Here is a 90792-nt window from a genome sequence, read left to right on the forward strand (position 1 = left end):
TTCCAGCGCCTTGATGATCTGCTCCTGCCCCGCACGGAACTGGTCGAGCGTCATCTGCTTTCCGCCGGTATAATACCGGTAGCTCACCTTCGAGCCCGCGCCGCAGGACGACTGCGCGCAGCGGAACATGTGCACATCTGAGCCGCGGCGCTCGTAGCTCCATCCGCTGACCGTGAACGGCGGCGCCTGCGTCGTGGCGGAGGGTGGTGGCGGCGCCGATTGCGCCGAGACACCGCAGCTTCCAGCAACTGTCAGCAGGGCGGCCAACAACGATCGGACGACGATACGGTCACCGCCAGCAGCGAGGGTGGCTGTTGTCATCTGGCTCGCCCGGCTAGCTCAGGACCTCGACCCGGTAGTTCTCGATCACGGTGTTCGCCAGCAGCTTGTCGGCGGCGGCCTTCAGCGCCGCCTCCGCCTTGGCCTTGTCGGTCGCGGCGAGCTCGATGTCGAACACCTTGCCCTGCCGAACGCTGGCGATGCCATCGACGCCGAGCGACTTCAGCGCGCCCTCGATCGCCTTGCCCTGCGGATCGAGGATGCCCGACTTCAATGTGACAGTCACACGTGCCTTCACGATTGCCCCTTAAACTTAGCTCTTCACCAGCACCGGGCCGCTGCCGGCCGGTCGCTCGTTTTCGATCAGAATGCCGAGCCGCTTCGCGACCTCGGTGTACGCCTCGAGCAGGCCGCCCAGATCCCGGCGGAAACGGTCCTTGTCGAGCTTCTCGTTCGACTTGATGTCCCACAGCCGGCAGGAGTCCGGCGAGATCTCGTCGGCGACGATGATCCGCATCATCTCGTTCTCGAACAGCCGTCCGCACTCCATCTTGAAGTCGACGAGGCGGATGCCGATGCCGAGGAAGAGCCCGGTCAGGAAGTCGTTGACACGGATGGCCAGCGCCATGATGTCGTCGATCTCCTGGGGTGTTGCCCAGCCGAACGCGGTGATGTGCTCTTCCGACACCATGGGGTCGTTGAGCTGGTCGTTCTTGTAATAGAACTCGATGATCGAGCGCGGCAGCTGGGTGCCCTCCTCGATCCCGAGCCGCTGCGACAGCGAGCCGGCGGCGACGTTCCGCACCACCACCTCGAGCGGCACGATCTCGACCTCGCGAATCAGCTGCTCGCGCATGTTGAGGCGGCGGATGAAGTGGGTCGGCACCCCGATGTCGTTGAGGTGCTGAAACAGGTACTCCGAAATCCGGTTGTTGAGGACGCCCTTGCCCTCGATCACCTGGTGTTTCTTGGCATTGAACGCGGTCGCGTCGTCCTTGAAGTGCTGGATCAGGGTTCCCGGCTCGGGGCCTTCGTAAAGCACCTTGGCCTTGCCTTCATAAATGCGGCGTCGACGGCTCATTGGGATGTACCGTGTTTTGTTGAAATCCATGAATTTGGGTGCTCCGGATGACTTGGGGTTACGACCCACGACGGAGCTGCCGCGGAGGCCTGGAACCTGAGCTATCCAACTGGAAACAGAACAAGAACCACACCTGTTGGCAACCTATCTGATTGGCCCATCCAGCACAATCGATAGTGCCCCCTTGCGGGCACTTATACCGCCCTATCGAAAAGGGCCGATTCCGCCTGTTTTGCCTGCGGCTTAACGGCTCGTTGTCTTGCCGATTCCTCCCACTTATCTAGGCAGGCATCGGGGCTGCCGCAACGAGCTGCGGCCCGCATTCAGCAGGGGATTGGAACTTCGGCCATGAGCGAATTCGACAAGCGCGAGGAAGGTTTCGAGAAGAAGTTCGCCCTCGACGAGGAGCTGAAGTTCAAGGCGGAAGCGCGCCGGAACAAACTGCTGGGCTTGTGGGCCGCCGAGAAGCTCGGCATCACTGGCGACGCCGCCAACGCCTATGCCAAGGAAGTGGTGGCAGCCGACTTCGAGGAAGCCGGCGACAATGACGTCCTGCACAAGGTGTTGAAGGACCTCACCGCCAAGGGCCAGCCCGCCACCGAGCGCGACATCCGCGCCAAGATGGATGAGTTGCTGGCCGTTGCCGTGACCCAGGTGAAGGCAGGAACCTGAAAGCAGGAATAAGGAGGCGCGAACCTCGGCTCACGCCCGTGACGCTCCCGTTTCGACCTTCTACGCGCGCCGGACATTGCTCCGGCGCGACGTGTTTGTACCCCTCGCCCTGGTGAACTCAGCGCGGATGATGTCGAGCAGACGGCGCGACGCGGCGCTGAGGAAGCCGCCATGCCGCGTCACCGCGACGACCTCGTGGCTTGCGATGAGATTGCCGACGCGAATCGTCGCGATCGTCGAGGCGCGCAGCTCCTCCGCCGCATTGCTTTGTGACAGCAGCGCGATCCCGAGCCCCGCCTCGACCAGCCGCTTCTGCGCCGTCAGGCTGTCGACCGGTGTCCACGCGACCTCGCCGAGCCCGTGGGTCAGGAACAAGGCGAACACATGCGAGGCGGCGATCTCGCGCCGTCCCGGCACTTCGGGAAACGCGATCCAGCGCTCGTCCCTGAGATCGGCGAGACGGCCGACCCGGCGTCCTGCCAACGGGTGGTCCGGCGCGCAGACCACGCCGAGCGGCTCGGCGCACAGCACCTCGCAATCGAGCTCGCCCGAGCGGTCGCGATCGTAGCGCAGCCCGATCGTCGCCTCGCCGCGCCGGATCAAATCGCTGACCTCCGCGCTGGTCGCGGTGCGCAGCGTCAGCGTGACATCGGGATGCTGGCGGGCGAAGCGCTTCAGCACCTTCGAGAGCCGCTCGCCCGCAAGCGTGCCCGTCACCGCCAGCGCCACCGGACCGGAATTGTCGCGCAGCAGCGCGCGCACCGCGCTCTCGGCATCCTGCGCTGCCGCCACAGCCCGTTCGGCATAGGGCACCATCACCCGTCCGGCATCGCTGAGCCGCGTCTTGCCTCCGATGCGCTCGAACAGGGGCACGCCGAGCTCCTGCTCGAGCAGCGCGATGCGTCTTGAGATCGCCGGCTGCGAGCGATGCAGCGCCTTGGCGGCATTGGAGATCCCGCCGCGGCGATGCACCACCAGGAACGTGTTGAGCGCGTCGCTGTCCATTCCCGCCTCATGCAAAAAGCTGATGATATCGAGAGAAATAACAAATTTGTCTGATGACCGAAACCGCCCTATCGCTGCTGCCAGTCGCTTTCCAACCGTCAGGAGTTCACATGCGCACCCAGGCAGACAAGGCAGCACGGTTTCGCGAGCTGCATCAGCGGCCCGGCGCCTTCATCATTCCAAATCCGTGGGACGCCGGCACGGCGAAGCTGCTCGCGGCGATGGGCTTCGAGGCGCTCGCGACCACCAGCCTCGGGGTCGCCAACACGCTCGGCCAAGCCACAATCTCCCTCGATGCCATCATCGAGAACTGCCGGGTGATATCGGAAGCCACCGACCTGCCCGTCAACGCCGACCTCGAGAATTGCGGCGCCGATGATCCGAAGACCGCGGCAAAGGCGATCGCGCGCGCGGCCGAAGCCGGCGTCGTCGGCGGCTCGATCGAGGATTCGACCGGCGACCGTGAACACCCGATCTACGACTTCTCGCTCGCAGTCGAGCGGGTGCAGGCCGCGGTCGAAGCCGCCCGCGCCCTGCCCTTCCCGTTCACGCTGACGGCGCGGGCGGAGAACTTCCTCTGGGGACGCAAGGACCTCGACGATACCATCAAGCGGCTGCAGGCGTTCGAGGCCGCCGGCGCCGACGTGCTGTATTCACCGGGTCTGTACGACATCGGCACCATCAAGACCGTGGTCTCGGCCGTGAGGCGGCCGTTCAATCTCGTGATGGGTTTTGCCGATCCGACCTTGACGGTCGAGCAGCTGTCGGCCGCCGGCGTCAAGCGCATCAGCGTCGGTGGCGCAATGGAACGCCACGCGCTGGCCGCATTCCTGCGGTGCGCCCGCGAGATGAAGGACAAGGGCGCGTTCACCTTCGTCCGCGATATGGCGCCGGTGAAGGACCTTCGCGAGGCGTTCGCGGCCGCCAAGAGCAAATAGAGGGTAGCGAGTAGCGAATGGAGAACCCGGTTCGCTCCTCGCCATTCGCCCTCACCCTTCCTTGAAGCCGTATTCCGGCACGTTGCCGCTGGCGCCGTAATATTTGTAGGGCAGGAACTTGCCGCTCATGGTGATCTTGACGCGGTCGCCCTTCGGATTGGCGACGCGCTCCAGCGCCATGTCGAAATCGATCGCCGACATGATGCCGTCGCCGAACTCCTCCTCGATCAGCGCCTTCCACGCCGGGCCGTTGACCATCACCATCTCGTAGAAGCGGTAGATCAAGGGGTCGGTCGGCGGCATCGGCGTGCCGGTGCCGCGCATAGGCACCTCGTTGAGCATCGCGATCTCGGCCTTCGTCAGCCCGAACAATTCGCCGGCATTGGCCGCCTGCGGCTTTGTCAGCTTCATCTGACCGAGGATCGCACCCACGATCAGGACCTCGGAATAGCCGCCGATTGTCTCGCAGATATGTTTCCAGCTCCAGCCTTTCTCGCGCTTGATGTCGAGCAGCTTTTCGGTGAGGTCTTCGCGTTTCATGAGGCTTCCTCCTTAGGCGTTGGCACGCAGGACCGACGCCGGCATTGATCGGCGTCCGGCTGCATTTTATGCCGCCGGACGCCGACAAACATGCAGTTTCTATGCCGCTTTGCCCGTTACGATGGCAGCAGTCGGCAAGCCTTCGTCGATCGGCAGTGCCGGATCGCGCGACCACTCGTTCCAGGAGCCGAAATACATCCGCACGTCCTTCACGCCGGCGTTCTTCAGCGCCAGGAAGGTGTTCGAGGCGCGCGCCCCCTTGAAGCAGTAGAGATAGACCGGCGTGGTCTGCGAGATGCCGACCGTGGCGCATTCCGCCAGAATCTCGTCCTTCGACTTGAAGCGCGGGCCTTCGCCGGTCGGCTTCATCATCCGGTACCATTCGAGCCACACGGCGCCGGGGATGCGGCCCTTGCGCGGGCAGAAATCCTTCCCATAAGGAGACGAGCTCTCGCCGATCCACTCGTCGACGTCGCGCACGTCGAGGATGGCGACGCCCGGCTTGCCGACCGCCGCCAGCATCGCCTTGGCGTCGATCATGATCTCGCCGGCCTCCGGCACGATCGCAAAGGAGGCCTTCGGCGGCACCGCAACGTCGGTGGTGACCGGCAGGTCCGCCGCCTTCCAGGCATCGAAGCCGCCATGCAACACCTTGATCTTGGGATAGCCCAGCATCGCCAGCAGGTAATAGCCGCGGCAGGACTGACCGAAGCCGGAATTCATCGACTGCTCGTAGATCACGGCGGTCTCCTTGCCGGAGAGGCCGGCGGCGCCGAAGGCGTCGGCGAACTTGGTCTTCAGCGCGTGCATGCCCTCCGGCGTCGAGGTCGCGAGATAAGTGAAGATGTCATGCACATTGACCGCGCCGGGCAGATGTCCCGCGGCATAGGCGTCCGGATTGCGCGTGTCGATGACGACACACGGCTCTTTCTTTACGAGCTCGGCAAGTTCGCCGGCGGTGATCAGAACGTCCGTCATGGCTCTCTCCTGTTGCGTGGTTGCTAGTCTTGGTGGTCCCGAAAGCTTCAGCCGTCCGCCAGCATCTTGCGCAGCTGCTTGGTGGCGGGCGTAACGATGGCGACGAAATAGGCCTCGCGCAGCCTGCGTTGGGCACGGTGGCTCATCAGGTAGCCGCGCGCGCCGCAATGGAGCATCGCCGCATGCGCGACCGCGACGCTGGCATCGCCGATGCGCAAGCGGAGCGTCACGACGCGGCGCCAGTAGCTGTCGTCGGCGTTGTAGGGATCGCTCGCCAGCACCATCGCCTCGTTCTCGAACTCGGCATAGAGCTCGCGGAATTGCAGCGGCTGCTGCGGCAGATAGCGATTGACGTGACCGAGCGGCGCATGGACCTCGTCCATGATGTTGATGCAGTCCCGCATCAAGCCGAGGCCGATGCCGGCCTGCAGCAGGATGAATCCGGCGCGGATCTTCTTGACGAAGGGGGCGGCCGGCTCGGCGAGGATTAATTCATCCGGCACGAACACGTCGCGGAACTGGACGCCGTAGGTGCCGGTGCCGTCCATTGCCAGGAACGGCTTGCACGGCGTCAGCGTGATCGCGGGATCGGAGCAATCAGCCAAGAACATGACCGTACCGCCCTCCTCGTCCTCGCGCTCGAAGATCGTGCCGAAGTAATGGCCGGGCCCGAGGTTCGACACCCAGGGCAGCGCGCCGCGAACGATGTAGCCGCCGTCGACCTTGCGACCCCTGAGCTTCAGCCGCTCGATGCCGAAGAAGCTCTTCATCGGGTTCGAGAGCCCGGTGCCGCCCAGCACGCGCCCGCGAGAGAAGCTGTCGCCGAAGCGCGCGGCGAGCTTCAAATTGGTGGAATTGGCGACGTACCAGACCAGCGTGTTCTGGCACCAGGCCATGAAGGCGGTGGCGCCGCAGACCTCGCCGATCGCGGCCATCGACTGGATGGCCCAGCGCAGGTCGGCGGGGCCCTCCTGCGGCACGTGGCTGCTCCACGCGCCGACGTCGCCGAGCCGGCGCAGGAATTCGCCGGGATAGACCGAACCGGCGTCGATCGCTGATGCGAGCGGCGCCAGTTCCTGACGGGCGAGGCGTGCGACCTCTCCCGCGATGGTCGGTGCGGGATCTCGCGCTGCGACCCGCGATAAAGCCAGTGACGTCATGGATGATCTCCGCACCTTGAATTGCCGGGCGACGCTTAAGCGCTGACCTCGAGATTGACGGGACGGGTGAAGGTGTTGGCGACCGGCGACCACTTCTTCACATGCGCCACCAGCGCGTCGATCTCGCCCTGCGCGACGCCCTCGCATTCCATGTCGACCTTGACGCGGACATCGGTGAAGCCGACCGGCTTCTCGCTGACGTCGCCGGTGCCCCACACCGCCGTGATGTTGAGATCACCCTCGAGCTCCAGCTCGAGCTTGTTGACGATCCAGCCGCGATGCACGGCGTTGGCGTGCAGGCCGACCGCAAGGCAGGAGCCGAGCGCGGCGAGTGAGGCTTCAGAGGGATTGGGCGCCGTGTCGTCGCCGAGCAGGCCCGGCGGCTCGTCGACGATATAGGGCGCGAGGTTGCGGATGTAGTTGGCGTGACGGAACTTGCCCTCGGCCACCGTCTTGCACTTCAAGGTCTTGATGACCTTCGGGTTGGCCTTGCCGTTGGCAATGAGCTGCTCGAGCCCGCCTCTGTCGATCGGCGCGAGGCAGCCGGTCAGTGCGGTTTTCTGGGCGACAGCGGTCATCAGTTTTCTCCCTGGGAGCGATGGAAATGGTCAGGATACCGAACGGTCTGTTTCCTGCACGAAGCGTGCCAGTCCCGCCGCAAATCAAAAGGCGAAATTCCGCAGACGCTTACGCGCGCCTGCCTGCGGATTGATCAGCGCCGTCTTGCTCAATCGCCAAGCAGATGCCGCGGCCTTGCGATTATTTTCAGCGCAGGAGAGCGCGCATGAAGATGCGGCTTGATGATTTCGCCGCGCTCCGATTTACTGCCGCACATGGCCAAATCGCTTGCGAAGAAAAAACCTGCCGCGGCGTTCACCGCCGGCGACGATGAATCGGCGCGCGGGCGCCTGCTCAATGCGGCGACGCATCTGTTCTGCAAGAACGGCATCAACGCCACCGGCATCGATGCGATCATCGACGAGGCCGGCACCGCGAAGACCACGCTCTACAAATTGTTCGGCTCGAAGACCAACCTGGTGCATGCGGTGCTGGAGAGCGAAGGCCGGCAGTGGCGCGAATGGTTCATCGGCGCGATCGAGGCCGGCGGCGGCGATCCGCAGACCAAACTGTCGCGGATCTTCCCTGCCCTGAAGAGCTGGTTCGCCGAGGAACGCTTCTACGGCTGCCCCTTCATCAACGCGGTCGCCGAGCACGACAAGGACGCCAAGCAGTTCCGCAATATCGCGCTGAAGCACAAGAAGGTGGTGCTGGCGCATATCGAGAAGCTCGCCGCCGAGATGGGCGCGACCGAGCCTGCCGTGTTGGCGCACCAGCTCGCACTGTTGATCGACGGCGCCATTGTCGCCGCCATGGTGTCGGGTGATCCAGCTGTCGCAGACACCGCGGGTCTCGCCGCCGGCAACCTGTTCGCCCCGGCCAAGGCGAAGAAAGCCAAGCGCGCGGGCAGCGCGGCGGAGCAGTTGCTCGCGGTCTAGGCCGCCGACCGCTTCTCCACGGTCGCAATGCCGCGCAGCAGCCGCCCGAGCAGGTCCGAGCCGGTGATGATGCGCTTCTGCCCGCTCCACACCAGGATCAAATCGTGCTCGATCACGTCGTCGCCCGGCGTCTCAGGCACCACCTTCATCAGCCCGATGACGTCGCCGAGCCGCGCCTTGGCGTCGCGCACGATGATCGGCCGGTGCCAGTAGGCGGTCGGATCGCTCTCGAGCTGGTTGAACAGCGCATCGCGCAGGAAGTGATGGGCGTCGAGCACGAACACCGGCTCGCCGGCGAGGTCGGTCACGATCACCCATTTCATCCCCGATGAATCGATCCGGCGCAGGAACGGATCGTCGGGCACGCGGTCGAATTTCGGCAGCACGCAGCGCTGATTGGCGAGCGGCAGGCTCAGGATGCTGGCGGGATCGATCACCTCGCCCTCGTCGCAGACCGAGACGTCGTCGAGGTCGAGGAAGTTCTGCGCGCCGGTCGCCTCCAGGCGGCTGATGTCGCCGCCGTCGACGACATGGCGGGCGATCATCTGCCTGATGTCCTGCTCGCGCAGATAGGTGATGCCCTCCGCCCCGAGCCACCAATCGAGCACGACAGCGGTCGGCTTCGCCAGCGGGAACAGCACGATGCGATAGAAATTCAGGAACGGCAGAAACCGCGCGGTCATCGCCAGCGCGTTGCGCGAGAAATAGGCCTGCGGGAAGATCTCGCCGAGCAGCGTGATGGCGAACGCCGAAAACACGAACGCGCCGACGCCGGCCAGCACCGAATCCGACAACAGCGTCAGCAGCACGTTGGTGGTGACATTGCCCCAGATGATGGTGGCCAGGATCTGGTTGGCGCTCTTGCGCAGCTCAAGTACCCGCACCGCATTGCGGTTGCCGCCGTCCGCCTCGATCTGCAGCCGCAACAGGCTGAGGCTGAACACCGCGAGATTGAGGCCGGCGAACAGCGCCGACTGCAAAATGCAGGCGGCGATCCCGATCCAGGTCGCGATGATCCCAAGATAGGCCATGGATGCCCCGCCTCGCTGTTGCGATTTTCGGCGCCATCACAGTCGAACGAGGTGACACCCGAATGACCGGACATTGATGCGGCGGCGACCGCTGCGGCCGGACGGCGCGGCGGCGCGAAGCGGATTTACGACCCGTCAATCACGTTGCGTGATCGGGGTCGGCCTTAGAGACCTGTTAGGGCCGGTCGGGTTTCTTGCCAGCTGAAAGTACGGGGCAAGAACAATGCAGTCCGAAAAAGGACGATATAGCCAGCCGCGCTGGGGCGTGACGCGCTGGCTCGCCGACGCCGGACCCGGCGTGCCTGACGACATCCGCGCGGCGCTGATCGGCGATCTCTACGGCTCGCTGCCGGTATTCGCGGCCGGCGCCGTCAACACGGTCGCAGTCGCGGCCGTGATTGCGATCCGCGAGCCGACCGCATGGTTCATCACCTGGGTCGTCCTCGAACTCGTCATCTGCCTGTCGCGACTGGCGGTGCTGGTGGCTGCGCATCGCGCGGCGCGCGAGCGGCGGCCGACGCCGACCGACCTGCACCTCGTGCTTGCGGTCGCCTGGAGCGCCAGCGTCGGCTTCGGCATCCTGATCAGCCTTGCCAGCGGCGACTGGGTGGTCGCGATGCTGGCCTCGCTGTCGGCTGCGGCGATGGTCGGCGGCATCTGCTTCCGCAACTTCAGCGCTCCCCGCCTCGCCGGAACCATGATCCTGCTCAGCCTCGGCCCGATCGTGCCGGGTGCGGCACTTGCCGGCGAGCCGCTGCTGTTCATCGTCTTCCTGCAGGTGCCGCTGTATCTCACGGCGATGACGGTTGCAGCCTTCCGCCTCAACAAGATGCTGATCGCGACCATGCGCGCCGAGCGCGAGAACGGCCACCTCGCCCATCACGACACCCTGACCGGCCTGCGCAATCGCGCCGGTTTCGTCGCCGCGCTGAACGAAAAGCTCGAGGCCTCGGCCGGACATGGCAGGCCGTTCGCGCTGCTGTTCTTCGACCTCGACAATTTCAAGCCGGTCAACGACACCTATGGCCACGCGGCCGGCGACCAGGTGCTGATGCTGGCCGCCGAGCGGCTGCGGCGCGCGCTGCCGGAGACCGACGTGATCGCGCGGCTTGGCGGCGACGAATTCGTGGTGCTGGCGAACGGCGTCACCGCCGAGCAGGCGCTCGCCGTCGGCCATCGCATCATCCAGGCCGTCACCATGCCCTACCGGCTCGCCGACGGGATCTTTGCGAAGGTCGGCGTCAGTGTCGGTGTCGCGGCATCGCCCGAGCACGGCACCGAGGCAGAGGAGCTGCTGGCGGTTGCCGACGCCGCACTCTATGAAGCCAAATCCGCCGGCAAGGCCCAGTGCCGCATGGCCTCCGTCGCCACCAACGTCGCGGCGCTGCGCCGGCTGACGAAGAAGGACCCCGCGCCGACGCTCGATCGCGGCGCCGCCTGAGACGAGGTCCGGCGGGCCGCCGCGCTACAGATCAAAATTCGTCGGCAGCATCACGACGTCGCGGATGGTCATGCCGCGCGGGCGGGTCAGCATGAAGATCACGACCTCGGCGACCTCGCTTGCCTCCAGCAGGCTGCCCGATTCCCTGGCCTCCGCGAGCTTCTCGGCCGGCCAGTCGGCGAGCAGCGAGGTGATGACCGGCCCGGGCGAGATCGAGCCGACGCGGATGCCGTGCTTGAACACCTGGCGCCGCACGGTCTGGACGAAGCAGTTGATCGCCCATTTCGACGACGCATAGACCGGCTCCCACGGCGTCGGGAAATGCGCTGCGAGCGAGCTCGTGACGATGATGTCGCCGGTCGCCCGCGCGATCATGTGCGGCAGCACGTCGTGCACGTTCTTCATCACGACGTTGACGTTGAGGTTCAGCATCCGGTCGATGGCGGCGCTGTCGGCATCGACGAGGTCGCCGCCGACATAGATGCCCGCATTGGCGTGCAGGATGTCGAGCTGGCCGGCTTTCTCGAGCACCTGTGGCAGCAGCGTCGCGCAAGCCCCGGGATCGAGCAGGTCGATGACCAGCGGGATCACCGCATCGCCGTGCCTGCCGGCGAGCGCCGCGAGCGCGGCGGCGTCGCGGTCGACCATCACCACGCGCGCGCCGGCCGCCAGCATCGCCTCGCTGCTCGCAAGTCCGATGCCCGATGCCGCGCCGGTTACGGCCGCGACCTTGCCTTCCAATTGCTTCGCCATCGTCTTCACCCTGTCAGGTCAGTGCGACAGGCATGGCAACACATCGCGCTCGCGATGTCAGCTCCCATGCGACGGTGCGCGTGTCCGGCGCTCACAGGCGGAGCATCGGCGGCCGCGTGGCGAAACGGCGGCGCAGCCATTTTGCCGCCGGTCCCGCCGGCCGCTGCTTGTGCCAGACCACTTCGAGCGCGACGGGATGCGCGCCCTCGTCGAATTCCAGTTCGGGAATGGCGAGGTCTTCGGCGACCTGCGAGCTCGCCATGATGTGCGCCGGGATCAGCGCCCAGCCGACGCCGTGCTTGAGGATTTGCAGGATCACCCAATGGCTCTCGACCCACCACACCTCCGCCGCGACCCGCAGCCGGTGCCGCTCGGTTCCCTCGTTGCGCACCGTGACCATGATCTGGCGGTGCCGCTTCAGGTCCTCCCAGTCCACCCGCCCATGCGCCAGCGGGTGGGTCTTGCCACACACGAGCTGCAGCGGCACCCAGCCGATGGTCTTGAAGCCGAGCTCGGGCGGCAGCTGCTCCTGCCGCCACATCACGCCAACATCGGCCTTGCCGTCGAGCACGAGGCGGCTGACGTCCTCCATGATCGGAAACAGCAGCTCGAGCTCGACATGCGGAAAGCGCATGGCGAATTCCGCAAACAGCTCGCCGACCGCGCTCTCCGGATAGAGCTCGTCGATCGCCACCACCAGCCGCTTCTCGACATGCGTCTCGAAGCTGCTGGCAACGCCGATCAGATGCTCACGGCGATCGAGGATCAATTTTGCTTCCGGCAATAGTCGCGCGCCCGCTTCGGTCAGCGCTGGGTTGCGGCCGGTCCGATCGAACAGCGCAAGTCCAAGGTCGGTTTCCAGATTGGCGACGTGCGTGCTGACGGCTGACTGCGCCTTCTTCAGAAGCCGCGCGGCGCCAGAGAACGAGCCTTGCTCGGCCGCCGCCACGAAGGATTCGAGCTGGTCCATGGAAACGGCCATCTATCTCTTTTCCAGATATTATCTAACTTTTTAATCCCACAATATCAGATAGAAATCCGATCACAACGACAAGAAAGGTCTCAAAATGTCCATGCGTTCCTTCTCCGACCGGATCAGGCACGCAGTCCTGTTCGAACTGATCGGTATCGCCATCTTCACGCCGGCGGCCGCCTGGCTGTTCAATCAGCCGGTCGCCCATATGGGCGTCATCGGCGTCGTCTCGGCGACGATGGCGACGATCTGGAACTTGCTGTTCAATCTCGGCTTCGACCATGCGCTGGTCTGCGTCACCGGCCGCGTCGTCAAGACGATGCCGATCCGCGTTGCGCACGCGATGCTGTTCGAGGCCGGTCTGATCGTGCTGCTGATTCCGTTCGTCGCCTGGTATCTCGGCATCTCGCTGTGGGCCGCGCTGATGATGGATATCTCGATCGTCGCGTTCTACCTGGTCTACGCGTTCGTGTTCAACATCGCCTACGATCGCGTGTTTCCGGTGCGCGAGCTCAGCGCGCACGGTCGCGCGAGCAGGGCCCTGCCGGCCTGATCGGCCTCTGCACTCGGCGCGGTGGATCATTCGATCCGCCGCGCCGCTCCGCATCCTGACACCGCGCCAATATTCCTGGTGGTAGCGACTGCACACAAGTTCTGCCGTGCAGCGGTCCTAGACTGATCCGGATCAAGCACCATGGAATGCTTGAAGCCGAGATGCCCGTCAGAGGCTGCCAAACGGCCAACAAGAAGAAGCGGAGAAATAAGAATGACAAGGAACCGTTCCCCCCGGCTCAGCCGCCGTCATCTCATCACGGGCGCCGCCGCCACCTCAGCCACGCTGCTGCTCGGCAAGCCCGCGATTGCCAAGGGCAAGACCGAGATCGTCATCGGCAACATTGACGCCTACTCCGGACCGGCTGCGGTCTATTCGTCGATCGGCCGCACGCCCGGCGGCTATTTCAAGATGATCAACGAGCAAGGCGGCATCAACGGCCGCATGATCAAGTACATCACCTATGACGACGCCTACAGCCCGGCCAAGACGGTGGAGCAGGCGCGCAAGCTCGTCGAAGGCGACGAGATCGATGTTCTGTTTGCGCCGCTCGGTGCGCCCACCAATGCGGCGATCATGAAGTACATGAACCTGAAGAAGGTCCCGCACCTCTTCATCGCCTCGGGCGCGACCAAGTTCGGCGACTACAAGAACTTCCCCTACACCATGGGTTTCCAGCCCTGCTACCAGATCGAAGGGCGCGCCTTCGCGCAGCACGTTCTCGCGACACAGCCGGATGCCAAGATCGGCATTGTCTACCAGAACGACGATTTCGGACGCGACGTGCTGAAAGGCTTCAAGGACGGACTCGGCGCGAAGGCGTCCGCAATCGTGGCCGAGCTTTCGTACGAGACCGCGGACCCGACGATCGACAGCCAGGTCGTGCGCTGCAAATCCGCCGGCGCCAACGTGTTCATGAGCATGACCACGCCGAAATTCGCCGCGCAAGGCATCAAGAAGATCGCGGAACTCGGCTGGCAGCCGGCGCATTATATCGGCAACAACGCCTCCTCCGCAGGCTCGACGCTGAAGGCCGCGGGCTTCGACGTGTCCAAGGGGATCATCTCGAGCGCCTATCTGAAGGATCCCGTCGACGTGGCCTGGGACAGCGATCCCGCCATCCAGAAATGGCGCGCTTTCCTCGACAAATACGATCCGGCGGCCGCCAAGAACGACATCTACGCGGTCACCGGCTATCTCACCAGCCAGATCCTGGTTCAGGTGCTCAAGCAGTGCGGCGACGACGTCTCGTCCGAAAACATCATCAAGCAGGCGGCAAACCTGAAAGACGTCGAGTCCGACATGTTGCTGCCGGGCATCAGGATCAACACCTCGCCGACCGACTACTATCCGCTCGAGCAACTGCAGCTGACGCGCTTCAGCGGCGAACGCTACGAACCGATGGGACCGGTGATCGACGGCGGCATCTCGAAGGCGTGAAGGCAGCAGGCGATATGCGAGGCGCGGACCCTCACCTGGTCCGCGCGTCTCCATCGTCATTGCCCGCCAGAAGCGGCTTTCAGACTATTCTTTTGCCGGCACCGTACGCAAATAGGCGACGATGGCGTCGAGGTCGGCAGCTGCCAGAGTGGCGTAGTAATGGAAGCCCATGGGCGGATTGAGCTTGCTGCCGTCCTTGCTGACGCCCTGAGTGATGGCGCGCTTGATCTCGTCATCAGTCCAGCCGCCAATGCCCTTCGTCTTGCTGGAGCTAATGTTCCGCGAAACCGAGACGCCCCAAGGTCCCGGAAACTTGCCGCCGCCGGCGCCCATGCTGGTCGCAAATTCTCGCCCTTGCGGCCCCATCGGCGTGTGGCACTCCATACAGTGTGCAATCGTGGCGAGGTAGAATCCTTGCTGCACCTTGTCGCCCAACATCGCTTCGGTGTACGGGCTTTCACCACCTGGGGGAACAGGATGTCCTTGTGGCATCTTGTAGACTGGCTCCGGCACCGCATTCCTGATCGGCTTGATGGTGTGCAGATAAGCGATCACTGCATCGAGATCGCGATCGGTCATGATCTCGTAGAAGCCGCTTGGCATGATCATGGCGACGTGCGTACCGTTGCGCTTGATACCCTTACGCATCAGTTGCTTGAGCTCTGCGTCGGTGTAATTGCCGATGCCGGTTTCCTTGTCTTGCGTGATGTTCGAGGCCGTGACCTTGAACGGCGGCTCATCCCATGACAGGCCGCCGGAAAAAGCCTTATCCCGGATCTCGCCCGATGGTCCCTTCGGGGTATGGCAGTTGCCGCAGGTCAGGATGCCATTGACCAGGTAATCACCGCGCGCGACCAAGTCCGATTGTGCGCTGGCCGGGTTGGTCAATATCGCACCGATAACGAGCGCTAGCGATCCGATACGGATCATAACGACGCCTCCAATCAATTAAATATGCCGATAGAACTCAGAGCGATTTCTGGCTTCAAAAAGGTCCGTCAACGAAATGTTCGCACGGGTGCCAACGTTGCGAAGGCCGCGCGCAAATCGAGATAGCCGACGCGCAAGAAAAAGGAGCGCGCGGATCAATGGTACGTCGCCGCCCCTTCTTTCGGCGCGTGACTGCCGAGGGCTAGCCAGACAAAATCTAGCAGGTTTTACGTGATTGAGAAGCCAACATGACTCCGCCGAAATTCGGGGCGCGACACATCAGGATCAACGCCTCACCGACCAATCGTTATCCGCCCGAGCACGGCGCGGTGGGCTAGCGTTTCCAACCGATCATTCTTGAGGTACCTTCATCCATCCTGAACGTGACGAGCCGCCATGCTCACGCTCTATTCCTATCCGCCGTTGTTCGGCGTCGCCGACAACAATGGCTACGGCCTGAAGGTATTTGCTTTTCTGAAGCTCGCGGGCGTGTCGTTCCGGCATGAGCACATTTTTGATGCGTCGAAGGCGCCGCGCCAGCAATTGCCCTATATCGTCGACGGCGATGACACCGTCGGCGACAGCGAGACCATCCTCCGCTATGTCACCGAAAAATACGGCGTGACGCTAGATGCCGCGCTGACGCCGGCGCAACGCACGACCAATCTCCTCGTCACGCGTACGCTCGACGATCTCTACTGGGTGATGTCCTATTCGCGCTGGAAGGACGAGCGCTACTGGCCTAAGTTCCGCGATGCGCTCAAGCGAGAGCATCCGGACCTCACCGACGACGGCTTGATGAAGGCCAAGGAGTTCAATGCGCAACGCTATCATTACCAGGGCATCGGCCGCTTCGAGCCCGACGCCGCGATGGCCCGCGGGCTCGCCGATCTCGCCGCACTGGGGAGCCTGATCCCAAAGAAAGGCTATGTGCACGGCGACAAACCGACGGCCATCGACGCCGGCATCTATGGCTTCGTCGCCAACATCTACTTCTACGACGTCGACACGCCGTTGAGGCGGTTCGTGGTCTCGCACGACGCTCTGGCGCGACACTGCCGTGCCATCCACGCGGCAGTCAGCACGTGAGCGCGAACTCATCAACCGTCAATTCGCGCCCTCGTTCCGTTCTACCGGCAGGCGCCTAGAGGCTGCGAATCTATCCGTCCCGTCATTGCGAGCGAAGCGAAGCAATCCATCGCGCGGCAAGTACAGCAATGGATTGCTTCGTCGCTATCGCTCCTCGCAATGACGAGGTTGATAGGTTCACACCCCTCAGTAGTCCCAGAACGCCGGGACCCAGCGGAAGGCCTCGCCGGCGACGGCGACATGGCCGATCGATGGGAACGGCATATGCGTCGCCACCAACAGTTCGCCGCTCTCGGCCAGCTCCCGCAACAGGCGGATCCGAACGCGCGCCGCCTCCTCGGGGTCGTGCTCGAAGCCGTTGTACCATTCGGGTTGGTCGAACCCGACCGCGAACACCGCATCGCCGGCGAATGTGAGCGCCTCGCCGCCGGATGCCATGCGAACCACGCTGTGCCCGGGGGTGTGGCCGCCGGTGCGACGGACGACCACGCCCGGTGCCACTTCGTGCTGCTCATCGAAGGTCCGCAGATTGTCACGGTACTCGTTCGCGAACCGCTTGGCGGTCGTCCGCAGCGCGTCCGGGAATCCCTGCGGCATGTCGGTCTGGGAGAAATCCGGCGCCTCCCAGAACCTGACCTCGGCGGCAGCCACGTGGATCCGCAGGTCCCGACGCAGCTTCTGCTTCACGCCGTCGACGAGCAGCCCGCCGACATGGTCCATGTGCATATGGGTCAGCACCACGTCGGTGACGGACGCAAGGTCGATGCCGGCGGCCTCTAGTCGCTTGACGGTCTGCCCGGCCCTCGGCAGGTGCAAGTCAGGATCCGACCCGAGCCCAGCGTCGATCAGGATGGTTTTCCCGCCGCTGCGGACCATCACCACGTTCAGCGCCCAGTCGAACGCATCCGGCGGCAGGAACATGTCGTCAAGCCACGCCGCGCGGACCGCCGGATCGGCATTGTGAGCCAGCATTTTGGTTGGGAGCGGCAGCACGCCATCGCTGACCACCAGCACGTCAATCTCGCCGATCCGCAGCGCGTAGCGCGACGGAACCAGCTCTTCGGGCTTCGATCTGACGGCGTCTGAGGGGTTGTGTAGGTTCATGTCTGTCTCCTGCTGACCGACCACGCCGAAGTGAGGCGTGGTTGCGGGTGAATGGACAGACGTTTAGCGAGCCAGCCCTGCCGCCGCCCCAGAGCGATTGTCGTTGTTGCAGAGAGATTGCGGATGATGACGGCAGCAGCTAGCTCGGAATCGCAGCGGATGCATGACTCACCGGCCGCGCAGCATACCCGGTGTCGTCCCTGCCAAAGCAGGGACCCATAACCACCGATGGTCATCGTTGAGCGATGCTGGAACGATGAGTCCCGTTCACAACGGGGGCGCGGAATATGGGTCCCTGCTTTCGTAGGGACGACGCGCGGAAAGAGTATTGTAGTCATTCCGGTGTCATCGCCCGGCCCGACCGGGAGAGATCCAGTACGCCGCGGCTTCTCGGCTCAAGCGCTGCTGTCTCTGGAATACTCACTCGCATGCGCGGGCGATGACACCGAATATGACGGTTCACTTCCCCTGCTGAAGCCCCGCCTCCAGCCGCACCAGCTCACCGTCGAGATCGCGTTCGACATCATCCACCTTGATGTCGACCACCCGGTAGTCGCGCGCCTCGAGCCAGGCGCGGCGCTTGGCGCGGTCGGCGGCGATGGCCTCGCTCTCGTTGGCGTTGACCAGCTCGATCGCGGTCCGATGCACGAAGGAGACGAAGTCGGGGATGTGGCGGCCGACCGGGGTCTGGCGCTTGAACTGGCCGGCGAAGCGGCGGTCCCGGGTCAGCGCCTGCCACAGGATCCGCTCGGCGTCGGTCGGGTTGCGGCGGAGCAGCCGGGCGAGCCCGCGCACGGTACTGCTGCTGTCGGCGACAGCACCGCCCTGCCCCTGCTCGGCGAGCAGCGCGCGCAGCCGGGTGGCCTGGGCGCCGTCGAGCACGCCACCCTTGGCCGGGCCCTTGCGACCTTCGGCGATCGCCATCACCACGCCGTGCAGCGTGTGCATGTCCTGCTTGGTCGGGTCCATCCGGGTGAAGATGTTGCGCAGGTTGACCAGCATCGTGTCGCGCTTCTCGGCCGGACGCAGGAACTCGACTTTGTCGAGCTCGGCGACGAGATTGTCGAAGAACGCCTGCATCTGGTGCTGGGAGGCCGGCTCGGACCGTTCGGGCATCGCGAACGGCAGCGCACCCGCGGTCGAGAGCTTGAACCACTCATAGCCCATCAACAGCACCGCCTGCGCCAAATTGAGCGAGGCGAAGCCCGGGTTGACCGGGAAGGTGATGATCCGGTTGGCGAGCGCGACCTCGTCGTTGGTCAGGCCGGAACGCTCCCGCCCGAACAGGATGCCGGCTCCGCCGCCGGATGCGACATGGCCGACGATCTCGCTTGCCGCGCCTTCCGGCCCGACCACCGGCTTGGCCTGGTCGTGGGCGCGGGCGGTGGTCGCGAACACCAGGGTGAGATCGGCAATCGCCTGCTCGACGGTGTCGAACAGCTCGACGGAACCGATGATGTGGTCGGCGCCGGCGGCGGCGCGCTGGGCGGCAATGTTCGGCCAGCCGTCGCGCGGATTGACGATGCGCATCCGGCTCAGCGCGAAGTTGCCCATCGCGCGCGCGGCCATGCCGATGTTCTCGCCAAGCTGCGGCTCGACCAGGATGACGACGGGACCGGCAAGGTCGTGCCTTGCCTTGGTCTTGTCGGTGCCGGACATCTCACTTCACTTTCTGATTCAACGTCTGAAGATTTTGAATCAGCTTCCGAAGCGGATGATTCAAAATCTCATGTGGAGGGCCCAAGACCGGCGTCGACGAACGTCGACCAGCTTTGCACCGGTTTTTGCGCAGGACCATTTTCTCCAAGGAGATAACAGGGTTAGCGGCGTTTGCGAATCCTCAATCGGAATCCGAGGCGCACCAGGCGAAGGCTGCCGCTTGCGCGCGCTTGGCCTTCGGGTAGGCTATCAACCACAACCAAAGCGAAGCTGTAAAGGCACGCTTGAGACGCCGCTTGAACGGCGAGGCACTTGATTCCAAGCACTTTGGGTCAAAGCACATTGGGGGGAACGACGATGCGGGGCAGATGGACGCTGGCGATTGTGGGCCTGATCTTGATCGTGGCGGGGGGCCTGCTGGCCCACTTCACGCAGACTGCTAATGGCATCCGGATCGAGGATGTCAGGTTCAAGGGCGCTAAGGGCAACACCATGAGTGCCCTGCTCTATGTCCCGGCCAATGCCACGCCGCAGCTCCCGGCGCCGGGCATCCTCGCCGTCCACGGCTACATCAATTCGCGCGAGACCCAGGACGGCTTCGCCATCGAGTTCGCCCGCCGTGGCTATGTCGTGCTGGCGCTCGACCAGACCGGGCATGGCTATAGCGATCCGCCCTCCTTCGCCAACGGCTTTGGCGGACCTGACGGCCTCGCCTATCTCCGCAGCCTGCCCTTCGTCGACAAGGAGAATATCGGGCTCGAGGGCCATTCGATGGGCGGCTGGACCGTGCTGGCGGCCGCCGCAGCTATGCCCAACGACTACAAGTCGATGGTGCTGGAAGGCTCGTCCACCGGCAAGCCGTTCGCCGCCGAGGGCACCACGAGCTGGCCGCGCAACACCGCGCTCGTGTTCGCCCAATACGAGGAATTCCCCGACCTGATGTGGGGTGTCCAGCATGCCCGCGACGTCACCACGAGCCCGAAACTCTGGGCGCTGTTCGGCACCCAAGGCGCGGTCGAACCGGGCAAGGTCTATGGCGATCCGGCCAATGGCACCGCGCGGGTGCTGTACACCCCCGCGATAACCCATCCGGCCGAGCACATCTCGCATGAGGCGATCGGCTACAGCCTCGACTGGTTCGCCAAGACGTTGAAGGGCGGCACGCCGCGCCCGGTCGATGACCAGATCTGGTTCCGCAAGGAGATCGGTACGCTGATCGCCCTGATCGGTTTCATTGCCCTCGTGATCGGGACGTTCGACGGACTGCTGGAGGCCAAGATGTTCTCCCGCCTGCGGCTGCCGGCGGTTGCTGACGGCACCATGCCGCCGCATCAGGCGGCGAGCGGCCGGCGCTGGACCACGGCGCTCATCCTGTCCGCCTTCATCCCGGCGCTGACCTATTACCCGGCCTTCGCGCTCGGCGGCACCTTCGTCACCCCGAGCGCGGTCCTGCCGCAGGGCATCACCAACCAGATCCTGGTCTGGGCCATCATCAACGGCCTGATCACTTTAGCCCTGATGCCGTTCGCGCCGAAGCGCACCAGCCGGGCCGGCCTTGTCGGTCAATCCGTCGTGATCGCGGTGATCTCGGTTGCGGTGGGTTACGCCGCGCTCTGGCTCGCCGACCTCGCCTTCAAGATCGACTTCAGATTCTGGATCGTCGCACTCAAATTGATGAGCGCGAAGCAATTCCTCATCTTCCTGATCTATCTGATTCCGTTCACGGCGTTTTTCGTCGTGGCGCTGCACGTGCTGCACCGGAATTTCTCGACCATGGATGCGCCACGCGGAGCGCTCTACCTCACCAACATCCTGGCGCTGACGTTCGGTTTCATCGTGTTGCTGGTGCTGCAATACGGCACGATGTGGCTGACGGGTAAGCTGTTCAACCCGGTCCCGGACCCCGGTTTCGTGCCGCTCTCGACCATCGTCGCGATCCAGTTCGTGCCGCTGCTGGCGATCGTCGCGGTGATCGCGACCTTCACCTGGCGGCGGACCGGATCGAGCCTGCCGGGGGCCCTGATCGCCGGCCTGTTCGTGACTTGGTACGTCGTGGCCGGGACCGCGACGCAGGTGCCATTCTAGCGGACGGCAGGTGAAGAAAACCGGTCCAGAACAGGGACCCGAGAGCCGCCGCCAGAATGGCGGTTCTCGGTGAAAAGATGGGCTGAAAGTGCATAACCGGTGCGCTTCCGCCCGTCCCCGGGCGGTGCTATAGCGCAGGCGTATTTTCCACCCCCGCCGTCAAAAGCGCGCCGTTCCCAAGAGGGCCTCCCCGTCATGGCAAAAATCAAGGTATCCAACCCCGTCGTCGAGCTCGATGGCGACGAGATGACCCGGATCATCTGGCAGTACATCAAGGACAAGCTGATCAACCCGTTCCTGGATGTCGAACTGCTCTATTTCGATCTGGGCATGGAATACCGCGATGAAACCAATGACCAGGTGACCATCGACGCCGCCGAAGCCATCAAGAAGGTCGGCGTCGGCGTCAAATGCGCCACCATCACCCCCGACGAGGCCCGGGTGAAGGAGTTCGGCCTGAAGCAGATGTGGAAGTCGCCGAACGGCACCATCCGCAACATCCTCGGCGGCGTGATCTTCCGCGAGCCGATCATCTGCAAGAACGTGCCGCGCCTGGTTCCCGGCTGGACCAAGCCGATCATCATCGGCCGCCACGCCTATGGCGACCAGTACCGCGCCACCGACATCAAGTTCCCCGGCAAGGGCACGCTGTCGCTGAAGTTCGTCGGCGAGGACGGCACCGTGATCGAGCGGGAAGTGTTCAAGGCGCCCGGCGCCGGCGTCGCGATGGAGATGTACAATCTCGACGACTCCATCATCGATTTCGCCCGCGCGTCGCTCAATTACGGCCTGCTGCGCAACTACCCGGTCTACCTCTCGACCAAGAACACGATCCTCAAGGTCTATGACGGCCGCTTCAAGGACATCTTCCAGGACATCTACGACCGCGAGTTCAAGAAGGAATTCGAGGCCAAGGGCCTGACCTACGAGCACCGCCTGATCGACGACATGGTGGCCTCGGCGCTGAAATGGTCCGGCGGCTATGTCTGGGCCTGTAAGAACTATGACGGCGACGTGCAGTCCGACACCGTGGCCCAGGGCTACGGCTCGCTCGGCCTGATGACCTCCGTCCTGCTCACCCCGGATGGCAAGACGGTGGAAGCCGAAGCCGCCCACGGCACGGTGACCCGGCACTACCGCGAGCACCAGAAGGGCAAGGAGACCTCGACCAACTCGATCGCGTCGATCTTCGCCTGGACCCGTGGCCTCGCCCACCGCGCCAAGCTCGACAACAATCCGGAACTGGCGAAGTTCGCCACCACCCTGGAGAAGGTCTGCGTCTCGACCGTCGAGGAAGGCTACATGACCAAGGACCTCGCGCTCCTGGTTGGCGCCGACCAGCGCTGGCTCTCGACCACCGGATTCCTCGACAAGGTGTCCGACAATCTCGCGAAGGCGATGGCGGCCTGACGGCTGCCGTCTTGGGAAGACAGGTGCGAGCGTGACCATGGCCCTCATCAGAGCCGTCGTGCTCGCATCATTCTTGCTCACCGGGTCGGCGGCATCAGCTGCCGATCCCCTGCCCGACGCCGTCGCGGCGCCCGGCGAGTCCCCGGTGCTGTCGGTCCATGCCGAGGGCGTCCAGGTCTACGAATGCAAGCCGGTCACCGACGGCAAGCTGGCCTGGTCGTTCCGCGAACCGGTCGCCACCCTGATCGCCAATGGCCGCACCGTCGGCCGGCACTATGCCGGTCCCAACTGGGAGCATGTCGACGGCAGCGCCGTGACCGCCCGCACCGCCGGCAGCGTGCCTGGCGCGACGCCCGCAGACATTGCCTGGCTGAAGCTCGAGGTGATCTCCCACCGCGGCAGTGGCGTGCTCTCGAGCGTTGCCACCGTGCAGCGGATCAACACTTCGGGCGGCGAGCTCAGCGGCGCCTGCGACAAGGCCGGCGCCTTGAAGGGCGCGGCGTACTCAGCGGATTACGTGTTCCTGCGCCGCGACTAAACTAATCACGGATACCGCCGTCGGTCTCGCGCGGCGCCTGGGCGATCTCTGCGGCAGCAAGGTCGCCGCCGGCCGCGAGCGGATCGGCGAGCCGCGCTTCCGCCGTCTCCCGGACATGGGCCGCGAGTGCCGGCATGCGCTCGATCAGGGCATGGAAGTCCTGCGCATCGAGCAGCAGCAGCTTGGTCTTCCGCATCGCCGTCACCGTGCCCGACCGGTTGGTTCGCCTGAGTAGCGCGATCTCGCCGAAGAACGTGCCGTCGGCGAGCCGCACGCGCTGGCTCGGCAGGTCGATCTCGACCTCGCCGGCGGTGATGAAATACATCGACGACGCCGCATCGCCGCGCCGCACCAGCACCTCGCCGGCCTCGATGGTCTGCGACCGCAACAGCCGCATGATGTCGGCGATGTCGGCGGCGTTGAGATGCGAGAACAGCGGCACCCGCGCCAGCATGCCCCAGGTCACGACGAAGTCGCGGCGCCGCACCTCGTCGGCGAACGCGGTCGAGATGATCGCAACCGGAAGCGCGATCATCGCAAACCCGACCACGATCGCAACCACGGTGACGATCCGCCCGAGCGGCGTCACCGGCACGACGTCGCCGTAGCCGACGGTGCCGAGCGTCACGATCGCCCACCACATCGCCTGCGGCATGGTGCCGAACTTGTCGGGCTGCACCTTGTGCTCGATGGCATAGAGCAGCGCGGCAAACAGCAGCACCGCGCCGGTCAGGATCACGACGCAGCCGAACAGCGTACGCCGCTCGGCATGCAGCGCCGCGAGCAGCGAGCGCATCGCGGTCGAATATCGCACCAGCTTCAGGAACGGCAGCATGCCGAACAGCACCAGCGCGGTCTTGTCACCGATCGCGAGCGCGATGGCCGACGGCAGGAACGCCAGCAGGTCGATGAGACCGAGGGTCGAAAGCGCGTATTCGAGCCGTGCCCGCAATGGCGTCATGTCGCGCAGGGAATGGCCGACCACGCTCCAGAGCCGCGCGGCATATTCCAGCGCGAATGCGGCCACCGCCGCGATCTCGACGGTCGTCAGCAGCCATCCGAACTGCGCGTCGATCTCGGGTACCGAGGCGAAGATCGCCGCCAGCACGTCGACGGTGATGATCGCGACGATGATCCCGGCAAACCGCGAGCCGCCCGAATGCGGCAGATCATCGCGCTCGAGCAGCTCGTAAAGACGATTGCGCAGTCCGGGATCGCTGATCGTGGGCTTGAACGGAGCCGTCGCCACGATCAGCTTCTCCGTCAGGCGCCGGCCATCGCTTGCTCGATCGCCGACAGCGCGGCGTCCGCCTTGGCGCCGTCGGGGCCGCCGGCCTGCGCCATGTCGGGCCGGCCGCCGCCGCCCTTGCCGCCGAGCACCTCGGAGCCCTTGCGGACCAGCTCGACCGCGTTGAAGCGCGAGGTCAGGTCGGCGGTGACGCCGACCACGATGCCGGCCTTGCCGTCCTCGGTAACGCCGACGATCGCGACCACGCCCGAGCCGATCTGCTTCTTGCCGTCGTCGACCAGGCTCTTCAGGTCCTTGGTCTCGACGCCTTCAACCGCGCGCGCGAGCAGCTTGACGTTGCCGACCTCGCGAACGGCTGAGGCAGCACCGTTCGATGCTCCGCCGCCGCCCATCGCGAGCTTCTTCCGGGCATCCGACAGGTCGCGCTCGAGCTTCTTGCGCTCTTCCATCAGGGCTGTGATGCGCGAAGGCACGTCCTCGATCGTGGTGCGCAGCTCGGCCGCCGCGGTCTTGGCCAGCGCCATGGTGTCGTTGGCATGCTTGCGCGCGTGACGCCCGGTCAGCGCCTCGATGCGACGGACGCCGGAGGCGACAGCGCTCTCGCTGGTCACCGAGATCAGGCCGATGTCGCCGGTGCGGCGAACGTGGGTGCCGCCGCAGAGCTCGACCGACCAGCCGAGCGCGTTCTGGCCGTGGTCGCGGGCGCTCTTGCCCATCGAGACGACGCGGACCTCGTCACCGTATTTCTCGCCGAACAGCGCACGCGCGCCGGCCTCGCGAGCGTCGTCGACGGCCATCACGCGGGTCGTGACTTCGTCGTTCTCGAGCACGACATCGTTGGCGATGTCCTCGACCCGGGCGAGCTCTTCTGGCGTGATCGGCTTCGGGTGCACGAAATCGAAACGCAGGCGATCGGGCGCGACCAGCGAGCCACGCTGCGCGATGTGATCGCCGAGCACCTGGCGCAGCGCCTCATGCAACAGATGCGTTGCCGAATGGTTGGCGCGGATCGCCGACCGGCGCGCATGGTCGACCTCGAGCTGCAGCGCGGTGCCGACGTTCAGCGTGCCCTGCTCCACCGTGCCGACATGCACGAACAGATCGCCGGCCTTCTTCTGCATGTCGGTAACGCGGAACTTGACGCCCTCACCCGTGAGCACGCCGATGTCGCCGACCTGGCCGCCCGACTCCGCGTAGAACGGCGTCTGGTTCAGCACGATCGCGCCGCTCTCGCCGGCCTTGAGAGCATCGACCTCGGCACCGTCCTTGAGCAGTGCCGTCACCGCGCCTTCCGCGCTCTCGGTCTCGTAGCCGAGGAATTCGGTTGCGCCGAGCTTCTCGCGCAGCGGAAACCAGATGGTCTCGGTCGCCGCCTCGCCGGAGCCTGCCCAGGAGGCGCGCGCCTTCTCGCGCTGCCGCTCCATCGCGTCGGTGAACGCCGCCTGGTCGACACTGATGCCGCGCGACTTCAACGCGTCCTGAGTCAGGTCCAGCGGGAAACCGTAGGTGTCGTACAGCGTGAACGCGGTGTCGCCGTCGAACATGTCGCCCTTCTTGAGGCCGGCGCTCTTCTCGTCGAGGATCGACAGGCCGCGCACCAGCGTCTTGCGGAAGCGGGTCTCTTCGAGCTGCAGTGTCTCCTCGATCAGCTTCTCCGCGCGCACCAGATCCGGATAGGCCTGGCCCATCTCGCGGACCAGCGCCCAGACCAGGCGATGCATCAGCGGCTCGCTCGCGCCCAAGAGCTGCGCGTGGCGCATCGCACGGCGCATGATCCGGCGCAGCACGTAGCCGCGGCCCTCGTTCGACGGCAACACGCCGTCGGCGATCAGGAACGCCGACGAGCGCAGATGGTCGGCAATCACGCGGTACGACGCGACGTCCTGCTCGTTCGGTCCATGGCCGAGCGCCGACGAAGCCGCCTCGATCAGGTGGCGGAACAGATCGGTCTCGAACACGCTCTCGACGCCCTGCAGGATGCAGGCCATGCGCTCCAGGCCCATGCCAGTGTCGATCGAGGGACGCGGCAGCGCCACGCGCTCCTCCTTCGTCACCTGCTCGTACTGCATGAACACCAGGTTCCAGAATTCGAGGAAGCGATCGCCGTCCTCCTCCGGGCTACCGGGAGGTCCGCCCCAGATGTGCTCGCCCCGGTCGATGAAGATCTCCGAGCACGGACCGCACGGGCCGGTGTCGCCCATCGCCCAGAAATTGTCCGAGGTCGGGATGCGGATGATGCGGTCGTCCGAGAAGCCTGCGATCTTCTTCCAGTAGCCCGCCGCCTCGTCGTCGGTGTGGTAGACGGTGACGAGCAGCTTGTCCTTCTTCAGCCCGAAATCCTTGGTGATCAGATTCCAGGCGAGCTCGATCGCGCGCTCCTTGAAGTAGTCGCCGAACGAGAAGTTGCCGAGCATCTCGAAGAAGGTGAGATGGCGCGCGGTGTAGCCGACATTGTCGAGGTCGTTGTGCTTACCGCCGGCGCGCACGCACTTCTGCGACGTCGTGGCGCGCTGATAGCTGCGCTTCTCGACGCCGGTGAAGACGTTTTTGAACTGCACCATGCCGGCATTGGTGAACATCAGGGTCGGGTCGTTGCGCGGCACCAGCGGCGACGACGCCACGATCTCGTGGCCGTTCTCCTTGAAGAAGTTCAGAAATGTCGACCTGATGTCGTTGACGCTGCTCATGTTCATCCAATCGGAAAAAGGGGCCGGCCAGCCGCAAAAAGGCGTCATTTTCCGGCCGAACGCTTTTAGACATTGCCAGCTGCGGTGTCCAGAAACTGTGCAGGCGGATCATGGGCTTGCCGCGGCAGCACAAAGCCCCATTGGATAGTTGTTGCAGCTGCGTTGACAGTCTTGGTGGCGCCGTGTTTTCTACCTACCTGTTACCCGTCACGTCGGGAGAGACCGGCCTTAGCCGCCGGCGCCGAAGGAGCAACCGCCCCGGAAACTCTCAGGCAAAAGGACCGCGTGACGTCTGACATCTGGAAAGAGGCGCTGGGGTTCTCCCCGATTGCGTCCGCCGACGGGATAATACTCTCAGGCACAGCGACAGATGGGGCTTTCTGCAGGTTTCTCAAGGGGAAATGGGTCCCCGATGGGAACCGCGAGGGCCCTGTGATGCTTGCGCACGAAACCTCCCCGCTGAAACAGACCCCGCTGCACGCGCTGCATCTGGCGCGCGGCGCCAAGATGGTGCCGTTCGCCGGCTACGACATGCCGGTGCAATACACGGCGGGCGTGCTCAGGGAGCATCTGCACACCCGCAAGGACGCCGGCCTGTTCGAGGTGTCCCACATGGGACAGCTCGTGCTGAAGGCCAAATCCGGCAAGGTCGGCGACGCGGCGCTGGCGCTCGAAAAACTGGTGCCACAGGACATCGTCGGCATCGCGCCGGGACGGCAGCGCTACACGCAATTCACCAATGACGACGGTGGCCTGCTCGACGATTTGATGGTGGCGAATTTCGGCGATCACCTGTTCCTGGTGGTCAATGCGGCCTGCAAGGCCGAGGATGAGGCGCATCTGCGCGCGCATCTCTCCGATAGCTGCGAGATCGTGTCGCTGGCCGACCGTGCGCTGATCGCGCTGCAAGGCCCGAAGGCCGAATCGGCACTGGCAAAACTTTGTGCAGATGTCAGTTCGATGAAATTCATGGATGCCGGCCCGCGCCGCGTCGCCGACATCGACTGCTTCGTCTCGCGCTCCGGCTATACCGGTGAGGACGGCTTTGAGATTTCAGTGCCGGCCGACAAGGCCGAAGCCCTGGTCACTGCGCTGCTCGACAATCCCGACGTGCTGCCGATCGGCCTCGGCGCGCGCGACAGCTTGCGGCTCGAAGCCGGGCTCTGCCTCTACGGTCACGATATCGACACCACGACGACGCCGGTCGAAGGCGCGCTGGAATGGTCGGTGCAGAAGGTCCGCCGCAGCGGCGGCGCCCGCGCCGGCGGTTTTCCGGGCGCCGACAAGATTCTTGCGCAATTCGCCGACGGCGCCGCACGCCGCCGCGTCGGGCTCAGGCCGGAGGGCCGCGCGCCGGTGCGCGAAGGCGCCTTGCTGTTCGCCGACCCGACCTCGACCGAGCAGATCGGCAAGGTGACCTCGGGCGGCTTCGGCCCGAGCCTCAATGCGCCGGTCGCGATGGGCTATCTGCCCACCGCCCTTTCCGCGGTCGGCACCACTGTTTTCGCCGAAGTGCGTGGCCAGCGGCTGCCGCTGAAAGTCGCCGCCACGCCCTTCGTCCCCAATACCTACAAACGCTAAACGCCAAAGGATCGATCCCATGACGACGCTGTACACGTCCGACCACGAATGGCTCCGCATCGAGGGCGATGTCGCCACGATCGGGATCACCGATTATGCGCAATCGCAGCTCGGCGACGTCGTGTTCGTCGAACTGCCCAAGGTCGGCCGCAGCCTGAAGAAGGCCGAGGCCGCTGCTGTGGTCGAATCCGTCAAGGCCGCCTCCGACGTTTACGCGCCGATCACCGGCGAGGTGATCGAGGTCAACGAGGCGCTCGCCGCCGAGCCCGCGCTGGTCAACTCGGATGCCGGCGGCAAGGCCTGGTTCTTCAAGCTGAAAATTGCCGACAAGGGCGAACTCGGCGGCCTGATGGATGAGGCCGCCTACGCCGCGCACACCGCCTGAGGATGATGCCATGAACGCGCCCTTCAAGCCGATCAACGAAGCCGCCACCGATTTCGTCCGCCGACACATCGGACCGTCACCGCGCGACATCAACGCGATGCTGGAAACGGTCGGCACCGCGAGCCTGCAGGCGCTGATGGGTGAGACGCTGCCGGCGTCGATCCGCCAGAAGGCGCCGCTCGATCTCGGCCGCGCGCTGAGCGAGACCGAGGCGCTCGCGCATATGAGCGAGCTCGCGGCGCAGAACCAGGTGTTCACGTCGCTGATCGGCCAGGGCTATTCCGGCACCATCCTGCCCGCGGTGATCCAGCGCAACATCCTCGAGAACCCGGCCTGGTACACGGCCTACACGCCGTATCAGCCGGAGATCAGCCAGGGCCGCCTCGAGGCGCTGTTCAACTTCCAGACCATGATCTGCGACCTCACCGGGCTCGACGTCGCCAATGCCTCGCTGCTCGATGAGGCGACCGCGGCGGCGGAAGCGATGGCGCTCGCCGAGCGCCACTCGCAGGTCAAGGCGAAGGTGTTCTTCGTCGACAAGGAGGTGCATCCGCAGACGCTGGCGGTGATGCGCACACGCGCCGCCCCGCTGGGCTGGGCGCTGGTGGTCGGCGATCCCCTCACCGATCTCGACAAGGCCGACGTTCTCGGCGCGCTGCTGCAATATCCGGGCACATCGGGCGCGGTGCGCGACCTCCGGCCGGCGATCACATCGCTGCGCGCCAAGGGTGCGCTTGCGATCGTCGCCGCGGACCTGCTGTCGCTGACGTTGCTGACCTCGCCTGGCGAACTCGGCGCCGACATCGCAATCGGCTCGGCGCAGCGGTTCGGCGTCCCGATGGGTTACGGCGGACCGCACGCCGCCTACATGGCGGTGCGCGACACGCTGAAGCGCTCGCTGCCCGGCCGCATCGTCGGCCTCTCGGTGGATTCGCGCGGGGCACCGGCCTATCGCCTCGCGCTGCAAACCCGCGAGCAGCATATCCGCCGCGAGAAGGCGACCTCGAACATTTGCACTGCACAGGTGCTGCTCGCCGTGATCGCCTCGATGTATGCGGTCTATCACGGCCCCGAAGGCCTGACCCATATCGCTCGCGGCGTGCATCGCCGTGCCACTGTGCTCGCTGCCGGCCTGCGCAAGCTCGGCTTTACGCCGACCAGCGAGGCGTTCTTCGACACCGTGACCGTCGAGGTCGGCGCAAAGCAGATCGAGATCGTCTCGCGCGCGCAGGCGGAACGGATCAATCTGCGCATCGGCGCAACCACGCTCGGCATCGCGCTCGACGAGACCACAACGCCGGAGACCGTCGAGGCGGTCTGGCGCGTGTTCGGCGGCAAGCTCAGCTTTGCCGAGATTGAGGGTAGCGCAAGCGAGATGCTGCCGAAGGAGCTGCGGCGCACGAGCGCGTTCCTCACCCATCCGGTGTTCAACACCCACCGCTCGGAGACCGAGCTGCTGCGCTACATGCGCAAGCTCTCAGATCGCGACCTCGCGCTCGACCGCGCGATGATCCCGCTCGGCTCCTGCACCATGAAGCTCAACGCCACCACCGAGATGATTCCGCTGACCTGGCCGGCGTTCGGCAATCTGCATCCGTTTGCGCCCGCCGATCAGGCCAAGGGCTATCATGCGCTGTTCAAGCGGCTCGAGCAGTGGCTGTGCGACATCACCGGCTATGACGCGGTCTCGCTGCAGCCGAACTCCGGCGCGCAGGGCGAATATGCCGGGTTGCTGGCGATCCGTGGCTACCATCTCGCGCGCGGCGAGCCGCACCGCAAGGTGTGCCTGATCCCCTCCTCCGCGCACGGCACCAATCCGGCGTCGGCCGCGATGGTCGGCATGGACGTCGTGGTTGTGGCGTGCGATGCGCGCGGCGACGTCGACGTCAACGATCTCCGCGCGAAAGCCGAGAAGCATTCCGCCAATCTCGCCGCCGTGATGATCACCTATCCGTCGACCCACGGCGTGTTCGAGGAGCATATCAGCGAGATCTGCGACATCGTCCACGCCCATGGTGGACAGGTCTATCTCGACGGCGCCAACATGAACGCGCAGGTCGGGCTGTCGCGGCCCGGCGATTATGGCGCCGATGTCAGCCATCTCAACCTGCACAAGACCTTCTGCATCCCGCATGGCGGCGGCGGCCCCGGCATGGGCCCGATCGGCGTCAAGGCGCATCTTGCGCCCTATCTGCCGGGCCATCCCGCAACCGATGGGGCAACCGCACACGCCATCGGCCCGGTGTCGGCCGCGCCGTTCGGCTCGGCGTCGATCCTGACCATCTCCTACATCTACATCCTGATGATGGGCGGCGAAGGCCTGACGCGCGCCACGGAGATTGCGATCCTCAATGCGAACTACATCGCGGCGCGGCTGGAGGCGCACTTCCCGGTGCTGTACCGCAACGAGCGCGGCCGTGTCGCGCACGAGTGCATCGTCGACCCGCGGGCGCTGAAGACGACCAGCGGCGTCACCGTCGACGACATCGCCAAGCGGCTGATCGACTACGGCTTCCACGCGCCGACCATGAGCTTCCCGGTGGCGGGTACGCTGATGATCGAGCCGACGGAATCGGAATCGAAGTTCGAGATCGACCGTTTCTGCGACGCCATGATCGCGATCCGGGGCGAGATCGCAGACGTCGAGAAGGGCCGCTGGAAGGTCGAGGCCTCGCCGCTGCGCCGGGCGCCGCACACCGTGCACGACATCGCCGACGATGTGTGGGACCGGGCCTACACCCGCGCCGAGGGCTGCTTCCCCGCAGGCGTGTCGCGCTCCGACAAATACTGGAGCCCGGTCGGCCGCGTCGACAATGTCTACGGCGACCGCAACCTGGTGTGCTCGTGCCCGCCGATCGAGGATTACGCGCAGGCCGCGGAGTAACGGGCCTCCGTTGTGTGATGTTGTAGCAACCCTCAAGCGGGGATGGTTGCTACGAGGTCCAGTTCAAAACGTCGAAAACAACCCCATGCACAGTAGGGATTGGGGCGACTGGTCATCCGCCGGCACTAGATCCAGTCGGTAGGGCGGGTAGAACCAACGGGTCCGCGATTCGGCTATCGCGCGGAATGCGCGGGAGCGACCGACGCCGCGGCAGGAGGAGACATGCGCGAGGAATTCTGGTTTCACTTCCCGTTTCGCGTCCGCTATTCCGAGGTCGATGCGCAGGCCGTGGTGTTCAACGCCCACTACCTGACCTATTTCGACACCGCGATCACGGAGTATTTCCGCGCGCTCGGCTACGACTATCTCGGCGAGGTGGCGCGGACCGGGATCGACTTCCACACCGTGAAGTCGGTCGTCGAGTACAAGGCGCCGATCCGGTTCGACGAGGACATCGAGGTCTGCGTCCGGGTCGCCCGGATCGGCCGCTCCTCGATCAACCTGGCGCTCGCCATCTTCGCCAAGGGCTCCGACGATCTTCGCGCCACCGGCGAGATCATCTGGGTCGCGACCGACCAGACAGCCCATCAATCGGTCGCGGTGACGGACGATCTGCGGACGCTGATCGCGAGCCGTGAAAAGGCGCTGGTGTAGGGACGAGCGACGCCTGCTGGCGTCCCGCAACCAAGCCTTACGGGTCGATCAGGGCGCGGCTCTCCGTGTCCCAACGCCACAGCCGGTCATTGGTCAACTCCGTGCCGCCCCACCAGCGATGGATCGGATTGTACTGGCTGAAGTCGGCAGCGCCCTCGACGATCGATTTGCCGAGGCCGGTCAGCACGAGCCGGCTGAGCTTGTAGCGCTGATGACGGTCAGGGTCTTCATGCATGTCGAGATCGAATGGGCCCTCATCGAGGCCTGAGATGGCAGGCACAGGACAACGGGCCAGACCATCCAGCAGAGCCCCTGTCTGCCAATAACCGAACGTCCGCCGAGCGTTGAGTTTCTCGTGCCCGGGAAACAGGTCGTACGGATGGACATGTCCAGTAGATATCAACTCCAGCATCCGCATTTCCGTCGCGCTGAGCCCAGAGCTACGCCATGGAAGTTCCTCCAGCAGCGCGACGACTGAGTTTCGCAATTGCGGCAGCGCGCCCAGATCCTGATTCAGCAGAATGAACCAGGCTTCCGGCGTTGACGCGCCCCAGGCTCTCCACGCGGCGCTGGCGGCTTCGAGATGCTGGGTACCGATGGGGACCACGCGCGGCTGCCAAGCCGTCAACTCGGTCGGCTGCTGCTCGCCGATGGCGCGATCCGCCTGCAGTATCGCAAGCCTGGATCTGACGGTTGGGTGCGGCCGCAGGTAATCCAGCAGCCAGACCAACTGCAACTGCGAGTTCGGATCGGGATCGACCCATAGATCGACGGCATCGAAGCGCTCGCAGAATTCAATCAATCCCAGACCCTGACGATGCGCGTCCTCGAGCGATCGACCGGTGAGATTGTCCAGCCAGTGGGCTCCGGCACCGCTCGAAGCCGCGCGTCGCGAGAACATCGCATCGAGTTCGCTTGACGCCGGCAATCTTCCGCAAGCGAACTGCAATTCGACACCGATCACGGAATCGGCAAACCGTGCCGCCTTCACGGCGCCCGCTCCGCTATCAGTGAAGGTGAGGACGAGTCGAGTCATGACGGGCCACCCTGCGCTCAGGCCAGTTTCAGCTATGGGGCGACCAGGGTGCGGCCCAGCGCGTCCCAGCGCCACAGCCGGTCGTTGGTCAACTCCGTGCCGCCCCACCAGCGATGGATCGGGTTGTACTGGCTGAAGTCGAGTTCACCATCCAGCACCTCCTGGCCAAAATCAGTGACCGACAGCCGACTGAACATTCGTTCTTGATGCGCCTTCGAATTGTCCACCACAACGCGCTCTGCAGGCAATCCAGCAAGGACAGGCGATCGACAATATGCGAGCCCATCCAGCACCAGGTGTGCTTCCTGAAAATCGAACACGCCGCGTTCCCTGTACAGATCACTTGTGATGGGCCCCGGCTTGGTCTCGCCTTCAGCGACGAGCTCCAGCATTCGCAATTCGGTCGCGCCAAGACCGGTTTCCTGATCGGGAAGCTCCTCGAACAGTGCGATGAGCGCCGCGCGGAGCTGCGGTATGACCGACAGGTCTTCCGCCAGGAGGTCGAAGCAGGGCTGCGGTGTGGATGCGTGTCCAGGCGCGGCTGGCCAGTTCCAGACGCTGATCCGTCATTGTGAGTTTCGGCAATCGCCATTGTGCCAGGCCAGCACCTCCGCGTGCGGCGACGATCTCGACATCCGTCTGGACCACCACGAGCTTCGACAGGATACGCCGGTGAGGACGCAGAAAGTCGAGCAGCCAGACCAGGACTAGCTGGTCGTTCGGGCGGGGATCGGCCCAGAGCTCGATGCTGCTGCAGCGATCGCAGAATTCGAGCAAACTGAGAGAATGATCGCCTACCGGAGCGAGGTGTTTCCGGCTTGCGACGTCGAGCCAATGCGTGCCGAAGTCATGATGTTCGGCGGAGCGTCGCTCCAACGAGCTCGCAAGCTCGGCGCGAGACGGCAGCGCTCCCCAAACGAAGCGCGGCCTGAAGCCAATGGCGATATCGGCCTGCCCTGCCCGTCTGAGCATGGTGCCCGCAAGATCGCTCGTCGCCAGGATCAGACGTGTCATGGCAGTCATCGTTGGTTTGCTCAACGAGTGCAGCAAAACAAAACGGGCGCCGGAGACGTCGGCAACTCAACGTCCTCAGCGCCCGCTTCCAGCGAAATCATGTCTGCTTGAGGTCTACTCCTCCGTCGGCTCCTCGCCGTCGGCGTCACGCTCGGGCGCGCCGGCGAGGATCTGCTCGGAGATCAGGCCGGAGTTCTGCCGGATCGCGGCTTCGATCTTGGTGGTGATATCGGGATTGGCGCGCAGGAACGCCTTCGAATTCTCGCGACCCTGGCCGAGCCGCTGGCTGTCATAGGAGAACCAGGCACCCGACTTCTCGACGAGACCGGCCTTGACGCCGAGGTCGAGGATCTCGCCCATCTTGGAAACGCCCTCGCCGTACATGATGTCGAACTCGACCTGCTTGAAGGGCGGCGCCAGCTTGTTCTTCACCACCTTGACGCGGGTGGTGTTGCCGACCACCTCGTCGCGCTCCTTGATCGCGCCGATGCGGCGGATGTCGAGGCGGACCGAGGCATAGAACTTCAACGCATTGCCGCCGGTGGTGGTTTCCGGCGAACCGTACATCACACCGATCTTCATGCGGATCTGGTTGATGAAGATCACCATCGTGTTCGACTTGTTGATCGAGGCGGTGAGCTTGCGCAGCGCCTGGCTCATCAGGCGCGCCTGCAGGCCCGGCAGCGCATCGCCCATCTCGCCCTCGAGCTCGGCCTTCGGCACCAGCGCCGCGACAGAATCGACCACCAGCACATCGACCGCACCGGAGCGCACCAGCGTGTCGCAGATTTCCAGCGCCTGCTCGCCGGTGTCCGGCTGCGAGATCAGGAGCTCGTCGATGTTGACGCCGAGCTTGCGCGCATAGACCGGATCGAGCGCATGTTCGGCGTCGATGAAGGCGCAGATGCCGCCCTTCTTCTGGCCTTCTGCCACCGTGTGCAGCGCCAGCGTGGTCTTGCCCGAGGATTCCGGACCGTAGATCTCGACGATGCGCCCCTTCGGCAGGCCGCCGACGCCGAGCGCGATGTCGAGCCCGAGCGATCCCGACGACACCGTCTCGACATCCATCGAGCGGTCGTTCTTGCCGAGCTTCATCACCGAGCCCTTGCCGAACTGGCGCTCGATCTGGGAGAGCGCGGCTGAGAGGGCCTTGGACTTGTCCATGGAGGATCCTTCGACGATACGCAGTGCGGTGGCGGACATTTGGGATGTGCTCCTTATGGCGAGGATTCGCTAGCGGGACAAACGGCGGGTGAGATCAGACGGAATGCGTTGTTGATAGGAATCCCGTACCACGTTTGTTCCATGTTCGCAATATGTTCTTTTGGAAATTTAGGCGCTGTCCGTATTTAAGCCCAGTGTCCTAGATTGAATTTGAAAGTGCCCTAGTTCGGATTAAGCGAACGGAAACTATGGCTTAGCCGACGTTCTCGGTAGGACTACCGAGCGGAGGTCACCGAATGTTCTGCCCATCCCCGGCTCTTTATGCAGCCATAAGATTCACTATGCAGTTTGTGCCAGCTTCCGTCCCGGGGTTCTCCGTGGGTGAACGGGGTTCCTGTGCTATAAAGCGGAACTTGCGCTCTGGCAGGGAGCGGGACAAATGCCAATCAGCCGTTTGCTGAAGGCCGGCGAATATACGTCAGAAGAGGTCGAGCTGCTAAGCCAGGCCTTTGACCTCGCCTTGCGTGCGATGGACCTCGTTGATCGCAATGATCCGCTTTGTGAGATGGTGGCCCGCAAGGTTATTGAGGCCGGTGCTACAGGCATCAGCGATCCGAAAAAAATCGCGGGAATCGCCGTGGCTCGGATTGGTCTACGGTAAGGCCGCCTCAGTTGGCGGCCTCTTTCGCTTTTAGATTCGTCGCCATGATGGCGGCTTGGGCGCGGGCTTTTCCTGCGCACTTGACGGCGGCGGCAACGCCAAAGAAAACTGAACGACCTGCCGCCCATAATGGCGCGCGACCCGCCCCCCTAAATCCCAAAGAAGCGGCCCCAGCGAGGGGGTGCAAGCCGGGGCCAAGGTTACGTGTCATCCCTGAGGTGGCTTTAGGACACGAGGATATAGGCCGCGCCCACAGCGAGGCCGACCAACCCAAAGCCAATCACGGCGTATTCGCCGACGTCTATCTGATCGAACATGGCGCTAGTATGCGGCCGGATAACCGTTCCCGCATTCACTTAGGCAAGTCAGTGACGGTGTCATAAGAAACGGCCCCAGCACCCTTGGAGGTGATGCTGAGGCCGCCTTACCGCGCCGGCTGAAACGAGAGGGGGCCGCTCGCGTATTGCGGCCCCCAGCCAAGGAAATTCTCGAAAATCTCACGCCCTGAAATGCTCTCACCTCGGCAAGAGCTACTTTACACTTATCCACAGGTTTGAGGATTCCGGGAGAGCACGGTGTTCCGAAGAACGGAACTGATCATTAGTGATGTCCGAGACGGCCCCGGCGCGCTCGCAGGGGCTAGATGGCGGCCGGAGTCGTCCCACTAGCGCTCACTGTGAGCGCAATCACATTGTATCTGAACGGCGGAGCCGGTGATGATCCATCCCGGATTACCTCGCTTTGACGAGTGTCCTAATTCCCGTCTGCGAGTGTCGTAACTAGGACAGCACCGAAGCGCTGTGCACATTCCGGCGCGCGGGTCCCCAATCGGATTTGGGAATCTCGCCGTTCGGATCAAGCAAAGGGAAACCATGACTTAGCCGATGTTCTCGGCAGCGCGACCCGTGCTGCGATCACGGGATGTTCTAACGCCCGCCGGCTTTTATACGGCCATCAATCAATATGCGGTTTGTGCGACACGCCCGCGAGATTATGCACGCTTCTGGGCATATAGATTTCGATGGTGCCCAATTCGTTCGCAGTTCTCCGGCTGCCCGCGAGTTTGAGCCCGCTAAGTGCTTGGCCAGGCTGGTCAAACGCCATGCCCGCAGCCGCCTCGGATTCGCGCGGCTCCTCTCTTGCGGATCGGAGGCGCTAAAAACGGCCCCAGCGAGTGGGCACTAACCGGGGCCGAGTTGCACTTTGGTCGTCCCGATGCTGCCCGGCAGGAACAGCACCCGAACAGGAGATAATCCGGAGTGCGGTGCGCTCGTTCCTATTGCCGGCGTGTCCTGGTTCCCTGCGCGAGCGTCCTGACGGGGACGGCATCGGCTGAATGCCTTCGCATCGGATGGAGCGAACGGAAACCGCGGCCTGGCCGATGTTCTCAGTAGGACTACCGAGGCGGCATAGTAAATGTTCTGGCCCCATCATTTTCCATGGGACGCCATCTGTTCCTGCTGCGCGCTGAGGCCGAGTCGCCCGAGGTTGGCAACCGTGATAGCCAATTCGGGACATGTCCTCTGGCACAGATTGTATAGGCTTCCAGTCATCAGGATTTTGCACACCTTCCTGGGGCTAGGGCCAACGCCGTCCGCACTGATTTCAAGCGGGCGGCGTTGTGCTTTCGGCGTCCGATCGGCTTGAAAAGGTCAGCGCTCCGGAACGCGGCGTGGGCCTGTTCTCGGGCCGTTTGGATAGCGGTCCGGCGCGATCCGTAGTTCTCCGGGCTAGAACAAAGTTCCGCGAGCAGGCGGATCCACCCTCGTCGCAAGTGTCCCGAATAATCAACGAGTTACCGGCGGATTTGGAGGTAGCGGCGCCCGATTGGCACAATCTGCATACTACCTTGGTACCCCTCCTGACCCCCAAAAAAACTACGTAGCCTTCACGGGAAGACTCGGCTTCCGCCAGTGTTCGTAACATGGGCGCGCCGGGGCCAACGCCAGATTTCGTGTCGCAAGACATCGCGTGCCGCCGGCGGATGGGTCCACTTCGGGATTCACACCGACGCCCGGACGGCCGCCGCGGTTCACAACATCGTTTTACGAGTGTTAATTATTACTACAACCTTTAGTTTAATTGTCGACGACCGCCATTCCTTCGCGGAACCGTTTCAGATGATTCACAAGGGCGTCGAATTCAGCGTCACGCAGGTCACGGCCGGCGTCTGGAAATGGCGTTTCCAGATCGGCGACCGGGTCTTCACCGGCAAGACCGAAGCGAAACTCGACCTTCTGGCGATCCGCCGCGTGCAGCTGCGGATCGACCGCGAGCTGAACAATCTCGGGCTGGGACGCCCCCGCGGGCAGAGCAATCACGATTGAGGCGCGGCCGGTTCGATCGGATCCGCCGCGCAAGCCAAACGGACTGTGCGCTTCAGTCCGCGCTGGCCAGCCGCCGCATCGTGAACTCGATCTCGCCGCCGGGCAGTTCACGCCAGCTCTCGACCGCGCTCATATAGGCGGCCTTCGGATAGCGCTTGAGAAAGGCGCGCGCCCGCAGGCGAGCCTGATCGCGCGGCAGGCTGAAGGTCTCGCGCAAATAGCCGTCATCCGGCTTGCGCCGCGCAGCCATCCGGCTGGCGAGATCGCGCGGACGAAACACCATTGCCGCAACTCCGGACCAACTGACGACGCCCCCAATATAGGGGCGACGCCGCGAGAATCCGAGTCCGCAGGAAGTGGAAGCCGCCCCGAACGCGCGTTACTGCGCGGAGCTTCCGGTCTTGGTCTTCGGCTTGGCGGGATGGGCCGCCGCCTTCGGCGCATCGCTGCGCACCGCGCCCCAGGGATCGGACGAACCCTTGGCATCCGGAATCTTGCTCAGCGAGTCCTTGTAGGCCCGGTCGTTGACCGCGTCCCGATCCTTCTCGTCCTGGGTCTTGGTCTTGACCTCAGGCATCAGATTGACGTTCGGCATTTGCGCATAGGCCGGCGCCGACAGCAGCACCGCGACCGCAACTGCGCACAAAACTCTCATCACAACGCTCCCTGCATTTTCGTCCGCGGTATATCACCGCAAGAAAGCGGTCGCCAAGCGCGTCCGTCCCTGCCCTAGAGGTGGTCTGATTTGCAGGATTTCGGCGACTGCATCCAGTCGTCCCAGATCGGACCGCAACGCGTGCACCCACCAAGCGCAAGCCCGATCGCGATCACGCCGCCCAGCAACACCAACCTGCGGAACATGTACGCCCCCAACGCTGACGAAGGGCAATTGGGCGCCAAAACTGGGGCATTTTCAAGCCGGGCACGGCGCTTGCAGCGCAGCGCAAGCGCGTCGGAGCGCAGCGCAAGCGCGCCTCGGAGCGTAGCGCAAGCGCGTCGGAGCGCAGCGCGGGCGCGTCGGAACGCAGCGCAAGCGCGACGGTTTGACCGGGCGGCTCTGCAAATTACAGTGCGCAACAAAGCAGAAAAGGAATCGACGACATGACTTTGGCGATGAGCTGGGACGAATGGACGCGGCATGACGGGACGGCGCTCGCCGAGCGCGTCCGCAACGGCGAGCTGACGCCGCGGGAGCTGGCGGCGCAGGCAGCCAGCGCCGTCGCCAAGGTCGATCCCGCGCTGTCAGGCGTGGTCGAGCTGTTCGACGACGTGATCGCAGATCCCGCGCGCGACGGCGCCGACCTCAACGGCCCGTTCGCCGGCCTGCCCTTCCTGATGAAGGATCTCGGCCCGACCTTGAAGGGACGGTTGCAGGAGATGGGCTCGCTGATGATGCGCGGCAACCGCGCCGCAGCCGACACCTTCCTGACCACCAAGCTGCGCAAGGCCGGCCTCAATTTGATCGGCCGCACCACCACGCCGGAGTTCGGGGTCTGCAGCTCGGCCGAAAACCCCGCGGTCTATGTCACGCGCAATCCCTGGAATACCGACTACACCACCTGCGGCTCGTCGGCCGGCAGCGCGGCAATGGTTGCCGCCGGCGCGGTGCCGATCGCGCATGCGACCGACGGCGGCGGCTCGATCCGGATTCCCGCCGGCGTCAACGGCAATATCGGACTGAAAGTATCACGCGGCGTGTTCTCGCTCGCGCCGCATCTGTCCGATCTCACTGGCCTCGTTTCGATCCAGGGCTGCCAGTCGCGCTCGGTGCGCGACACCGCCGCCTTCGTCGACGCGTGTCGCGGACCTGCGCCCGGCGAGTTCATGCCATTCTGGACACCGCCGGAGCCGTATACAGCAATGATCGCGCGCGATCCCGGCCGTCTCAAGATCGCGCTGTCGCACACCTGGGGCGACTACCGCGCGACGCCGCATATCACCGCCGAGCTCGAGCGGGTCGGACGCTTCCTCGAAGGCCTCGGCCATCAGGTCGATTACGCACTGCCGTCGATCGACTACGCCGAGGCGTTCGCAGCGCAGACCACCTGCTACATCAGCAATTTCGCCGTCGTCATCGGCAACATGCTCGCGGCGCGCGGCCTGACGCGGCCGCCGGCGGACCTGATCGAGCCGATCAATATCCGCATCTGGGAGCATGGCCGCGACTTTAGCTTCGCCGATCGCGCGCGCATGCAGGCCGTGTTCAACACGACCGCGCGCGGCTTCGGCGCCTTCTTCGAGGACTGGGACATCATCCTGACCCCGATCACGGCGCTGCCGACGCCGAAGGTCGGCACCACGGAATATCTCACCATCAGCGACAATCCGTCGGTGCTGGACTGGTTCGGCAATCTCTGGCGCAACTTCGCCTTCACGCCGCTCGCCAATCTCTGCGGCATCCCGGCGATCTCGCTGCCGCTCGCGACCAACGAGCACGGCCTGCCGCTCGGCATCCAGGCGATCGCGAAACAGGCCGATGACGGCCTGCTGCTGCAGCTCGCTGCCCAGATCGAACGGGCGATCGACGGCAAGTGGAATGCCGGCAACACGCCGCGCGTGCATGTCACGCGCAATTAGGCGATAGATAGAGAACAACAAATCAACAGGGGAAACGGGACGTCATGCAGCAGGCCGGTGAATTCGGGATCGACGAGGCGCGACGGGTGCTCGGCGACGTCTTTGCGCCGTGGGTGCAGGACCTCAATCTGTCGATCGAGCAGTTCGAGTTCACGCCGCCGCCCGGCAACGCTGCCGATTGGCAGCCCGGCGCCATCCTGCGCATGCCGTTCTCGGAGCGGCTGTGCCGCAACGGCGGCATCGTCTGCGGCCAGGCCTTGATGGCGTTCGCCGACACCGCGATGGTGCTCGCCAATCTCGCGGCCAACAAGGGCTATCGCCCGATGACGACGGTCGACCAGACCACGCATTTCATGCGCGCGGTGACCGCCTCCGACGTGCTGGCCGATGCCCGTGTGGTTCGGCTCGGCCGCACCATGAGCTTCGGCCGCGTCACGCTATCCTCCGCCACCGACAACAAGCCGGTGGCGATGGTGTCGAGCGCGTTCGCGATGCTGCCGGGATGATTACTTGCCGAGCACGGCTTCGGCGGCGTTGACGATGCTGATGGTCGGATTCTTTCCGCAATAGGTACCGAACTTCTTGGCGTTCTCGGTGAACACCTCGGTGTCGATGATCGCCTCGTCGGAATCGCCCTTGTACCAGCCGTCCATCCAGACCAGCACCATCTTGATGGTGTCGTCGCCGCCTTCGACGAACTGCTTGCAGGTCATGGTCGAGAGATCGAGGACGGTGGCGTTGGCCGGCGCGGACGACAGCGCAAGCGCGGCGGCAAGCATGATCGAGGCAGTGATCTTCATCGCAATCTCCATGGGCAATGATCTGAAATGAACCGGCCGCCGGGCACCCGGCGCGTCCGCTCGCGACCTCGTAAGCGAAGCGTCGCGGCGAACGCAAGCATGACATCGCGCGCGTTCGCCTGCACGTCGTTTCGATGCACGCATTGAGAACCGATGTCGCTGAACCGATGTCGCTGATTTGTCATGCAACGGCGCAACGCGCGCGCTGCCGCACTACGCCGCGCTGATGCGGCGCTTCCTGCGCCAACGCCAGATCAGTCCGATCAGCGCGATCACCACCACGCCGGCCGCGAGTGCCTTCGCAGCAAACCGTCCACCGGGACGATCGATCAGGCGCGCGAGAGGCGAAACAGCTTCGCCCTGACGCGGCAGGCGAAACGCGACGACGCTGTCGCCGATCGATGTGCCGCCTTCGGAATGACCGCCGGCACCGATCGCGATATACTGCTCGCCCTTCCACAGATAGGTCATCGGATTGGCGACGCCTGGCACCGGAAGCCGGCCGAGCCACAATTGTTTTCCCGACTTGACATCGAACGCGCGCAGATAGGCATCCATCGCGCCGGTGAACACCAGTCCGCCCGCGGTGATCGCGACGCCGCTGAGCAGCGGCGTGCCGGTATTGAGCGCGATGCCGAGCGGCGCGAGATCCTCGCTGGTGCCGACCGTCGAATGCCAGAGCACCTTGCCGGCCTTGAGATCGACCGCCACCGTCTCGCCCCATGGCGGCTTGTTGCACGGCGAGCCAACCTCCGTGCTCGCCAGCGCCCGCGACATCGCAAACGGCGCGCCCTGCTGCTGGCCGAAATCATGGCCGGGCGGCGGATTGAAGCCCTTGGCCTGGTCGCGCGGGATCAAGGTAATGACATGCGCCGCATGGCTGACATTGGCGAGGAGGATCTGGTTGACCGGATCGAACGCCGCGCTGCCCCAGTTCACGCCGCCGCCGGTCATCGGATAGACGATCGTGCCTTGCGTCGACGGCGGCGTGTAGAGCCCCTCATTGCGGGATTGCGCGAGCAGCTTCTCGCATGCCGAGCTACCGACGCCCGGCAGCATGCCGCCGACATCATCGGCCGTCATGCGCTGTGTCAGCAATGGCGGCACATGGGTCGGAAACGGCTGCGTCGGCGACAGCTTCTCGCCCTCGGCGCCGTTCTGCGGCACCGCGCGTTCCTCGACCGGCCACACCGGCTTGCCGGTGTCGCGATCGAGCACGAATACAAAGCCCTGCTTGGTCGGCTGGATCACGACGTCACGCATGCCGTTGCCGGTGTCGATCCGCGCCAGCGTCGGCTGCGCCGGCAGGTCATAATCCCAGACGTCGTGATGCACGGTCTGGAAGGCCCAGGCGAGCTCGCCGGTCTCGATCCGCAGCGCGACCACCGAATTGGCGTGCTCGTCATTGCCGGGGCGCTTGCCGCCCCAGAAATCGGGACTGGGCGATGTCGTCGGCAGGAACACCAGGCCGCGCTCCTCGTCCACCGACATCGGCGCCCAGACATTGCTGTGGCCGGCCTCGACGCTGTCGTGCACCAGCGGATCGAAGGTCCAGCGCGGCTGGCCGGTCCGTGCATCGAAGGCGCGCACTGCGCCGACCGGCGCGTCGACCCGCCGGTTGTCGCCGATCGCCGACCCGACCACGACCACGCCGCGGCCGGTCACCGGCGCCGACGTGATCTGGAATTCGCCCGGCCATTCCAGCTTCATGCCGGCATCGATCTTGATCTCGCCGCCATTGCCGAAATCGGCGCAGGGCTTGCCGGTCCTGGCATCGAGCGCGATCAGGCGCGTGTCATTGGTGCCGGTGAAGATCCGTGACTTGCAGGCCGCACCTTCGGCCGCGCGATCATCGGTCCAGTGCGCGACGCCGCGGCAGACGAAGCGGTTGGCCGGCCGCTGCGCCATGCTGATCTTCGGATCGAAGCGCCATTTCTGCGCACCGGTGCCGGGATCGAGCGCGATCACTTCGTTGAACGGCGTGCAGAAGATCAGGCTGTCCTCGACGAACAGCGGCGTCACCTCGAACTTGGTGCGCTTCATGACCTCGGGCAGGCGAGCGTCGAGATCGCCGGTGCGGAATTCCCAGCCACGCACCAGCGTGCCGACATTGTCCGCCGTGATCTGCGTCAGCGGCGAGAAACGTTGTCCCCCGCGATCCCCTCCCCAATACTCCCAGGCGAGTGCCGGTTGTACGCAAAGCACCAGGGCGGCGAGCAGGCGAAACAGGGACCGCATTGCGTCCTCCCGCAAGATGCGATCATCGGACGCCGCATCTCATGCGGGAAAGCCTTTACGCGATTGGCGCCTCAGTATCCACCCCTGTGATAGCCGCCGCCATAATTGCCGCGATAGCCGCCGCGGATGCCAATCCCGATTCCGATCGGCGGTCCGACAGGCTCGTAGACCACGGCAGGAGGCGGCCGGCGCACCACCACGACGTCGTCCTCGACCACGACGCGCGGCGGGCGCTTGCCTGCGCGCCGCGGCGGATCGGGATCGGCGCGCTTCTTCGCGGGCGCGGCAGCCTTCTGCTGCTCCGGCGGCGCGGCGTTGCAGGGACACGTCGGCGCCGCCAGCGCGACATTGGTCGCGGGCACGCTGAGCGCTGTGGCCGGCGTCAGGTCGGGACGGTAACGCAACCGTTCGATCATCTTGCGCGCGGTGGCCGTGAGATCGCTGTCGGGATACAGCACGAGGAAACTGCGATAGGCCGCCGCGGTGTTGGCGAGAACAGCGTCGTTCCACGCCACCATGCGGCGATGCCGGTCGAGCCAGTCGCGCGCCTGCAGGCCGCGCGGCGTGCCGGCAAAGATCGCGGCGAAGGCTTCATAGGCTTCGTCGGTGCCATCAACCACGATCAGTTCGTTTGCAGCCTCGATCGGCTTGCCCTGCAATTCGCGCTTCCACTCGTCGACGGTGCGCTTGGTCGCGGCCGGCGCCGGCGTGGCCGCGGGCGAGGACGAAGGACCTGCCATGAAGCGGAAGTCGTCGGTGAGCGACGAGGAGTCCCACGGTGTCTGGCGGCCATCGGTCGCCTTGTTCACGGCAAGACGAACGCGCTTGAACGTATCCTCGATCGGGATCCCCGGCTCCTTCGCCGAAGCCAGCAACGCGGTCGTATAGGGGCTGTTGGCACCGCTGCCGTCCTCGGCCTCGGCACCCGGTGACGTCGAGAACGACACGAAGGTGCCAGGCGCGCCGACCTTCGCGTCGACGATGGCAAGCCCGTGCCCGGCGGTCTTGCCGAGTTCCGGGAAAGGATTGTTGCGGCAGGCATCGAGCAGCACGATGCGCATCCGGCTCGGCACCGAGGTCAGCGTGTTCAGGATGTCGTTGAGACGAACCGCCTGGATCGGGATGTCGGCCTCGCGCTTCGGATCGACGTCAACCGGCACCAGATAGTTCTCGCCATCGATCTGCAGGCCATGCCCGGCATAGAACACCAGCGCCACCGTGTCGGCGCCCTTCGCCGCCACCTGACCGGCGAAGTCGCTGATCCGGGCGCGCATCTCATCCTGGGACAGATCCGACGCCGTCGTCACCGCAAATCCGGCATCCGTCAGCATCTGCGACATGGCCCTGGCGTCGTTGGCCGGATTGGGCAGCGCGGGCACCGACTTGTAGGCGGACTGCCCGATCACCAGCGCCAGACGGCTTTCCGCCGATGCCGGCACGGCACCGAACAGGATCGCAACCGGAACGATCAGGCTGAGGAGCGAACGGCGAAGCATGGCGGCCTCCGACAAAAGATACCGGAGATGGGTCGAAAGCCGTCAGGTGAAGGTTCATGCCGTGCGGCAATGTGCTGCCGCCGACTTCGATTATTATGTCGAGCCGCCGCAGGAACCCGATGAGCTCCCGATGAGCGGCTATCTCGACTGACTACTTCGGTTTCTTGGCCGGATCGGCGGCCGGCTTGGTGACACCCCAGGGATCGTATTTCTCCTTGGGCTCGGGGATACGATCGAGCGCGGCCTTATAGGCCTTCTCGTCGATCTGGGGCTTCTTCTCCGTCTTCCGGTCGTCGCCCCCGCCGCCTCGCCGGCCCTGGGCCAGGGTCGGTGTCGCGATCAACGCCAGAATGACGGCAGCAACCGTCAAGCTTTTCATGTCAGTCCCTCTCCCCCACAGCCGTAGAAACATCCGGCAACACCTCTACCCCAAGATAACTTGCCGCTCGACATTTGTTGATCGACAAAGCGTCGCGCGATGCGAATTCAGCCCCACCAGGGGGGCGCAATCTTGGCGGCGGCACATTAAATACGCCCGATGGGACAGGGACAGGTACACGTGGCGGCGCTGCTGGCCGGCGCCGCCTTCATGTTGAGCGGCTGCGGGCTGGCGGATAGCCACGCGGTGTGGCCGGAGATGTTGAAGGTCAAGGCCAGCGAGCCGGCGCCGCCCGAGACGCCTCCGGACGTCAAGCGGCTGGTCGCCGGCAAGCTGGATTCGGTGTTCACCGCCGGGTCGCAGCCGTCGCATGTGCGGGTCTCCGCTCCGCTGCACGACCCGCGCGGCACCGGCTGGACCGCCTGCGTGCGCGCCGAACTGACATCAGTGATCGGCAAGCCGCTGGGGACGCAGACCTATCGCGTGTTCATCAGCGAAGGCGCGATCTTCGATCGCCGGCAGGTGGAAGCCGACGACAATTGCGTGACCGAGACTTACGAGCCGGTCGAGAGCACCGTTGCGGCGGAAGCGCCGCGGAGCGCGAAGCCGTAGCGCATTCTCGGCCCCGGCCCGCCAATCCTACATCGGATATTTGATGAGGTTCTAAGACGCGAGCGCCGCCCGCGCCTTGATCAGGCGCCGCTACAGGAAAGGTCCGGTTCGCAGATCAGACGTTGCTGACGCCGCCGTCGACGACCATGTCCGAGCCGGTCATGAACGAGCTCTCGTCCGAGGCGAGGAAGACGGCTGCTGCGGCCAATTCCTCGGGACGCCCGATTCTCAGCATCGGCGTGTAGTTGGAATACATCTTGCGGATCGCGGCGGCCTCCTCGGGCGTCGACGCCTGCGAGTCCAGGATCGGCGTATCGACGGGGCCGGGGCTGAGCAGGTTGGCGCGGATGCCGCTGTCCTTGAACTCGGCCGCCCAGGTCCGGACATATGAGCGCACCGCGGCCTTGGTTGCCGCATAGGTCGAGTGGTTTGCCAGGCCCATATAGTGCATCGCTGACGATACCAGGATGATCGATCCGCCGCCGCCCATCATCGGTAGCATCTTCTGCACCAGGAACAGCGGTCCCTTAGCCATCAGGTTGAACGTTCGGTCGTAGTGCTCCTCCGTGATGTCGCGGAGCGGCACCTGTTCGGTGAAGCCGGCGTTAGAGACCACCGTGTCCACCCTGCCCTTGGCCTTTCGAACGGTCCCGGCGACGCGGTCGAGGTCTTCGAGACTGGACGCGTCCGCCTGGATCGCGGTGACACTGCCGCCGATCAGCTTCGCCGCCTTGTCGAGCGCGTCCTGGCGGCGGCCGAAGATGAACACATGCGCGCCTTCCGTCACGAAGCGCTGCGCGATGGCGAGCCCGATGCCGCTGTTGCCGCCGCTGATCACCGCGACCTTGCCTTCCAATCTCGACATATCAATTCCCTGGGTTTGCACACCCGGATCGTCCGGGGACCTTGCAGGTAGGCGCACCTGCATCGGCCGCTTAGTGCGAACATGCGCACAGCCGTGGTGCAAAAATGATCCGGATTGCGCACGTGTTCCGAGGGTGCGTTTTTCCACCGCCACCCGATTGGGCAGCTCCTCGCGGGACTATCCTATTCGCAATTCCCGGCACCGTGATCCGATCGCCAAGGGGTGAACGACAGGCCCCTCAGAACTTCACCGTCACGCCGGTGTAGACCGTCTGTTCGGTGCAGCTCTTGTTGCTCGTGCCGTTGGCAAAGAAGCAGATGCCGTTGGCGGCGTTGCTGCCGTCAAGGCCGAACTTGTTGTGCCAGTAGCGGTACGCCACGAAGGCCTCGACGAGGTGCGCGTTTTTTTCGCCCCACAGCGCCTTGCTGGCGTCAAAGCTGAGGCGGACCGGCTCGGCGTTGACCTCCGTCCTGGTGTTCCAGCTCGACGGCAGCGTGTTGCCGCCATAGGCGCCGTTGCCCTTCGGCCCGTAGATGCCGACATGTCCGCTCACAGAGAAGTAGCGCAGGCTTTCCGGGAGGAAATCGAGCGCGCTGCCATAGTCGATCTCGAGCGCCCAGGTCGGATCGTAATGCAGATTGCCGTCGACCGTTCCGGTGAAGCCGGCCGGCATCAGGCCCTTGTAAGGCGGCACGCCGTAGAGTCCGACCCCATACGGACTGTTGCCCGCGTTGTTCGGAACCGCGTAGGCCGAATGATTCCATTCCTGATAGTAGAGCGGCGCGATGGTCAGGTAGCTCTTGAACGGCAAGTCGAACGCGAATTGCAGGCCGGCGACGATTGCCTCCTTGGCCGGTGCGGCATAGCCCAGCGTCGTGCGCCCGTCGGCGCCGATCTCGAAGGACACGTTGCGCAGCGCCCCTGCCCTGAACGCCGTGGTGTTGAAGACTTCGTTGAACCCGATCGTGCTGCGCAGCGAAGCGTTGATCTCCATATTGCCCGAGCAAGGCGCGGTGACGCCGAAGGCCGGATGGCTGTAGACCGCCGAACAGGGCGAAGCCGGATCGCGATGATCGGACTTCAGCAGTTCGGCATAGAGACGGTTGGTGCCATAGGCCCAGCTGTCGGTGTGGGTGAAGGCGTAGACCTGTTTGACCGTCTTTGCGGTTTCACCGGGAGCGGTCGCGCTCGGCAGCACGCCATAGGTAAAGCTGTTGTCGACGCTGCTCAAGAATGGCGTGCCGAACGGCGACAGGGCCGGCGTTCCCGGCAGCGGCGCGCCCAGCTTCACGGTCATCCCGTAGTAGATGCCATTGCTCGAACAACTGCCATTGTAGGCGCCCTTGGTGATGCAGGACGTGTCATAGGCTTCGGCATAGCCGCCGATGTTCTTTTCGTATCGCCACGCGGCCCAGACGTCGACCAGATGCGCATAGCTCGCTCCCCAGAACAGCTTGCCCGCGTCGAGCGTCAGGCGGACCGGCTCGAGCGCGTAGGCGGTGGTGCGGTTGTTGAGCGGGCTTCTCGGATATGGACCGTAGCCGCCATTGCCGTCCGCGCCGCGGATCGACGCACGACCGCTGATCGAGAAATATCGCAGGGTCTCCGGCAGGAAGCCGAGATCCATGTAGTAGTTGAAATCGAGCCCCCAGGTCGGTGAGAAGTGCATCACGCCGTCGGGAAGGCCGGGATAAGGCGGCGGCATCGACACCGGGCCGCCGAAACCCGGGGGCATCAGCTGTGCGCCGTGCTGCATCCGCTGGAAGTACATCGGACTGATGTTGAAATAGCCCTTGTACGGCAGGCTGAAGCCGAACTGCAGACCGGCAAGCACATCGTAGTTGCTGGAGGCGATGAAGATATTCGAGACCGCAGCGTCCGCCCCGACCAGGAACGAGATATTGGTCAGCGGGCCGACGGAGAACGCATTGGTGTCGAACAATTCGTTCCATCCGAATGTGCTGCGGATCGATGCCAGCGCCGCGACGCCACCGGCGCATCGGCCGGTCGGAGCGAGCACGGATCCGAGGCACGGCGCGGTGGCCGCCCCGTGATCGTATTTCGACGTCAACAGCGAGAAGCTGTTGCTGCCATAGGCCCAGGTGTCGTAGTGCGTGTAAGCGAGCGTCGAGCTCTGCGAGTTCTTGGCGTAACCGGGAACACCTCCCGAAAACTGCGAGACGGTGACGCGGTTGTCGTTGACCAGGAAGAATGGCTTTTCGGCCGGCGGCGGCGCCTTCAGCGTTACGGCCTTCTTCGGCATCTCGCGCGCCGTATCGGTCGTTTGATCGGCGGCCTGTGCCGCTGCCAGCATGCAGAACAGCCCGGCTACTACGCCGGGGAGAGTCCCCCTCATCATCCCTGCCCCCTTGTCTTTATTGTTATTGATCCGCCCTGTCGAACGCTTCGGATCGTTGAAATGATCTAGCCTGCGGCCTCCCGGACCGGAGGCAAGCGCCAGCGTCCCGACAACATCTCCTGACGCGGGAGGTAGCAGCGCATGATCAGGCTGAATGGCCCACGCTTCGGCGCCGGCAGCCAGTTGGCGGTTCGATCGCCACCCGGATCGCTGCGGCCGATCCAGATGGTGATCGACCCATCGGCATTGCGCCGCAGCCCGTCCGTACGATCGCCGATGGCATAGCGCCGCAGCGGGTTCTCGGTGAGGAACAACTGATTGTCGTCGGCGACTTCGTACATTGTCAGCGACCAGAAACCGTTCAACGGCAGTCTGGCGGGCAAGTGAAGCTGATAGTCGGCGGTGCCGTCGAAGAAGCCGTTCTCGAGATTACCTGCGGCGCGCATGTACATCGCCTCGGCAACCGGCAGCGCTCCGATGCCCCACAAGGCCACGGCTGCACGATAGCGATAGTCCTGATCGAAATTGCCGAGGTTCGCACGCGGATAGCTCCAGCCGTCGATGAACTCCAATCGTCGGCCGCCGGCCATCAGCGCCGACCGCGCCGCGGCGACGCCCTCGGCAATCGCTTCCGCTGCCGTTGGCGCCGCCTGTTCGAGCGCGGCTGCAATCCGACGCAGGATTGCGGCATCCGTCGCCGGGGGTGGATTCGACGCCATCAGGCGCTGAATGCTGGCGAACAGCGCCGGCACGGCCGCGTTGCGCTCCGCATGATCGTCGGGCGGGCTGTCCGACGGGCCGTCCAGCCTGAAGCCATCCTGGATCTGGCGTGCGGCGGCAAGGTCTGCGGTGCCATCGACCAATGTTCGGATCAGCAGCCACGCATGCGGCGTCGCGACACGGACCACGTCCGGGCCCGAGCCGGTCTGGTGCGGTCCGATGATCTTGAATGTGCCGCCGGCGTTGCCGATCGTCCTTGTGCCGAGGACCGCGTTGTTGTTGGTGAACATGTCCATCAGCGCAGCGGAGAAATAGCGGTCTCCCGTCGGCGGGATCGTCAGCCGGACGGCGCCCTGGGTCAGATCGAGCCATGCGACCGAGTACAGGGTGTCGTTGTTCGGCGTCGTGACCCAACGCGCCCTGTGATCGACCAGGTCGCGCTGATGCGACAGCGTGTTCTGCGTCCCGGTGCGGCCAAGCGTGTTGCGGCGAACCGCGGCCATCTCGATCAGGGGCAATGCATAGACGAAGGCCTCGCCCGCGGCAGCAGCCAGAGCGGCCTCTCGCCCGATCGGCTGAGATGCCGATGCACTGGCGGATGTCTGCGGCAAACCCCTGCGCGTCATTTTTCTTCTCCAGATCGGTCTATCGATAGGTGGTCATGTCAGCGCAACGGCGAGGCTTTGCGCGCGCTCGGGCGGTGTTCGATAACGCCCAAGCGACAGGAACAGCATCACGGGGACGATCTGCACGGCTGCCAGCAGCAGCAACGGCAAGACCACGCTGTCGCTCAGCGTCGATAGCCAGACGAACGCGACCGGGCCGATGGCGGCACCGATGCAGAACGCAAACAGAAGCCAGCTGAACACCTTCGAGACCGATCGCGTGCCGAAATAACGCCCGGCCAGATAGGGCATCAGGTCCGCCTCCCCGCTGATCGAGAACCCCATCAGGATCGAGGCGACCACCATCGGTGCAACGGCGTCCGCTGTCGCATTGAGCAGCGCCGACAGCGCCATCAGCAGGACGGTCAGGATGCCGACGATGCGGGCGTGCAGCCGGTCGAGCAGATGTCCGACGACAATTCGCCCGAACAGCGCAGCGACGGCGCCGGCCGCCTGTATCCAGGCAACGTCTGCGCCGGTCACGTCGCCGCGCCGCTTGAGGATGTACATGACGTTCGGCGCGATCGCGTAGAACGACATCCCGATCACGGCGAAGCAGAGCGCCAGCTTCCAGAACGTCGGTGTGCCGATGATCTCCGCAGCGCTGATGCCGACCTCCGGCGTCCGGTCCTCAACCGATAGAAACGGCCCGTCGTTGTTCGACGCGGGATCGCCGGCGGGCGGACTATCCGCCACCAACGACGCCACCAGCGGCAGGCAGACGACAATTTCGAAGGCGGCGAATGCCAGCAGGCAGGCCGACCAGCCATATCGTTCAATGATCCCGTGCGCCGCCAGCGGCACGATGAAGCTCCCGCCGGCCTGCGCGCTTGCGGCAAGACCCAGCGCCAGGCCGCGCCTCTGATCGAACCAGCGGGAGATCGCCTTCGCATAGGACACGACGTTGGTGCCCGCGCCGACAAAGCCGAACAGCGCGGCCGCGAGATAGAACTGCAGCACCGAATATCCAACCTGGCTCAGAATGACGAGCGACACGGCGAACAGGGCAATGCTGATCAGCGCGAACTTTCGCGACCCCAGACGATCGAGCGGCCACGCACAAAACAAATAGGCGACCATCGTCGACGACAGCACGATGGTTGCGCCCCGCGCCACCTCGACCTGGCTCCAGCCGTAGTCTTGCGCCATTGCCCCGGTCAGATGCGCGAAGCCCGCGGTAAAGATCGGCGCGGCGCCGAATGAAATGCCTATTCCCGAGCCGATGACGACCTTCCAGCCGGGATCCATGATCTGTCGCGCCATGCTGTCCTCGTTAGTCGCAAGCGACGCGCGCTGACAGCGGACGGCCGGCACCGTCGATGCGCCTGATAACTACGACCGCCCGACCAATTGGCGATCGCCTGTTGCCGCTGAACGACATCGTGTGCCTCCCGAAATATTATTGCATACTTTTATGCATTTATAATTTTGCGGTTTGAGCGATGTCAAGCCGCCGGTGCTGCTTCACGCGCTATGTTGCCAGGCGGTGCACCGTCACCCAGGAATCGCGCAGGATCTCGCGGCGCCGCGCGAACAGTCCGCCCCAGACGTTGCGGTTCGGCTGCGCCTGATGCGCTGGCTTCGGCTTCCAGTAGCGGCTCTCATCCCATGCCGCGAGACTGGGATAATTCACGATCATCAACACCACCGCCTCGCCATTGGCGTTCGGCTCGCGGCAACGCCAGAAGCCCGCAATGCGCATTCCGGTGTCGGCCTCCGATGATTTCCACGCCTCGACGCTCATCTCCGTCAGCGCCTGGACCTGGTCGGGCGCTACGACGAACCAGCGGTGGGTGTAGATGCCCTCGGCGGCGCATGGCTGCTGTCCGCGCGCCAGCACGTCGAACAGCCGGCTGCGGATGCCGGAGACTTTCGCATGTTGATACACCGGTATCGCAGGCTCGCCGGACCAGTTGGTGGCGATGGTGACGACATTGCTCGACACGCCGATCAGCGGCACGAACACGCCGAGCAGTTGCGCAGAGGACGGCGCGCCGCCGGCCTTCAGCGTCCTGGCGATCTCCTCGCCGTGATTGGGTTGAACGGTGAGTTCGTCAAACCGCAGCACGCGATAGTTGGTATCCGGCAATGGCGCCTCCCCGGGTCGGCTCCTCCCCGGACGCGCTTCGTCCGAGAATATATCTGCATAAACTTATGCAGATATATTCCGACCGTTCGAATGGTGTCAAGCCGACGTCCGCGCCTCGACAATCACGGTCGCGCAAGACGTCGGTGGCGGCGGACTTGCCGGAACGGGAAAAATCCGCTCTCTGGTTAGCCGCGAATATTTTCTCGTGCTCGATTTTGCTAAGAGGCAATCAAGCTTTTGAAGGACCGCGATTGCATGGTTTCCCGCTCGACGTCAGGTCTCTCCTCCGCCAAGTCGGCCGACGGCCGGCGGCAGCGCACGCAGATCACCAGGAGCAATATCGTCACTGCATGCATCGGGCTTCAGAACGAGGGCTTCGCGCGTCCATCGGCGCAGCAGATCGCGGACCGCGCCGGCGTATCGATCCGGACGTTGTTTCTGCATTTTCCGGAGAAGGGGCAGCTCACACAGGCGGTGCTCGACGAGCTGATGCCCCCCGAATCGATCGAGCCGGCGCCGGCGAAATCCGTCCTGCAGGGCGCGGTGGACGTTCGCGTTGCGCAATTCATCGACATGCGGGCCCAGGCACTGGAGCGAATGACGCCGCATCGTCGGGCATCCAACGCGATGATCGAGACCTCGCCGCTGCTGCAGAAGCACCGCCTGCGGGTGCGCAAGGCCTTTCGCGACGTGGTCGGCCAGTGGTTCGCCACTGAACTCGAGCAGGTGTCCGCCGAGGCGCGGCAGAAATGGCTGGTTGCCCTTGCGACCCTGCTCGATTGGGAGATGTGGCAGTCGCTGCGCACCTATCCGAACCGAAGCATCCCCGAGGCCAAGGATTGCCTCACGCTTCTGCTCAAGGCCGCCCTGCGGCAGATGGAAGCGGAACGGTCATAGGCCAGGCTCGATTGCCGCGTGAACGCCGCGCCATGCGGTATGCTGAACGCTCCGTTAACATTACCGCTCGAATTGCCGGATGGCCCCAACGGCATTTTCCATTTCTTTCCGCTAGCGTTGCCCCGATGAACGCAAGGCCGATCAGCCTCGCGGACCGGGGAAACAGGGACGTGGCCGATATTGCTGACCAGGCAATGATCCGCCGTGCATCGCGCAAGGATGCCACGGACGATCGCGCATTGCCGCCGCTGTCTGCGGCGCCGGTCGGCGCATGGCGCGCGCTGGCCGAGCGCGCGATCGAGCCCAACGGCTACTATCAGGCGGACTGGGAATTGGCGGTCGATGCCTCCGCGCGCGGCCGCACCGGCGCATCGCTGCTCAGCGCCACCGGCGATGCCGGGCAATTGATCGGACTGTTGCCGGTCGTGCCATTTCGGCGAATCTATCGGATCCCCTTGCCCGCGCTGGTCGGCGCCGAACCCTACGGCACGCTGTGCACGCCGCTGCTGGATCGCGACGCCGCCGAGCAGGCCGCCGGCCAGATGTTGCAGCAGGCCCGCAACGCGGGCGCACATGCACTGATCCTGCGCACGATGTCGCTCGATGGTCCCGCGATGGCGGCGATCCGCACGGTGCTCGCGCGCGACGGTTTGCTGCCGCGCCTGCTGAGCACCTATCAGCGCGCGCAGCTCGATGCGACGCGTGATGCCGACGAATTGCTGCGCGACGCGCTCGGACCCAAGAAGCTGAAGGAGCTGCGCCGCCAGCGCCATCGCCTGTCCGACCACGGCGCAGTGCGCTTCGATGTCGCGCGCACACCGCGTGCCGTTGCGGCTGCGCTCGAGACGTTCCTTGCGCTCGAAGCCGGCGGTTGGAAGGGCCATCGCGGCACCGCGCTCAGCCAGCATGCCGGCGACGCGGCTTTCATCCGCCGCGCGACGGCCGCGATGGCCGAAGCCGGCCGCTGCGAGATCGTCACGCTGCATGCGGGCGGCACCCAGGTCGCCGGCGGCATCGTGGTGCGCCACCAGGACCGCGCCTTCTTCTTCAAGATCGGCATCGACGAGCGCTTTGCGAAGCATTCGCCCGGCACGCAATTGACGCTTGAGCTGACGCGCCATCTCTGCGCCGATCCTGCGATCAATTCGGCCGATTCCACCGCGGCGCCCGGTCACCCCATGATCGATCCGATCTGGCGCGGCCGCTTCGCGATCGGCGACGTGCTGCTGCCGCTGCGGCGCCGCGATCCGCTGGTCGGCGCCATTCATGCCGCGCTGACCCTGAACAATGTCGCCTACGAGGCCGCGCGCAGCGCCGCCCGCTTCATCCGCAGCCGGCGCGGCAAGCCCGGATAGCACGGCCCCTCTTACGCGAGCCGGCACGGATCGATAGGCTGCGCATGACGGCCGTGAGCCGATGACGTCGTGATCTGGCGGGAACGTGACGATCCAGCAATTCTACGTCCGGCAGGACGCGTTGACCGACCCCGGCGAGTTGGCCGGCACATATGACGATTTGCCCGAGACGATCCCGGAACTGCGCGAGGTCGTCTCGGGGCTGATCGTTCATGTCGCCTTGGCGGAGCTCTACGGCATCCCGCCTGACACGCCGATGATCAGGCAAACCCAGCCGGTCGCAGATCGGTTGAAATCGATCCAGGCGGCGTTCGCCGCATCGCTCACCGCGGCACGGCCGCCGCGCAACCGTACGTTCGGTACCTGCCGCGACTATGCGCTGCTGCTGTGCAGCATGCTCCGAACCCGGTCGATCCCGGCGCGGGTCCGCTGCGGCTTTGCCACCTACATCGGCGACGACATCCATCACGACCATTGGATCTGCGAATATTGGTCACCCGCCGACGAACGCTGGCGGCAGGCCGACGCACAGCTCGATGCGCTTCAGATCGACCGACAGCAGGTCACGTTCGACTGTGCGAACCTGCCGCGCGATGCCTTTCTGACGGCGTCGCAGGCCTGGCGGCTGGCGAGGAGCAACGCGGTTGCGGCCGGTGCCTTCGGGCATGCCGCGACCACCGGCCTGTGGTTTCTTCACGTCAACGTCTACCGCGATTTGCTGTCGCTCACGAACCGGCAAATGTCCAATTGGGATAGCTGGCGCGACGCAGCGCCGGCCGGCAAGGTCTTGAAGGTCGACGCCCTTGCCGAACTCGACCGGCTGGCCGAATTGGTCACGGCGTTCGAGAGCGGCGCAGAGCAATTTGCCCTGCTGGACGAGGCGGCATCACGCAGCTTGATGCCGCCCTGGCTTTCGTAGTGCGCAGGCAGCCGACGGTTTACCCTTTCGTAGCCACGCAGACACATCAAGACACAATCGAGCTCGCCGTCAGGTTCGTGTCAGCTGGCCCTTCTAGCGTTACGGAGCGCCGTTTCTCAGGCGGCGTATGCCCTTGCCTGGAAAGCCCCATCGGACGGAAACGTCGGGTGGGGCTTTCTGCCGGCACGAGCCCGCAACCGCCCCGTCACTGCAACGGCGAGTGCGGAGCCGGCAGCATGATGGTCGAGTGCATCTCCTCGAGCAGCGCCGTGCCCTTGCCCAGGAATTCCTGCCAGGCCGGATCCTTCAGCGCGGCGCCGCGCGCAGCAGCGCGGGCGTTGAGATCGGGATAGGCCCAGATATGGCAGACCTCGTTGGGCTGTCCGGCATCGGTTTGCCAGAGGCCTACGATCTTGGAGTATTTCTCGCGCTCCGGCATCACGCCGGTGATCAGGTCGAGCCACTGCTTGACGCCGCCGAGCGGCTTGGCGCGATAGTTGCGGAATTCGTAGACGTTGCCCTTGGTGGCAGGCGCCACCGGCGGAATGATCGCATTGAGCAGCCGGACCTCCTGGCGCACCAGCAGCGGACGAATCGCCGGAATGTACTCGCCGGTCCAGCGCGGATTTTTCCCGAGCTCGGCGCGCAGCTTTGTCCGTTCGTTGAGATCGGCATAGCTCCACATGTGCATGACCTGATTGAGCGGACCGATCTCGGTGATCCAGTAGCCTTCCAGCTTGCCGAAATTGTCGGCGCGGATGTCGCGCGAGATCGTGCTCGCGGCCTTCACCATCTCGCCGACGGTTCCTGGACGGACCGTGTAGGTGCGCAGCTCATAGATCATGGTTGTCTCCCTGATTGTTTCCGATGGAAGGTGTGGGCAAATGAAAAAGCCCGGCGTGAGCCGGGCTTTCGATGGGGATCGCGGACTACTCCGCGGCCTGTGCGTTGATCTCGGCCGAGACCTGGCGGATGGCGCGGGCGAGTTGCTCGGCCGGCTGGGCGCCGGATACTGCGTATTTCTGCGCGAACACGAAGGTCGGCACGCCGGAGATGCCTTTCTCGGCGGCTTCCTGCGCCTGCGCGGAGACCAGCGCGACGTCCTCGTCGGTGGCAAGACGCTTGCGTACGTCGTCGGCATCGAGCCCGACATCGGCCGCTGCCTGCACCAGTACGTTGCTGTCAGTGAGATCGCCGCCATCGCGGAAATACAATTCCATCAAGCGCTGCTTCATCTCGGCCGCCTTGCCCTTGGCCTCGGCCCAATGGATCAGGCGGTGGCAGTCGATCGTGTTGGGCTGGCGCTTCACGAGCTCGGGATGATAGGTCAGCCCTTCCTCGCTGGCCGCGGCGACGACGCGGCCGGCGATGCCCTTGTAGGCTTCGACCGAGCCGAACTTGGCCGTGAGATATTCGTCGCGGCTGATGCCCTCGCGCGGCACCCAATTGTTGAGGAAGAACGGCCGCCAGTGCACCTCGACCGGCACGTCGGGCACCAGCTTGAGCGCATCCTCGATGCGATGCTTGCCGATATAGCACCAGGGGCAAACGACGTCGGAGACGATATCGAGGCGAAGCGGCTTCAGATCGCTCATGGCAGGGTTCCCGGCAAAATTGGAACCCCAAAGGTAGGCCGAAAGCGCTCCGAGACAAGCCGCTATTTCATACTGGCTGCCATCTGCCGCATCCGCTCGGCGGTCAGCTCATCGGCCGGAAAGAAGGTCTCCAGCGCCAGTTCCTGCAGCGTGATGTCGACCGGGGTGCCGAACACCATTGTGGTCGAGATGAAGCTGAGGATCTCGCCGTTGAGGCGGAGCTTGAAGGGCAGCGCGACATTGTTGTCGGTGGTGATCGGCGCCGAACGCGCCGGGATCGGGTAGGACTTCAGGTCCTGGTAGAGTTTGAGCAGCTCCGGATCCGCGGTCGCCTCGCATTGCCGGTGCAGCCGTTCCAGCAGATGCGCGGCCCATTCCGCCAGGTTGACGGTGCGCGGCGCCAGGCCCTCCGGATGGAACGCCAGCCGCAGGATATTGAAGGGCTGGCCGAGCAGCCGCTGCGGCACGCCCTCGAGCAGCGGTGCCACCATGCGATTGGCCGACACCAGATTCCAGTGCCGGTCATAGGCCAGCGCCGGATTGGGCTCATGCGCCTTCAGCACCAGGTTGATCGCCTCGCGCGCCGATCTCAGCGCGGGATCCTCCAGCGAGCGTTGCGGGAAAGCGGGCGCGAAACCCGCGGCGACCAGCAGCACGTTGCGTTCGCGTAGGGGCACGTCGAGGCGCTCCGCCAGTTTGAGGACCATGTCGCGCGACGGCGCCGAGCGGCCGGTCTCGACGAAGCTCAGATGCCGCGCCGATATCTCGGCATCGACGGCAAGGTCGAGCTGGCTGAGATGGCGGCGCTGCCGCCACTCGCGCAGGTGCTCGCCGATCAGGACGGGTTTTGCGGGCTCGGCCCGCGCCAGGGATGCATGTGCGTTCATGGTGCAAAACCTACCATGCGGAATTCGCCCGTTCCATTACGCCTGAGGTAATCGAATTGGCGCGCGGGGCGGCTCATCTTCCACGGCACAGGAGATGACCATGCTGATGCTGTCCCTTATCCGCGCCCTCGCCGTCCTGCTCCCGTGGCTGGTCCATCCGGCCACCTGGCTGGTCGCGCGCTCGCTCAACATGCCCCAGCCGCTCGTGCACGCGACCGGCCTGTTCGTGTTCGCGCAGGTCTATGCGGCCGAGATCAGGGTCGGCAAGGCGCTGTGCCCGCCTCGGCTGTGGCGTCAGTTGCAGTCCCTGTTCCGCTGACCACCCCCGTCCCAAACCAGAGGAGACACTGCCATGATCCACTCGTCCCAGCTGCTGCGCCGCGCTTTGCTTGCCGATGCCGTGTTCAGCGGCGTATCCGCCATAGCGATGGTGCTCGACACCGGCGCGCTGGCCTCGCTGCTCGGCCTGCCGGAAGCGCTGCTGCGCGAGACCGGGCTGTTCCTGATCGCCTACACCGCGCTGGTCGGCTGGCTCGGCGCGCGAACCTCGCTGCCGAAGGGCCCGGTGATCCTCGTGGTCGCCGGCAACGCGGCCTGGACGCTCGCCAGCATCGCGCTGCTGCTGTCTGGCGCGGTGTCGCCGAACCTCTTTGGGACGATCGTGATCCTCGCCCAGGCGATCGCCACCGGCGTGTTCGCCGAGCTGCAATATGTCGGCCTGCGCCGCAGTGATGAGACGGTCGCAGCTTGAAGCCGAATACAGCACGCGTTAGGGCGGCCGTCGCGGCAAACGCGGCGGCCGTTCTCTTCCGTCAGCTCAACACCACTGCGACAATCATGCCCGCAAAGGTCAGCGCCAGACCGATGATCAGCATCGGCACCAGGCTGCTGCCGGAAAACGGATCGGCTTGATCCTGATGAAACCACGTGCCGTCGATGGCACGCGCGATCGCCTTCGCCCTGTTCCTCATTGCACTGCTCCTGCTTCGCTTCGCCTGTAACGTTCGCCGACCGCCAGCATCACGCCCTGCCCGCTGGCGACCCCCATCTCGAGGCTGGAGGCGATGCGGCGCGCACGCTCGATGAAATGCTCCGCCGCGACCGGCGGGCACAGTTCCTGCGCGGTCGCCTCGAACAGTTCGAGCCAGCGATCGAAATGCGCGGCATCGATCGGCAGCGGCATATGCTTGACCATCGGCGTGCCGTGGTAACGCCCGGTCATCAGAGCGACCGACGACCAGAACGCACACATCTGCGCCAGATGCGGCTCCCAATTGGTGATCCTGGCCTCGAACACCGGTCCGATCATCGGGTCCTTGCGCACCCTTGCGTAGAAGGCGTGCACCAGCTGCGCGATCATGGCCTCGGTGATCCCGGTCCGCGCGACGATCTCGGCGGTGATCTGCTCGCGGCGCTCTGCTCCTGTCATCGCTCATATCCTAAATATGCATTTCAAATACCTATTTAGCCTGCTATAGCTGGTCCGCCAAGTGCTGATTTCGAAGGGCTTCCATGCGCCTGACTTCGTTCACGGATTTTGCGCTCCGCGCCCTGATGCGGCTGGCCGGCGAGCCGGATCGGTCGTTCGCCACCAGCGAAATCGCGGCCGAGTTCGGCATTTCCCGCAATCATCTCGCCAAGGTGGTGCGCGACCTCGCCGAGGCCGGCTTCATCGCGACGCAGCGCGGCGCGGGCGGCGGGTTTTCGCTGGCGCGGCCGGCGGAGACCATCACCCTCGGGCAAGTGGTCCGGGCGCTGGAAGGCGGCAGCGCGCTGGTCGAATGTTTCAGGGATGATGGCGGGGATTGCGTGCTGCTGCCGCGCTGCCGGCTGAAGGCAAGGCTCGCCGCGGCGCGCGAGGCCTTCATGCGCGAGCTCGACGGAACCACGCTCGCCGAATGCGCCTACCTGCCGCGTCCCGCGCGTCATCCGGCGCGCGCATCATGACGACGATCGCATTCACCGACAGCACGTTCGAGGTCGATGCCGATATCGTCGCCGAAGGTCTCGGCATCACTGCGCCGCTGCTGCAGGACCAACTGCGATCCGGCAAGATCACGACGCTGTCGGAACGCGGGGTCGACAACGATGCCGGTCGACATCGGTTGACCTTCTTCTCGGAACACCGCCGTTTCCGCCTTGTCATCGATGAGCGCGGCACGATCGTCCAACGCTCGACGCTCGATTTCGGCGACGCCCCGCTGCCCGCATCAGCGCGCAAGCCCGGCGGCTAGGGCGTGCACTTATTAAGGGCGCTAGATCAGGAATCCTGTGCCCAAGGCGTGTATCCATCATAACGCCGCAGTTAGGACGCGCATGAGGTCCGCTATGCCCCTGATGGCGGCGCAATAGCGGACCTCAACGCTTCACTGCGTCTTCTTGCGGGGATCATCAGCCGGATCGATGTAGTCGATGCCTCCTGGGCCGATGAATTGAATCTGGAGGATCGCCTCCTCGTTTTCCGTCCAAACATAATGCGCGTGCTTCGCCGGCATTATCTCCAAGGCGCCCGCCTTGACTATCTCGCCTTTGGCAGGGTCAAACTTTTCGCCCATGCCCCAGCCGACGCTACCGCTGATCACCGTGACGGTCTCGGTATAGGGATGAGTGTGCGGCGGAACTTTATAGTGGGGAGGAATCTTGACGCGCTGAACCACCACGCTGCCAGCTTTCGTTGGATCGCCTGCCAGGAGCGCGACCTGGCCACCCTTCGGAACGTTCGGATTGTCCTTCCACGTCAGAGCATCTGGTTTGACGATGGTCCCGGCATCTTGCGCCAGCGCCGAACCCGCCAGTGCGATCAAGGCTGCCAAAGTCAGAAGCTTTTTCATGAGGTCCTCCGTACGATGATTGCTCCATTTTTCAGAGTGCTATTGCTTGCACGATGATTACTGCCCAATCCCCAAGCGAGCATCTCGGCACGTCTGGCTTCACGGCAGTCGCGGTAGCCTAGTCGACGACGCCGTGGCGCAAAAGGGAGCAAAAGAGTGATGTCAGGTCAGGGTCACGAGCGGTAATGCTCTGGCCCATAGTAAGATTCCGCTTGGCCGTCAGAAACTGACGTCTGCGCCTTTATGGGTAGATGTCCTGGTCACAGCATCGCTGGCTTTGACCCCTGTCGGAGGTCGATGGGTCCAATTTGGCCGTCGACCGTTGGCAGGTATCGCAGCCAATCGCCGGACCGGATCCCTCACGGGTCAATGCCTCGGTGCGAGGCGAAGTAGCCGATCTCGTCACGCAAGACGTTATGGGTACACGCCCCGATTCCGGAGCGGGGCGTCAGGCTTGGAGCAACCGCGCGGCGCCGCGCTTCGGGGCGGCAACCTTCTTGCCGGCAGCCTTGACGAAAGAATGACCGTTCAGTTGCGTTCCGTTCAGCTTGCCGTTTGCCTTGGCGCCGTTCGTCTTCTTTGCCCTGGCTTTGGTCCGCGTCTCGGCGAGCTTCTCGGCCTCGCGCTTGGCCTTCCGTTCGGCCTTTTCCTTCAGCCGCAGCCGCTCCGCCCTCGCCTCAGCACGCTGCTTCTTGCGCTTCTTCTCGCAGGCGTCGCATTTGCAGCCGATCGGCTTCAGATAGGCTTTGAAATAGTCGGTTCCGTAGTCGTAGTTGATCTCGTCGCCCGGCTCGATGTCCTTGATGGCGCGGATGAACACCTTGCGCTTGCGGGGCTTGACGTCGGATTCCGCGTTCGGCCGGCAGGCGTGGTTGATGTAGCGGGCGACGTTCTCGCGGATCGAGCCGTCGATGGTCCAGCGGTTGGTGAGCTCGAACAGGTATTTGTTCTCGATCGCGTCCTCATCCTTCTTCTTCGAATCGAGCAACGGCCCGAAATAGCGGATGATCTTGGTGCCTTTCTTGATCGGCTTGGTGGCGAAAAGGCCAAGGCCGGTACGGGAACGACCAACGCGATAGGGCTTGTGCGATAATGATGCGGGCATGATGATCGAGGCTACGGCACGCCGGGGCGCACGCGACAAAGTTGCGAAGCCGTCCTTCTAGGACGATTCCGCGCGCCTGTCAGGTGTTTCCGGCATGTCTGTTGAACCTTCCCCAGATTGCATATGTCAGACACAAAGTAACGTCCGGATCGCAGGTTTCCCCCGATGAAATACCTTGCTTTTGCAACAGCCGTTATGGCGCTGGCCTGCGCAAATCCCGGTCAGGCCGCCTCTGAGACGATCAGCAGCAGCTACACCTCCACCGCGCCGAAGGCCTGCCGCATGATCGGCAAGCCCAACGAGGAGGACGGCAGCACCACGCGGGTCTGCCCGGGGAAATCCGGCCTCGTGGTGCTGATCAACGAGGGCGATTTGCGCGAAGTGGTTTCGGTCGGCCGAAACCGCGCAGCTGCGGCGAAGGAACCGGCGGCGCAGGCCTGGTTCGGCCCGTTCAGCTCGACCGGCGATACGGTCGAATGGCGTGCCGCAGGCAGCAAGCCGTTCGCGATCATCCAGCGCTGGCAGATCGCCGACAACAGCGAGCAGGGCGAGCAGGACAAGCGCGGCGGTCCGGTCTCACGGGCGATGCTCGCGGTGACGCGGCTGCCGCCGGGCGATGTCTGTCATGTCGCCTATGTCGACGTCGCGGCCAATCCCAACGCCAACGAGCTGGCGCGGCAGGCCGCCGACGACTTCGCCCGCGATTTCAAATGCGGCGCGGATCAGGTCAAGACGGTCGGCCAGAGCGGCCGCACGACGTCGCTGACAAGACGCTAGATGCGCTGAGATCGTTCAAGCGGCGACGGTGATGTCCGGTTCGTTCTCGACCGGGAAATTCACCGATCTCGCAATGAAGCATTGTTCGTGCGCTTTGTGGTGCAGGTCGCGGGCGACCTGGATGTCCGATGAAGCATCGATCACGATTCTGGGGCGGAGAACGACCGCTGTGAACTGCCCCGCGCCACCCGCTTCCTCGACCATGGTGCCGTGCGCATCGTCCTCATAGGACAAGACGTTCACGCCGGATTGCGCACAAAGCCCGAGGTACCAGAGCTTATGGCAGGCGGACAACGCCGCGACGAGCAGGTCTTCCGGGTTCCACCGCGTACGGTCGCCTCGAAAGCTCGGATCGGAAGACCCGGCGATGGTCGGTTTGCCGGCCGCCATTATCTCATGGTCGCGCTTGTAATCTCGATAAGCCCTGGTGCCGTTGCCCACATTGCCGGTCCACGTCACTTTCACGTCGTAGGTATGTATCTTCCCGCTCATACGATCTCCGCATACACACTTTCCGGACCAAGCCTTGGCTAGCACCCGGGCGGCTTGTTGACCGCCCCCCTCAGCATCGCCTCGAGCAGCATCTCCACGGTATTGCCCGGCGGCATCCGGTTCAACACGTCGGTCAGGCGTCCGTCGAGCAGCAGCATCGTGAAGCCGTGGACCAGCGACCAGGCGCGCACGATCGCCGCGGCCTGGTCGAGCGACAGTGCCCGTTCGTGGATCTGCTCGTGACGGCTTTCGCCGATCGAGCCGGCGAGCCCGGCGAACGAGGTATTCGCCGCTTCGTGCAGCGACGGCCGTTTCATGTCGAGCCGCTCGGTGCGGAACATTAGCCCGTACATGCCGGGATGCGCCTGCGCATAGGCGATATAGGCCTTCGCGCGTGCCAGCCCCTTCTCGTTCGGCGTAGCACCGGACGCGCCGGCGACGATCATCGCCTCGTTGAACTGGCGAAAGCCGATCGCGGCAAGCTCGCTGACGAGCCCGGTGAGATCGCCGAAATGATGCGTGGGAGCGGCGTGCGACACGCCGGCCTCGCGCGCCACTGCGCGCAAGGTCAGCCCCGCCAGCCCGTCACGCTCGAGCACGCGCTCGGCCGCCTTGAGCAGCGCCTCATGCAGATCGCCGTGATGGTACGGCGTGTCATTGGCCCGGCGCCGCGACGCCGGACGCTCCGCAGCCACCCGCGCAACCCGGCGCGCCGGAGCCCGCACCGGGCGAGCCGCTTTGTTTTCCTTGGATAATCTTGCCATGACGCCGTTATATGTCGCAATTTTTACACTGTAAAGATTTTGCTTGACGATCGAAGGCGTCATCCCTACTGATATCTTTACGATGTAAAGATCATAATGCAGGGAGATGCGAATGCTCGACCAGGTCACCTCGAACACGGCGCGGTCCAATCTGGCGCCGATCCCGTTTGAAGCCGATGCGCCGTTCCTGAAGATTTCAGGCGAGTTGCCGCGCGAACTCAACGGCACGCTGTACCGCAACGGCCCCAATCCGCAGTTCGAGGCGCCGGGCGCGCATTGGTTCGTCGGTGACGGCATGCTGCACGCCTTCCATCTCGAGAACGGCCGCGCCAGCTACCGCAACCGCTGGGTCCGCACCCCGAAATGGCAGGCCGAGCACGACGCGGGCCGCGCGCTGTTCGGCGGCTTCGGCCGCAAGATAGCGGATGCGCCGGCCACGACCACGACCGACGGCGGCGTCGCCAACACCAACATCATCTTCCACGGCGGCCGCCTGCTCGCGCTCGAGGAAGGCCATCTGCCGACCGAGATCGAGCCCGGCACGCTCAACCGCCTTGGCTATTGCGATTACAAGGGCGCGATCTCGGGCCCCTTCAGTGCGCATCCCAAGATCGATCCGGTCACCGGCGAGATGGTGTTCTTCGGCTACAACGCCGCGGGTCCGCTGACGCCGGCGCTGTCGTACGGCGCGGTGAGTTCATCCGGCGTGGTGACGCGGTTCGAACGCTTCGAGGCGCCCTATGCCAGCATGGTGCACGACTTCATCGTCACCGAGAATCACGTGCTGTTTCCGATCCTGCCGATCACCGGCAGCATGCAGCGCGCGATGCGCGGAGAGGCGCCCTATGCCTGGGAGCCGGAGAAAGGCGCCTATGTCGGCGTGATGAAGCGCAGCGGTTCGTCAAAAGACATCGTCTGGTTCCGCGCCGAGACCTGCTACGTCTTCCATGTCATGAATGCGTGGGAGGACGGCAACCGCATCATCGCCGACGTGATGCAGTTCGAGGAAGCGCCACTGTTCAACCATCCCGACGGCTCGCCGACCGATCCGAAGAAAAACCGCGCCCGCTATTGCCGCTGGACTTTCGACCTTTCCGGCAACACCGATCGCTTCACCCAAACCTATCTCGACGAACTCACCGGTGAATTCCCTCGCGTCGACGATCGCCGCGCCGGATTTGCGAGCAATCACGGCTGGTACGCCTGTGCCAACCCTGACCTGCCGATGTTCGGTGCGCTGTCGGGCATCGTGCATGTCGACGGCCGCGGCAAGCGGCTCGGCCACTATCTCTTGCCCGCCGGCGATACGATCTCCGAGCCGGTGTTCGTCGAACGCGGCGCGGATGCCGCGGAAGGCGACGGCTGGCTGCTCGCGGTGGTCTGGCGCGCCCGCGAAAACCGCAGCGACCTCGCCGTCTTCAACGCGCAGGATGTTGAGGCGGGCCCAGCGGCGCTGGTCCATCTCGGCCATCGCGTGCCGGATGGATTCCACGGCAATTGGGTGGGAGCGGAGTAGCGCTCAATCGTCCCAGACGTGAAAGCCACTAATCTCTCCGCTGATCATGCCCGGCCGCGTGCCGGGCATCCACGTGAGCGTAGGCGCCCTATTTCGTTGTCATTTCTCAGTTTTCCCTCGCCGCATTACGATTTTGACACTGTAAAGATTTCGCTTGACGCTCTCCTTGCCTGTCTCTAGGGTATCTTTACATTGTAAAGATAAGCCCTCGAGGCTCCCAATGACGATCTTCCTGATCCTCGCTCCCTACGGTGCCTTCGCCACGCTGATGCTGGTGACCTCGGCCACGGTGAGCCTGCTCTGTGCCGCACTGATCTGCCTTGCCGTCATCGCCTTCGATATCGCGCGCGGCCGCAGCATCAAGATCCTCGGCGTCGGTTCGGTGCTCGTGTTCACCCTGGTCGGCTTCTACCTCACCTTCGTCGATGCGACGGCAAGCATGATCGCGGTGAAGATCGCGGTCGATGCCGGTATCCTCGCAGTGTCGCTCGGCTCGATCCTGATCGGCCATCCCTTCACGCGGCAATACGCGCTCGAGCAGGTCGATGCCGAGATAGCGAAGCAGCCCGGCTTCCTCTATGCCAATTACCTGATCACCGGCGCCTGGACAGCTGCGACACTGCTGATGTTGATCGGCAACATCGCGGTGCTCTACGTGCCGGCGCTGCCGCTATGGACCGGTCTGCTGGTCGCCTTCGCCGCACGCAACGCCGCGGTCGGCTTCACCCGCTGGTATCCGCAGTATCGCGCGGCCAAGTACGGCGCGCCGCCGGCTGCCGCGCTGCCGTCGCACTGAACGCTGCCGTCACACGACCAGAACAATCACCACGTCAGAGGAAACGGAAACCACGACGATGAAGAGCGTTTTTGTCAGGCTCGCGAGCGACTTCCTCTCCACCATCGTGTTCCTGGTGGTCTATCTCGCCACCGACAATGTCCTGATCGCGACCGGCGTTGCGATCGCGGGCGCAATCGCGCAAGTGATCTATGCGCGCGTGAAGGGACAGGCGCTCGGCTACATGACCTGGGCGAGCCTTGGGCTGGTGATCGTGCTGGGCGGCGCGACGCTCTTCACCAACGATCCGCGCTTCGTGCTGGCGAAGCCCGCGATCGGCCATATCGCGATCGGCGCGATCATGCTCAAGCGCGGCTGGATGCTGCGCTATCTGCCGCCGATCGTGGCCGAGACCATTCCGGAATACGCCACCCTCGCCGGCTATGCCTGGGCCGGGCTGATGTTCATCCTCGCAGCCGGCACCATCGCGGTCGCGGCGACCGGCAACATCAAGCTGTGGGCGTTCTACGTGTCGGTGGTTCTGCTCGGCGCCAAGATCGCGGCCTTCGCGATCCAGTACGTCGCGTTCCGCTTCCTGGTCGGCAGCCGGCTGCGCGCCACCGCCCGCGCCTGATCGCCGCAGCCGCGAACTAGGCGCAAGCAGCAAGATAGGCTATACCGCCGCGCACGCTTTTCATCTCGAGGGGAGACATCAATGGCGGTGGACGGAAACTGGAATCTCACGATGACGACGCCGATGGGCGAGCGCAAGGCGACGCTGTCGCTTTCGAGCTCGGGCGGCACGCTCACCGGCACGCAGGGCGCCGAGGGCAACTCCACCGAAATCTTCGACGGCACCGTGAACGGCGACAGCGTCGCCTGGAAGGTTTCCATCACCAACCCGATGCCGCTGACGCTCGAATTCTCCGGCAAGGTCGCAGGCGACGGCATCTCCGGCGAAATGGGCATCGGCCCGATGGGCAGCTTCCCCTTCACTGGCTCGCGCGCGTAAGCATCTATCTGGATCTTCAGTTCTGATTGAATCAGAACGGAAGCTCCAGCTCTTTCTTCGACGCGTTTTCTTCACGCGAACCGGAAAGCGCGTTTAGAACCAGATCTGCATCGGCAGATCATGTCCATCCAGCGGCTGCGGTCCCTCGGGAACGCAGCCGCTTGGTTCATGGGCAGCCAGCGCCACCGCGCAAGCATCCAGCACATCGTCGCGCTTTGCGCCGCTGCCGATCCGCACCTCGGCGAGCCAGCGATCGATGTCGTGAAAGCCTGATCGCTTGAGCAGCGTGCGGCGGAGCGTATCGCCCTCCTCCGATTTCTTGCGCGGCAGCGGCACGCCGCCGTTCAGCCGCAGGAACACCAGTTCGGGATGTACCTCGCGGATGCCGCGTGCGGCGTTCGCACGAACGAACGCATCGACCTCCATGATCTTCTTGCCGAGGTGCCAGAGCTGGCGCGAGACGGCCGTCTGCCCGCGGCGCAGCGCTTCCTTGTTCGCCTTGTCGGGGTCTTGAAACTCCTGCCACAGCCAGCGCCGCGCGCCGGTGAAGACGCGCGAGGTGTGCGGGCGCAGCCGCTCGCGAGCGAGACGATCGCAGGCGCGCTCGCCGTCATCGGTCATGCCGATCGGGATGTCGATCCCGGCACGATCGAACGGACCCGAAAGCGCGTCCGCGATATCGCTGTGAAAGGAAATCGTGCGCTGGTCGCCGTCGATGCTGACGGCGACCCAGCCCTTCGAGAATCCGTCGAGGCCGATCGCCCTCAACCCAGGTTCAATTCCTTGAAGAAGTCGTTGCCCTTGTCATCGATGATGATGAAGGCCGGGAAGTCGACCACTTCGATGCGCCAGATCGCTTCCATGCCGAGTTCGGGATACTCGACCACCTCGACCTTCTTGATGCAGTGCTCGGCGAGGTTCGCCGCGGCGCCGCCGATCGAGCCGAGATAGAAGCCGCCGTGCTTCTTGCAGGCCTCGCGCACCGCAACGGCACGGTTGCCCTTGGCGACCATCACCATCGAGCCGCCCGCGGCCTGGAACTGGTCGACGAAGGAATCCATGCGGCCGGCGGTGGTCGGGCCGAACGCGCCGGAGGCGTAGCCATCGGGTGTCTTGGCGGGACCGGCGTAATAGACCGGGTGGTTCTTGAAATAGTCGGGCAGCGGCTCGCCCTTCTCCAGCCGCTCGCGCAGCTTGGCATGCGCGGAGTCGCGTGCCACGATCATGGTGCCGGTCATCGAGACGCGGGTCTTGATCGGATATTGCGACAGCGTCGCCAGGATTTCCTTCATCGGCTTGTTGAGGTCGATCTTGACCACATCACCGCCGAGCGACTGCTCGACCGCAGGCAGATACTGCGCCGGGTTGTGCTCGAGCTCCTCGAGATAGACGCCGTCTTTTGTAATTTTGCCGAGCACCTGGCGGTCCGCCGAGCAGGACACGCCGAGCCCGATCGGCAGCGAGGCGCCGTGGCGCGGCATGCGGATCACGCGCACGTCGTGGCAGAAATACTTGCCGCCGAACTGCGCGCCGACGCCGAGCGACTGCGTCATCTTGAGGATTTCCTGCTCCATCTCGAGATCGCGGAACGCATTGCCGTCGGCCGAGCCGTGGGTCGGCAGCGCATCGAGATAGCGCGCCGAGGCAAGCTTCACGGTCTTCATGCAGAGCTCGGCCGAGGTGCCGCCGATCACGATCGCAAGGTGGTACGGCGGGCACGCCGCGGTGCCGAGCGTCAGCACCTTCTCCTTCAGGAACGCCAGCAACCGGTCCTTGGTCAGCACCGACGGCGTCGCCTGAAACAGGAAGCTCTTGTTGGCGCTGCCGCCGCCCTTGGCCATGAACATGAATTTGTAGGCCGAATCTACTTCTGAAGATCCGCCCTCGGCGTAGATCTCGCACTGCGCCGGCATGTTGTTGGCGGTGTTCTTCTCCTCATACATCGACAAGGGAGCGACCTGCGAATAGCGCAGGTTGCGGCGCAGATAGGCGTCGCGCGCGCCTTCGGAGAGCGCCGCTTCGTCCTCGCCATCGGTAATGACGTTGCAGCCCTTCTTGCCCATGATGATCGCGGTGCCGGTGTCCTGGCACATCGGCAGCACGCCGCCGGCGGCGATGTTGGCGTTCTTCAGGAAGTCGAAGGCGACGAATTTGTCGTTGTCGCTGGCTTCCTTGTCCTCGAGGATCGAGCGGAGCTGCTTCAGATGGCCCGGCCGCAGATAGTGGTTGATGTCGCCGAATGCAGCCTCGGACAGCGCCCGCAAGGCCTCGCGCGACACCACCAGCATGTCCTTGCCGAGGACCTTCTCGACCCGGACGCCCTCGCTCGTCACCTTCTTGTAGGGCGTGGTGTCAGCACCAAGCGGGAACAGAGGGGTGTGCTTATACGGCGGAACGGGCTTCTGCTGGTCGGGGAAGGCGGAGGGGGCGTTCATGAGCTGCTCTTTGGGCTTGCAGGTCGGGTTCGAAGGCCGGTCCGGCCGCAAGGCCGCCGGCAATGTAGAGCCGTTCTAAGCCTTTTTCGGACAAAGGAAAGGGAAGCCGGCCGCCTTCCAGCCATGCGCGAGACCGGCAATCCCTGTGCTAGGTTTCATGCCGCGGTAATCTTGGGTTGCCACAACGCGCAGCACACCAGCAATCGGCCAGCGAAGCCATCAGGAGGCCTTCATGAAGACAGCGCTTTTCATCTACTTTGCGGCGCTGGCCTTGTTGATCGCGCTCCCGAGCGGCGCCGATGCAGCCCGCCTCGGCAAGTCCTGCGGCGGCCTTGCCGGCCTGCAATGCAGCAGTCGCGGCCAGTTCTGCCAGTTCAAACCCGGCAGCTGCGGCCGTGCCGACCAGTCCGGCACCTGCGCGTTCCGCCCGACGATCTGCAACAAGATCTTCAAGCCCGTGTGCGGCTGTGACGGCAAGACCTATGGCAATGATTGCGAGCGCCGCGCCGCCGGTGCCTCCAAGGCGCAGGACGGCAAGTGCACGTCCTGACCGACAGGCCATATTGACGCGCTGCGCGGGAGCCTGCATGTAGCTTCGCGTATTTTCGTACCGCGGGGGTATTTCGTGACAGCACCGTTGCGCCGACGCTTGCCTTTGGGCATCCGCTCCACCCTGCCCGCCGCGCTGATCGCGCTGGCGCCGGCTTTCGCCGCAGCACCCGCGCATGCCGATCCCTGCGTGGACATCGCAAAGCAGCTCGCCGGCCAGATCGACGGGCTGAAGGTCAATTTCAGCGCCGCCAACATCACATACCTCACACATCCGGCCGCCAAGGAATTGTCGCTCGGCTGCCGCGGCAAGGACTATGCGATCGAGCTCTATGCCAAGACCGACCGCAAGATGAAGCCGGAGTTCTTCAACCTGGTCGGCTCCGCCACCGCACTGATCTTCACCGTGCCGAAGGACGACGCCACCACAGGCACCTCACGCTGCCTGAAGCGCATGGGCATCCTCCGCGGCAATACCATCAACATGCGCTATCGCCGCCTCAACCTCGAATGCACGCGCAACAGGACCGACGCCTCGATCACCGTCCGCCGCGGCAATAACGAGTGATCCGTTAGAGCGTTTTCGAGCGAAGTGGGTATCGGTTCGCGTGAAGAAAACGCGTCAAAACTAGAATCTAGGCTTCCGCGGTGACCCGCCCGATCGCATCGACGATCTTGCCCCAGCCGGGGCTCATCATGTCGAAGGCGAAGCGGTTGCCGGGGAACACGAAGCCGTCATGCACCATGCGGACCTGCGTGCCGCCCTCGACCGGCGTCAGCGTCCAGGTGACGACCGAGTCGAGCTTCGAGCCGTGGTCCGGGTTGGTGTCGGCGCCGCCCTTCCAGGAATAGCGCAGCAGGCGCGGCGGATCGCAATCCAGCACCTCGCAATGCACGACGCCGTCCCAGTCGCCCATCGGCTTGGTGCGGAAATTGAACCGATGTCCGACGCTCGGCTGAAAATCGTTCGGCATCAGCCATTTCATCAGCAATTCGCTCGTGGTCAACGTCCGCCAGATCCTGTCGGCGGCATAAGGCAGCACTTTCTCGACCGTGATCGCGTGCGTCTCACCCATCACTCACTCTCCTTCAACAACCGTTCCAGATTTGCGAAGCGCTCGGCCCAGAACGTCTCGTAATGGCCGAGCCAGTCGATCAGCGGGCTGAGCCCCTTCGGCGCGACGCGATAATGGATGTGCCGGCCCTCGCGCCGCTCGGCGACGAGCCCGGCATCGCGCAGCGCGCGCAGATGTTGCGACACCGCCGGCTGCGACACCTTTGAGCCCTGCACCAGCCCGGTCGCGGCGACTTCGCCCTCCCGGATAATCCGCTCGAACACCGCCCGCCGCGTCGGGTCGGCAAGGGTCTTGAGCACATTGGTCAGCTGCATGGCGCTGGTCATGCGAATATATAAGCGATTGCTTATACGATTGTCAATGCAGAAGCGATGCAGTTGCGGCGCTGGAACACCTCGCCTGCTCCGAAAGTTGATGGCTGCGGTCGCATGTTTGCCGGAGAAACAGTGCGATAATCACTGTTGGAATGACGGAGCCACCCATGATCGCAAAGCTCCTCCTGCAGAATACGTTCTTCGTCCTCGCCATGGCCGCGCTGCTGTTTGCGTTCGCCGGCACGCTGCACTGGCCCGGCGCCTGGGCCTACCTGATCGCCTCAGCGCTGATCGGCCCGGCCTGCGGGCTGTGGCTTGCCAAGGTCGATCCCGGCCTCTTGGCCGAGCGTATGCGTCTCACCACACGCGAGGGCCAGCCCGCCGAGGACAAGCGCTTCATGCTGGTGTTCCTGGTCATCGCGGTGCTGTGGTTCGTCGCGATGGGGCTCGATCGCCGCTTCGGCGGCGCCAATGCCGGCGTGCCGCTGATCGTGCTCGGCCTCGCGCTGTATCTGCTCTCGACCGTGCTGATCCTGTGGGTGTTCCGCACCAATTCGTTCGCAGCACCGGTCGTCAAGGTACAGACCGAGCGCGACCATCACGTGATCTCGACCGGTCCCTACGCGCTGGTCCGCCATCCGATGTATGCGAGCGTGATGCTGTTCTTCATCGGCGTGCCGCTGACGCTCGGCTCCTGGTGGGGCCTCGCCTTCGTGCCGGTGTTCTTCGCGATGTTCGCGTTCCGCACCGGGATCGAGGAGCGCACGCTGATGGCGGGATTGTCGGGCTATGCTGACTATGCGGCGCGGGTGCGCTATCGTCTGGTGCCCGGACTGTGGTGAGGGACCGACCGTCATGGCAGAGAGCAAGATCTACACCGGCGGCTGCCATTGCGGCCAGGTGCGCTTCGAATGCACCACCGACATGGCCATGGTGACCGCCTGCAACTGCTCGATCTGCACCAAGAAGGGACTGCACTTCGTGTTCATGCCGCCGTCCAGCTTCCAGCTCCGCGCCGGCGCCGAGAACCTGAAGGAATATCTCTTCAACCGCCATGCGATCCGCCACCAGCTCTGCGTCGATTGCGGCGTCGACGTGTTCGCGCGCGGCAAGAAACCCGACGGCTCCGACATCGTGGCGCTGAATGTCAGCTGCATCGACGGCATCGACCTGTCGAAGATCACGATGACGCCGGTGGATGGGAAGAGCCGGTGACTATCACAAATCCAGCGCCTTGTAGCGCCGGAAAATCCCCTCTTCGTTGAACGGAATCCGCCGCTCGCTCGCCAGATACGCCTTGATGTTCGGCCGCCCGGCGACGCGATCGCGCAGCGCGATCAGGCGCGGGACGTTCTTCTCGAACGCGGCCATGCGCTTCGGAAAGGCGTAGCGCAGGCCTTCCACGATCTGGAACAGCGACAGGTCGACATAGGTGATCCGGCGTCCGGTGACGAAGGCACCGCCGTTCGCCGCGACCAGGTCCTCGAAATAACCGAGATATTTCGGCACCCGCGACGCCCAGAACTCCTCCGTGCGCTTCTTGGCCGGCGCCTTCTGGTCCTCGTAATACAGCGACGGGCCGAGCGGATGATGGGTATCGTGAATCTCCAGCACGAAGTCCGTGATCGTCAGTTGCAGCTGGTGCACCCAGAGCTTCCCCGCCTCCGCCTTCGGCGCCAGGCCGTGACGCGCCCCGAGATAAAGCAGGACGTTGGCGGTCTGTCCGATCACGAGACTGCCGGCCTTGAGGAACGGCGGCGCAAAGGGCGGCGTGCCCTTGTGCACGTCCATCATCTTCATCATGGCGCCGGTGCCGCCCTTGCCGCGCGCGACGTCGGTGTAGCCGGCGCCCGCATCCTCGAGTGCGAGGCGGACATATTCACCGCGGCCCTGGATCATCGGCCAGTAGTAAAGCTGATAGTGCATGCACTTACCTCCGAAAACTTCGCAGCGTCGTTGCGCTTCATCGCGATCGTAGCCGCACCGCGGCCCAATCGTCCATCGCACGCCGGCCGCCTGTCCGAACTGCGCGCAGACTGCTAAGGTTCCAACATCGAGTCTTCGATGAAGGATCAACTGATGGCGGACAACAAGAAGAAGCGGGGCGCACAGGATCGCGCCCTGATCGCGTTGAGCGAGTCCTACGAAGTTGCGTACTGGTCCAAGAAGTTCAAGGTCACGCCGGCGAAGCTCAAGGCCGCCGTCAAGAAGGTCGGGCACTCCGCGAAGAAGGCGGAAGCCTATTTCAAGGAGCAGCGCCACATGGCCGCCGATCGCGCCCGGATCGCGATCAGCGAGCCCTACGAGGTCCGCTACTGGTCGAAGAAGTTCAAGGTGACCCCTGCCCGGCTCAAGGCCGCGGTCGCCGAGGTCGGACATTCCTCGAAGAAGGTCGAGGCCTATTTCGCGAAAAAGAAGAAAACCGCGAAGAAAAAGAAGACGGCCAAGAAGACAGTGAAGAACACCGCCAAGCGGAAGAAGCGCTGAGCCGCCGCTCACCTGTCATTCTGAGCGAAGCGAAGCAATCCATCGTGCGGCATACGCGGATAGATGGATTGCTTCGTCGCTATCGCTCCTCGCAATGACGGACATGCACGCGCAGAGGTTCAGACTGCACCCGCACTCCCTCTCAATTCGCCGCGAAGCAGTACAGCAGGCCGTCGCCGCCGGTGCTCTTCAGATCGGCCTGCGAGCAGCCGCCGTCGGGGCCGCGCGAGGGATGCGACGTGTTCCAGGATTTTGACGGCTCGTCGTCGCGCAGCCCCTTGCGGTCGAAATGCCCGACCATCGCAGCGCCCTGCGTGCTGCTTGTCCAGTTCTTGCAGGTGCGGTCCTCACCGGCCGCAAACGCAGTCCCGTCCGCCTGCGATCCCGTCAGCACGTCGTGGCGGTTCGGCGTGTCGCCGACACCGTTGATGACATCGCCCTTCTCGGACAAGGCGGTCTGCTTGGTGAGATTGTTGCTCGCGCTGTGCAGATCGGCGACGTCCTTGGCGACCACCACGCCCTTCACGTTCTGCCACGGACCCTTGCCGATGCGATCGCGCGCATTCACCGCCGGCTTGCCGTCGGCCGCGTGGGTCGAGAGATAGGCGCGCCAGGTCTTCGGCGCACCGAAGCCCGCGGCCTGCGCCAGGGTCTGACAATGATTGTCAGCGCCGGCGAGGCCGCCGAGATTGCCGCCATTGCCGATGCCGTTACTGGTCACGAAGAAGCTGGTGTCGGCGGTCTGCGCGCCAGCCGGCGGCGCCGCCATGACGACGAACGCAAGACAGGCGGGAACCGCGATTTTTGCAAACTTCATTCCATCCTCCCGATGGTTGTTATGGTCCGCTGACATCAACCCGCGGCCGGTCCGGATATTCCGGCGCCGCGACACGGCAATGAACGCACAAAACAAAAGCGCCGCGGACGATGCCGCGGCGCCTTGTGTTCGTCATGTCAGACCATCGGTCAGTTGGTCTGCTGGATCGCCGAAAGCTCCCAGTTGCCGCCGCGCTGGCGCACGAAGGTCCAGACCTCGGTGACCTCTTCCGGCTGCCCGCCGCTGACCTGACGGCCGGTGCCGCGCTCCAGCATCGTATCGACCAGCGAGTAGCGCATTGCGACGGTCGCATATTCGCTGTCGCCTTCGCGCCAGGCTTCTGCGAGATCGCCCTGCAGCAGCTTCACATTGGTCACCTTGTTGGTGACGTTGCGCGCCTTGTTCTCCTCGAGATCCCTGGAGAAGTACGACACCATTTCCGGCGTCGCGAGCGTGTGCAGCTTCGCGATGTCCTCGTTCGACCACGCGGTCTGGATATCGCCGAGCAGCCGCTCGAACGTCTCATAGTCGGCAGGCGCGATCTCGACCGGCGCGTTCGATCCGCCGCCGAGGCCAAAGCCGAAGCCCGAGCGGGCATTCGCCTGCGGGCCGGGGCCGACGTCGGGTCCGCCAGCGTAAGCGGCGGCCGGCGCATTGCGGCGCTGCCACCACGACATCGCGAGCCGGACCACGAGCACGATCAGGCCGATCTGCAGCAGCAGGCCGAGCATCGACGACAGGCCGCCGAGACCCGAGAACAGGCCGCCGCCGGACAGCATGCCGAACAGGCCGGCGCCGAGGAAGCCCGCAGCGAGGCCGCCGAGCAGACCGCGCCCCATTCCGCCGCGGCCGAACAGGCCGCCGGAGTTCGCAGCAGCCGGCGAGTTCATACCCGGGCTACCAGGCTGGCTGAAGGTGCGGTTCAGCGGCGCAACCGAGCCGGGCGCGGTGTTGGTCGAGGGCGGCGCGGAGAATGTCCGCGAGCCGCGCGAGCCGCCACCGCCAACGCGGGCGTCGGCCGCCGAAACGGTCATCATCACGGGCAGCGCCAGCGCCATCGCGACGGCAATCGCCCGAACAATTCCACGCGTGCGTTGCGAGAAATTCATGTTGGTTTCCTCAAAGGATTCCCCGGCATGGGGAAACGCCCCTAAGATGGGCAGGGTCTGACAAAAGTGAAGCGGGAAACGGGAACCGCGGCTGCGGCCCTCGGTCGCGGCGATGTGACACTATGGGCCTTGTGACCGCGACAACGCGTCCTAGCGCGAGATGAGGCCCGGTTTCAATCGCAGTTGCAGTGGAATTTCACCTCGCACTTGCGAGATGCGAAGGCAGTTGCGGCGGCAACCGGCTAGTTCGCCGTCATGGTTTCCTTCACCGCGGCGACCAGCTGCGTCAGCGTGAACGGCTTCGGCAGGAAGGCGAACTGCTGGTTCTCCGGCAGGCTCTTCTCGAACGCATCCTCGGCATAGCCGGAGACGAAGATGATCTTCAGCTCGGCATTGCGGCTGCGCATTTCCTTCAGCAGCGTCGGCCCGTCCATCTCCGGCATCACGACGTCGGAGACGACGAGATCGACGGCGCCGTTCTTCTCCTCGAACGCCTCGAGCGCCTCGACGCCGTTCGCCGCCTCGATCACGCTGTAGCCGCGCGAACGCAGACCGCGCGCATTCAGCGAGCGCAGGCCATCCTCGTCCTCGACCAGCAGGATGGTGCCCTGCCCGGTGAGATCGGGCTTTGGCTTGGCGGCATCCGCCCCGGCTGCGGTTTCCTTTGCCGCGCCGTTGCCGGCCTGCGCCTCCGGCGCGACCTCCTGCTCCTGGCGATGCCGCGGCAGATAGATCCGGAACGTGGTGCCGCCGCCCGGCACGGAATCGACATAGACGAAGCCGCCGGTCTGCTTGACGATGCCGTAGACCGTCGACAAGCCGAGGCCGGTGCCCTTGCCGACTTCCTTGGTCGAGAAGAACGGCTCGAAGATCTTGTCGATGATCTCGTGCGGAATGCCGGTGCCGGTGTCCGAAATCTCGATCTTCACATAGTCCGCCGCCGGCATGCCCTTGTTGGCGAGCTGGGCTGCTTCCTCGGTCGGTACATTGGCGGTGCGGATGATCAGCTTGCCGCCGTCGGGCATCGCGTCGCGGGCGTTCACCGCGAGATTGACCACCACCTGCTCGAATTGCGAGACGTCGACCTTCACCGGCCACAGATCGCGGCCGTGCACGAGGTCGAGCTTGACCTTCTCGCCGATCAGCCGGCGCAGCAGCATGGTGAGATCGCTCAAGGCATCGCCGAGATCGAGCACCTGCGGCCGCAGCGTCTGGCGACGCGAGAACGCCAGCAGCTGCCGCACCAGCGTCGCGGCGCGGGTGGCGTTCTGCTTGATCTGCATGATGTCCTGGAACGACGGGTCGGTCGGCTTGTGCGCGTTCAGCAGGAAGTCGTTGGCCATCATGATGGCCGACAGCACGTTGTTGAAGTCGTGCGCGATGCCGCCGGCGAGCTGGCCGACCATCTCCATTTTCTGCGACTGGTTGATCTGGTTTTCCAGCGCCCGCCGTTCGGTGATCTCGAGCATGTAGACGATCGCGGTCTCGGCGTCGCGCTCGTCCTTCTCGACGGTCGTGACGAAGAACTGGGCGAAACGTTCCTTGGGCCCGTCCAGCATCACCTCGACCGGCGCGATATCGCCCTGCCCTTCGGCCGCCTGGTTGATCGCGGCGATCAGGAGGCCGCGGTCGCGCGGATTGACCGCCCGGAAGATCGACTTGGCCGCGCCGCCGTCGCCATTCAGCCCCTGCGCCAGCTTGGCATAGCGCGCATTGGCGCCGACCACGTTGCCGCCGCGGTCGACGGTCGCGATCGCCATCGGCGTATGGTCGAAGAAGCGCATGAAACGCACCTCGGCGGCGCGCTCCGGATCGGAACGCTCGTCGCGAGCGCGACTGATCACCAGCGTGCGCGAGGCGCCCGCTGCGCCGTCGGCGCCGAAGGCGAGCTTGTGATAGAGCCGCACCGGCACGGTCTTGCCGCCGCGCATGCGCAGGTCGATGTCGAATACCTCGGTCTTGACCTCACCCGGCACGGCCGCGATCGAGGTCAACAATGCCGCGCCGTCGCCCGACACGATATCGGTCAGCTTCAGTCCGCCCGAGCCGATCTCGGCCAGATCGTAATCAAGCCAATTGGCCAGCGTGGCGTTGACATAGGCGATCTCGCCGGCCGGATTGACCGAGAAGAAGCCGCAAGGCGCGTGATCGAGATATTCGATCGCGTGCCGCAGCTCCTGGAACACGTCTTCCTGGCGCTCGCGGTCGCGGGTGATGTCGGCGATCGACCACACCGCATATCTGGCGTCGCGCTTGCCCTCGCCGAGCGGACGCACCCGCAGCCGCAGCCAGCGGCCTTGTCCACCACTTTGCCCGGCGTCGTGCCCGGCGACACGGACCTCCTCCTGCTGCCGCTTGCCCTCGCGCGCGGCCTTCAGGAGGCGGAACACGGCTTCGGAGACGTCGGGGTTGCCGATGAAAACGCGCTCGACCGGACGGACGTCCTGCGGCCCGGCCGCACCGGTCAGCGTCAGGTAGGCGGCGTTGGAATAGACCACATGGCCGCGGGAGTCGGTGACAACCAGCCCCTCCTGGGCCTGGTCGGCGATCCGCGCCATCACCGGATCGTCGGTGGCGCGGTCGGAGAAGCGGATGATGCCTGCGGCCAAGGCGAACAGGTTGAACAGCCCGGCGGTGGCGAGCAGCGCCAGCACGCCGAGGATATAGGGCTGCGCCTGGGTGCGGCCGATGGTCATGAGCCAGACCGCCACCGCGACGATGCCGATCGCGATCAGCACCACCAGCAGGATGCTCCCGCTCCGCCGGGCTGGCCCGTGAGCCACGAACGGCTCGGTCACGGGAGGATCGTTGCTATCGGCGGTCATCTGGAGAGACATGGCTCGTCTGCATCACGAAGGCGACCGGCCGGCCACCTTGCCCCTGAGTGCCTGAATCGGACCCGAAAACGCAAGTCCATCAGGCGGCAATTTCGCAAGTTACGCGCATTTCAGGCGGTTTTCCGCCCCTTACTGACGCAGGCCGGACAGGCCGCGCCTCAGCCGCATCACGTAGCCGATGATTTCGGCAACCGCATGATAGTGCTCGACCGGGATTTCCTTGTCGATGTCGACGGTGGCATAGAGCGCCCGGGCCAGCGGCACGTTCTCCACGATCGGAATATCGTGCTCCTTGGCGATCTCCCTGATCCTGAACGCGAGGACGTCGACGCCCTTGGCGACGCAGATCGGCGCCGACATGCTGCGGTCGTAGGCCAGCGCGACCGAATAGTGGGTCGGGTTGGTGATGATCACCGAGGCCTTCGGAACCTGGGCCATCATGCGCTTCTTGGCGCGCTGGACCCGCAATTGCTTGATCCTGCCCTTGACGTGCGGGTCGCCTTCCGACTGCTTGAACTCCTCCTTCATCTCCTGCAGCGACATCTTGTGACGCTCGTACCAGGTCCGGTACTGGAAGAAGTAGTCGGCGATCGCGACCGCGGCGAGGATCGCGACCACTGCCGCCATCAGGTGCACCGTCATGCTGGTGATGGCGGGCAGCAGCTCGGCCGGATCGACCCGCAGGAACGATTCCATCCGCATCCGATCGGGCCACAGCACCATGACCATCACGACGCCGAGCGCGATCAGCTTGAACAGGCCTTTCAGGAAGTTCGCCACCGCCTGCTTGCCGAACAGCCGCTTGAAGCCGGCAGCCGGCGAGATCTTGGAGAATTTCGGCTTGAGCTGCTCGCCCGACCACACCAGCTGATGCTGGATCATGTTGCCCGCGACGGCGGCCAGCGCCAGCATCAGGAACGGCACGCCGATCGCGGCGACCACGGCGTAGCCGAGCGTCTGGGTCAGTTGCAGCAGGCCGGCGCCGTCGGTGCGGATCATCCATGAATTGGCGATCAAATTGCGCAGCGGCATCAAGATGCCGCCGCCGATCGAGCCCGAGAAGGTCGACAGCACCAGCGTGGCGCCGGCGATGATGAACCAGGTATTGACCTCCTGGCTCTTGACGACGTCGCCTTTCTCAAGGGCTTCGTCGAGACGTTTTTGCGTAGGGTCTTCTGTTTTGTCTTCGGTATCGTCGGCCATCTTCTCTCCCTAGAACATGATGCGACTTGATCGCATCATGTTCTAGGTCCCTATTTTTGACGCGTCTTCTTCACGCGAACCGGTTCCCACTTCGCTCGAAAACGCTCTAGTTCATCGGAGCGAGCTGGCGCATGACGCCGTTGAAGTAGTCGAAATAGGTGTTCATCATCGCCGCGAGCACGACGGCGAAGATCAGGAAGCCGACCATGATCGAGAGCGGCACGCCGACGAAGTAGACCTGCATCTGCGGCATCAGCCGCGCCAGCACGCCGAGCCCGATGTTGAAGACGAGGCCGAACACCAGGAACGGCGCCGACAATTGCAGGCCGATCTTGAAGGCGGCGGAGAATGCGTTGGTCGCAAGCGCAGCGACGTCGCCGGTCGGCATGATCTCGCCCGGCGAGAAGATGCGGTAGCTCTCGCTCAGCGCCGCGATGACGAGATAGTGGCTGTCGGTGGCAAACAGCAGCGTCAGGCCGAGAATGGTCAGGAAGTTGCCGATGATCTGGCCCTGCTGGCCCTGGGTCGGGTCGACGGCGGTGACGAAGCCGAGGCCGAGCTGCTGTGCGATCACCGAGCCCGCGACATTGAGCGCCGACAGCGTCACCCGCGCGGTCGCGCCGAGCACGATGCCGATGATGAGCTCATGCACCATCAGGACGCCGAGCGAGGAGATCGACGTCAGGTCGACATGATAGGCATTGCGATGCAGGGGCAGGATGATCAGCGTCAGCAGCAGCGCGATCGACAGCTTGACCCGCGCCGGGATGTTGCTCTCGCCGAAACCGGGCAGCAGCATCACCATCGCGCCCACGCGCGCGAAGACCAGCACGAAAATTGCGGCCAGCGCCGGCAGCAGGGAGACATCGATGCGCATGACCGCGGCATTAGTGCATCAACCGCCGATGATTCGCGACGAAATCCGCATCATGTGGCTACTGAGCGAATCCGCCATGAACGGCAGCGCCAGCAGCAATGTGACGAAGATCGCGAGGATCTTCGGCACGAACACCAACGTCTGCTCCTGGATCTGGGTCAGTGCCTGGAACAGCGACACCACGACGCCGACCACGAGGCCGACCACCATCAGGGGCGACGACACGATCACGATCGTCCAGATCGCATCGCGTGCCACGTCGAGAGTTTCAGGGCCGGTCATTGTTGTTTTCTCGCTGTTGGTTGTTTCGTCATTCCGGGGCGCGAAGCGACCCCCCGATGCGCAATTGCGTATCGGGGAATCTCGAGATCCCGGGTTCGATGCTGCGCATCGCCCCGGGATGACGTCCTGACGGACGTCAGATCGGCATCTTCATGATGTCTTCATAGGCCTGGATCACGCGGTCGCGCACCGAGACCAGCGTCGACACCGCGACGTCGGTGTCGGCGACCGCCGTCACCACGTCCATCACATTCGCCTTGCCGGACGCCATCGCCATGGTCTGCGCGTCGGACTTCTTGCCTGCTTCCAGCACGCTGCCGACGGAGTCCTTCAGCAGTGCGCTGAAGGACGGGCCGGCGACGGCCTGCCCGGCCTTCTCGGCGCCGCCGCGCTCCATCATCTTCGCGAGACTGGCATAGGCGTTGGCGGCGACTGTCGGGGTAGCCATGAGTTACGTTCCCTGTTCTTGTTGCGTCAGGACTTGAGGATGTCGAGCGTGCGCTGGATCATCCGCCGCGTCGCGCTGATGATGTTGAGGTTCGCCTCATAGGAGCGCTGGGCGTCGCGCATGTCGGTCATTTCGACCATCGAATTGACGTTCGGATACTTCACGTTGCCGGAGGCGTCCGCCGCGGGATTGCCCGGCTCGTGCTTGATGCGGAACGACGACTGGTCGGGCCGGATCCGGCCGAGCGTCACGACCTGGGCGTCGAGCGAGCGATCGAGCGCGGAGGAGAACGTCGGCACCTTGCGGCGATAGGGATCGCCGCCTTCGGTCTGCGCCGTCGAATCGGCGTTGGCGATATTTTCCGAGATCACCCGCATCCGCCCCGCCTGCGCGCGCAGGCCGGAAGTCGCGATGCTCATCGAGCGGGCGAAATCGCTTGTTCCATCTGCCATGGGATCCTCCTGCCGTCGTTAAGCCTTTTCAGGTTTGGGCATGATCTTCTCGGAAAACCGCTTCACACTTTTCCGGATCATGCCCTAACCCTTGCCGATCGCGGTTTTCAGCAGATGCAAGCTCTTGCTGTAGAGCGACGTGGCGGCGGCGAAGTCCATCTGGTTGGCCGACACTTTCAGCATCTGCTCCTCCAGATTGACCGCATTGCCGGCGGGACGGGTCTGGAACCCGCTCTTGCCGCGATCATTGTCGAAGGTGTCGGGTGCGCCGGAGGCCGCCATGTGGGTGGCGCTGGTTTGCATCATCGGCAGCGTCCCCATGCCGCCGCCGACGGTGGCGCCGCCCTTGTCGAACTTCGGCTCGACCAGGTCGCGCGGCCGGAAATTCGGCGTGTCTGAATTGGAAATGTTCTCGGCGAGCACCCGCTGGCGCTCCTGGTGCCACTGCATCTTGGTGCGCAACGCCGACAGGATCGGGAGATCGTTCATGGCCATCGCCGCGGCTCCGTTAACCTCTGGGACCTCCCGAGGTAGGCAGAATTTGCCCGGTGTATGGTTAACGGCTGGTTAAAATGCCGGACGGATCCGTGGAGAACGCCGCAACTGCGGCCTGCGAGCGCATTTTCGCCACGAATGCTGCGTTAACCAGCACAAACCGAGACAGCGTGGGGCGCTGAGAAGTCGTTTTGGGACAAGCGATTCTTGGTTTATTAATAGAACAGTCGGCTGCAAGCCGCTGGGAATTAAGAAATAAGGCGAATCTCGGGCGCGATTCGCTGCGTAAAACCGCACCTATCAATCCGCGCCCGTTGATGGCGGAAGCTGAGGAAGGCCAAGATGGCCGGGGACTCCAATATGCAGGTCATTACATTCGTCTTGGCGTTCGTCGTCGTGCTGGCGCTGATCGGCGTCACCGCATGGCTCGTCCGCCGCTTCGCTGGAAACCGGCTCGGCGCCAACGCCAATCGCGGCCGCATGCCCCGCCTGGCGGTGATTGACGCGGCCGCCGTCGACGGCCGCCGCCGCCTGGTCTTGGTCCGCCGCGACAACATCGAGCATCTCCTGATGATCGGTGGCCCCACCGACATCGTCGTCGAGCCGAACATCGTGCGCGCCATGCCCGGCCGCGATCAGATGTCGAGCCGCCCGGCCGTCGCAACCGACGCCGCCCCACCGCGCGTGGCGCCGCTGCCGGATGCCGCCTGGAACGAGAGCGAGGCCGCCCGGTCAGACAATTTCGACCTTCCCGAGCCCGAATTGCCGCCGCGACAGGCACGGCCCTCTTTCGCCGACGAGCTGCGCCGGCCCCCGCCGCCGATCGCCGAACGCCGCAGTGATCCGCTTACCGGCTTCACGCCCGACCGTGGCGAACCGCGGCCCGATCCGATGCCGCCGCGCCTGCCGCCGCGTTCCGAACCCGTCGTCCCGCGTCCGCCGCGCGGTGCCGAGCCGCCGAAGGCGCCGCCGCCGTTGCGCGCGCCCGAGCGTGCCGTGACACCGCCGCCCCCGCCACCGCCTGCTCCGCCGCCGGTCGCAACCCAGGCGCCGCCGGCCGCGCCGCCCGCATCGAACGCCGATGCCAATCTCGCCGAGATGGCGCAGCGGCTCGAGGCCGCACTGCGCCGCCCGACCGGCGCCGGCGAGACCGTCGCACCGCCGGTCGCGCCCGAGGCGCCGCCGGTCCGCGCGCCGCGCAGCGAACCACCCGCCCCGCCCGCCGGCGGACAGAAGAGCGGGTTCGAGAATCTCGAGGACGAGATGGCATCGCTGCTCGGCCGACCGAAGAATCCTTCGTGAGGTTTCGGGCAGTCCCGCGTAGAGTTTTTTTCATCGCTGTCCTGATCGCCGCCGGATCCTTCGCCGATCCGGCGATGGCGCAGGACATCTCCATCAACCTCGGCGGCGGCAATGGCGGCGTGACCGAGCGCGCGATCCAGCTGATCGCGCTGCTCACGGTGCTGTCGATCGCGCCGTCGATCCTGGTCATGATGACGTCGTTCACGCGCATCGTGGTCGTGCTGTCGCTCTTGCGTACTGCGCTAGGCACCGCGACTGCGCCGCCGAACTCGGTGATGATCGCGCTTGCGATGTTCCTCACCGCCTTCGTGATGGGACCGGTGCTGCAGAAATCCTATGACGACGGCATCAAGCCGCTGGTCGCCAACCAGATCGGCGTTGAGGACGCGTTGCAGCGCGCCTCGGTCCCGCTGCGCGGCTTCATGCAGAAGAACGTCCGCGAGAAGGACCTGAAGCTGTTCATGGACCTCTCCGGCGAGCCGCCGCCGGCGACGCCGGAGGAGATGTCGCTGCGCATCCTGGTGCCGGCCTTCATGATCTCCGAGCTCAAGCGCGCCTTCGAGATCGGCTTCCTGCTGTTTCTGCCGTTCCTGATCATCGACCTCGTGGTCGCCTCGGTGCTGATGTCGATGGGCATGATGATGCTGCCACCGGTGGTAGTCTCGCTGCCGTTCAAGCTGATCTTCTTCGTCCTGGTCGACGGCTGGGCGCTGGTCGCCGGCAGCTTGGTGCAGAGCTACGGGGGGTAGCAATCGCAATTGAACCCGGGCCTACGAAGGCGTCTGCGACCGACGGGCACATTTGTCCTGAATTGACAACGAAGAGTCCCTCGCTAGCATGCTCGTGAAGTTTGAGCAGGGTGAATGGAAATCATATTTCCGATAGAGTTTCTCGTTTATGGAACGCCAGTCTCTGCCCAAGCCAAAAGCGTGGATTCGCGGGAAGCTTGGAAGGATCGCGTTAAGGCGGCCAGCATACCCGTTATTCCTCAGCCTCATTTCGCTTCCGACCAGCGCATTGCTGTGACACTTTACTATCTGCCAAATGAAGCGATGGCGGGAGACGTCGACAACATTGTGAAGCTTGTGTTGGACGCCCTTAACGCCCATATTTATCTCGACGATGTACAGGTCGAACGCGTCCTGGTTCAGAAATTCGAACCTGGTAACGTCTTTAGTTTTTCAAATCCATCGGCCACTGTCATCGACGCGATTACCGGGCCTAAGCCAGTGCTCTATGTACGAGTGTCCAACGACCCATTCGAGGACTTGCGATGAGTAACACCGCGACCGAAGAGCAGGTGCTACAGCGCGAGATCGCGCGGCTTGAATCCGAAGGGTACGATGTTTTCATTCAGCCTCGCGCTCCTCTCGTTCCTGAATTTCTTGGTGACTACGTGCCGGACGCAGTAGCGACTGGTCATGGCAAGAAGATCGTATTGGAAGTAGCGAGATCTTTGGGAAGTGAAAAGCTCAAAGACGTGGCTGCGCTCTTTGCAAAGCAACGGGAGTGGGAACTCAAAATTCTGCTCGTGACGCCGACATCGTCGCCTAAAACTATCCCCGTGCAGTCCCGCGAAACGATCGACGATGCGATTGAGGAGATCGAACGGCTAGAACAATTAAACGCTTTGCGTCCAGCATTTTTGCTTGCGTGGGCAACATTCGAGGCGGAGGGAAGAGCCTCGATCGCAGAGACGTTCGATCGGCCGCAAACACCGGGGCGCTTGGTCCAGATATTAAGCCAAGAAGGGTTGCTGACCCCCGCGGAGGCTGACCGTATGAGGGTTCTATCGGACCTCCGCAATCAGCTCGTTCATGGCGATCTCGGTGCAGAGATCAAGAGTGAGGATCTACTCTGGTTGGTAGCCATTCTTCGGGAAATGGCAGCGACAGGCAACTTATCCACAAGTCCCTCCCTTCAATGACGCTGGTCGCCGGCAGCCTGGTGCAGAGTTACGGGGGGTAGCCCCGCCAAACATTCATGGCCTGCTCGCTGGATCGGCCGTGCCGTTGCACTATCATGCGCGGCACCGCATCCAGGGAGCCGTGCCGTGCAGCCATTCGACCGCGCCGCAGAAGATCTCGGCAACGCCATCCATCTCGAGCATGTCAATGTGCAGGTGCCGGACCAGCGCCTCGCCACGCTGTTCTATGTCGCCGGCATAGGGCTGACCCGCGATCCCTATCTGATGGTCTCCGACAGCAACATGTGGGTGAATGCCGGCCGCAGCCAGTTTCATCTGCCGAGCGGCAGGCCACAGGTGCTGCGCGGCCACACGGCGATCGTGATCGCTGGGCGGCAGGCCCTGTTGCAGCGCCTCGCCGCGGTCGCACCCAAGCTCGAAGGCACCGCGTTCAGCTATCGCGAGCACAACGATCACGTCGAGGCCATTTGCCCCTGGGGCAACCGCCTGCGCTGCTTTGAACCGGACGCCGAGCGGTTTGGGCGCATCGCGCTCGGAATGCCCTATGTCGAGTTCGACGTGCCGCGCGGCACGGCCGAAGCGATCAGCCGGTTCTATCCCGAGATCATGGGCATCCCCGCCAGCGTCGTGAACGGCGACAGCGTCGTCGCGCGCGCAAAGGTCGGCAAGGACCAGTATCTGCAATTCCGCGAGACCGATCGGGCGCAGGGCGAGTTCGACGGCCATCACGTCCAGATCTACATCACGGACTTCTCGGGCCCCTACAGGTGGCTGCGCGCGCGCAATCTGGTCTCGCGCGAGGACAATCAGTACCAGTACCGCTTCTGCGACATCGTCGATCCCCGTGACGGCCGGCATCTGTTCACCGTCGAGCACGAGGTGCGCAGCGCCACCCACCCGATGTATCTGCGGCCGCTGGTCAACCGCAATCCTGACCAGACCAACCGCACCTTCGCCAACGGCTACGACCAGGCGCCCTGGGCGATGGGGCCGGACCAGTATGACGGCTGAGCGCGCGCTCGTCCGCATCGCGACATCATCTGCACTCCCAGCCACGAGACGACATGCTTCCCTCCCAGCGCCATCTGTTCGAGATCCCACGCGAGGTCTGCTACCTGAACTCGGCGTCCTACAGCCCGTTGCCGCTGAAGACGTTAGAGGCCGGCCGCGCCGCGGTCGGACGCAAGGGCCAGCCCTGGACCATCAATGCCGGGTTCGCCGGCCGCCAGCATGAGCGCGCCCGCACCGCGGCGGCCCGCCTGATCAATGCCGATGCGGACGACATCGCGCTGATCCCTGCGATCAGCTACGGCATCGCGACGGTGGCGAAGGCACTGACGATTCCGCGTGGCACTCGCGTGATCGTGCTGGAGAACGACCACTCCTCGCCGGTGCTGGAATGGCATGCCCGCGCCGAGGCGCAGGGTTTTGTCGTCGACACCGTGCGGCAGCCGGCCGACGGCGACTGGACGTCGGCGGTGCTTGCAACGATCGAGCGGTCGGGCGCGCCGCCGGTCGGCCTTGCCTCGATCTCCTCGGTGCACTGGTCGGACGGCGGCATGATCGACGTCGACAGGGTGCAGCCCGCGCTGCGTCGGCTTGGCGCAATGTTCGTGATCGACGCGACGCAGAGCGCGGGCGTCGTCGCGATGGACGTGACGAAGCTCGATCCGGACGCGGTAATCTTTCCGACTTACAAATGGCTGATCGGCCCCTACGGCCGCGCCTTTCTCTACGTTGCAAAGCGTCACCAGAACGGCGTGCCGCTGGAGCAGACCTCCGCCGGCCGCCGCAACGTCAACTCCGAGAACCCGGTCTATTTCGGCGACCTCGCCTATGTCGACAACGCCCGCCGCTACGACATGGGCGAGCGCGATCATTTCATCACGCTGGAGATGGCATCGATTGGCATGGAGATGATGGCGGACTGGGGCGCTGGCGCCGTCAGCGAACGGCTCGCGATGCTGACGCAACGGATCGCCGAGGGCGTGCGTGAACTCGGGCTCAACGTGCTGGCCTCGAGCGTGCGCGCGCCGCATATCCTGAGCCTTGGGATCGCCGGCGGCATCCCGAAGGAATTGATCGCGCGGCTCGCCGCCGAAAACATCCACGTCGCGCTGCGGCTCGGCCGGATGCGGATCTCGCCGCATGTCTACAACGACGAGGCCGATGCCGACCGCCTCGTCGCGGCCTTGACGAAAGCGCTGCGCGGCTAACTCCGCTTGCGCCTGCGCGCCACGACGCTGAACAGTTCGATCGCGAGCGCTGCGGCCACGCCAGCCGCGCCGATCACGAACAGCAGCGCATAGTCGCCGCCGCTCTGCGCGAACAGCCAGGACAGGCCGTAGGCGCCCGCCGCCTGGAACAGCGCGAAGGTCGTGGTGGCCTGCGCCCAGGCCGAGCGCTGGCTCGCCGCCGAATGCGGGATCAGTTCGTGGATACGGCCGATCACCAGCGGAACGATGCCGGGCGTGAAGCCGCCGACGATGAGGCTCGACACGATCAGCGCCACAGGTGAGGTCGTCACCGCGGGCAGCGCGACCGCGACCGCCACGATCAGGAACGCCGCGCGCAGCGCCGCCGCGAAGCCGGCACGATCGGCGAGATGTCCTGTGAGCAGCGGGCCGACTACGGCGCCGATGCCGTACAGCACCCAATAGTGCGATCCCGCCGCGATCCCCTGCCCGAGGCCGCGGGCAACGAAATCGACCAGGAACACCATATGCGGCACCAGCGCCAGCGCGTTGAGCCCGTATTCCACACACAGCGCGATCACCAACGGCGACCGCACGCCATGCGATGCGACGCGCGGCTCGGCTGCACCATGCGCGGCGGGGGCCTCGGCAGGCCACGCCTTCCAGCTGATCGCGGTCAACACCGCCGACAGCACGCCGAGGCCATACCAGGCCTGCTTGACGCCCTGCTGCAGCAACAGCGGCACCAGCGTGCCTGACGCGGCAACACCGAGTCCGACGCCGGCGAAAATCACGCCGCCGATCAGGCCGCGCTTGCTTGGCGCGGTGTGCGGCAGGATCGCGGTCGCCGCCAGCACCATGATCACGCCGCCGCTGATTCCGGCGAGAAAGCGGAAGCCGAAGAACCAGATGAAGGAGATCGGCACCGCGCAGGCAAAGCAGGTGATCGCCGCCAGCAGCATCATGCCGCGCAGCGCCCACACCGAGCCGATCCGCGCACCGAGGTCGCGCGCGATCAGCGCGCCGGCGAGATAGCCGGCGAGGTTGGCGGCACCGAGATAGACCGCTTCCGCAGGCGTGAACCACTTTGCCGCGATCAAAGCCGGGATCAGCGGCGTGTAGGCAAACCGTGCCAGCCCGAGCCCGACCAGCGACGCACAAAGCCCTGCGGCGGCGGACAGCCACAGCGGCCCGCCCGCATCGCGATGCGGCTCGGCATGATGGCGCCGATCATGATCGACATTGGCTGACATGGACATGGCGTAGGCCCTCCGGCCGTTCGTGAAAAATGATTAGTTGCGATCGCAGCAATCGCTCACAGCGATCACGCTTCCCTTCACCTGTCCCCTTGTGGGAGAGGTCGGATCGCATCGTCAGATGCGATCCGGGTGAGCGACTATCTGGATAGTCAAGTTGCATTGACGTATGCGGCACGCGCATCGCGTGCTTTTGCGTTGAGGCGGAC

98 protein-coding genes, 1 pseudogene and 1 riboswitch are annotated in these 90792 nt (G+C 64.5%); of the genes and pseudogenes, 43 read left to right on the forward strand and 56 right to left on the reverse strand.

Annotation, left to right across the window (positions count from 1 at the left end):
* The 3 genes and pseudogenes from QMZ05_RS11960 to purC all read right to left on the reverse strand — a co-directional run.
* Positions 1 to 321: pseudogene (locus QMZ05_RS11960) on the reverse strand (hypothetical protein); the annotation flags it as partial.
* 13 nt (positions 322 to 334) lie between these two features.
* The gene (purS, locus tag QMZ05_RS11965; RefSeq protein ID WP_021077860.1) at positions 335 to 577 is read right to left on the reverse strand and encodes a phosphoribosylformylglycinamidine synthase subunit PurS; all 243 of its coding nucleotides are present in this window, start codon (positions 575 to 577) and stop codon (positions 335 to 337) included.
* Positions 578 to 592: 15 nt separating this feature from the next.
* Positions 593 to 1360, reverse strand: coding sequence for a phosphoribosylaminoimidazolesuccinocarboxamide synthase (gene purC / locus QMZ05_RS11970; protein ID WP_016843454.1), 768 nt, complete (start codon positions 1358 to 1360; stop codon positions 593 to 595).
* 348 nt (positions 1361 to 1708) lie between these two features.
* Between purC and QMZ05_RS11975 the strand changes: the two genes are divergently transcribed.
* On the forward strand, positions 1709 to 2032 hold the full coding sequence (locus tag QMZ05_RS11975; RefSeq protein WP_279705328.1) for a DUF1476 domain-containing protein: 324 nt from the start codon (positions 1709 to 1711) through the stop codon (positions 2030 to 2032).
* Positions 2033 to 2092: 60 nt separating this feature from the next.
* On the opposite strand, the gene QMZ05_RS11980 is transcribed toward QMZ05_RS11975, so the two are convergent.
* Positions 2093 to 3037, reverse strand: a complete 945-nt coding sequence (locus tag QMZ05_RS11980) for a LysR family transcriptional regulator (protein ID WP_353700924.1) — start codon at positions 3035 to 3037, stop codon at positions 2093 to 2095.
* Between the two features lie 110 nt (positions 3038 to 3147).
* Between QMZ05_RS11980 and QMZ05_RS11985 the strand changes: the two genes are divergently transcribed.
* Entirely contained in the window at positions 3148 to 3975 is an 828-nt protein-coding gene (locus QMZ05_RS11985) for an isocitrate lyase/phosphoenolpyruvate mutase family protein (RefSeq protein WP_353700925.1), read from the forward strand.
* A 51-nt stretch (positions 3976 to 4026) separates the two neighbouring features.
* Here the strand turns inward: QMZ05_RS11985 and cynS are convergent, their stop codons facing one another.
* The 4 genes from cynS to QMZ05_RS12005 form a co-directional block, all read right to left on the reverse strand.
* Positions 4027 to 4515, reverse strand: coding sequence for a cyanase (gene cynS, locus QMZ05_RS11990; RefSeq protein ID WP_353700926.1), 489 nt, complete (start codon positions 4513 to 4515; stop codon positions 4027 to 4029).
* A 99-nt stretch (positions 4516 to 4614) separates the two neighbouring features.
* Positions 4615 to 5493 (reverse strand): sulfurtransferase, encoded by an 879-nt coding sequence (locus tag QMZ05_RS11995; RefSeq protein ID WP_353700927.1) that lies wholly within the window; start codon positions 5491 to 5493, stop codon positions 4615 to 4617.
* Between the two features lie 47 nt (positions 5494 to 5540).
* A complete protein-coding gene (locus tag QMZ05_RS12000) occupies positions 5541 to 6653 on the reverse strand; it encodes an acyl-CoA dehydrogenase family protein (RefSeq protein WP_353700928.1) in 1113 nt (370 codons plus the stop codon).
* 35 nt (positions 6654 to 6688) lie between these two features.
* Positions 6689 to 7231, reverse strand: coding sequence for an OsmC family protein (locus tag QMZ05_RS12005; RefSeq protein WP_106327264.1), 543 nt, complete (start codon positions 7229 to 7231; stop codon positions 6689 to 6691).
* Positions 7232 to 7486: 255 nt separating this feature from the next.
* On the opposite strand from QMZ05_RS12005, the gene QMZ05_RS12010 reads away from it, so the two are divergent.
* Positions 7487 to 8149, forward strand: coding sequence for a TetR/AcrR family transcriptional regulator (locus tag QMZ05_RS12010; RefSeq protein WP_353700999.1), 663 nt, complete (start codon positions 7487 to 7489; stop codon positions 8147 to 8149).
* Here QMZ05_RS12010 and QMZ05_RS12015 read toward each other — a convergent pair.
* The gene (locus QMZ05_RS12015; RefSeq protein ID WP_353700929.1) at positions 8146 to 9180 is read right to left on the reverse strand and encodes a CNNM domain-containing protein; all 1035 of its coding nucleotides are present in this window, start codon (positions 9178 to 9180) and stop codon (positions 8146 to 8148) included. The two genes, QMZ05_RS12010 and QMZ05_RS12015, sit on opposite strands and share 4 nt — an antisense overlap.
* A gap of 223 nt (positions 9181 to 9403) precedes the next feature.
* Between QMZ05_RS12015 and QMZ05_RS12020 the strand changes: the two genes are divergently transcribed.
* Positions 9404 to 10621, forward strand: a complete 1218-nt coding sequence (locus tag QMZ05_RS12020; RefSeq protein ID WP_353700930.1) for a GGDEF domain-containing protein — start codon at positions 9404 to 9406, stop codon at positions 10619 to 10621.
* Between the two features lie 24 nt (positions 10622 to 10645).
* Here QMZ05_RS12020 and QMZ05_RS12025 read toward each other — a convergent pair whose 3' ends face one another.
* Both QMZ05_RS12025 and QMZ05_RS12030 read right to left on the reverse strand, forming a co-directional pair.
* Positions 10646 to 11374: an SDR family oxidoreductase gene (locus QMZ05_RS12025; RefSeq protein ID WP_353700931.1), complete on the reverse strand. Its 729-nt coding sequence runs from the start codon at positions 11372 to 11374 to the stop codon at positions 10646 to 10648.
* Between the two features lie 91 nt (positions 11375 to 11465).
* Positions 11466 to 12356, reverse strand: a complete 891-nt coding sequence (locus tag QMZ05_RS12030; RefSeq protein ID WP_353700932.1) for a LysR family transcriptional regulator — start codon at positions 12354 to 12356, stop codon at positions 11466 to 11468.
* An 85-nt stretch (positions 12357 to 12441) separates the two neighbouring features.
* Here QMZ05_RS12030 and QMZ05_RS12035 point away from each other — a divergent pair, with 85 nt between their 5' ends.
* Together QMZ05_RS12035 and QMZ05_RS12040 are read left to right on the forward strand one after the other, a co-directional pair.
* Positions 12442 to 12900, forward strand: a complete 459-nt coding sequence (locus QMZ05_RS12035; protein WP_353700933.1) for a PACE efflux transporter — start codon at positions 12442 to 12444, stop codon at positions 12898 to 12900.
* 213 nt (positions 12901 to 13113) lie between these two features.
* Positions 13114 to 14340: an ABC transporter substrate-binding protein gene (locus QMZ05_RS12040; protein WP_353700934.1), complete on the forward strand. Its 1227-nt coding sequence runs from the start codon at positions 13114 to 13116 to the stop codon at positions 14338 to 14340.
* Positions 14341 to 14424: 84 nt separating this feature from the next.
* Here QMZ05_RS12040 and QMZ05_RS12045 read toward each other — a convergent pair whose 3' ends face one another.
* A complete protein-coding gene (locus QMZ05_RS12045) occupies positions 14425 to 15270 on the reverse strand; it encodes a c-type cytochrome (protein WP_353700935.1) in 846 nt (281 codons plus the stop codon).
* A 396-nt stretch (positions 15271 to 15666) separates the two neighbouring features.
* On the opposite strand from QMZ05_RS12045, the gene QMZ05_RS12050 reads away from it, so the two are divergent.
* Entirely contained in the window at positions 15667 to 16359 is a 693-nt protein-coding gene (locus tag QMZ05_RS12050; RefSeq protein ID WP_353700936.1) for a glutathione S-transferase C-terminal domain-containing protein, read from the forward strand.
* 186 nt (positions 16360 to 16545) lie between these two features.
* On the opposite strand, the gene QMZ05_RS12055 is transcribed toward QMZ05_RS12050, so the two are convergent.
* Together QMZ05_RS12055 and QMZ05_RS12060 are read right to left on the reverse strand one after the other, a co-directional pair.
* On the reverse strand, positions 16546 to 17463 hold the full coding sequence (locus QMZ05_RS12055; protein WP_353700937.1) for an MBL fold metallo-hydrolase: 918 nt from the start codon (positions 17461 to 17463) through the stop codon (positions 16546 to 16548).
* A gap of 459 nt (positions 17464 to 17922) precedes the next feature.
* Positions 17923 to 19122, reverse strand: a complete 1200-nt coding sequence (locus QMZ05_RS12060) for a TrmJ/YjtD family RNA methyltransferase (protein WP_353700938.1) — start codon at positions 19120 to 19122, stop codon at positions 17923 to 17925.
* A gap of 357 nt (positions 19123 to 19479) precedes the next feature.
* Here QMZ05_RS12060 and QMZ05_RS12065 point away from each other — a divergent pair, with 357 nt between their 5' ends.
* The 3 genes from QMZ05_RS12065 to QMZ05_RS12075 all read left to right on the forward strand — a co-directional run bounded on the left by QMZ05_RS12065 (position 19480) and on the right by QMZ05_RS12075 (position 23155).
* Positions 19480 to 21207, forward strand: a complete 1728-nt coding sequence (locus tag QMZ05_RS12065) for an alpha/beta fold hydrolase (protein ID WP_353700939.1) — start codon at positions 19480 to 19482, stop codon at positions 21205 to 21207.
* A gap of 195 nt (positions 21208 to 21402) precedes the next feature.
* Complete coding sequence (locus QMZ05_RS12070; RefSeq protein ID WP_050423623.1) at positions 21403 to 22617, forward strand: NADP-dependent isocitrate dehydrogenase; 1215 nt, start codon at positions 21403 to 21405, stop codon at positions 22615 to 22617.
* Positions 22618 to 22654: 37 nt separating this feature from the next.
* Complete coding sequence (locus tag QMZ05_RS12075) at positions 22655 to 23155, forward strand: DUF3455 domain-containing protein (protein WP_353700940.1); 501 nt, start codon at positions 22655 to 22657, stop codon at positions 23153 to 23155.
* A gap of 1 nt (position 23156) precedes the next feature.
* Here the strand turns inward: QMZ05_RS12075 and QMZ05_RS12080 are convergent, their stop codons facing one another.
* Positions 23157 to 24407: a cyclic nucleotide-gated ion channel gene (locus tag QMZ05_RS12080; RefSeq protein WP_353701000.1), complete on the reverse strand. Its 1251-nt coding sequence runs from the start codon at positions 24405 to 24407 to the stop codon at positions 23157 to 23159.
* Positions 24408 to 24418: 11 nt separating this feature from the next.
* The gene (gene alaS, locus QMZ05_RS12085) at positions 24419 to 27091 is read right to left on the reverse strand and encodes an alanine--tRNA ligase (RefSeq protein ID WP_353700941.1); all 2673 of its coding nucleotides are present in this window, start codon (positions 27089 to 27091) and stop codon (positions 24419 to 24421) included.
* Positions 27092 to 27293: 202 nt separating this feature from the next.
* Positions 27294 to 27385: riboswitch (glycine riboswitch) on the forward strand.
* A gap of 141 nt (positions 27386 to 27526) precedes the next feature.
* Between alaS and gcvT the strand changes: the two genes are divergently transcribed.
* The 4 genes from gcvT (at position 27527) to QMZ05_RS12105 (ending at position 32595) form a co-directional block, all read left to right on the forward strand.
* Positions 27527 to 28672, forward strand: coding sequence for a glycine cleavage system aminomethyltransferase GcvT (gene gcvT / locus QMZ05_RS12090; protein WP_353700942.1), 1146 nt, complete (start codon positions 27527 to 27529; stop codon positions 28670 to 28672).
* A 19-nt stretch (positions 28673 to 28691) separates the two neighbouring features.
* Positions 28692 to 29057 carry a glycine cleavage system protein GcvH gene (gene gcvH / locus QMZ05_RS12095; protein ID WP_021077888.1) on the forward strand — a complete coding sequence of 122 codons (366 nt, stop codon included), beginning with the start codon at positions 28692 to 28694 and terminating at the stop codon, positions 29055 to 29057.
* Positions 29058 to 29067: 10 nt separating this feature from the next.
* The gene (gene gcvP, locus QMZ05_RS12100; RefSeq protein WP_353700943.1) at positions 29068 to 31941 is read left to right on the forward strand and encodes an aminomethyl-transferring glycine dehydrogenase; all 2874 of its coding nucleotides are present in this window, start codon (positions 29068 to 29070) and stop codon (positions 31939 to 31941) included.
* 222 nt (positions 31942 to 32163) lie between these two features.
* Entirely contained in the window at positions 32164 to 32595 is a 432-nt protein-coding gene (locus tag QMZ05_RS12105) for a thioesterase family protein (RefSeq protein ID WP_353700944.1), read from the forward strand.
* Between the two features lie 37 nt (positions 32596 to 32632).
* Here the strand turns inward: QMZ05_RS12105 and QMZ05_RS12110 are convergent, their stop codons facing one another.
* From QMZ05_RS12110 to recA, 4 genes are all read right to left on the reverse strand, one after another.
* A complete protein-coding gene (locus QMZ05_RS12110) occupies positions 32633 to 33631 on the reverse strand; it encodes a hypothetical protein (protein ID WP_353700945.1) in 999 nt (332 codons plus the stop codon).
* Positions 33632 to 33663: 32 nt separating this feature from the next.
* Complete coding sequence (locus tag QMZ05_RS12115) at positions 33664 to 34023, reverse strand: hypothetical protein (RefSeq protein WP_353700946.1); 360 nt, start codon at positions 34021 to 34023, stop codon at positions 33664 to 33666.
* Positions 34004 to 34645, reverse strand: coding sequence for a hypothetical protein (locus QMZ05_RS12120; protein WP_353700947.1), 642 nt, complete (start codon positions 34643 to 34645; stop codon positions 34004 to 34006). Before QMZ05_RS12120 ends, QMZ05_RS12115 begins: the two co-directional genes overlap by 20 nt.
* A gap of 114 nt (positions 34646 to 34759) precedes the next feature.
* Positions 34760 to 35848 carry a recombinase RecA gene (recA, locus tag QMZ05_RS12125; RefSeq protein WP_146988083.1) on the reverse strand — a complete coding sequence of 363 codons (1089 nt, stop codon included), beginning with the start codon at positions 35846 to 35848 and terminating at the stop codon, positions 34760 to 34762.
* A gap of 400 nt (positions 35849 to 36248) precedes the next feature.
* On the opposite strand from recA, the gene QMZ05_RS12130 reads away from it, so the two are divergent.
* Entirely contained in the window at positions 36249 to 36470 is a 222-nt protein-coding gene (locus QMZ05_RS12130; RefSeq protein WP_353700948.1) for a hypothetical protein, read from the forward strand.
* Positions 36471 to 38590: 2120 nt separating this feature from the next.
* The gene (locus QMZ05_RS12135; protein ID WP_353700949.1) at positions 38591 to 38797 is read left to right on the forward strand and encodes a hypothetical protein; all 207 of its coding nucleotides are present in this window, start codon (positions 38591 to 38593) and stop codon (positions 38795 to 38797) included.
* A gap of 52 nt (positions 38798 to 38849) precedes the next feature.
* On the opposite strand, the gene QMZ05_RS12140 is transcribed toward QMZ05_RS12135, so the two are convergent.
* The 3 genes from QMZ05_RS12140 to QMZ05_RS12150 form a co-directional block, all read right to left on the reverse strand.
* Entirely contained in the window at positions 38850 to 39080 is a 231-nt protein-coding gene (locus QMZ05_RS12140) for a hypothetical protein (RefSeq protein WP_050421258.1), read from the reverse strand.
* A gap of 96 nt (positions 39081 to 39176) precedes the next feature.
* Entirely contained in the window at positions 39177 to 39452 is a 276-nt protein-coding gene (locus QMZ05_RS12145; RefSeq protein WP_279705357.1) for a hypothetical protein, read from the reverse strand.
* 74 nt (positions 39453 to 39526) lie between these two features.
* Entirely contained in the window at positions 39527 to 39658 is a 132-nt protein-coding gene (locus QMZ05_RS12150; RefSeq protein ID WP_050421256.1) for a hypothetical protein, read from the reverse strand.
* A gap of 240 nt (positions 39659 to 39898) precedes the next feature.
* On the opposite strand from QMZ05_RS12150, the gene QMZ05_RS12155 reads away from it, so the two are divergent.
* Entirely contained in the window at positions 39899 to 41374 is a 1476-nt protein-coding gene (locus QMZ05_RS12155; RefSeq protein ID WP_353700950.1) for an amidase, read from the forward strand.
* 44 nt (positions 41375 to 41418) lie between these two features.
* Positions 41419 to 41880, forward strand: coding sequence for a PaaI family thioesterase (locus tag QMZ05_RS12160; protein WP_050421254.1), 462 nt, complete (start codon positions 41419 to 41421; stop codon positions 41878 to 41880).
* On the opposite strand, the gene QMZ05_RS12165 is transcribed toward QMZ05_RS12160, so the two are convergent.
* The 3 genes from QMZ05_RS12165 to QMZ05_RS12175 all read right to left on the reverse strand — a co-directional run bounded on the left by QMZ05_RS12165 (position 41881) and on the right by QMZ05_RS12175 (position 45908).
* Positions 41881 to 42174: an HdeA/HdeB family chaperone gene (locus tag QMZ05_RS12165; RefSeq protein ID WP_353700951.1), complete on the reverse strand. Its 294-nt coding sequence runs from the start codon at positions 42172 to 42174 to the stop codon at positions 41881 to 41883. It lies immediately after the preceding gene.
* A 213-nt stretch (positions 42175 to 42387) separates the two neighbouring features.
* Positions 42388 to 44412, reverse strand: a complete 2025-nt coding sequence (locus QMZ05_RS12170) for a pyrroloquinoline quinone-dependent dehydrogenase (protein WP_353700952.1) — start codon at positions 44410 to 44412, stop codon at positions 42388 to 42390.
* A 71-nt stretch (positions 44413 to 44483) separates the two neighbouring features.
* The gene (locus QMZ05_RS12175) at positions 44484 to 45908 is read right to left on the reverse strand and encodes a caspase family protein (protein ID WP_353700953.1); all 1425 of its coding nucleotides are present in this window, start codon (positions 45906 to 45908) and stop codon (positions 44484 to 44486) included.
* On the opposite strand from QMZ05_RS12175, the gene QMZ05_RS12180 reads away from it, so the two are divergent.
* Positions 45907 to 46059, forward strand: coding sequence for a hypothetical protein (locus QMZ05_RS12180; protein WP_353700954.1), 153 nt, complete (start codon positions 45907 to 45909; stop codon positions 46057 to 46059). The two genes, QMZ05_RS12175 and QMZ05_RS12180, sit on opposite strands and share 2 nt — an antisense overlap.
* Here QMZ05_RS12180 and QMZ05_RS12185 read toward each other — a convergent pair whose 3' ends face one another.
* On the reverse strand, positions 46060 to 46287 hold the full coding sequence (locus QMZ05_RS12185; RefSeq protein ID WP_353700955.1) for a hypothetical protein: 228 nt from the start codon (positions 46285 to 46287) through the stop codon (positions 46060 to 46062).
* Positions 46288 to 46467: 180 nt separating this feature from the next.
* Between QMZ05_RS12185 and QMZ05_RS12190 the strand changes: the two genes are divergently transcribed.
* Entirely contained in the window at positions 46468 to 46899 is a 432-nt protein-coding gene (locus QMZ05_RS12190) for a hypothetical protein (RefSeq protein ID WP_353700956.1), read from the forward strand.
* A 115-nt stretch (positions 46900 to 47014) separates the two neighbouring features.
* Here the strand turns inward: QMZ05_RS12190 and QMZ05_RS12195 are convergent, their stop codons facing one another.
* The 5 genes from QMZ05_RS12195 to QMZ05_RS12215 form a co-directional block, all read right to left on the reverse strand.
* The gene (locus QMZ05_RS12195; protein ID WP_353700957.1) at positions 47015 to 47764 is read right to left on the reverse strand and encodes an SDR family oxidoreductase; all 750 of its coding nucleotides are present in this window, start codon (positions 47762 to 47764) and stop codon (positions 47015 to 47017) included.
* 238 nt (positions 47765 to 48002) lie between these two features.
* On the reverse strand, positions 48003 to 50120 hold the full coding sequence (locus tag QMZ05_RS12200; protein ID WP_353700958.1) for a hypothetical protein: 2118 nt from the start codon (positions 50118 to 50120) through the stop codon (positions 48003 to 48005).
* 68 nt (positions 50121 to 50188) lie between these two features.
* Positions 50189 to 51469, reverse strand: coding sequence for a DUF1254 domain-containing protein (locus tag QMZ05_RS12205; RefSeq protein WP_353700959.1), 1281 nt, complete (start codon positions 51467 to 51469; stop codon positions 50189 to 50191).
* Between the two features lie 33 nt (positions 51470 to 51502).
* Entirely contained in the window at positions 51503 to 52771 is a 1269-nt protein-coding gene (locus tag QMZ05_RS12210; RefSeq protein ID WP_353700960.1) for an MFS transporter, read from the reverse strand.
* A gap of 208 nt (positions 52772 to 52979) precedes the next feature.
* A complete protein-coding gene (locus tag QMZ05_RS12215; protein WP_353700961.1) occupies positions 52980 to 53597 on the reverse strand; it encodes a hypothetical protein in 618 nt (205 codons plus the stop codon).
* Between the two features lie 255 nt (positions 53598 to 53852).
* Between QMZ05_RS12215 and QMZ05_RS12220 the strand changes: the two genes are divergently transcribed.
* The 3 genes from QMZ05_RS12220 (at position 53853) to QMZ05_RS12230 (ending at position 56768) form a co-directional block, all read left to right on the forward strand.
* Positions 53853 to 54494, forward strand: a complete 642-nt coding sequence (locus QMZ05_RS12220; protein ID WP_353700962.1) for a TetR/AcrR family transcriptional regulator — start codon at positions 53853 to 53855, stop codon at positions 54492 to 54494.
* 170 nt (positions 54495 to 54664) lie between these two features.
* Positions 54665 to 55849, forward strand: coding sequence for a GNAT family N-acetyltransferase (locus QMZ05_RS12225; protein WP_353700963.1), 1185 nt, complete (start codon positions 54665 to 54667; stop codon positions 55847 to 55849).
* 85 nt (positions 55850 to 55934) lie between these two features.
* The gene (locus QMZ05_RS12230; RefSeq protein WP_353700964.1) at positions 55935 to 56768 is read left to right on the forward strand and encodes a transglutaminase domain-containing protein; all 834 of its coding nucleotides are present in this window, start codon (positions 55935 to 55937) and stop codon (positions 56766 to 56768) included.
* A gap of 205 nt (positions 56769 to 56973) precedes the next feature.
* Here QMZ05_RS12230 and QMZ05_RS12235 read toward each other — a convergent pair whose 3' ends face one another.
* From QMZ05_RS12235 to QMZ05_RS12245, 3 genes are all read right to left on the reverse strand, one after another.
* Positions 56974 to 57612 (reverse strand): NIPSNAP family protein, encoded by a 639-nt coding sequence (locus QMZ05_RS12235; RefSeq protein ID WP_353700965.1) that lies wholly within the window; start codon positions 57610 to 57612, stop codon positions 56974 to 56976.
* Positions 57613 to 57697: 85 nt separating this feature from the next.
* Positions 57698 to 58363, reverse strand: a complete 666-nt coding sequence (locus QMZ05_RS12240; protein WP_353700966.1) for a DsbA family oxidoreductase — start codon at positions 58361 to 58363, stop codon at positions 57698 to 57700.
* Positions 58364 to 58425: 62 nt separating this feature from the next.
* Positions 58426 to 59250 carry a helix-turn-helix transcriptional regulator gene (locus tag QMZ05_RS12245; RefSeq protein ID WP_353700967.1) on the reverse strand — a complete coding sequence of 275 codons (825 nt, stop codon included), beginning with the start codon at positions 59248 to 59250 and terminating at the stop codon, positions 58426 to 58428.
* A gap of 94 nt (positions 59251 to 59344) precedes the next feature.
* Between QMZ05_RS12245 and QMZ05_RS12250 the strand changes: the two genes are divergently transcribed.
* Complete coding sequence (locus QMZ05_RS12250; RefSeq protein WP_353700968.1) at positions 59345 to 59569, forward strand: hypothetical protein; 225 nt, start codon at positions 59345 to 59347, stop codon at positions 59567 to 59569.
* A gap of 33 nt (positions 59570 to 59602) precedes the next feature.
* Positions 59603 to 60001: a hypothetical protein gene (locus tag QMZ05_RS12255; RefSeq protein WP_353700969.1), complete on the forward strand. Its 399-nt coding sequence runs from the start codon at positions 59603 to 59605 to the stop codon at positions 59999 to 60001.
* 61 nt (positions 60002 to 60062) lie between these two features.
* On the opposite strand, the gene QMZ05_RS12260 is transcribed toward QMZ05_RS12255, so the two are convergent.
* The gene (locus QMZ05_RS12260; RefSeq protein ID WP_353700970.1) at positions 60063 to 60221 is read right to left on the reverse strand and encodes a hypothetical protein; all 159 of its coding nucleotides are present in this window, start codon (positions 60219 to 60221) and stop codon (positions 60063 to 60065) included.
* Positions 60218 to 60679 (reverse strand): group III truncated hemoglobin, encoded by a 462-nt coding sequence (locus QMZ05_RS12265; protein WP_353700971.1) that lies wholly within the window; start codon positions 60677 to 60679, stop codon positions 60218 to 60220. Before QMZ05_RS12265 ends, QMZ05_RS12260 begins: the two co-directional genes overlap by 4 nt.
* 83 nt (positions 60680 to 60762) lie before the next feature.
* Here QMZ05_RS12265 and QMZ05_RS12270 point away from each other — a divergent pair, with 83 nt between their 5' ends.
* On the forward strand, positions 60763 to 61197 hold the full coding sequence (locus QMZ05_RS12270; RefSeq protein WP_353700972.1) for an Rrf2 family transcriptional regulator: 435 nt from the start codon (positions 60763 to 60765) through the stop codon (positions 61195 to 61197).
* Positions 61194 to 61484 carry a DUF6522 family protein gene (locus QMZ05_RS12275; protein ID WP_353700973.1) on the forward strand — a complete coding sequence of 97 codons (291 nt, stop codon included), beginning with the start codon at positions 61194 to 61196 and terminating at the stop codon, positions 61482 to 61484. The genes QMZ05_RS12270 and QMZ05_RS12275 overlap by 4 nt, the downstream gene beginning before the upstream one ends.
* 132 nt (positions 61485 to 61616) lie before the next feature.
* On the opposite strand, the gene QMZ05_RS12280 is transcribed toward QMZ05_RS12275, so the two are convergent.
* Both QMZ05_RS12280 and QMZ05_RS12285 read right to left on the reverse strand, forming a co-directional pair.
* Positions 61617 to 62081, reverse strand: a complete 465-nt coding sequence (locus QMZ05_RS12280) for a cupin domain-containing protein (RefSeq protein ID WP_353700974.1) — start codon at positions 62079 to 62081, stop codon at positions 61617 to 61619.
* Positions 62082 to 62529: 448 nt separating this feature from the next.
* Complete coding sequence (locus QMZ05_RS12285) at positions 62530 to 63186, reverse strand: SET domain-containing protein-lysine N-methyltransferase (RefSeq protein ID WP_353700975.1); 657 nt, start codon at positions 63184 to 63186, stop codon at positions 62530 to 62532.
* A 165-nt stretch (positions 63187 to 63351) separates the two neighbouring features.
* On the opposite strand from QMZ05_RS12285, the gene QMZ05_RS12290 reads away from it, so the two are divergent.
* Positions 63352 to 63963 (forward strand): hypothetical protein, encoded by a 612-nt coding sequence (locus QMZ05_RS12290; RefSeq protein WP_353700976.1) that lies wholly within the window; start codon positions 63352 to 63354, stop codon positions 63961 to 63963.
* A 15-nt stretch (positions 63964 to 63978) separates the two neighbouring features.
* Here the strand turns inward: QMZ05_RS12290 and QMZ05_RS12295 are convergent, their stop codons facing one another.
* A complete protein-coding gene (locus QMZ05_RS12295; protein ID WP_353700977.1) occupies positions 63979 to 64455 on the reverse strand; it encodes an OsmC family protein in 477 nt (158 codons plus the stop codon).
* Positions 64456 to 64493: 38 nt separating this feature from the next.
* Positions 64494 to 65219, reverse strand: coding sequence for a TetR/AcrR family transcriptional regulator (locus QMZ05_RS12300; RefSeq protein ID WP_353700978.1), 726 nt, complete (start codon positions 65217 to 65219; stop codon positions 64494 to 64496).
* Positions 65220 to 65331: 112 nt separating this feature from the next.
* Between QMZ05_RS12300 and QMZ05_RS12305 the strand changes: the two genes are divergently transcribed.
* The 4 genes from QMZ05_RS12305 (at position 65332) to QMZ05_RS12320 (ending at position 68522) form a co-directional block, all read left to right on the forward strand.
* Positions 65332 to 66735: a carotenoid oxygenase family protein gene (locus tag QMZ05_RS12305; RefSeq protein ID WP_353700979.1), complete on the forward strand. Its 1404-nt coding sequence runs from the start codon at positions 65332 to 65334 to the stop codon at positions 66733 to 66735.
* A gap of 220 nt (positions 66736 to 66955) precedes the next feature.
* On the forward strand, positions 66956 to 67531 hold the full coding sequence (locus tag QMZ05_RS12310) for a hypothetical protein (protein WP_353700980.1): 576 nt from the start codon (positions 66956 to 66958) through the stop codon (positions 67529 to 67531).
* Positions 67532 to 67589: 58 nt separating this feature from the next.
* A complete protein-coding gene (locus QMZ05_RS12315; RefSeq protein ID WP_353700981.1) occupies positions 67590 to 68144 on the forward strand; it encodes a septation protein IspZ in 555 nt (184 codons plus the stop codon).
* 81 nt (positions 68145 to 68225) lie between these two features.
* Positions 68226 to 68522, forward strand: coding sequence for a hypothetical protein (locus tag QMZ05_RS12320; protein ID WP_353700982.1), 297 nt, complete (start codon positions 68226 to 68228; stop codon positions 68520 to 68522).
* Positions 68523 to 68615: 93 nt separating this feature from the next.
* On the opposite strand, the gene QMZ05_RS12325 is transcribed toward QMZ05_RS12320, so the two are convergent.
* Positions 68616 to 69290, reverse strand: coding sequence for a DUF429 domain-containing protein (locus tag QMZ05_RS12325; RefSeq protein ID WP_353700983.1), 675 nt, complete (start codon positions 69288 to 69290; stop codon positions 68616 to 68618).
* Complete coding sequence (locus QMZ05_RS12330) at positions 69287 to 70957, reverse strand: fumarate hydratase (RefSeq protein WP_353700984.1); 1671 nt, start codon at positions 70955 to 70957, stop codon at positions 69287 to 69289. Before QMZ05_RS12330 ends, QMZ05_RS12325 begins: the two co-directional genes overlap by 4 nt.
* A gap of 232 nt (positions 70958 to 71189) precedes the next feature.
* Between QMZ05_RS12330 and QMZ05_RS12335 the strand changes: the two genes are divergently transcribed.
* Both QMZ05_RS12335 and QMZ05_RS12340 read left to right on the forward strand, forming a co-directional pair.
* Positions 71190 to 71507, forward strand: coding sequence for a Kazal-type serine protease inhibitor family protein (locus QMZ05_RS12335; protein WP_353700985.1), 318 nt, complete (start codon positions 71190 to 71192; stop codon positions 71505 to 71507).
* Between the two features lie 105 nt (positions 71508 to 71612).
* On the forward strand, positions 71613 to 72074 hold the full coding sequence (locus tag QMZ05_RS12340) for a hypothetical protein (RefSeq protein ID WP_050421146.1): 462 nt from the start codon (positions 71613 to 71615) through the stop codon (positions 72072 to 72074).
* Positions 72075 to 72141: 67 nt separating this feature from the next.
* Here the strand turns inward: QMZ05_RS12340 and QMZ05_RS12345 are convergent, their stop codons facing one another.
* On the reverse strand, positions 72142 to 72582 hold the full coding sequence (locus QMZ05_RS12345; protein WP_353700986.1) for an SRPBCC domain-containing protein: 441 nt from the start codon (positions 72580 to 72582) through the stop codon (positions 72142 to 72144).
* Positions 72582 to 72908 (reverse strand): metalloregulator ArsR/SmtB family transcription factor, encoded by a 327-nt coding sequence (locus tag QMZ05_RS12350; protein WP_353700987.1) that lies wholly within the window; start codon positions 72906 to 72908, stop codon positions 72582 to 72584. The genes QMZ05_RS12345 and QMZ05_RS12350 overlap by 1 nt, the downstream gene beginning before the upstream one ends.
* Before the next feature lie 155 nt (positions 72909 to 73063).
* Here QMZ05_RS12350 and QMZ05_RS12355 point away from each other — a divergent pair, with 155 nt between their 5' ends.
* Positions 73064 to 73738: an isoprenylcysteine carboxylmethyltransferase family protein gene (locus QMZ05_RS12355; protein WP_050421143.1), complete on the forward strand. Its 675-nt coding sequence runs from the start codon at positions 73064 to 73066 to the stop codon at positions 73736 to 73738.
* Positions 73739 to 73751: 13 nt separating this feature from the next.
* Positions 73752 to 74111, forward strand: a complete 360-nt coding sequence (locus QMZ05_RS12360) for a GFA family protein (protein ID WP_279705562.1) — start codon at positions 73752 to 73754, stop codon at positions 74109 to 74111.
* Positions 74112 to 74114: 3 nt separating this feature from the next.
* Here QMZ05_RS12360 and QMZ05_RS12365 read toward each other — a convergent pair whose 3' ends face one another.
* Entirely contained in the window at positions 74115 to 74822 is a 708-nt protein-coding gene (locus QMZ05_RS12365; protein WP_353700988.1) for a glutathione S-transferase, read from the reverse strand.
* 153 nt (positions 74823 to 74975) lie between these two features.
* Here QMZ05_RS12365 and QMZ05_RS12370 point away from each other — a divergent pair, with 153 nt between their 5' ends.
* On the forward strand, positions 74976 to 75383 hold the full coding sequence (locus QMZ05_RS12370; protein ID WP_353701001.1) for a DUF3606 domain-containing protein: 408 nt from the start codon (positions 74976 to 74978) through the stop codon (positions 75381 to 75383).
* A 142-nt stretch (positions 75384 to 75525) separates the two neighbouring features.
* Here the strand turns inward: QMZ05_RS12370 and QMZ05_RS12375 are convergent, their stop codons facing one another.
* The 9 genes from QMZ05_RS12375 to flgB form a co-directional block, all read right to left on the reverse strand.
* Positions 75526 to 76152, reverse strand: a complete 627-nt coding sequence (locus QMZ05_RS12375) for a lectin (RefSeq protein ID WP_353701002.1) — start codon at positions 76150 to 76152, stop codon at positions 75526 to 75528.
* Positions 76153 to 76349: 197 nt separating this feature from the next.
* A complete protein-coding gene (locus QMZ05_RS12380; protein WP_353700989.1) occupies positions 76350 to 77309 on the reverse strand; it encodes a Tim44 domain-containing protein in 960 nt (319 codons plus the stop codon).
* 242 nt (positions 77310 to 77551) lie between these two features.
* The gene (gene cckA / locus QMZ05_RS12385; protein ID WP_353701003.1) at positions 77552 to 80134 is read right to left on the reverse strand and encodes a cell cycle histidine kinase CckA; all 2583 of its coding nucleotides are present in this window, start codon (positions 80132 to 80134) and stop codon (positions 77552 to 77554) included.
* A gap of 141 nt (positions 80135 to 80275) precedes the next feature.
* Entirely contained in the window at positions 80276 to 81349 is a 1074-nt protein-coding gene (flhB, locus tag QMZ05_RS12390; protein WP_353700990.1) for a flagellar biosynthesis protein FlhB, read from the reverse strand.
* A gap of 106 nt (positions 81350 to 81455) precedes the next feature.
* A complete protein-coding gene (gene fliR, locus QMZ05_RS12395) occupies positions 81456 to 82226 on the reverse strand; it encodes a flagellar biosynthetic protein FliR (protein ID WP_146988008.1) in 771 nt (256 codons plus the stop codon).
* A gap of 18 nt (positions 82227 to 82244) precedes the next feature.
* Positions 82245 to 82508, reverse strand: coding sequence for a flagellar biosynthesis protein FliQ (gene fliQ, locus QMZ05_RS12400; protein ID WP_021077937.1), 264 nt, complete (start codon positions 82506 to 82508; stop codon positions 82245 to 82247).
* Positions 82509 to 82644: 136 nt separating this feature from the next.
* Positions 82645 to 82956, reverse strand: a complete 312-nt coding sequence (gene fliE / locus QMZ05_RS12405; protein ID WP_050421136.1) for a flagellar hook-basal body complex protein FliE — start codon at positions 82954 to 82956, stop codon at positions 82645 to 82647.
* A 26-nt stretch (positions 82957 to 82982) separates the two neighbouring features.
* Positions 82983 to 83408 (reverse strand): flagellar basal body rod protein FlgC, encoded by a 426-nt coding sequence (gene flgC, locus QMZ05_RS12410; protein ID WP_353700991.1) that lies wholly within the window; start codon positions 83406 to 83408, stop codon positions 82983 to 82985.
* A gap of 84 nt (positions 83409 to 83492) precedes the next feature.
* The gene (flgB, locus tag QMZ05_RS12415) at positions 83493 to 83903 is read right to left on the reverse strand and encodes a flagellar basal body rod protein FlgB (protein ID WP_074130920.1); all 411 of its coding nucleotides are present in this window, start codon (positions 83901 to 83903) and stop codon (positions 83493 to 83495) included.
* Positions 83904 to 84263: 360 nt separating this feature from the next.
* Between flgB and QMZ05_RS12420 the strand changes: the two genes are divergently transcribed.
* The 6 genes from QMZ05_RS12420 to QMZ05_RS12445 all read left to right on the forward strand — a co-directional run bounded on the left by QMZ05_RS12420 (position 84264) and on the right by QMZ05_RS12445 (position 89348).
* Entirely contained in the window at positions 84264 to 85205 is a 942-nt protein-coding gene (locus QMZ05_RS12420; protein ID WP_353700992.1) for a flagellar biosynthetic protein FliO, read from the forward strand.
* A complete protein-coding gene (gene fliP, locus QMZ05_RS12425) occupies positions 85202 to 85954 on the forward strand; it encodes a flagellar type III secretion system pore protein FliP (RefSeq protein ID WP_353700993.1) in 753 nt (250 codons plus the stop codon). Before QMZ05_RS12420 ends, fliP begins: the two co-directional genes overlap by 4 nt.
* A 114-nt stretch (positions 85955 to 86068) precedes the next feature.
* The gene (locus QMZ05_RS12430) at positions 86069 to 86482 is read left to right on the forward strand and encodes a RusA family crossover junction endodeoxyribonuclease (protein ID WP_353700994.1); all 414 of its coding nucleotides are present in this window, start codon (positions 86069 to 86071) and stop codon (positions 86480 to 86482) included.
* The gene (locus QMZ05_RS12435; RefSeq protein ID WP_353700995.1) at positions 86479 to 87132 is read left to right on the forward strand and encodes a hypothetical protein; all 654 of its coding nucleotides are present in this window, start codon (positions 86479 to 86481) and stop codon (positions 87130 to 87132) included. The genes QMZ05_RS12430 and QMZ05_RS12435 overlap by 4 nt, the downstream gene beginning before the upstream one ends.
* A gap of 126 nt (positions 87133 to 87258) precedes the next feature.
* Positions 87259 to 88143, forward strand: a complete 885-nt coding sequence (locus tag QMZ05_RS12440; protein WP_353700996.1) for a hypothetical protein — start codon at positions 87259 to 87261, stop codon at positions 88141 to 88143.
* Between the two features lie 53 nt (positions 88144 to 88196).
* Entirely contained in the window at positions 88197 to 89348 is a 1152-nt protein-coding gene (locus QMZ05_RS12445) for an aminotransferase class V-fold PLP-dependent enzyme (RefSeq protein WP_353700997.1), read from the forward strand.
* Here the strand turns inward: QMZ05_RS12445 and QMZ05_RS12450 are convergent.
* Positions 89345 to 90586 (reverse strand): YbfB/YjiJ family MFS transporter, encoded by a 1242-nt coding sequence (locus QMZ05_RS12450; protein ID WP_353700998.1) that lies wholly within the window; start codon positions 90584 to 90586, stop codon positions 89345 to 89347. The genes QMZ05_RS12445 and QMZ05_RS12450 overlap by 4 nt on opposite strands.
* Positions 90587 to 90792 lie beyond the last annotated feature (206 nt).

This window comes from Bradyrhizobium sp. INPA03-11B, assembly GCF_040446015.1.
Classification (GTDB): domain Bacteria; phylum Pseudomonadota; class Alphaproteobacteria; order Rhizobiales; family Xanthobacteraceae; genus Bradyrhizobium; species Bradyrhizobium macuxiense_A.

Excerpts from the sequence above, each read along its gene's own strand:
- purC (WP_016843454.1), bottom strand. The coding sequence starts at position 1,360 with ATGAGCCGTCGACGCCGCATTTATGAAGGCAAGGCCAAGGTGCTTTAC.
- QMZ05_RS11975 (WP_279705328.1), top strand. The coding sequence starts at position 1,709 with ATGAGCGAATTCGACAAGCGCGAGGAAGGTTTCGAGAAGAAGTTCGCC.
- QMZ05_RS11980 (WP_353700924.1), bottom strand. The coding sequence starts at position 3,037 with ATGGACAGCGACGCGCTCAACACGTTCCTGGTGGTGCATCGCCGCGGC.
- QMZ05_RS11985 (WP_353700925.1), top strand. The coding sequence starts at position 3,148 with ATGCGCACCCAGGCAGACAAGGCAGCACGGTTTCGCGAGCTGCATCAG.
- cynS (WP_353700926.1), bottom strand. The coding sequence starts at position 4,515 with ATGAAACGCGAAGACCTCACCGAAAAGCTGCTCGACATCAAGCGCGAG.
- QMZ05_RS11995 (WP_353700927.1), bottom strand. The coding sequence starts at position 5,493 with ATGACGGACGTTCTGATCACCGCCGGCGAACTTGCCGAGCTCGTAAAG.
- QMZ05_RS12000 (WP_353700928.1), bottom strand. The coding sequence starts at position 6,653 with ATGACGTCACTGGCTTTATCGCGGGTCGCAGCGCGAGATCCCGCACCG.
- QMZ05_RS12005 (WP_106327264.1), bottom strand. The coding sequence starts at position 7,231 with ATGACCGCTGTCGCCCAGAAAACCGCACTGACCGGCTGCCTCGCGCCG.
- QMZ05_RS12010 (WP_353700999.1), top strand. The coding sequence starts at position 7,487 with ATGGCCAAATCGCTTGCGAAGAAAAAACCTGCCGCGGCGTTCACCGCC.
- QMZ05_RS12015 (WP_353700929.1), bottom strand. The coding sequence starts at position 9,180 with ATGGCCTATCTTGGGATCATCGCGACCTGGATCGGGATCGCCGCCTGC.
- QMZ05_RS12020 (WP_353700930.1), top strand. The coding sequence starts at position 9,404 with ATGCAGTCCGAAAAAGGACGATATAGCCAGCCGCGCTGGGGCGTGACG.
- QMZ05_RS12025 (WP_353700931.1), bottom strand. The coding sequence starts at position 11,374 with ATGGCGAAGCAATTGGAAGGCAAGGTCGCGGCCGTAACCGGCGCGGCA.
- QMZ05_RS12030 (WP_353700932.1), bottom strand. The coding sequence starts at position 12,356 with ATGGCCGTTTCCATGGACCAGCTCGAATCCTTCGTGGCGGCGGCCGAG.
- QMZ05_RS12035 (WP_353700933.1), top strand. The coding sequence starts at position 12,442 with ATGTCCATGCGTTCCTTCTCCGACCGGATCAGGCACGCAGTCCTGTTC.
- QMZ05_RS12040 (WP_353700934.1), top strand. The coding sequence starts at position 13,114 with ATGACAAGGAACCGTTCCCCCCGGCTCAGCCGCCGTCATCTCATCACG.
- QMZ05_RS12045 (WP_353700935.1), bottom strand. The coding sequence starts at position 15,270 with ATGATCCGTATCGGATCGCTAGCGCTCGTTATCGGTGCGATATTGACC.
- QMZ05_RS12050 (WP_353700936.1), top strand. The coding sequence starts at position 15,667 with ATGCTCACGCTCTATTCCTATCCGCCGTTGTTCGGCGTCGCCGACAAC.
- QMZ05_RS12055 (WP_353700937.1), bottom strand. The coding sequence starts at position 17,463 with ATGAACCTACACAACCCCTCAGACGCCGTCAGATCGAAGCCCGAAGAG.
- QMZ05_RS12060 (WP_353700938.1), bottom strand. The coding sequence starts at position 19,122 with ATGTCCGGCACCGACAAGACCAAGGCAAGGCACGACCTTGCCGGTCCC.
- QMZ05_RS12065 (WP_353700939.1), top strand. The coding sequence starts at position 19,480 with ATGCGGGGCAGATGGACGCTGGCGATTGTGGGCCTGATCTTGATCGTG.
- QMZ05_RS12070 (WP_050423623.1), top strand. The coding sequence starts at position 21,403 with ATGGCAAAAATCAAGGTATCCAACCCCGTCGTCGAGCTCGATGGCGAC.
- QMZ05_RS12075 (WP_353700940.1), top strand. The coding sequence starts at position 22,655 with ATGGCCCTCATCAGAGCCGTCGTGCTCGCATCATTCTTGCTCACCGGG.
- alaS (WP_353700941.1), bottom strand. The coding sequence starts at position 27,091 with ATGAGCAGCGTCAACGACATCAGGTCGACATTTCTGAACTTCTTCAAG.
- gcvT (WP_353700942.1), top strand. The coding sequence starts at position 27,527 with ATGCTTGCGCACGAAACCTCCCCGCTGAAACAGACCCCGCTGCACGCG.
- gcvH (WP_021077888.1), top strand. The coding sequence starts at position 28,692 with ATGACGACGCTGTACACGTCCGACCACGAATGGCTCCGCATCGAGGGC.
- gcvP (WP_353700943.1), top strand. The coding sequence starts at position 29,068 with ATGAACGCGCCCTTCAAGCCGATCAACGAAGCCGCCACCGATTTCGTC.
- QMZ05_RS12105 (WP_353700944.1), top strand. The coding sequence starts at position 32,164 with ATGCGCGAGGAATTCTGGTTTCACTTCCCGTTTCGCGTCCGCTATTCC.
- QMZ05_RS12110 (WP_353700945.1), bottom strand. The coding sequence starts at position 33,631 with ATGACTCGACTCGTCCTCACCTTCACTGATAGCGGAGCGGGCGCCGTG.
- QMZ05_RS12115 (WP_353700946.1), bottom strand. The coding sequence starts at position 34,023 with ATGCTGGAGCTCGTCGCTGAAGGCGAGACCAAGCCGGGGCCCATCACA.
- QMZ05_RS12120 (WP_353700947.1), bottom strand. The coding sequence starts at position 34,645 with ATGACACGTCTGATCCTGGCGACGAGCGATCTTGCGGGCACCATGCTC.
- recA (WP_146988083.1), bottom strand. The coding sequence starts at position 35,848 with ATGTCCGCCACCGCACTGCGTATCGTCGAAGGATCCTCCATGGACAAG.
- QMZ05_RS12130 (WP_353700948.1), top strand. The coding sequence starts at position 36,249 with ATGCCAATCAGCCGTTTGCTGAAGGCCGGCGAATATACGTCAGAAGAG.
- QMZ05_RS12135 (WP_353700949.1), top strand. The coding sequence starts at position 38,591 with ATGATTCACAAGGGCGTCGAATTCAGCGTCACGCAGGTCACGGCCGGC.
- QMZ05_RS12140 (WP_050421258.1), bottom strand. The coding sequence starts at position 39,080 with ATGGTGTTTCGTCCGCGCGATCTCGCCAGCCGGATGGCTGCGCGGCGC.
- QMZ05_RS12145 (WP_279705357.1), bottom strand. The coding sequence starts at position 39,452 with ATGAGAGTTTTGTGCGCAGTTGCGGTCGCGGTGCTGCTGTCGGCGCCG.
- QMZ05_RS12150 (WP_050421256.1), bottom strand. The coding sequence starts at position 39,658 with ATGTTCCGCAGGTTGGTGTTGCTGGGCGGCGTGATCGCGATCGGGCTT.
- QMZ05_RS12155 (WP_353700950.1), top strand. The coding sequence starts at position 39,899 with ATGACTTTGGCGATGAGCTGGGACGAATGGACGCGGCATGACGGGACG.
- QMZ05_RS12160 (WP_050421254.1), top strand. The coding sequence starts at position 41,419 with ATGCAGCAGGCCGGTGAATTCGGGATCGACGAGGCGCGACGGGTGCTC.
- QMZ05_RS12165 (WP_353700951.1), bottom strand. The coding sequence starts at position 42,174 with ATGAAGATCACTGCCTCGATCATGCTTGCCGCCGCGCTTGCGCTGTCG.
- QMZ05_RS12170 (WP_353700952.1), bottom strand. The coding sequence starts at position 44,412 with ATGCGGTCCCTGTTTCGCCTGCTCGCCGCCCTGGTGCTTTGCGTACAA.
- QMZ05_RS12180 (WP_353700954.1), top strand. The coding sequence starts at position 45,907 with ATGGCGGCCTCCGACAAAAGATACCGGAGATGGGTCGAAAGCCGTCAG.
- QMZ05_RS12175 (WP_353700953.1), bottom strand. The coding sequence starts at position 45,908 with ATGCTTCGCCGTTCGCTCCTCAGCCTGATCGTTCCGGTTGCGATCCTG.
- QMZ05_RS12185 (WP_353700955.1), bottom strand. The coding sequence starts at position 46,287 with ATGAAAAGCTTGACGGTTGCTGCCGTCATTCTGGCGTTGATCGCGACA.
- QMZ05_RS12195 (WP_353700957.1), bottom strand. The coding sequence starts at position 47,764 with ATGTCGAGATTGGAAGGCAAGGTCGCGGTGATCAGCGGCGGCAACAGC.
- QMZ05_RS12200 (WP_353700958.1), bottom strand. The coding sequence starts at position 50,120 with ATGAGGGGGACTCTCCCCGGCGTAGTAGCCGGGCTGTTCTGCATGCTG.
- QMZ05_RS12205 (WP_353700959.1), bottom strand. The coding sequence starts at position 51,469 with ATGACGCGCAGGGGTTTGCCGCAGACATCCGCCAGTGCATCGGCATCT.
- QMZ05_RS12210 (WP_353700960.1), bottom strand. The coding sequence starts at position 52,771 with ATGGCGCGACAGATCATGGATCCCGGCTGGAAGGTCGTCATCGGCTCG.
- QMZ05_RS12220 (WP_353700962.1), top strand. The coding sequence starts at position 53,853 with ATGGTTTCCCGCTCGACGTCAGGTCTCTCCTCCGCCAAGTCGGCCGAC.
- QMZ05_RS12235 (WP_353700965.1), bottom strand. The coding sequence starts at position 57,612 with ATGATCTATGAGCTGCGCACCTACACGGTCCGTCCAGGAACCGTCGGC.
- QMZ05_RS12240 (WP_353700966.1), bottom strand. The coding sequence starts at position 58,363 with ATGAGCGATCTGAAGCCGCTTCGCCTCGATATCGTCTCCGACGTCGTT.
- QMZ05_RS12245 (WP_353700967.1), bottom strand. The coding sequence starts at position 59,250 with ATGAACGCACATGCATCCCTGGCGCGGGCCGAGCCCGCAAAACCCGTC.
- QMZ05_RS12250 (WP_353700968.1), top strand. The coding sequence starts at position 59,345 with ATGACCATGCTGATGCTGTCCCTTATCCGCGCCCTCGCCGTCCTGCTC.
- QMZ05_RS12255 (WP_353700969.1), top strand. The coding sequence starts at position 59,603 with ATGATCCACTCGTCCCAGCTGCTGCGCCGCGCTTTGCTTGCCGATGCC.
- QMZ05_RS12260 (WP_353700970.1), bottom strand. The coding sequence starts at position 60,221 with ATGAGGAACAGGGCGAAGGCGATCGCGCGTGCCATCGACGGCACGTGG.
- QMZ05_RS12265 (WP_353700971.1), bottom strand. The coding sequence starts at position 60,679 with ATGACAGGAGCAGAGCGCCGCGAGCAGATCACCGCCGAGATCGTCGCG.
- QMZ05_RS12270 (WP_353700972.1), top strand. The coding sequence starts at position 60,763 with ATGCGCCTGACTTCGTTCACGGATTTTGCGCTCCGCGCCCTGATGCGG.
- QMZ05_RS12275 (WP_353700973.1), top strand. The coding sequence starts at position 61,194 with ATGACGACGATCGCATTCACCGACAGCACGTTCGAGGTCGATGCCGAT.
- QMZ05_RS12280 (WP_353700974.1), bottom strand. The coding sequence starts at position 62,081 with ATGAAAAAGCTTCTGACTTTGGCAGCCTTGATCGCACTGGCGGGTTCG.
- QMZ05_RS12285 (WP_353700975.1), bottom strand. The coding sequence starts at position 63,186 with ATGCCCGCATCATTATCGCACAAGCCCTATCGCGTTGGTCGTTCCCGT.
- QMZ05_RS12290 (WP_353700976.1), top strand. The coding sequence starts at position 63,352 with ATGAAATACCTTGCTTTTGCAACAGCCGTTATGGCGCTGGCCTGCGCA.
- QMZ05_RS12295 (WP_353700977.1), bottom strand. The coding sequence starts at position 64,455 with ATGAGCGGGAAGATACATACCTACGACGTGAAAGTGACGTGGACCGGC.
- QMZ05_RS12300 (WP_353700978.1), bottom strand. The coding sequence starts at position 65,219 with ATGGCAAGATTATCCAAGGAAAACAAAGCGGCTCGCCCGGTGCGGGCT.
- QMZ05_RS12305 (WP_353700979.1), top strand. The coding sequence starts at position 65,332 with ATGCTCGACCAGGTCACCTCGAACACGGCGCGGTCCAATCTGGCGCCG.
- QMZ05_RS12310 (WP_353700980.1), top strand. The coding sequence starts at position 66,956 with ATGACGATCTTCCTGATCCTCGCTCCCTACGGTGCCTTCGCCACGCTG.
- QMZ05_RS12315 (WP_353700981.1), top strand. The coding sequence starts at position 67,590 with ATGAAGAGCGTTTTTGTCAGGCTCGCGAGCGACTTCCTCTCCACCATC.
- QMZ05_RS12320 (WP_353700982.1), top strand. The coding sequence starts at position 68,226 with ATGGCGGTGGACGGAAACTGGAATCTCACGATGACGACGCCGATGGGC.
- QMZ05_RS12330 (WP_353700984.1), bottom strand. The coding sequence starts at position 70,957 with ATGAACGCCCCCTCCGCCTTCCCCGACCAGCAGAAGCCCGTTCCGCCG.
- QMZ05_RS12335 (WP_353700985.1), top strand. The coding sequence starts at position 71,190 with ATGAAGACAGCGCTTTTCATCTACTTTGCGGCGCTGGCCTTGTTGATC.
- QMZ05_RS12345 (WP_353700986.1), bottom strand. The coding sequence starts at position 72,582 with ATGGGTGAGACGCACGCGATCACGGTCGAGAAAGTGCTGCCTTATGCC.
- QMZ05_RS12350 (WP_353700987.1), bottom strand. The coding sequence starts at position 72,908 with ATGACCAGCGCCATGCAGCTGACCAATGTGCTCAAGACCCTTGCCGAC.
- QMZ05_RS12355 (WP_050421143.1), top strand. The coding sequence starts at position 73,064 with ATGATCGCAAAGCTCCTCCTGCAGAATACGTTCTTCGTCCTCGCCATG.
- QMZ05_RS12360 (WP_279705562.1), top strand. The coding sequence starts at position 73,752 with ATGGCAGAGAGCAAGATCTACACCGGCGGCTGCCATTGCGGCCAGGTG.
- QMZ05_RS12365 (WP_353700988.1), bottom strand. The coding sequence starts at position 74,822 with ATGCACTATCAGCTTTACTACTGGCCGATGATCCAGGGCCGCGGTGAA.
- QMZ05_RS12370 (WP_353701001.1), top strand. The coding sequence starts at position 74,976 with ATGGCGGACAACAAGAAGAAGCGGGGCGCACAGGATCGCGCCCTGATC.
- QMZ05_RS12375 (WP_353701002.1), bottom strand. The coding sequence starts at position 76,152 with ATGGCGGCGCCGCCGGCTGGCGCGCAGACCGCCGACACCAGCTTCTTC.
- QMZ05_RS12380 (WP_353700989.1), bottom strand. The coding sequence starts at position 77,309 with ATGAATTTCTCGCAACGCACGCGTGGAATTGTTCGGGCGATTGCCGTC.
- cckA (WP_353701003.1), bottom strand. The coding sequence starts at position 80,134 with ATGACCGCCGATAGCAACGATCCTCCCGTGACCGAGCCGTTCGTGGCT.
- flhB (WP_353700990.1), bottom strand. The coding sequence starts at position 81,349 with ATGGCCGACGATACCGAAGACAAAACAGAAGACCCTACGCAAAAACGT.
- fliR (WP_146988008.1), bottom strand. The coding sequence starts at position 82,226 with ATGCGCATCGATGTCTCCCTGCTGCCGGCGCTGGCCGCAATTTTCGTG.
- fliQ (WP_021077937.1), bottom strand. The coding sequence starts at position 82,508 with ATGACCGGCCCTGAAACTCTCGACGTGGCACGCGATGCGATCTGGACG.
- fliE (WP_050421136.1), bottom strand. The coding sequence starts at position 82,956 with ATGGCTACCCCGACAGTCGCCGCCAACGCCTATGCCAGTCTCGCGAAG.
- flgC (WP_353700991.1), bottom strand. The coding sequence starts at position 83,408 with ATGGCAGATGGAACAAGCGATTTCGCCCGCTCGATGAGCATCGCGACT.
- flgB (WP_074130920.1), bottom strand. The coding sequence starts at position 83,903 with ATGGCCATGAACGATCTCCCGATCCTGTCGGCGTTGCGCACCAAGATG.
- QMZ05_RS12420 (WP_353700992.1), top strand. The coding sequence starts at position 84,264 with ATGCAGGTCATTACATTCGTCTTGGCGTTCGTCGTCGTGCTGGCGCTG.
- QMZ05_RS12430 (WP_353700994.1), top strand. The coding sequence starts at position 86,069 with ATGGAAATCATATTTCCGATAGAGTTTCTCGTTTATGGAACGCCAGTC.
- QMZ05_RS12435 (WP_353700995.1), top strand. The coding sequence starts at position 86,479 with ATGAGTAACACCGCGACCGAAGAGCAGGTGCTACAGCGCGAGATCGCG.
- QMZ05_RS12445 (WP_353700997.1), top strand. The coding sequence starts at position 88,197 with ATGCTTCCCTCCCAGCGCCATCTGTTCGAGATCCCACGCGAGGTCTGC.
- QMZ05_RS12450 (WP_353700998.1), bottom strand. The coding sequence starts at position 90,586 with ATGTCCATGTCAGCCAATGTCGATCATGATCGGCGCCATCATGCCGAG.